Source organism: Streptomyces sp. JH14, from assembly GCF_029428675.1.
GTDB lineage: Bacteria > Actinomycetota > Actinomycetes > Streptomycetales > Streptomycetaceae > Streptomyces.
In genome coordinates this window covers 5,836,027-5,951,369 of sequence record NZ_JAJNEL010000001.1, presented here as the reverse complement: position 1 = coordinate 5,951,369, position 115,343 = coordinate 5,836,027, and the positions used below count along the sequence as shown (strand labels likewise).

General features: G+C 70.9%; 95 protein-coding genes and 3 pseudogenes (2 of these 98 only partly in view). 52 read left to right on the top strand and 46 right to left on the bottom strand.

The genetic code is table 11. From position 1 onward, the window contains the following. The 5 genes from LRD69_RS26790 to LRD69_RS26770 form a co-directional block, all read left to right on the top strand. A protein-coding gene (locus LRD69_RS26790) for a GTP-binding protein (RefSeq protein ID WP_277329099.1) crosses the window boundary here: on the top strand, positions 1-918 show its 3' portion. 417 nt of this gene lie to the left of the window's left edge; the window shows 918 of its 1,335 coding nt (coding positions 418-1,335); the start codon falls outside the window, past its left edge; the stop codon is at positions 916-918. A 244-nt stretch (positions 919-1,162) separates the two neighbouring features. Continuing rightward, positions 1,163-2,278, top strand: a complete 1,116-nt coding sequence (locus tag LRD69_RS26785; RefSeq protein ID WP_277329098.1) for an aliphatic sulfonate ABC transporter substrate-binding protein — start codon at positions 1,163-1,165, stop codon at positions 2,276-2,278. 42 nt (positions 2,279-2,320) lie between these two features. After that, positions 2,321-3,112 carry an ABC transporter ATP-binding protein gene (locus LRD69_RS26780; RefSeq protein WP_277329097.1) on the top strand — a complete coding sequence of 264 codons (792 nt, stop codon included), beginning with the start codon at positions 2,321-2,323 and terminating at the stop codon, positions 3,110-3,112. Further along, positions 3,099-3,989 carry an ABC transporter permease gene (locus tag LRD69_RS26775; protein ID WP_277329096.1) on the top strand — a complete coding sequence of 297 codons (891 nt, stop codon included), beginning with the start codon at positions 3,099-3,101 and terminating at the stop codon, positions 3,987-3,989. Before LRD69_RS26780 ends, LRD69_RS26775 begins: the two co-directional genes overlap by 14 nt. Positions 3,990-3,997: 8 nt before the next feature. Further along, on the top strand, positions 3,998-4,744 hold the full coding sequence (locus LRD69_RS26770) for a sirohydrochlorin chelatase (protein ID WP_277329095.1): 747 nt from the start codon (positions 3,998-4,000) through the stop codon (positions 4,742-4,744). A 186-nt stretch (positions 4,745-4,930) separates the two neighbouring features. On the opposite strand, the gene LRD69_RS26765 is transcribed toward LRD69_RS26770, so the two are convergent. From LRD69_RS26765 to LRD69_RS26755, 3 genes are all read right to left on the bottom strand, one after another. Next, positions 4,931-5,563: a DsbA family protein gene (locus LRD69_RS26765; RefSeq protein WP_277329094.1), complete on the bottom strand. Its 633-nt coding sequence runs from the start codon at positions 5,561-5,563 to the stop codon at positions 4,931-4,933. A 68-nt stretch (positions 5,564-5,631) separates the two neighbouring features. Further along, the gene (locus LRD69_RS26760) at positions 5,632-6,216 is read right to left on the bottom strand and encodes a TIGR03086 family metal-binding protein (protein ID WP_277329093.1); all 585 of its coding nucleotides are present in this window, start codon (positions 6,214-6,216) and stop codon (positions 5,632-5,634) included. A gap of 82 nt (positions 6,217-6,298) precedes the next feature. Further along, positions 6,299-7,300: a 2-dehydropantoate 2-reductase N-terminal domain-containing protein gene (locus LRD69_RS26755; RefSeq protein ID WP_277329092.1), complete on the bottom strand. Its 1,002-nt coding sequence runs from the start codon at positions 7,298-7,300 to the stop codon at positions 6,299-6,301. Positions 7,301-7,834: 534 nt separating this feature from the next. On the opposite strand from LRD69_RS26755, the gene LRD69_RS26750 reads away from it, so the two are divergent. Continuing rightward, positions 7,835-8,662: an ATP-binding cassette domain-containing protein gene (locus LRD69_RS26750; RefSeq protein ID WP_277329884.1), complete on the top strand. Its 828-nt coding sequence runs from the start codon at positions 7,835-7,837 to the stop codon at positions 8,660-8,662. Positions 8,663-8,749: 87 nt separating this feature from the next. On the opposite strand, the gene LRD69_RS26745 is transcribed toward LRD69_RS26750, so the two are convergent. From LRD69_RS26745 to LRD69_RS26725, 5 genes are all read right to left on the bottom strand, one after another. Then, positions 8,750-9,298 carry a DUF1697 domain-containing protein gene (locus LRD69_RS26745; protein ID WP_277329091.1) on the bottom strand — a complete coding sequence of 183 codons (549 nt, stop codon included), beginning with the start codon at positions 9,296-9,298 and terminating at the stop codon, positions 8,750-8,752. 89 nt (positions 9,299-9,387) lie between these two features. After that, positions 9,388-10,590 carry a S8 family peptidase gene (locus tag LRD69_RS26740; protein ID WP_277329090.1) on the bottom strand — a complete coding sequence of 401 codons (1,203 nt, stop codon included), beginning with the start codon at positions 10,588-10,590 and terminating at the stop codon, positions 9,388-9,390. Positions 10,591-10,894: 304 nt separating this feature from the next. Next, positions 10,895-12,199 carry an extracellular solute-binding protein gene (locus LRD69_RS26735; protein WP_277329089.1) on the bottom strand — a complete coding sequence of 435 codons (1,305 nt, stop codon included), beginning with the start codon at positions 12,197-12,199 and terminating at the stop codon, positions 10,895-10,897. Further along, positions 12,199-13,038 (bottom strand): carbohydrate ABC transporter permease, encoded by an 840-nt coding sequence (locus LRD69_RS26730; protein ID WP_277329088.1) that lies wholly within the window; start codon positions 13,036-13,038, stop codon positions 12,199-12,201. Before LRD69_RS26730 ends, LRD69_RS26735 begins: the two co-directional genes overlap by 1 nt. After that, positions 13,035-14,003: a sugar ABC transporter permease gene (locus tag LRD69_RS26725; RefSeq protein ID WP_277329087.1), complete on the bottom strand. Its 969-nt coding sequence runs from the start codon at positions 14,001-14,003 to the stop codon at positions 13,035-13,037. Before LRD69_RS26725 ends, LRD69_RS26730 begins: the two co-directional genes overlap by 4 nt. 125 nt (positions 14,004-14,128) lie before the next feature. On the opposite strand from LRD69_RS26725, the gene LRD69_RS26720 reads away from it, so the two are divergent. Continuing rightward, positions 14,129-14,995: an aminoglycoside phosphotransferase family protein gene (locus tag LRD69_RS26720; protein WP_277329086.1), complete on the top strand. Its 867-nt coding sequence runs from the start codon at positions 14,129-14,131 to the stop codon at positions 14,993-14,995. Positions 14,996-15,235: 240 nt separating this feature from the next. After that, on the top strand, positions 15,236-16,144 hold the full coding sequence (locus LRD69_RS26715) for a sulfurtransferase (protein ID WP_277329085.1): 909 nt from the start codon (positions 15,236-15,238) through the stop codon (positions 16,142-16,144). Positions 16,145-16,673: 529 nt separating this feature from the next. Here the strand turns inward: LRD69_RS26715 and LRD69_RS26710 are convergent. Together LRD69_RS26710 and LRD69_RS26705 are read right to left on the bottom strand one after the other, a co-directional pair. Further along, the gene (locus LRD69_RS26710) at positions 16,674-17,414 is read right to left on the bottom strand and encodes a 3'-5' exonuclease (protein WP_277329084.1); all 741 of its coding nucleotides are present in this window, start codon (positions 17,412-17,414) and stop codon (positions 16,674-16,676) included. 71 nt (positions 17,415-17,485) lie between these two features. Continuing rightward, positions 17,486-18,718: an SAV2148 family HEPN domain-containing protein gene (locus LRD69_RS26705; protein ID WP_277329083.1), complete on the bottom strand. Its 1,233-nt coding sequence runs from the start codon at positions 18,716-18,718 to the stop codon at positions 17,486-17,488. Between the two features lie 357 nt (positions 18,719-19,075). On the opposite strand from LRD69_RS26705, the gene glgX reads away from it, so the two are divergent. Together glgX and treY are read left to right on the top strand one after the other, a co-directional pair. Further along, entirely contained in the window at positions 19,076-21,259 is a 2,184-nt protein-coding gene (gene glgX / locus LRD69_RS26700) for a glycogen debranching protein GlgX (protein ID WP_277329082.1), read from the top strand. Between the two features lie 94 nt (positions 21,260-21,353). After that, positions 21,354-23,750: a malto-oligosyltrehalose synthase gene (gene treY, locus LRD69_RS26695; RefSeq protein ID WP_277329081.1), complete on the top strand. Its 2,397-nt coding sequence runs from the start codon at positions 21,354-21,356 to the stop codon at positions 23,748-23,750. Positions 23,751-24,081: 331 nt separating this feature from the next. On the opposite strand, the gene LRD69_RS26690 is transcribed toward treY, so the two are convergent. Continuing rightward, positions 24,082-24,666 (bottom strand): DUF1707 and FHA domain-containing protein, encoded by a 585-nt coding sequence (locus LRD69_RS26690; protein WP_277329080.1) that lies wholly within the window; start codon positions 24,664-24,666, stop codon positions 24,082-24,084. Between the two features lie 215 nt (positions 24,667-24,881). After that, on the bottom strand, positions 24,882-26,255 hold the full coding sequence (locus LRD69_RS26685; protein WP_277329079.1) for a GH1 family beta-glucosidase: 1,374 nt from the start codon (positions 26,253-26,255) through the stop codon (positions 24,882-24,884). A 157-nt stretch (positions 26,256-26,412) separates the two neighbouring features. Here LRD69_RS26685 and treZ point away from each other — a divergent pair, with 157 nt between their 5' ends. Both treZ and LRD69_RS26675 read left to right on the top strand, forming a co-directional pair. Beyond that, on the top strand, positions 26,413-28,173 hold the full coding sequence (treZ, locus tag LRD69_RS26680; RefSeq protein ID WP_277329078.1) for a malto-oligosyltrehalose trehalohydrolase: 1,761 nt from the start codon (positions 26,413-26,415) through the stop codon (positions 28,171-28,173). 81 nt (positions 28,174-28,254) lie between these two features. Beyond that, a complete protein-coding gene (locus LRD69_RS26675) occupies positions 28,255-29,265 on the top strand; it encodes an aldo/keto reductase (protein WP_277329077.1) in 1,011 nt (336 codons plus the stop codon). 1 nt (position 29,266) lies between these two features. Here the strand turns inward: LRD69_RS26675 and LRD69_RS26670 are convergent, their stop codons facing one another. Continuing rightward, a complete protein-coding gene (locus LRD69_RS26670; RefSeq protein ID WP_277329076.1) occupies positions 29,267-30,394 on the bottom strand; it encodes an aminopeptidase P family protein in 1,128 nt (375 codons plus the stop codon). A 70-nt stretch (positions 30,395-30,464) separates the two neighbouring features. Next, positions 30,465-31,100, bottom strand: a complete 636-nt coding sequence (locus LRD69_RS26665; RefSeq protein ID WP_277329075.1) for a nucleoside/nucleotide kinase family protein — start codon at positions 31,098-31,100, stop codon at positions 30,465-30,467. A 77-nt stretch (positions 31,101-31,177) separates the two neighbouring features. On the opposite strand from LRD69_RS26665, the gene LRD69_RS26660 reads away from it, so the two are divergent. Continuing rightward, a complete protein-coding gene (locus LRD69_RS26660) occupies positions 31,178-31,567 on the top strand; it encodes a VOC family protein (protein WP_277329074.1) in 390 nt (129 codons plus the stop codon). Positions 31,568-31,624: 57 nt separating this feature from the next. Here LRD69_RS26660 and LRD69_RS26655 read toward each other — a convergent pair whose 3' ends face one another. Then, the gene (locus LRD69_RS26655) at positions 31,625-32,092 is read right to left on the bottom strand and encodes a helix-turn-helix domain-containing protein (RefSeq protein ID WP_277329073.1); all 468 of its coding nucleotides are present in this window, start codon (positions 32,090-32,092) and stop codon (positions 31,625-31,627) included. A 94-nt stretch (positions 32,093-32,186) separates the two neighbouring features. On the opposite strand from LRD69_RS26655, the gene LRD69_RS26650 reads away from it, so the two are divergent. Further along, positions 32,187-32,681, top strand: coding sequence for a PaaI family thioesterase (locus LRD69_RS26650; protein WP_277329072.1), 495 nt, complete (start codon positions 32,187-32,189; stop codon positions 32,679-32,681). 162 nt (positions 32,682-32,843) lie between these two features. On the opposite strand, the gene LRD69_RS26645 is transcribed toward LRD69_RS26650, so the two are convergent. From LRD69_RS26645 to tdh, 3 genes are all read right to left on the bottom strand, one after another. Continuing rightward, positions 32,844-33,758 (bottom strand): LysR family transcriptional regulator, encoded by a 915-nt coding sequence (locus LRD69_RS26645; protein WP_277329071.1) that lies wholly within the window; start codon positions 33,756-33,758, stop codon positions 32,844-32,846. A gap of 70 nt (positions 33,759-33,828) precedes the next feature. Further along, positions 33,829-35,022 (bottom strand): glycine C-acetyltransferase, encoded by a 1,194-nt coding sequence (locus LRD69_RS26640; protein ID WP_277329070.1) that lies wholly within the window; start codon positions 35,020-35,022, stop codon positions 33,829-33,831. A gap of 38 nt (positions 35,023-35,060) precedes the next feature. Further along, positions 35,061-36,089 carry an L-threonine 3-dehydrogenase gene (gene tdh, locus LRD69_RS26635; protein ID WP_277329069.1) on the bottom strand — a complete coding sequence of 343 codons (1,029 nt, stop codon included), beginning with the start codon at positions 36,087-36,089 and terminating at the stop codon, positions 35,061-35,063. Between the two features lie 627 nt (positions 36,090-36,716). On the opposite strand from tdh, the gene LRD69_RS26630 reads away from it, so the two are divergent. Then, the gene (locus tag LRD69_RS26630) at positions 36,717-37,298 is read left to right on the top strand and encodes a hypothetical protein (RefSeq protein WP_277329068.1); all 582 of its coding nucleotides are present in this window, start codon (positions 36,717-36,719) and stop codon (positions 37,296-37,298) included. A gap of 183 nt (positions 37,299-37,481) precedes the next feature. Here the strand turns inward: LRD69_RS26630 and LRD69_RS26625 are convergent, their stop codons facing one another. Genes LRD69_RS26625 through mdlC form a run of 3 tightly spaced genes read right to left on the bottom strand, consistent with a single transcriptional unit; the run spans position 37,482 to position 41,834 of the window. After that, complete coding sequence (locus tag LRD69_RS26625; RefSeq protein ID WP_277329067.1) at positions 37,482-38,726, bottom strand: aromatic acid/H+ symport family MFS transporter; 1,245 nt, start codon at positions 38,724-38,726, stop codon at positions 37,482-37,484. A gap of 30 nt (positions 38,727-38,756) precedes the next feature. Continuing rightward, positions 38,757-40,211, bottom strand: a complete 1,455-nt coding sequence (locus LRD69_RS26620) for a benzaldehyde dehydrogenase (RefSeq protein WP_277329066.1) — start codon at positions 40,209-40,211, stop codon at positions 38,757-38,759. Positions 40,212-40,253: 42 nt separating this feature from the next. Continuing rightward, positions 40,254-41,834 carry a benzoylformate decarboxylase gene (gene mdlC, locus LRD69_RS26615; protein WP_277329065.1) on the bottom strand — a complete coding sequence of 527 codons (1,581 nt, stop codon included), beginning with the start codon at positions 41,832-41,834 and terminating at the stop codon, positions 40,254-40,256. A gap of 97 nt (positions 41,835-41,931) precedes the next feature. Here mdlC and LRD69_RS26610 point away from each other — a divergent pair, with 97 nt between their 5' ends. The 6 genes and pseudogenes from LRD69_RS26610 (at position 41,932) to LRD69_RS26585 (ending at position 53,328) form a co-directional block, all read left to right on the top strand. Beyond that, the gene (locus tag LRD69_RS26610) at positions 41,932-42,897 is read left to right on the top strand and encodes a LysR family transcriptional regulator (protein ID WP_277329064.1); all 966 of its coding nucleotides are present in this window, start codon (positions 41,932-41,934) and stop codon (positions 42,895-42,897) included. A 628-nt stretch (positions 42,898-43,525) separates the two neighbouring features. Continuing rightward, positions 43,526-43,648 (top strand): hypothetical protein, encoded by a 123-nt coding sequence (locus LRD69_RS26605; protein ID WP_277329063.1) that lies wholly within the window; start codon positions 43,526-43,528, stop codon positions 43,646-43,648. Between the two features lie 81 nt (positions 43,649-43,729). After that, a complete protein-coding gene (locus LRD69_RS26600) occupies positions 43,730-47,482 on the top strand; it encodes a S8 family serine peptidase (RefSeq protein WP_277329062.1) in 3,753 nt (1,250 codons plus the stop codon). Positions 47,483-47,544: 62 nt separating this feature from the next. Next, positions 47,545-47,887, top strand: a pseudogene (locus LRD69_RS26595) (MarR family transcriptional regulator); the annotation flags it as partial. A 330-nt stretch (positions 47,888-48,217) separates the two neighbouring features. Then, a complete protein-coding gene (locus LRD69_RS26590; protein WP_277329061.1) occupies positions 48,218-50,551 on the top strand; it encodes a helicase-associated domain-containing protein in 2,334 nt (777 codons plus the stop codon). Between the two features lie 359 nt (positions 50,552-50,910). Continuing rightward, positions 50,911-53,328 carry a GTPase-associated protein 1-related protein gene (locus LRD69_RS26585; RefSeq protein WP_277329883.1) on the top strand — a complete coding sequence of 806 codons (2,418 nt, stop codon included), beginning with the start codon at positions 50,911-50,913 and terminating at the stop codon, positions 53,326-53,328. Positions 53,329-53,395: 67 nt separating this feature from the next. Here the strand turns inward: LRD69_RS26585 and LRD69_RS26580 are convergent, their stop codons facing one another. Next, positions 53,396-54,319 carry an aminoglycoside phosphotransferase family protein gene (locus LRD69_RS26580; protein WP_277329060.1) on the bottom strand — a complete coding sequence of 308 codons (924 nt, stop codon included), beginning with the start codon at positions 54,317-54,319 and terminating at the stop codon, positions 53,396-53,398. 121 nt (positions 54,320-54,440) lie between these two features. Between LRD69_RS26580 and LRD69_RS26575 the strand changes: the two genes are divergently transcribed. Then, entirely contained in the window at positions 54,441-55,208 is a 768-nt protein-coding gene (locus tag LRD69_RS26575; RefSeq protein WP_277329059.1) for an SDR family NAD(P)-dependent oxidoreductase, read from the top strand. Positions 55,209-55,275: 67 nt separating this feature from the next. Here the strand turns inward: LRD69_RS26575 and LRD69_RS26570 are convergent, their stop codons facing one another. Both LRD69_RS26570 and LRD69_RS26565 read right to left on the bottom strand, forming a co-directional pair. Beyond that, on the bottom strand, positions 55,276-56,544 hold the full coding sequence (locus tag LRD69_RS26570; protein ID WP_277329058.1) for a cytochrome P450: 1,269 nt from the start codon (positions 56,542-56,544) through the stop codon (positions 55,276-55,278). A gap of 29 nt (positions 56,545-56,573) precedes the next feature. Continuing rightward, positions 56,574-57,932 carry a glutamine synthetase family protein gene (locus LRD69_RS26565; protein ID WP_277329057.1) on the bottom strand — a complete coding sequence of 453 codons (1,359 nt, stop codon included), beginning with the start codon at positions 57,930-57,932 and terminating at the stop codon, positions 56,574-56,576. 353 nt (positions 57,933-58,285) lie between these two features. Between LRD69_RS26565 and LRD69_RS26560 the strand changes: the two genes are divergently transcribed. The 8 genes from LRD69_RS26560 (at position 58,286) to LRD69_RS26525 (ending at position 66,457) form a co-directional block, all read left to right on the top strand. Beyond that, entirely contained in the window at positions 58,286-58,474 is a 189-nt protein-coding gene (locus LRD69_RS26560; protein WP_277329056.1) for a ferredoxin, read from the top strand. A 1-nt stretch (position 58,475) separates the two neighbouring features. Continuing rightward, positions 58,476-59,696, top strand: coding sequence for an FAD-dependent oxidoreductase (locus LRD69_RS26555; RefSeq protein ID WP_277329055.1), 1,221 nt, complete (start codon positions 58,476-58,478; stop codon positions 59,694-59,696). A 12-nt stretch (positions 59,697-59,708) separates the two neighbouring features. Further along, positions 59,709-60,515 (top strand): acetoacetate decarboxylase family protein, encoded by an 807-nt coding sequence (locus tag LRD69_RS26550; protein WP_277329054.1) that lies wholly within the window; start codon positions 59,709-59,711, stop codon positions 60,513-60,515. 34 nt (positions 60,516-60,549) lie between these two features. Continuing rightward, a complete protein-coding gene (locus LRD69_RS26545; protein ID WP_277329053.1) occupies positions 60,550-62,022 on the top strand; it encodes an aldehyde dehydrogenase in 1,473 nt (490 codons plus the stop codon). Next, positions 62,015-62,950 carry a 3,4-dihydroxyphenylacetate 2,3-dioxygenase gene (locus LRD69_RS26540; protein ID WP_277329052.1) on the top strand — a complete coding sequence of 312 codons (936 nt, stop codon included), beginning with the start codon at positions 62,015-62,017 and terminating at the stop codon, positions 62,948-62,950. Before LRD69_RS26545 ends, LRD69_RS26540 begins: the two co-directional genes overlap by 8 nt. An 11-nt stretch (positions 62,951-62,961) precedes the next feature. Continuing rightward, entirely contained in the window at positions 62,962-63,807 is an 846-nt protein-coding gene (locus tag LRD69_RS26535; protein WP_277329051.1) for a fumarylacetoacetate hydrolase family protein, read from the top strand. 258 nt (positions 63,808-64,065) lie between these two features. Then, positions 64,066-64,704, top strand: a complete 639-nt coding sequence (locus LRD69_RS26530) for a TetR family transcriptional regulator (RefSeq protein ID WP_277329050.1) — start codon at positions 64,066-64,068, stop codon at positions 64,702-64,704. Between the two features lie 295 nt (positions 64,705-64,999). Further along, positions 65,000-66,457 (top strand): APC family permease, encoded by a 1,458-nt coding sequence (locus tag LRD69_RS26525; protein ID WP_277329049.1) that lies wholly within the window; start codon positions 65,000-65,002, stop codon positions 66,455-66,457. 357 nt (positions 66,458-66,814) lie between these two features. Here the strand turns inward: LRD69_RS26525 and LRD69_RS26520 are convergent, their stop codons facing one another. Beyond that, complete coding sequence (locus LRD69_RS26520) at positions 66,815-67,525, bottom strand: type 1 glutamine amidotransferase (protein ID WP_277329048.1); 711 nt, start codon at positions 67,523-67,525, stop codon at positions 66,815-66,817. Positions 67,526-67,692: 167 nt separating this feature from the next. Here LRD69_RS26520 and LRD69_RS26515 point away from each other — a divergent pair, with 167 nt between their 5' ends. Both LRD69_RS26515 and LRD69_RS26510 read left to right on the top strand, forming a co-directional pair. After that, entirely contained in the window at positions 67,693-69,183 is a 1,491-nt protein-coding gene (locus tag LRD69_RS26515; RefSeq protein WP_277329047.1) for an aldehyde dehydrogenase, read from the top strand. After that, positions 69,168-69,899 carry a gamma-glutamyl-gamma-aminobutyrate hydrolase family protein gene (locus LRD69_RS26510; protein WP_277329882.1) on the top strand — a complete coding sequence of 244 codons (732 nt, stop codon included), beginning with the start codon at positions 69,168-69,170 and terminating at the stop codon, positions 69,897-69,899. Before LRD69_RS26515 ends, LRD69_RS26510 begins: the two co-directional genes overlap by 16 nt. 297 nt (positions 69,900-70,196) lie before the next feature. Here the strand turns inward: LRD69_RS26510 and LRD69_RS26505 are convergent, their stop codons facing one another. Next, a complete protein-coding gene (locus LRD69_RS26505; RefSeq protein WP_277329046.1) occupies positions 70,197-70,769 on the bottom strand; it encodes a MarR family transcriptional regulator in 573 nt (190 codons plus the stop codon). Positions 70,770-71,065: 296 nt separating this feature from the next. Here LRD69_RS26505 and LRD69_RS26500 point away from each other — a divergent pair, with 296 nt between their 5' ends. Then, a complete protein-coding gene (locus LRD69_RS26500; RefSeq protein WP_277329045.1) occupies positions 71,066-71,527 on the top strand; it encodes a hypothetical protein in 462 nt (153 codons plus the stop codon). Between the two features lie 40 nt (positions 71,528-71,567). Here the strand turns inward: LRD69_RS26500 and msrB are convergent, their stop codons facing one another. From msrB to LRD69_RS26480, 4 genes are all read right to left on the bottom strand, one after another. Beyond that, on the bottom strand, positions 71,568-71,975 hold the full coding sequence (gene msrB / locus LRD69_RS26495) for a peptide-methionine (R)-S-oxide reductase MsrB (protein WP_277329044.1): 408 nt from the start codon (positions 71,973-71,975) through the stop codon (positions 71,568-71,570). A 10-nt stretch (positions 71,976-71,985) separates the two neighbouring features. Then, positions 71,986-73,380 carry a UDP-N-acetylmuramate--L-alanine ligase gene (gene murC, locus LRD69_RS26490; protein WP_277329043.1) on the bottom strand — a complete coding sequence of 465 codons (1,395 nt, stop codon included), beginning with the start codon at positions 73,378-73,380 and terminating at the stop codon, positions 71,986-71,988. 42 nt (positions 73,381-73,422) lie between these two features. Further along, entirely contained in the window at positions 73,423-73,875 is a 453-nt protein-coding gene (locus LRD69_RS26485; RefSeq protein ID WP_277329042.1) for an indole-3-glycerol phosphate synthase, read from the bottom strand. Positions 73,876-74,025: 150 nt separating this feature from the next. Next, positions 74,026-74,790, bottom strand: a complete 765-nt coding sequence (locus tag LRD69_RS26480) for a pyrimidine reductase family protein (RefSeq protein ID WP_277329041.1) — start codon at positions 74,788-74,790, stop codon at positions 74,026-74,028. A gap of 37 nt (positions 74,791-74,827) precedes the next feature. Here LRD69_RS26480 and zapE point away from each other — a divergent pair, with 37 nt between their 5' ends. From zapE to LRD69_RS26460, 4 genes are all read left to right on the top strand, one after another. Further along, on the top strand, positions 74,828-75,919 hold the full coding sequence (gene zapE / locus LRD69_RS26475) for a cell division protein ZapE (protein WP_277329040.1): 1,092 nt from the start codon (positions 74,828-74,830) through the stop codon (positions 75,917-75,919). 40 nt (positions 75,920-75,959) lie between these two features. Continuing rightward, complete coding sequence (locus LRD69_RS26470) at positions 75,960-76,385, top strand: OsmC family protein (RefSeq protein ID WP_277329039.1); 426 nt, start codon at positions 75,960-75,962, stop codon at positions 76,383-76,385. Positions 76,386-76,511: 126 nt separating this feature from the next. Beyond that, positions 76,512-77,876 (top strand): alkaline phosphatase PhoX, encoded by a 1,365-nt coding sequence (locus LRD69_RS26465; RefSeq protein ID WP_277329038.1) that lies wholly within the window; start codon positions 76,512-76,514, stop codon positions 77,874-77,876. A gap of 134 nt (positions 77,877-78,010) precedes the next feature. Further along, entirely contained in the window at positions 78,011-78,922 is a 912-nt protein-coding gene (locus tag LRD69_RS26460) for a polysaccharide deacetylase family protein (protein WP_277329037.1), read from the top strand. Here the strand turns inward: LRD69_RS26460 and LRD69_RS26455 are convergent. The 4 genes from LRD69_RS26455 to LRD69_RS26440 are packed head-to-tail and all read right to left on the bottom strand — an operon-like array spanning position 78,919 to position 81,402. Next, positions 78,919-79,110, bottom strand: coding sequence for a hypothetical protein (locus LRD69_RS26455; protein ID WP_277329036.1), 192 nt, complete (start codon positions 79,108-79,110; stop codon positions 78,919-78,921). The genes LRD69_RS26460 and LRD69_RS26455 overlap by 4 nt on opposite strands. Before the next feature lie 14 nt (positions 79,111-79,124). Next, on the bottom strand, positions 79,125-79,793 hold the full coding sequence (locus tag LRD69_RS26450) for an ABC transporter (RefSeq protein WP_277329035.1): 669 nt from the start codon (positions 79,791-79,793) through the stop codon (positions 79,125-79,127). Next, entirely contained in the window at positions 79,790-80,728 is a 939-nt protein-coding gene (locus LRD69_RS26445; RefSeq protein ID WP_277329881.1) for an ATP-binding cassette domain-containing protein, read from the bottom strand. The genes LRD69_RS26450 and LRD69_RS26445 overlap by 4 nt, the downstream gene beginning before the upstream one ends. Then, positions 80,725-81,402 carry an AIM24 family protein gene (locus LRD69_RS26440; protein WP_277329034.1) on the bottom strand — a complete coding sequence of 226 codons (678 nt, stop codon included), beginning with the start codon at positions 81,400-81,402 and terminating at the stop codon, positions 80,725-80,727. Before LRD69_RS26440 ends, LRD69_RS26445 begins: the two co-directional genes overlap by 4 nt. An 83-nt stretch (positions 81,403-81,485) precedes the next feature. Here LRD69_RS26440 and LRD69_RS26435 point away from each other — a divergent pair, with 83 nt between their 5' ends. The 5 genes from LRD69_RS26435 (at position 81,486) to LRD69_RS26415 (ending at position 86,508) form a co-directional block, all read left to right on the top strand. Continuing rightward, the gene (locus tag LRD69_RS26435; RefSeq protein WP_277329033.1) at positions 81,486-82,214 is read left to right on the top strand and encodes a peptidyl-tRNA hydrolase; all 729 of its coding nucleotides are present in this window, start codon (positions 81,486-81,488) and stop codon (positions 82,212-82,214) included. A 142-nt stretch (positions 82,215-82,356) separates the two neighbouring features. Beyond that, positions 82,357-83,100: a DUF4142 domain-containing protein gene (locus LRD69_RS26430; protein ID WP_277329880.1), complete on the top strand. Its 744-nt coding sequence runs from the start codon at positions 82,357-82,359 to the stop codon at positions 83,098-83,100. 113 nt (positions 83,101-83,213) lie between these two features. Next, a complete protein-coding gene (locus tag LRD69_RS26425) occupies positions 83,214-84,581 on the top strand; it encodes a DUF692 domain-containing protein (RefSeq protein ID WP_277329032.1) in 1,368 nt (455 codons plus the stop codon). Between the two features lie 5 nt (positions 84,582-84,586). Continuing rightward, the gene (locus LRD69_RS26420) at positions 84,587-85,639 is read left to right on the top strand and encodes a TIGR04222 domain-containing membrane protein (RefSeq protein ID WP_277329031.1); all 1,053 of its coding nucleotides are present in this window, start codon (positions 84,587-84,589) and stop codon (positions 85,637-85,639) included. A gap of 68 nt (positions 85,640-85,707) precedes the next feature. Further along, positions 85,708-86,508 (top strand): TIGR04222 domain-containing membrane protein, encoded by an 801-nt coding sequence (locus LRD69_RS26415; RefSeq protein WP_277329030.1) that lies wholly within the window; start codon positions 85,708-85,710, stop codon positions 86,506-86,508. A 138-nt stretch (positions 86,509-86,646) separates the two neighbouring features. On the opposite strand, the gene LRD69_RS26410 is transcribed toward LRD69_RS26415, so the two are convergent. Continuing rightward, complete coding sequence (locus LRD69_RS26410) at positions 86,647-87,513, bottom strand: oxidoreductase (protein WP_277329029.1); 867 nt, start codon at positions 87,511-87,513, stop codon at positions 86,647-86,649. Positions 87,514-87,719: 206 nt separating this feature from the next. Between LRD69_RS26410 and LRD69_RS26405 the strand changes: the two genes are divergently transcribed. After that, a complete protein-coding gene (locus LRD69_RS26405; RefSeq protein ID WP_277329028.1) occupies positions 87,720-88,583 on the top strand; it encodes a helix-turn-helix transcriptional regulator in 864 nt (287 codons plus the stop codon). Positions 88,584-89,009: 426 nt separating this feature from the next. Here the strand turns inward: LRD69_RS26405 and hemQ are convergent, their stop codons facing one another. Together hemQ and hemG are read right to left on the bottom strand one after the other, a co-directional pair. Beyond that, positions 89,010-89,723: a hydrogen peroxide-dependent heme synthase gene (gene hemQ, locus LRD69_RS26400; RefSeq protein WP_277329027.1), complete on the bottom strand. Its 714-nt coding sequence runs from the start codon at positions 89,721-89,723 to the stop codon at positions 89,010-89,012. Between the two features lie 4 nt (positions 89,724-89,727). Then, on the bottom strand, positions 89,728-91,215 hold the full coding sequence (gene hemG / locus LRD69_RS26395; RefSeq protein WP_277329026.1) for a protoporphyrinogen oxidase: 1,488 nt from the start codon (positions 91,213-91,215) through the stop codon (positions 89,728-89,730). A 126-nt stretch (positions 91,216-91,341) separates the two neighbouring features. Between hemG and LRD69_RS26390 the strand changes: the two genes are divergently transcribed. Continuing rightward, positions 91,342-92,361: a DUF4349 domain-containing protein gene (locus LRD69_RS26390; RefSeq protein ID WP_277329025.1), complete on the top strand. Its 1,020-nt coding sequence runs from the start codon at positions 91,342-91,344 to the stop codon at positions 92,359-92,361. Between the two features lie 46 nt (positions 92,362-92,407). Continuing rightward, positions 92,408-93,787: an FAD-dependent oxidoreductase gene (locus LRD69_RS26385; protein WP_277329024.1), complete on the top strand. Its 1,380-nt coding sequence runs from the start codon at positions 92,408-92,410 to the stop codon at positions 93,785-93,787. Positions 93,788-93,986: 199 nt separating this feature from the next. On the opposite strand, the gene hemE is transcribed toward LRD69_RS26385, so the two are convergent. Continuing rightward, complete coding sequence (gene hemE, locus LRD69_RS26380; protein ID WP_277329023.1) at positions 93,987-95,099, bottom strand: uroporphyrinogen decarboxylase; 1,113 nt, start codon at positions 95,097-95,099, stop codon at positions 93,987-93,989. A gap of 91 nt (positions 95,100-95,190) precedes the next feature. On the opposite strand from hemE, the gene LRD69_RS26375 reads away from it, so the two are divergent. The 5 genes from LRD69_RS26375 (at position 95,191) to LRD69_RS26355 (ending at position 101,808) form a co-directional block, all read left to right on the top strand. Further along, positions 95,191-95,850, top strand: coding sequence for a DUF3000 domain-containing protein (locus tag LRD69_RS26375; RefSeq protein WP_277329022.1), 660 nt, complete (start codon positions 95,191-95,193; stop codon positions 95,848-95,850). A gap of 289 nt (positions 95,851-96,139) precedes the next feature. After that, positions 96,140-96,802: a response regulator transcription factor gene (locus LRD69_RS26370; RefSeq protein WP_024488613.1), complete on the top strand. Its 663-nt coding sequence runs from the start codon at positions 96,140-96,142 to the stop codon at positions 96,800-96,802. Positions 96,803-96,919: 117 nt separating this feature from the next. After that, entirely contained in the window at positions 96,920-98,197 is a 1,278-nt protein-coding gene (locus LRD69_RS26365) for a ribonuclease D (RefSeq protein ID WP_277329021.1), read from the top strand. A gap of 264 nt (positions 98,198-98,461) precedes the next feature. Continuing rightward, complete coding sequence (locus tag LRD69_RS26360; RefSeq protein ID WP_277329020.1) at positions 98,462-99,682, top strand: acetyl-CoA C-acyltransferase; 1,221 nt, start codon at positions 98,462-98,464, stop codon at positions 99,680-99,682. Further along, on the top strand, positions 99,679-101,808 hold the full coding sequence (locus LRD69_RS26355; RefSeq protein ID WP_277329019.1) for a 3-hydroxyacyl-CoA dehydrogenase NAD-binding domain-containing protein: 2,130 nt from the start codon (positions 99,679-99,681) through the stop codon (positions 101,806-101,808). The genes LRD69_RS26360 and LRD69_RS26355 overlap by 4 nt, the downstream gene beginning before the upstream one ends. 91 nt (positions 101,809-101,899) lie before the next feature. Here LRD69_RS26355 and galU read toward each other — a convergent pair whose 3' ends face one another. From galU to LRD69_RS26320, 7 genes and pseudogenes are all read right to left on the bottom strand, one after another. Beyond that, a complete protein-coding gene (gene galU / locus LRD69_RS26350) occupies positions 101,900-102,814 on the bottom strand; it encodes a UTP--glucose-1-phosphate uridylyltransferase GalU (protein WP_277329018.1) in 915 nt (304 codons plus the stop codon). A gap of 94 nt (positions 102,815-102,908) precedes the next feature. Continuing rightward, a complete protein-coding gene (locus LRD69_RS26345) occupies positions 102,909-104,906 on the bottom strand; it encodes a glycosyltransferase (RefSeq protein WP_277329017.1) in 1,998 nt (665 codons plus the stop codon). Positions 104,907-104,949: 43 nt separating this feature from the next. After that, entirely contained in the window at positions 104,950-106,956 is a 2,007-nt protein-coding gene (locus LRD69_RS26340; RefSeq protein ID WP_277329016.1) for a glycosyltransferase, read from the bottom strand. Positions 106,957-106,959: 3 nt separating this feature from the next. Beyond that, positions 106,960-108,588, bottom strand: coding sequence for a stealth family protein (locus LRD69_RS26335; protein WP_277329015.1), 1,629 nt, complete (start codon positions 108,586-108,588; stop codon positions 106,960-106,962). 95 nt (positions 108,589-108,683) lie between these two features. Beyond that, a complete protein-coding gene (locus LRD69_RS26330) occupies positions 108,684-110,444 on the bottom strand; it encodes a stealth family protein (protein WP_277329014.1) in 1,761 nt (586 codons plus the stop codon). Between the two features lie 388 nt (positions 110,445-110,832). Further along, a complete protein-coding gene (locus tag LRD69_RS26325; RefSeq protein ID WP_277329013.1) occupies positions 110,833-111,942 on the bottom strand; it encodes a hypothetical protein in 1,110 nt (369 codons plus the stop codon). 241 nt (positions 111,943-112,183) lie between these two features. Further along, positions 112,184-112,543, bottom strand: a pseudogene (locus tag LRD69_RS26320) (NAD-dependent epimerase/dehydratase family protein); the annotation flags it as partial. 236 nt (positions 112,544-112,779) lie between these two features. On the opposite strand from LRD69_RS26320, the gene LRD69_RS26315 reads away from it, so the two are divergent. Together LRD69_RS26315 and LRD69_RS26310 are read left to right on the top strand one after the other, a co-directional pair. Then, positions 112,780-113,886 carry an LCP family protein gene (locus LRD69_RS26315; RefSeq protein WP_277329012.1) on the top strand — a complete coding sequence of 369 codons (1,107 nt, stop codon included), beginning with the start codon at positions 112,780-112,782 and terminating at the stop codon, positions 113,884-113,886. A 185-nt stretch (positions 113,887-114,071) separates the two neighbouring features. Further along, positions 114,072-114,155 (top strand): annotated as a pseudogene (locus tag LRD69_RS26310) (NTP pyrophosphohydrolase); the annotation flags it as partial. 176 nt (positions 114,156-114,331) lie between these two features. Here LRD69_RS26310 and LRD69_RS26305 read toward each other — a convergent pair. Beyond that, positions 114,332-115,343, bottom strand: partial view of a hypothetical protein gene (locus tag LRD69_RS26305; RefSeq protein WP_277329011.1) — the 3' portion only. Its footprint extends 113 nt past the window's final position; 1,012 of the gene's 1,125 nt are visible here — the last part of the coding sequence; its start codon lies beyond the right edge, outside the window; its stop codon occupies positions 114,332-114,334.

Sequence of the window (115,343 nt, the reverse complement as noted above, 5' to 3'; positions counted from 1 at the left end):
GCGCTGCTGCGGGTGCCGCATGTGGTCCTGGCCGTCAACAAGATGGACCTGGTCGACTACGCGGAGCCCGTGTTCGCCGCCATCGCCGAGGAGTTCACCGCGTACGCCGCCTCGCTCGGCGTCCCGGAGATCACCGCGATCCCGATCTCCGCGCTGGCCGGTGACAACGTCGTGGAGCCGTCGGCCCACATGGACTGGTACGGCGGTCCGACGGTGCTGGAGCACCTGGAGACGGTGCCGGTCAGCCACGACCTCACCGCCTGCCACGCACGCTTCCCCGTCCAGTACGTGATCCGGCCGCAGACCGCCGAGCACCCCGACTACCGGGGCTACGCGGGCCAGATCGCCGCCGGCGCGTTCCGCGTGGGCGAGGCCGTCACCGTCCTTCCCTCCGGCCGTACCTCGACGATCGCCGGGATCGACGCGCTCGGCGAGAGCGTGGACATCGCCTGGGCACCCCAGTCGGTGACCATCCGGCTGGTCGACGACATCGACGTCTCGCGCGGTGACCTCATCGCGCCGGCCGACGACGCACCCGCGGTCACCCAGGACGTCGAGGCGACCGTCTGCCACGTCGCGGACCAGCCGCTCGCCGTCGGTCAGCGCGTGCTGCTCAAGCACACCACCCGCACGGTCAAGGCGATCGTCAAGGACATCCCGTCGCGGCTGACCCTGGACGACCTGTCGCAGCACCCGGCGCCCGGGCAGCTGGTCGCCAACGACATCGGCCGGGTCGTCGTCCGTACCGCCGATCCGCTCGCCCTCGACGCCTACGCGGACTCGCGCCGCACCGGATCGTTCCTGCTGATCGACCCGGCGGACGGCACCACGCTCGCGGCCGGCATGGCCGGCCAGTCGTTCGCCGCCGCGACCACGGGCGAAGGCGCAGCCGCCGACGACGCCGAATGGGACTTCTGATGAGTATCGACATCTACGCGACGTTCGCGAAGGAGGGCGGTCGCGTCGGCAGCGGCACCCTCGGCAGCGGCCAGGGCGGGGTTGCGCGATGTGCGTGATGACGTACGCGCACTGCCTGCGCGCCCGCCTGCACCAACCGCACCGCCTGTACCGCCAGTTCAGACGAAGACATGCCGACTTCCCGGCCGCGTCCCCGTAACCGCCGAGGGACGTGAGTACCGGGCCAACGAGAGGAAAGCCTCCCGTGCCTGCCACCCGTACCACCCTGCGCCGCAGCCTCGCCGCTGCCGCCGCTCTGCCGCTGCTCGCCGTGGCACTCACCGCCTGCGGCTACGGCTCCGCGGCGAAGGACGACGACGCCGCGAAGACGAACGTCGCCGCCGACGGCAAGAAGCTCTCCGCGGACACCGTCAAGATCGGCTACTTCCCGAATCTCACGCACGCCACCGCCCTGGTCGGCATCCAGGAAGGCCTGATCGCCAAGGAGCTCGGCGGCACGACGGTCCAGCCGTCCACGTTCAACGCGGGCCCGTCCGAGATCGAGGCGCTCAACGCGGGGTCGATCGACATCGGCTTCATCGGCCCCTCCCCCGCCATCAACGGCTTCTCGAAGTCCAAGGGCAAGAGCCTGCGGATCATCGGCGGTTCGGCCTCCGGCGGCGTGAAGCTGGTCGTCAACCCGAAGAAGATCAAGACCCTGGACGACCTCAAGGGCAAGAAGATCGCCACCCCGCAGCTCGGCAACACCCAGGACGTGGCGTTCCTCAACTGGATCTCCGAGAAGGGCTGGAAGGTCGACGCCCAGAGCGGCAAGGGCGACGTCTCCGTGGTCCGCACGGACAACAAGGTGACCCCGGACGCCTACAAGTCCGGTTCCATCGACGGTGCCTGGGCCCCGGAACCGACCGCCTCCAAGCTGGTCGCACAGGGCGCCGAGGTGCTGCTCGACGAATCGACGCTGTGGCCGGACAACAAGTTCGTGATCACCAACATCATCGTGTCGCAGAAGTTCCTCAGCGAGCACCCGGACGTCGTCGAGGCGGTGCTGCGCGGTTCGGTCGCCACCAACGCATGGATCAACGCCAACCCGGACAAGGCGAAGGCCTCCGCCAACGCCGCACTCAAGAAGCTGTCCGGAAAGGCGCTGCCGGCCGAGGTCCTGGACCCGGCGTGGAAGTCGATCCAGTTCATCGACGACCCGCTGGCCGCCACGCTCGACACCGAGGCCAAGCACGCGGTGAAGGCCGGTCTGCTGGACGAGACGGACCTGACGGGCATCTACGACCTGAAGCCGCTGAACAAGATCCTCCAGGCCGCGGGCAAGCCCGAGGTCGACGACGCCGGTCTCGGCGTCAAGTAACCCCACCCCGACCGTTCCAGGATCTCCCAGGAGGTGACGACCATGGCGACGACCACGCTCACCAAGGCCGAGGACCGTGTATCGGCCGGGCACGCGGCCCGTATCGACCACGTCTCGAAGTCCTTCGGCGGACCGGAGGGACCGCAGCTCGTCCTGGACGACATCACGCTCGATGTCGCTCCCGGCGAATTCGTCACCCTCCTGGGAGCTTCCGGGTGCGGCAAGTCGACGCTGCTCAACCTGGTGGCCGGACTCGACCGCCCGACCGCGGGGTCCATCGAGACCCCCGGCGGGCGGCCGGCGCTGATGTTCCAGGAGCACGCGCTCTTCCCGTGGCTGACCGCGGGCAAGAACATCGAACTCGCGCTGCGGCTGCGCGGCGTACCCAAGTCCGACCGCCGCGCGGAGGCGGAGCGGCTGCTCGAACTCGTACGGCTCGCAGGGGCCTACGGGAAGCGGGTGCATGAGCTTTCGGGCGGCATGCGGCAGCGGGTGGCGATGGCCCGCGCGCTCGCCCAGGACAGTCAACTGCTGCTGATGGACGAGCCGTTCGCCGCACTCGACGCCATCACCCGGGATGTGCTGCACGACGAGCTGACCCGGATCTGGCGCGAGACGAACATCTCGGTCCTCTTCGTCACGCACAACGTGCGGGAGGCCGTCCGGCTAGCCGAGCGGGTCGTCCTGCTGTCGTCGCGGCCGGGCCGAATCGCCCGCGAGTGGACGGTCGCCATCGACCAGCCGCGCCGCATCGAGGACACCGCGGTGGCGGAGCTGTCCGTCGAGATCACCGAACAACTGCGTGGGGAGATCCGCCGACATGGCCAGCACTGAGACCACCGCAAAGGACGCCGCCCAGGACCTGGCCGGCCTGGAGGCGGGGCTCGACGCGCTCGATGCGGTGCGGGTGAGCCGGACCCCGGTCCGCCAGGTGCTGGTACGGAAGGTGCTGCCGCCGGTCGTGGCCGTCGCGCTGGTGCTCGTCGTCTGGCAGATCCTGATCTGGGCGAAGGTCACCGACGACTACAAGCTGCCGTCGCCCTCCCAGGTCTGGGACGAGGTGGCCAACGCGTGGATGCAGGGCACCCTGCTCGACTACATCTGGACCAGCGTCTCGCGGGGCCTGTTCGGCTTCCTCCTGGCCCTTGCCATCGGCACCCCGCTGGGACTGCTGGTGGCACGCGTGAAGGTGGTGCGCGCGGCGATCGGACCGGTGCTCTCCGGTCTCCAGTCGCTGCCGTCGGTGGCGTGGGTGCCGCCCGCGGTGATCTGGCTGGGGCTCAAGCCCTCGATGATGTACGCGGTGATCCTGCTCGGCGCCGTCCCGTCGATCGCCAACGGTCTCGTCGCCGGTGTCGACCAGATCCAGCCGCTGCATCTGCGGGCCGGAAAGACGCTGGGCGCCACCGGGCTGCGCGGCACCTGGCACATCGTGCTGCCGGCCTCGCTGCCCGGCTATCTGGCGGGCCTGAAGCAGGGCTGGGCGTTCTCCTGGCGCTCGCTCATGGCCGCGGAGATCATCGCCTCGTCGCCCGATCTCGGCGTGGGCCTCGGCCAGTTGCTGGAACAGGGCCGCGAGACCAGCAGCATGTCGATGGTGTTCCTCGCCATCCTCCTGATCCTGACCGTCGGCATCGCCATCGACCTGCTGATCTTCAGCCCGCTGGAGCGGTGGGTGCTGCGCAGCCGCGGCCTCCTCGTCAAGAACTGAGTACCGCCATGTCCTCCCCCGTGCTTCTCGTCATCGCCCACGGCAGCCGCGATCCGCGGCACGCGGCGACCGTGCACGCACTCACCGCGCGGGTACGGGCGCTGCGGCCCGGGCTTCGGGTGGAGACCGGCTTCCTGGACTTCAACGCCCCGTCCGTGCCCCGAGTGCTGGAGCGGCTGGCCGCGGAGGGGACGGATGACGTCGTCGCGCTGCCCCTGCTGCTGACCCGGGCCTTCCATGCCAAGGCCGACATACCCGCCGTGCTGCGCGAGGCGCAGGCCCGGCTGGGCCGGCTGCGGATCCGGCAGGCCGGCGTGCTCGGCCCGTCGCCGCTGCTGAACTCCGCCTTGGAGCGGCGACTGCACAAAGCCGGGGTCCGCCCCGGTGACCGAAGCTCGACCGGGCTCGTCCTGGCCTCGGCGGGCTCCACGGACCCGGAGGCGATCGCAGTGATCGCTGAAATCGCGCGGGAGCTGCGGCACACCGGTTGGTGCGCCGTGCGGCCTGCGTTCGCCTCCGCATCTCTTCCCCGTACCGAGGACGCGGTACGGGCCCTGCGGGCCGAAGGCCTCCGGCGCGTGGCGGTCGCCCCGTACGTCATCGCCCCCGGCCGTCTCCCGGACCGTATCGCCGCCGGTGCGGCGGAGGCGGACGTGCTGGCCGATGTGCTGGGCCCCGCACCGGAGTTGGCACGTCTGCTGCTGGCCCGGTACGACGAGGCGCGCGTCCCGGTCGCGGTCCGGCTCAGCGCCTGAGGGCTGTCCCGTCATCCCCGGTGGATCAGCGCGCGGCGTCAGATGTGGTGCACCGCACGGCGGAAGGGCGTCCTCATACGGGGCGTATGCGAGCGTTCCGACAACGCGGCGAGGTGCGCAGCCTTCGTCGTGCGCCCGCCAGGGATGACGGGACAGACCTTGGCACTCGGCCCAGGGTGACCCGGGTCAGCCGACGTCCAGACTGCCGGTACGGGTCCGCTTGAGCTCGAAGAAGTCCGGATACCCGGCGAGCACCCGGAAGCTGTCGAAGAGCCGCCCGGCCTCCTCGCCACGCGGGACGGCGCGCAGTACCGGGCCGAACCACACCGTGCCGTCGACATGGATCGTCGGCGTCCCGACATAGCCGCCGGCCTCCGGGTCCTTGCCCGCCTCATGGCTGATCCGCAGTGCTTCGTCGTAGGTCTCCGTGTGCGCGGCGGCGGCCAGGTCGGCCGGCAGCCCCGTCTCGGCCAGCGCCGCGGCGATCACCTCGTCGAAGTCATCGTTCTTCTGCTGGTGGATGCGGGTGCCCAGGGCCGTGTAGAGGTCGCGCAGCACACCCTCGCCGTGGGCCGCTGCCGCCGCGACGGCGACCCGTACCGGCCCGATCGACTTGTCGACCAGTTCCCGGTACCAGTCGGGGAGTTCATTGCCGATGTTGTGCAGGTGGAGGCTCATGACGTGGAAGCGGAGCTCGATGTCGCGCTGCTGCTCCACCTCCAGCATCCAGCGGGAGGTGATCCAGGCGAACGGGCAGGCGGGGTCGAAGTAGAAGTCGACGACGGCCCGTCGGCCACCGTGGTTCCGTTGAGTGGTCATGGCGCGAGCCTAGCCAGCCATTGGCGTACGGATGCGGGCCAATCGACGCCGATTCTACTGGGCCACTTTCAGGCGGCGGTCCACTGTGGGTCACGTCCGCTGTGTGCCAGTGCACGGGCGAGGACGGGGGCCGACCCGGGCAGCCGGACCTCGTCGCCGAAGCCCTCGTACTGCCGGTAGAGCTCGGCGGTCCGGTCGACGACGCCGAGGACGTACCCGGCCGCCCCGTCGGAGAGCCTGAACTCCTGGCCGGTCGCGCGGGCCACGTCCCAACTGTGCAGAGCCGTCTCCATGATGAGCATCTCGGCGATCTCGGCCGCCGGGGAGGACGCATGCCCCAGGTCGATGTCCCCCTCCCAGACCGCCGGGTCCGACCAGGCGGCGACGGCCCGGTCCAGCTGCGCCGCGTACTGCTCGGCCCAGTCGGCGTCGACGATGAAATCACGGGCGGTGAGCTCGTCCGGCAGCGGTGTGCGCCGGGCGCGGTGCTCCAGACCGTGTGAGGTGTACAGCACCCAGTGGTTGATCAGTGTCCGCAGATCCCAGTCGCCGCAAGGAGTGGCCGGCGCGACCGGCCGTTCGGCGCCGATGCCGAGGGCGATGCGGGCGGCCTCGGCGGCGCATTCGGTCATGTGGGCGTACTCGCTCTTCATGCACGCGACGGTACGGCCGCCCGCTGCCGCCGGTCTTGAAGAAATGCGACAGGGGCCTGGCCGCGCCGGACGTCCCGCTCGCTCAGGAGGCGGCGTCGACGAGTGCGGTGAGTTCGGCCACCGACATCGATCCGGGCTCGCGGCGCTCGCGCGCGAACGCGTTCGCAGCGCGCTGGAGTACGGCGTTGACCGGTGTGGGCACCCCGTGCTGACGGCCGAGCAGCACGATCTCGCCGTTGAGATAGTCGGCCTCGATGGTGCCCGTACCGCGGCTGAGGCTCTGCCACGACGATCCGGCGCCGCGCGGGGAGCCGTCGAGCGGTTCGAAGCGGATCCGGCCGCCGCGCGCCTTCGCCTGTTCCTCCTGGCCGACCGCCTCGATGCCGGCGGCCTCCAGGACCGCACGGCCCTCGGCCAGTGCCCGCTTGAACAGGGCGGCGGCGGCGTCCCCGGTGAGCGGTCCGGTGACCGCCTCGATCGCGTTGGCGAGGTTGGAGAGCAGCTTGCCGTACTTCCAGCGCATCACGTCCGGGACGACCGGTGCGAGCAGCTTCGACTTCTCCAGGTCGGCTGCGATCATCTCGGCCGCGGTGTCCGTGCCGGTGGGATAGCACCCGAGGTGCAGGATGCCGGTCAGCGGGGTTCCGGCCGCCGACACCTCGCCGGGCCGGACGAAGGTGGCGGGCAGCCAGACGCACATGCCGTAGACCCGCCGGAAGCGGCGCAGCGCGAGGCGTTCGCTCTCCACGCCGTTCTGCGCGCAGATCAGGGGCAGGCGTTCACCCGCGGTACCGCCGCCCGCCACGGGCCGGCCGCTCCAGGCGTCGAGCGCGGCAACACTGTCCTGCGTCTTGACGGCGAGGACGAGTACGTCGCCCGGGGTCAGGTCGAGTGCGTCGGGCCGGTCGACGACGGGCAGCGCGTGGGTGCGCGGGCCGTCCGGCGTGATGAGCCGGAGTCCGTCCGTGCGCAGCGCCTCGTACTGCGCGCCGCGTGCCACCAGGACGACGTCGTGGCCGGCCTCGGCCAGCCGTCCGCCTATGGCGCCGCCGACAGCCCCCGTTCCCACGATGATGTAGCGCATCCCCGGCTCCGTTCGGTGCGGTCGTGTGTCCTGTGCCGTGATCAAATCCTATGCGCGGAGGCGGGGCTGTCGAGGGCCGCCCACCGGGGCCGGGCACGTGGCGCCCAGGAGTTGCCGGCCGGCCGGATCGGCCCGTACGAGGTGCCCAGGCTGGATCCGGGCGTACTCTCACCGAGCGGCTCGGGGCTCCGACACGCTGAGGCAGGGGGGGTAAGGTCCGTTTCATCGGCCTGGACACCCTCACCGTCGGCCCACTGCACGAGGCTGCGTCCCTGACCGGGATCGCCTCGGTGCACACCCGCCGCTGCGTCCGACGCGGCGCTCGCCGGTATCGCCGAAGCGCATGGTTCCACCCGCGGGCGGACCGCCCTGACCCGGCTGCTGCAATCGCTCGCGCCTCTGTGCCCGACCCCCGGCACGGGTTCGCCCGTCCATCCCGCGGAGAACCGCAAGGCTGCGGCGATCCGCCTGTTCACCGAGGACACGAGCCGCCTGGAGGCGCGCGCCCCGGATGAAGGAGTACCGGTGACCACCATCTCGACGACCGCATCTGTCCCGCCCACAGCGCCGGTGCCGGTGATCCGGGCCGACGGCGTCCGTCTCGTCCGGGACGGCAGCCTCCTGCTCGACTCGGTCTCGCTGACTGTGCGCAGCGGTGAACACTGGGCACTGCTCGGCGCCAACGGCGCCGGGAAGAGTACGCTCCTCGGACTCCTCGGCGCGGTCACCCATCCCACCGACGGGTCGGTGGAGATCCTGGGACGGACGCTCGGCCGGGTCGACCTGCGCGAGCTGCGGACCCTGCTCGGGCACGTCAACCCCCGGCATCCGCTGCGTTCGCCGCTGTCGGTGCGCGACGTGGTGCTGACCGGTCTGACCAACTCGGTGGAGCCGGTGCCGCGTTGGTCCGCGAGCGTCGAACAGCGGGCACAGGCCGACCAGTTGCTGAAGATGCTGGGCATGGAGGCGAAGACCGGTTCGCGCTGGCCGTCGCTCTCGCAGGGCGAGCGGGGTCGTACGCTCATCGCCCGCGCGCTGATGCCGCGGCCCCGGCTGCTCCTCCTCGACGAGCCGGCCACAGGTCTGGATCTCGCCGCCCGCGAGCAGTTGCTGGACGCCCTGGACACCTTGCGCTCGGAGCATCCGCAGCTGGCGACGGTCCTGGTCACGCACCACCTGGAGGAGCTGCCCGCCTCCACCACGCATGCGATGCTGCTGCGCACGGGGCGCATAGTGGCCTCGGGGCCGGCCGACGAGGTGCTCACCACGGACCGGGTCAGCGACTGCTTCGGGCATCCGGTCCGGATCGCCCGCTCGGACGGCAGGTGGACGGCGCGTGCGCAGCGCGTCAGCCGCGGCTGAGGGCGGTCACACGCGTCCGTGTGCCGTCGCTCGTCGCCGCGGGGCCCCTCGGTGACCGGGGTGGACGGGGCGACTGCGGGCGGCGGCTCACTCGCGTGTCATCTCCACGAGCTTTACGACGGTGTTCCAGTTGCGTGAGGTGGCGGTGAGACCTTTGGTGACAGCGGGGCGGTGGAGCGCTTCGGCAAGCCGGGAGCGGCCGAGTCCGTCGGGTGCGTAGAGGTAGAGCGCGCGGTCACCGAGCCGGAACTCCTCGGGCAGGAAGGCGTCGGCCTCGATCGCGGCGAAGCGTGCGGCGTCCACCGGGCGGTCGAAGTAGGTGACGTGCAGCTGCTTGCCCTCGAGTTCGGCGGCCGCGAACGGGCAGGCGTCGGCGACGGACGCGAGATAGGGGCCGTTGCGGATCAGACAGGGGACGAAGAAGCCGAACCGGTCCTCGATGGCCCGTTCCAGCTGTGCGGTGAGCGCGTCCTCGTCGTCCGACCTACTGCTGAAGACGGCGTTGCCGCTCTGCAGGTAGGTACGGACATCCCCGTGGCCCAGCTCCGTGAGCAGTGTGCGCAGTTCGGCCATCGGAACCCTCTTGTGGCCGCTCACATTGATCCCGCGCAACAGCGCCGCATATGAGGTGGTCATCGGAACACCATAGGACGGTCCGCCCGAGGTGTGCGGCCGCCGCGCCCCGTGGGGGACGGCGCGGCGGCCGCCGTTTCGGTGGGTACCTGCTACTCGACGACCTTCAGCAGCCTGTTCGGCGTGCCCTCGGTCGCATCGGAGATCGCGTCGGGGGTGGCGCCGTCGGTGAGTGCCGTGGCGACCTCCGCCGGGGTGGCGTCCGGGTGTCCGGCGAGATAGACGGCGGCGGCCCCGACGACGTGCGGGGTCGCCATGGACGTTCCGGAGATGGTGTTCGTCCCGTCGTCGCTGTCGTTCCATGACGACGTGATGTCCGAGCCCGGGGCGTAGATGTCCACGACCGCGCCGTAGTTGGAGAACGACGACTGCTTGTCGCCCACCGTGGACGAGGCGACCGTGATGGCCTCGGGGACCCGGGCCGGGGAGCCCTCGCCCGCGTCGGCGGACTCGTTTCCGGCAGCCACCGCGAAGGTGACTCCGGAGGCGATGGCCTTCTGGACCGCGGCGTCGAGAGCCGGGTCGGCACTGCCGCCGAGGCTCATGTTGGCGACGGACGGCCCCTCGTGGTGCGCGGTGACCCAGTCGATGCCGGCGACGACCTGCTCGGTGGTGCCCGAGCCGGAGTCGTCGAGGACCCGGACGGCGACGATCTTCGCCTTCTTGGCGACGCCGAACGTCGCACCGGCTATGGTTCCGGCCACGTGGGTTCCGTGGCCGTTGCCGTCGTCGGCACTGTCGTCGTTGTCCACGGCGTCGAAGCCCGAACTCGCCCGGCCGCCGAACTCCTTGTGCGTGACGCGGACACCGGTGTCGATGACATACGCCGTGACACCGTCGCCAGCGCTGTCCGGGTAGGTGTACGCGTGGTCGCCGGCGGTCTCGGTCTGGTCGATCCGGTCGAGACCCCAGGACGGCGGGTTCTCCTGGGTGGCGTCGATGTGGAACTTCTTGTTCTGGACGACCTTGGAGACGGCCGGGTCGGCCGCGAGCCGCTCGGCCTCGGTCTGCGAAAGACCGCTGGCGGAGAAGCCGTTGATGGCGGAGCTGTAGGTGCGCTTCAGCGTGCCGCCGTACTCCTCGGCGAGCTTCGCCTTGTCCGCCTTCCGGTCCAGCAACACGATGTAGCTGCCCGAGACGGCGGTCGCCGCGTCCGCGCCGTAGACCGTTCCCGTCGCGGGAGCGGGTGCGGCTCCGGCGAAGGACGTGCCCAGCAGGGTGACTCCGGCGGCTGCGGCCACCGCGGTGATCGCGGCGGTCAGCCTGGTCCGAGGTGTGCGCTTGTGCATGGCCATGAAGAGGGATCTCCTCGTCATTCTTTGTGGGGGGATTGGCCCCGGCCGGAAAATCTCCGGGGGCTGGCTCGAAACCCTGGCCGATTGACGCGCTCAGATCAACCCCTTCATGCAGCTGTGACTTACTCAACAAGGTTTCGTAATAAGAAATCGGCCCACCGATGGCCAAGTCGGTCAGCACGCTCCAACGGCCCGCACCTGCACGCAACTTGGGCGGTCCGCGCCGCGGGAGCGCTCCCGTCCCGCAGAGCGGAGTCCGCCACCTGCTGATCGTGGTCCGCAGCCGCCCGGGCCGGTTCACCGGTCAGCGCTGATAGCGGGCCAGGACCCGGTTCCCGTCATCGACCAGGCGCTTCTCCAGTTCCTTCCGGTCGATCGCCCCGCTGTAGTACTCCTGGAGCGCGGGCGTGGCGACCTTGTCCTTCCACTCGGGGTACCCGCGCACCGACTGGGCGGGCGCCGGGCGCAGTCCCTTCGCCAGGGCCGCGCCGGTCGCCCAGCCGTTCTCGGCGGTGCGCAGCGCCGGATCCGCGAGCGCCGCTGTGCCGGTCGGAAGCATCCAGTCGCCCTGCGCCAGGCGCACCATGTTCTGCGGACGCAGCAGGAAGTCGATGAACTGCACGGCCGCCTTCTTGTGCGGGCTGGCCTGCGCGACGGAGAGGGTCTGCGGGCTCACCCCCTGGGCGGTCCCGTCGCTGCCCGCCGGCGCGGGCAGAACCGTCCACTCGAACCCCTTCGGGGCCTGCTCGACAACCTGCTGACGGTACGAGAACCCCAGCGGAACCATCGCGTACCGGCCGCCGAACAGCCCCGGCAGCGTGTCTGATCCGCCCATGCCGAGCGCGGTGCGGGCGGCGCTGTGGTCGCTGTTGACCTGATCCCGGATGGTGCCGGGCATGACCTGGTCGCCCGCGTCGAAACGGATGGTCACCCTGCCGTCGGCTCCGCGGTGGAAGAGCTGCCCGCCGCTGGAGAGGCCGAGGTTGAGGGTGACGGAGACGGGTTCCTTGAGCGGCCAGGCGACGCCGTACGTCGCCTTCCCCTCCCCTTTGCCCGTCAGTTCCTTGGCGACCTGGCGGAATTCGTCCCAGCTCCACGGCTTCCCGGCGGTCGGGATGCGGACCCCGGAGGCCTTGAGGATCTTGGAGTTGGCGATCAGGACCCGGGGCTCCTGCAGGAACGGCACTCCGTAGACGCCGTCGCCGAAGGTCGTGGTCCGCCAGCTCTGCTCGGGGATGTCGGCGGTCAGCCGGCCGGGCAGGAGGGTGCGCAGATCGGCGAGATAGCCGCCGTACGCGAAGTCGGCCAGGTCGTCGGAGGCGTCGTGGATGACGTCCGGTGCCTCATCGCCCTCGAAGGAGGTGAGAAGTTGGTCGTGGACGCTGTCCCAGCTGCCCTGGACGTACTCGACCTGAATGCCGGGGTGGGTGGCGTTCCACTCCTTGACCAGCTGTTTGTTGGCGTCGACGGACTCCTTCTGCCAGGCCAGCGACTGGAAACGGAGCCGGATCTTCCCGTTGGCGTCCGTGCCGCCGCCCCCGCTGCAGCCGGTCAGGAGCAGGACCAGCGTCGTGACCGCGGCGGCCGCCGTCCGTACGAGTGCGCGCATCAGCTCTTCACCGCCCCGGCGAGCATGCCACCGGTGATCCGGCGCTGGATGACCGCGAAGAGGACGAGGGAGGGCAGGGTGGCGAGGAATGCGGCGGCGGCGAGCGGCCCGAGTTCGGCCGCGCCCTCCGCGCCGAGGAAGTGGGTGAGTACGACCGGCAAGGTCTGCTTCTCCGGGGTCTTGAGCAGGACGAGCGCGAAGAAGAACTCGTTCCATGCGGTGATGAACGCGAAGAGTGCGGTGGCGACGATTCCGGGGGCCAGCAGCGGGACGGTGACCGAGACGAGCGTGCGCAGCCGGCTCGCGCCGTCGACCGAGGCAGCCTCTTCGAGTTCGGGCGGCACGGCCCGGACGTAGCTGACCAGCATCCACAGCGCGAAGGGCAGTGCCCAGACGACGTACACCATGATCAGCCCCCACAGGGTGTTGATCAGATGCAGATTCTTGAGGATCAGGAAGAGCGGAATGATCAGCAGCACGAACGGGAACGCCTGGCTGACCACGACCCAGCCGGTGGCGGCCGCCGACAGCCTGGAGCGCTGCCGGGCCATCGCATAGGCCATGGGCGTCGCGATGACGACCGCGATCAGGGCGGCGCAGAGCGCGGCGACCAGCGAGTTGGCGGCGGCCCGGAGCAGTGGCTGCTCGTCGAAGGCCTGCCGGAAGTTGTCCAGGGTCGGATGCTCGGGAATCCAGGTGGGGTGCAGGGACCCCAGCTCGCGCGCCGGTTTGAAGGCGGTGGAGATCAGCCAGAGGAACGGGAACGCCAGGAAGACGAGGTAGGCCAGGAGCGCGGCGTACTGTCCGGCACGGGCGGATCTGCTGCTACGGAGACTCACTGGTCCTCGCCTCCCCTGAGCCGGCCGACGAGATGAAGGGCGAGGACCACGGAGATCACCGCGACCATCACACAGCCCATCGCCGCGGCGTAGCCGAACTGGCCGTAGCGGAAGGCCTCCTCGTACGCGAAGAGCATCGGAAGCCGGGTCCGTCCGCCGGGACCGCCGTTGGTCAGGACGTAGACCAGGGCGAAGGAGTTGAAGTTCCAGATGAAATTGAGGGCGGTGATGGAGAGCGCGACCGGTCGGAGGGCCGGCCACGTGACGGTACGGAACCGGCGCCAGGCGCCCGCGCCGTCCAGGGCGGCCGCCTCGTGGAGTTCGTGCGGGGTGTTCTGGAGGCCGGCCAGGAGCGCGACGGTGGTCTGCGGCATGCCCGCCCAGACGCCGACGACGATCACGGCGGGCAGTGCGGTGGCGAGGCCGGTCAGCCAGTCGCGTCCGTCGCCGAGTCCCAGATCGCGGATGGTCTCGTTGAGGACGCCCGCATCCGGGTTGTAGACGAGCCGCCACATGATGCCGACCACCACCTCGGGCATCGCCCACGGGATGATCGCGAGAGCCCTCGCCAGCCAGCGCATCCGCAGGTTCTGGTTGAGCAGGAGGGCGAGGCCCAGGGCCAGCACGAACTGCGGGACGGTGACACCGACCGCCCAGACGAGGCCGATCCGGAACGAGTCCCAGAAGAGGGCGTCATGGAGCAGGTCCTGGAAGTTCAGCCCGCCGACCCACTGGGTGGACCGGGTGCGGCCGGACTGGGCGTCGGTGAACGCCAGCGCGATGCCGTAGAGCAGGGGGCCGACGCTGAGGATCAGGATCGGGATCAGGGCGGGCAGCACCAGGAACCAGGTGCCGGCGTTCCGGTCGATCCGCGGAACCCGTCCGCCCTGTCTTCCCTGCCTGGGCCATCGGCTGCCGGACGGACCCTGCTGCCCGGATCGCACGGTTGCATTCGCCAACGTCATGAATTCGACCCCCTTGCGTCATTGGATCGGTTTCATCCAGTCCTGGCCGCTCAGGTGGCCTCCGCCATGGTGCTGACGGGTCGTCGGTTCGTCAAGGTGGCCTGCGCGGATGCGAAAATCGGACCATGAACGAGATGCGTGCGCGCGAAGTCCTGACCGCTGCCGGACTGTCCGACGGCGCGAAACTGATCGCGCTGGGCGAGAACGCGGTGTTCGCCGTGGGCGACCTGGTGGTCAAGGTCGGCCGGAACGCCGTGCAGAACCCGGAACTGCGCAGCCGGGCCGAGCGCGAGGTGGCCGTCGCGCAGTGGCTGGCCACCTCCGGGATCCCCGCCGTGCGGGCGGCGGAGCCGCAGGCGCGCGTGGTCGAGGGCCACCCGGTGACGGTCTGGCACCGGCTCCCCGACGCGGTGCGGCCCGCCGAACCGCGGGATCTGGCGCCGCTGCTCACCCTGGTCCACGCCCTGCCCGCCCCGGACGGGCTCGCGCTGCCGCGGCGGGAGCTGCTGAGCGGTGTGGAGCGGTGGCTGCAGCTCGCGGGCGACGCGATCGATCCGGCCGACGCCTCGTATCTGCGTGAGCGGCGCGACGGGTTCGCGGCGGCCGCGGCGGCGCTGGTGCCGCATCTGCCCCCGGGGCCGATCCACGGTGATGCATTGCCGCGCAACGTCCATGTCGGTCCGGACGGGCCGGTTCTCGTGGACCTGGAGACATTCTCCGCGGATCTGCGCGAGCACGATCTGGTGGTCCTCGCGCTGTCCCGGGACCGGTACGGGCTCGCGGCGGAGGCGTACGACGCGTTCACCGCCGCGTACGGCTGGGACGTACGGGAGTGGGACGGCTGCGCGGTGCTGCGGGGGGCCCGGGAGACGGCCAGCTGCGCCTGGGTTGCCCAGCACGCGCCGGGCAACCCGAAGGCGCTCGCGGAGTTCCGGCGCAGGGTGGCGTCCTTGCGGGAGGGTGACGCGGCGGTGCGGTGGTATCCGTTCTAGGTGTCGCCGGGGTCGTCCGGCGGCCGATGTGTCCTCGATCGCCGGACGGGTCCGAGGATGCGGATCGACTCCGACGCGCCCCGGCACCGGGGCGACCGCTTCGTACCCGCCTCTCAGACGACCGGGTGGCGTCCTGTGCGATGACCGGCCGCACCGACGGCGGCCGCCGGCACGGAGACGGTGGGCACCTGATTCGATGAGATGAGCCACGGCGTTCGATCGAGACCCAGGAGGGCACCCATGAGCAGTCCGGACCCGAACCAGAGGCTCGTCGGCCTCACCCTGCCCGGCCCGCTGGTCGACGAGGACTGGCTCGCGCAGCGGCTCGGCACGCCCGGACTTGTGGTCCTTGACGCCTCCGTGGGCGCGCACCGGGGCGCCGGACAGCGGATACCGGGGGCGCGGCCCTTCGACATCGACGGAGCACTGTCCGACCACTCGGTCGCCGTGCCCCACACGATGCCCGACGCCGGCCGGTTCACCGAGGAGCTGAGTTCCCTCGGCGTCGACGACGGCAGCACGGTCGTCGTCTACGACGGCGCGGGCATCTACTCCAGCGCCCGCGCCTGGTGGATGCTGCGGGCGATGGGGTTCGACCGGGCCGCGGTGCTCGACGGCGGCCTGCCCGCCTGGGACGCGGCCGGGCTGCCGATGGAGAACGAGGAGTCCGCGTACCGCGGCCCGCACGGCAGCTTCACCGCCCGGCCCCGCCCCGGGCTGTTCGTCGGCAGCGGCCAGGTGATGGCAGCACTGGCCGACCCCGCATCGGCCGTCTTCGACGCCCGCACCCGGGAGCGCTTCACGGGCGAGGTCGCGGAGCCCCGCCCCGGGCTGCGCGGTGGCCATATGCCCGGGGCGGTGAATCTGCCCTTCGGTGAACTCCAGCACGAGGGCCGGATGCGTCCGGCACACGAGCTGCGCATGGCGTTCGCGGCGCTCGCCGGAGACCGGGAGAAGCTGATCCTCAGCTGCGGTTCGGGGGTCACGGCCTGCGTGCTGGCCCTGGGAGCCGAACTGGCCGGCTACTCCGAGCCGGCCGTGTACGACGGTTCCTGGAGCGAGTGGGGTCTCCCCTCGCGCCTGCCGGTCGTGACGGGCCCTGGTACGGAGGACCACCGAGCCGTCGGTCCCGACGACGTTGTCCGATGAGTGACGGGCGTTCACGGGCTGCCGCCGCGCCTGGAATCGCCGGTGGTCCTGGCGGGGGCCGAGCAGAACCGCACGGTCGGCGTCACGCGCCCACGGCGAGTTAATGCAGGCCTTCTGGCCCGACCCCGAGAGAGGCAGGGCGGATCGCACTCGGCCACCGCGCCGGCCTGACGGTCCTCGCAGGCAACCCGCTCACCACCACCGCCACCGAACTGCCGGACCTGCCCGTGCTCCTCACCGTCCTCGGCGGAAGCCCGACGCATCGCGACTCGGCCGGTGACGCACCCCGCGAACGCAAGCGCGCAGTGCGAGCCGGAGGCGGTGCACGAGGTGACCGTCAACACCCTCCTGCCATCGAGGAGGTGACCGTCAACGCCTTCGTGCCGTCGAGGATGACGAGCGCCCCGGCTTCCGGGCCCTGTGGCTGTGCAGGTGGATTCCGTCGCACGGCCCGGTCATGCCGATCGAGCGGGCTTCCGTCCGGCCGCCTTGCAGGGCCCGACCGGGCGAGGGCCGGAGCGACCCGGTATCAGTCAGTGGTCGGGGCCAGGACAGCGGCTGGTTCCCGGAGCGGCCAGTGGGGGTCGATCACCGCGTCCGGGGTGCCCTTGCGGCGCAGGAAGGACTGGAAGTCGGACGCCCACTCCGCGTACCAGGTGATCTGGCGCTCGTGCAGTTCGGACGCCGTCAGCGCGGCCACCGAGCCGTGCCGTTCGGCTATCGCGTACGCCACGCGCACCGCGGCCAGCGCGTCCGCGCCCGCGTCATGGGCGCCGCCGTGCACCACCCCGTACTCGACGCAGACCGCCTCCAGCGTCCGCTTGCCCTTGCGATAGCGGTCGATCGCCCGGTCGATCGTGTACGGGTCGACGACCGGACCGATCCCGTCACCGCCGAGCCGGTCGCTCAGCGACGGCAGCCCGTGGCGGCGCAACTCCGCCGTCAGCAGCGTCAGATCGAAGGCCGCGTTGTAGGCGACGACCGGCACCCCCCGGCGCCAGTACCCCGTGAGCGTCTCGGCGATCTCGTCCGCCACCTCGCGTGCCGGGCGGCCCTCCGCCGCTGCCCGCTCGCTGCTGATGCCGTGGATCGCCGACGCCTGCGCGGGGATCCGGATCCCCGGATCCGCCAGCCAGATGTGCTGTCGCGCCGGCTCCTCGTCCCTGCCGTCGACGCCGACGACCGCGGCCGTCACGATCCGCGCCTCCAGCGGCTCCGTGCCCGTCGTCTCCAGGTCGAAGCCGACCAGTGCCTCGCGGTGCCAGCTCATCCCGTACCTCCTTCGTGGTGCTCTCCCCCAGGTGATGACCACCCTGCCATGCGCCACTGACAGCGGTGACCTCAGGAGACCGGGCGCGAGTCCGTCCACACGGACTCGAATTCCTCGCGGTAGGTCTCGAAGAGCCCGTGCTCGTTGTCCTGTCCCGCCCGGACCACCGCGCGGCCCCCGCCCCGCAGCACCAGCACGGGCGCCTCCATGCCGCGTGCGCGCCGCAGATACGGCTGGACCACGCCCACCGCGTCCGCGCCGTCACCGTCCACCAGGTAGGCCGTGAAGCGCGGTGTCTCGTCGAAGACGTGGATCTCGAAGGCACCCGGATCACGGAGCTTGGACCGGACCCGGCGCATATGAAGGATGTTCATCTCCACGGACCGGCTCAGCTCGCCCTTCTTGAGGCCCAGTTCCCGCTCGCGGCGCTTGACCGCGCTGCTCGCCGGGTTGATGAAGAGCAGCCGGATCCGGCAGCCCGACTCGGCCAGCCGTACGAGCCGGCGGCCGGAGAAGTTCTGCACCAGCAGATTGAGGCCTATGCCGATCGCGTCGAGGCGGCGCGAACCGCCGAAGAGGTCCTCGGCGGGGAGCTGGCGCTGCAGCCGGACCCGGTCGGGGTGGACCGAGACCACATCCGCATACCGGTCGCCGACCAGTTCCTCGACGGCGTCGACCGGCAGCCGGTCGGCGGAGGGGACCGCGGCGCCGCTTCCGAGGATCTCCAGGAGCCGCGCCGAGGCACGCTCGGCCTGGGCGAGAACGGCCTCGTTCAGCGCGCGGTTGCGGGAGACCACGTTGCGGGCGACCTCCAGTTCGTCGAGGGCCAGCTCGACGTCGCGCCGGTCGTCGAAGTACGGCTCGAAGCACGGCCAGTGCTGGATCATCAGCTCCCGCAGCTGCGGGAGCGTGAGGAAGCTGAGCACATTGTCGTCCGCCGGGTCGAGCAGGTAGCCCTTACGGCGGGAGACCTCGCGCACGGCGACGGCCCGCTGCACCCATTCCTGCCCGGCGGGGCCCGCCGCGGCGACCACCCAGTCCTCGCCGTGCACCGGTTCGTAGATGGGCAGGAGCACCGCGGCGACGACGGCGCGCAGTCGCTGCTCGACCAGATTCAGCCAGATGTACGCCCGCCCGGCACGCTGGGCCCGGGTCCGGACCTCGCTCCAGGCCTCCGCGCCCCAGCCCAGTTCGGCGCCGATCTCCATGGGCTGCGCAAGCGATACCGCCCCTGGCGGGGCGTCGACGGATTCCCCCTCGTGACCTGGGTCACCTGGGGGCAGCTCGAACCCTCCCGAGCTCACCCGCGCACCGCCTTCCGCTCCCCCACCAATGATCAAGGAAGGGTACTCCGCAAGCGGGATCCGGTGCAGCCGGATGCACAGGCTCCTTTCTCAACTCCCCCATGAGCAAGGCTTGTTCCCCGTGGCAGGATGTGCCGTAGTGAGCCGATTCATAGTGATTGAGCATCCTTCTCAGGATCGCATACCGGACATGTGACCCGGTCAGGTTCTCGGATTCCGGTTCCGGGCGGCATGGAGTGGACCGATGTTGACAGGACCGGCCGACGTCCTAGGTGCGGGCCACTCTTTCGGGGAAGATCTGGCCGGTCGGTCCCAAGTGCCCCCAGCACCCGGATCAGAAGTGGAAGAGTCATATCTATGCAGGTCTGGCCGGGACAGGCGTATCCCCTCGGTGCCACGTACGACGGCGTCGGCACCAACTTCGCGGTCTTCTCGGAGGCCGCCAACCGAATCGAGTTGTGCCTGCTGCACGACGACGGTTCCGAGACGGCGGTGGAGCTGAGAGAGACCGATGCCTTCGTCCGTCATGCCTATCTGCCAGGGGTGATGCCCGGTCAGCGGTACGGGTTCCGGGTGCACGGACCGTACGAGCCGCAGCGCGGCACCCGTTGCAATTCGGCGAAACTGCTCCTCGATCCGTACGCGCGGGCGGTCTCCGGACAGATCCGGTGGGGCGAGGCGGTGTACGGCTATCCGTTCGGCCGGCCCGACGCGCGCAATGACCTCGACTCGGCGCCGCACACCATGACATCGGTGGTGGTCAACCCGTACTTCGACTGGGGCGACGACCGGCGGCCCCGTACGGACTACCACCGCACGGTGATCTACGAGGCCCATGTGAAGGGCCTGACGATGCTCCATCCGGGGCTGCCGAAGGAGCTGCGCGGCACCTACGCGGCGCTCGCCCATCCGGAGGTCATCGCGCACCTGACGGAGCTCGGGGTCACGGCGATCGAGCTGATGCCGGTGCACCAGTTCGTCCAGGACCACCGGCTGGCGGACGCGGGGCTCGCCAACTATTGGGGCTACAACACCATCGGTTTCTTCGCCCCGCACAACGCGTACGCCTCCCGGGGGGACCGCGGCGAGCAGGTGAGCGAGTTCAAGCAGGCCGTTCGGGCGCTGCATCAGGCGGGCATCGAGGTCATCCTCGACGTGGTCTACAACCACACGGCCGAGGGCAACCATCTGGGGCCGACGCTCTCGTTCCGGGGCCTGGACAACGCTTCGTACTACCGGCTCGCGGACGATCAGCGGTACTACATGGACACCACGGGCACCGGGAACTCGCTGCTGATGCGGTCGCCGCACGTGCTCCAGCTGATCATGGACTCGCTGCGGTACTGGGTGACCGAGATGCATGTGGACGGCTTCCGCTTCGACCTGGCGGCCACGCTGGCCCGGCAGTTCCACGAGGTGGACCGGCTGTCGTCGTTCTTCGACCTGGTGCAGCAGGACCCGGTGGTCAGCCAGGTGAAGCTGATCGCCGAGCCGTGGGACGTGGGCGAGGGCGGCTACCAGGTGGGGAACTTCCCGCCGCTGTGGACCGAGTGGAACGGCAAGTACCGGGACACCGTGCGGGATCTGTGGCGGGGCGAGCCGCGGACCCTCGCCGAGTTCGCCGGTCGGCTCACGGGCTCCTCGGACCTGTACCAGGACGACGGCCGGCGGCCGCTCGCCTCGATCAACTTCACGACGTGCCACGACGGGTTCACGCTGCACGACCTGGTCTCGTACAACGACAAGCACAACGAGGCGAACGGCGAGGGCAACCGGGACGGCGAGAGCCACAACCGGTCGTGGAACTGCGGCGTGGAGGGCGAGACGGACCAGCCGGGGGTGCTGGAGCTGCGCGAGCGGCAGATGCGAAACTTCATCGCCACGCTGATGGTGTCGCAAGGGGTGCCGATGCTGAGTCACGGCGACGAGTTCGCGCGCACCCAGCAGGGCAACAACAACGCCTACTGCCAGGACAGCGAGCTGTCGTGGGTGCACTGGCCGGAGCCGAAGAAGGCCGGTGCAGAGGACGAGGATGTCGGCGAGGACATCGACGGGGACGACGGCGGTGCGGACTCCATCGCCGCCAGCAGCCTCCTGGAGTTCACCCGTGCGATGGTCTGGCTCCGCCGTGACCACCCGGTCTTCCGGCGCCGCCGGTTCTTCCACGGGCGGCCGGTGGAGGGCACGCACGACGAGTTGTCGGACATCGCCTGGTTCACGCCCGGAGGCCGTGAGATGACGCAGCGGGACTGGCAGGCGGCGCACGCCAAGGCGCTGACGGTCTTTCTGAACGGGCACGCGATCTCGGAGCCGGGCCCGCGCGGCGAACGGATCTCCGACGACTCGTTCCTCCTGATGTTCAATGCGAGCGCCGACACGCTGGAGTTCTCCGTTCCGGTGAACCATGGACGGCAGTGGGCGATCGTGGTCGATACGGCGAGCCCGGACGGAGTACGGCCGGGGGCGGGGCCGAAGGTGTCGGCGGGCGACAGGGTGAGGCTGGTGGGGCGGAGCATGGCGGTACTGCAGCGGCCGGCGTAGAAGTGGGCGCGGTGGGGCGGAGTCCACCGCTCGTCCGGATGGATCGGGCGGCTGCGATGTCACAGTCGCTGTCAGGCTGGGTACGTACGTTCGCATGACGCCCACCGCCACGTACCGGCTTCAGCTCCAGCCCGACTTCCCGTTCTCGGCCGCCGGGCACACCGTGCCGTACCTCGCCGCGCTCGGCGTCTCCCATCTGCATCTGTCCCCGGTGCTCGAGGCCGTGCCCGGCTCCACGCACGGCTACGACGTCGTCGACCACAGCCGCGTCCGGGCCGAACTCGGCGGTGAGGAGGGGCTGCGGCAGCTGGCGCGCACGGCGCAGCGGCACGGGCTCGGGCTGGTGCTCGACATCGTGCCGAACCACATGGCCGCCGTCCCCCGGCACAATCGCGCACTGTGGGAGACCCTGCGCGAGGGCCCGGGGTCCCCGTACGCCCGCTGGTTCGACATCGACTGGGCGGCGGGCGGCGGCAAGGTGCTGCTGCCGGTGCTCGCCGGCCGGTTCGGCGACGAGAGGGAACGGTTCCGGGTCGACGGCGAGGTGCTGCGCTACGGCGAACAGGAGTTCCCTCTCCGGGCCGGCACCGCCGGTCTGGAGCTGACCGAGCTGCTGGACGCCCAGCACTACCGGCTCGGCTGGTGGCGGCTGGCCCGTACCGAGCTGAACTACCGGCGGTTCTTCACCATCTCCGACCTCATCGGACTGCGGGTGGAGGACCCCGAGGTCTTCGCCGCCACCCACGGCAAGATCCTCGAACTCGTCCGGGACGGTGTCGTCGACGGGCTGCGCATCGACCATCCGGACGGACTCGCCGACCCCGGCTCCTATCTGGAGCGGCTCGGCGAGGCGACCGGCGGGCGGTGGACGGTGGTCGAGAAGATCCTCACCGGCGCCGAGCCGCTGCCCGTGGGCTGGGCCGTCGCCGGGACGACCGGGTACGACGCACTGCACCGTATCGACGGGCTGTTCACCGATCCGATGGGCGCCGCCGAGCTGCTCGGCCGGTACCGGGAGCACGCGAACCCGGCCGGGGACCGCGGCGGGTACTGGACCGCGACGGTCCGCCGGGCCGCGTACCGGGTGGTCACACATGAGCTGGCCGCCGAGACCGAGCACCTGACCCGTCTCGCCGCGCGGATCTGCGACGCGGACCCCGCGCTGCGCGACCACGCCCCGTGGGCGCTGCACACCGCCGTGCGCGAACTGCTCGTCCGGGTCCCGGTCTACCGCCCGTACGTCGCTGCGGGCGGGCCCTGCACGGCAGCTGCGGAGGCGACGCTGCCGGACACGGCCGTACGGGACGCCAGGGCGATGTTCTCCGTGCCGGAGGAGGCGGCGGCCGTCGACGTGGTGCGTGATCTGGCGCTCGGGCGGCTCGGTGGCGGGCCGGACCGGGCGGCGTTCTGCGCCCGGTTCGCGCAGACCGCCTCCGCGCTGCGGGCCAAGTCGGTCGAGGACACGGCGTACTACCGGTACGTGCCACTGATCTCGGCGACCGAAGTCGGCGGTGACCCCGGGCTCCCGGCGGTGACCCCCGAGGAGTTCCACGCGTTCTGTGCCCGGATGGCGCGCGACTGGCCCGCCACCGGCACGGCGCTGACCACGCATGACACCAAGCGCAGTGGCGACGTACGGGCCCGGGTCGCGGTGCTCTCGCAGTGCCCGGAGCAGTGGTCGGAGCTGCTGACGGAGCTGGGCCGGGCGACGCCGACGGCGGCGCCCGATCCGCAGCTGGCCTGGCAGGCCTGGCAGACGGCGTTCGGCTGCGCGTGGCTGCCGGCCGCGGAGATCGCCGGGCGGCTCGAACCGGCGCTGCTCAAGGCGGTGCGGGAGGCGGGTCTGTTCACCAGCTGGACCGAGCCCGATCCGGTGTACGAGCGTGCGGTGACGGACTTCGTCGCGGCGGGTCCGGCCGCCGACACGGGTCCGGCGCGGGCGGCGCTGGAACGGTTCGCCGCCGCGCTGGAGACGTTCGCGCAGGACAACATCATGGGAGCGGCGCTGGTGCAGCTGACGATGCCCGGGGTGCCGGACCTGTATCAGGGGACGGAGCGGGAGTACATCGCCCTGGTCGACCCGGACAACCGCAGGCCGTTCCAGCGTCCTCCCGAGGACGGCCCCGTGGGCGAGAAGGCCTCGCTCACGGGAGAGGCGCTGCGGCTGCGGCGCGAGCGGCCGGAGCTCTTCGGCGAGTCGGGGACGTACATCCCGCTGGCCGCACAGGGGCCGGCGGCCGCGCACTGTCTGGCCTTCTGCCGTTCCGGCGAGGTGGTCACGGCGGTGACCAGGCTGTCGTTGCGGCTGGCCGAGTCGGGCGGCTGGCGCGGGACGGAGCTGGTCCTGCCGGACGACGGGCCGTGGACCGATCTGCTCACACCGGGCCGGGAGTACGGCGGGGGCCCGGTCGACGTGGCCGAGCTGTTCGCCGAGCGGCCGGTGGCGCTGCTCAGCCGGGTCGTACGAGAAGGGTCCGCGGGCCACGGGTGAGCAGGCCGGCGCGAGGCGGCCGGTCCGAGCGGTACCGGCCGGCCGCATGGGGCGGCGGTCGAGCACCGGGAGGGACCGGGGCGGGGGATCCGGGAGGTTCCGGGGCGTGGGTACGGGTATGCCGTCGGGCGCGTCGGCCTGCGTCCGTACCCCCCTGGCCCGGGTGCGCCGCTGTACGGCGCGGAGGAACGCAGGAGACCACCGCGGCGGACCCGTCACCGGGCAGGTGCACCCGTTCGGGTGAAGGGACCCGCCGTCGCCCGCACGGTCCCCCTCCGCTCCGCACGGGAGAACACCGCAGGCTCCCGTCAGCAGACCGGGGTACCTGGCTTCACGCCGAACGCCGGGGCTCCTCGGGCGGTTTGGGTGCGGGAGCGGACAGCCGGAAGACGATGCGGCCGAAGCTCACCTGGTCCCCGTCGCGCACCGACACCGCACCGGTCACCCGCTGCCCGTTCACGCACGTGCCGTTGGTGGAGCCGAGGTCGCGCAGAATCCATCGGCCGTCCCGCACGGTGAGTTCGGCATGCATCCGCGAGACCGTCTCATGGGTGAGCCGCAGCCCGTTCGCCGGATCGCGACCGATGAGCACGGGGTACGGGCTGGGCGCGGGCAGCAGCAGCTTCGGCAGCCGCTCCGCCTGCCAGGCCCTGCGCACCCGGGCGGGGAAGCCGGACGCCGCGCCCACCGCCCGGAACAGCCCACGTGTCCACCGGCTTTCGGCCCGCAGGTCAGCGGTGAGTGCCGCCAGCTCCTCCGGCCGGTGCGCGGACAGGGCCAGTTCCATCCGCCGCATGAACGTGTCGTGGGACAGCTTTCCCTGCGCCGCTCCCTCTCTGAGCACACCGAGAACACGGTCGCGCTGAGCATCGGAGACCCGCGCGGGATACGTGTGGAACTCGAAGGACGACGTCACAGGAACGATTGTCGGGCCGACCGCCCCGGGGTGTCCAGAACAAGCCCGTTTTCCGCCCGCCTGACCTGCGCGGAACGCCCGTGCCGCCCGTCGGGGGCGGTGGCCGGGAGACGTTGTCGCCGGCCGCCGCCGCGCACGCGGACCCGCATGGAGCGGCCGCGGCCACGGGTGGGCCGTCCGGGGCACCATGAAGCAGCCGTGGCGGGGAGCACTGATCAGAGCAGGGGCGGTTCGCAGGGTCCGGACGTCTTCTGGCAGCGGATGACGTCGCGGTACCAGGCGTACGACGCCTTGGGCGTCCGGCGCAGCGTCTCGTAGTCGATGTGCACGAGACCGAAGCGCTTGCTGGCGCCCTCGGTCCATTCGACGTTGTCGGTCAGCGACCAGGTGAAGTAGCCTCGGACGTCGACGCCCTCGTCGATCGCGGTGCGCAGCGCGCTCAAGTGGCTTTCGAGGAAGGCGATTCTGCGGGTGTCGGCGACGGCCTCGTCGACGGCGCAGCCGTTCTCGGTGATGTAGACGGGCGGCAGCCGGTCGCCGTAGCGGGCCCGCAGCAGAGCCAGGGTTTCACGCAGCCCGTCGGGGACGACGGGCCAGCCGAAGTCGGTCTTCTCGTATCCCTCCATCTCCCTGATCGCGAAGGGGAGTTCGGCGGGCATCGCGAAGCCGGAGAACGTCTCGGGGGCGTCCGCCCCGGGAGCACCGACGAGGATGGGGTTGTAGTAGTTGACCCCGTACCAGTCGAGCGGCGCGGAGATGGTCCCGAGGTCGTCCTCGACCGGTCCCGGCATCAGCGCGGCGATGTTCTCGTCGGGGTAGCGGCCGGTGAGGATCGGGTCGGCGAACATCCAGTTGGTGAGGGTGTCGTACAGCTCGGCACCGAACCGGTCCTCGTCCGTGTCCCCGGCGGTCCAGACGGGGGCGTGCGAGACGGCGACGCCGATGTTCGCGGCGCCGGCCGCCCGCAGCGCGCGGACGCCCAGGCCGTGGGCGAGGAGCTGGTGGTGGGCGGCGGGCAGCGCGTCGAACAGGAGGGTGCGGCCCGGGGCGTGAGCGCCCAACGCGTAGCCGAGCATGGTTACTTCGGCCGGTTCGTTGATGGTGATCCACATGGGGACCCGGTCGGCGAGCCGCTCGGCGACGATGCCCGCGTACTCGGCGAACCGGTGGGCGGTGTCCCGGTTCAGCCAGCCGCCGGCCTCGTCGAGCGGCAGCGGGGTGTCCCAGTGGTAAAGGGTGGGCGCCGGGGTGATGCCGTGGGCGCAGAGCTCGTCGACGAGCCGGTCGTAGAAGTCCAGCCCTGCCGGGTTGACGGGTCCGCTGCCGCCGGGCACCACGCGCGGCCAGCTGACGGAGAACCGGAAGGCGTCGGCGCCGAGGCCCGCCAGCAGGGCGACGTCCTCACGGTAGTGCTCGTGAAATCCGGTGCCGCGGGTGGTGTCGGTGCCATCCTTGATCCGTCCCGGCCGGGCGGCGAAGGCGTCCCAGCCGGAGGGGCCCTTGCCGTCGGCGTCGGCCGCCCCCTCGGTCTGGAAGGCGGAGGCGGAGGCGCCCCAGAGGAATCCCGGCGGGAACGTCGGCACGGTCATCTCGGCCTCCAGCAGCCGTACGTATGAGCAGAACCTGGCAGGGCAATGATCAGAACCTGACCTTATTGGCTGATAGTGGGCTCGATCCAGTGTCATGGGCCGGCGATCGCACCATCTGCCGACCATGGGGCCGGAACGACGAGACGAGGAGCGAGGCATGCTGTTCCAGGTATGGGCGCCCGAGGCGGACTCGGTGGGCCTGAGGCTGGCGGGGGCGTTGCGGCCGATGGAGCGTGACGGGGCACGAGCGGGCTGGTGGACGGCCGAGGCGGAGGCCGCGCACGGCGACCGGTACGGCTTCGTCCTCGACGGCGGCCCCGTGCTCCCCGACCCTCGCTCGCGCCGCCAGCCCGACGGCCCCGACGGGGAGAGCGCCGTCGTCGACCAGGAGGCATACACCTGGCGCAGCGGGTGGGCGGGGCGCGGACTGCAGGGTGCCGTCCTGTACGAGCTGCACATCGGCACGTACACCCGGGAGGGCACCTTCGACGCCGCCGCGGCACGCCTGACACACCTCGCCGAGCTGGGCGTCACCCATGTGTCGCTGATGCCCGTCTGCCCGTTCCCGGGCGTCCACGGGTGGGGGTACGAAGGGGTGTCGCTGTGGGCCGTGCACGAACCGTACGGCGGCCCGGACGGACTGAAGCGCTTTGTCGACACGGCGCACGGGCTCGGCCTCGCGGTGGTCCTCGACGTGGTCCACAACCACCTGGGCCCGTCCGGCAACCACCTCCCGGCGTTCGGCCCGTACTTCACCGAGACCCACCACACACCGTGGGGCGCCGCGGTCAACCTCGACGCCGCCGGCTCGGACGAGGTCCGCGGGTATCTGCTCGGCAGTGCGCTCGGCTGGCTGCGCGACTACCGGCTCGACGGGCTGCGGCTCGACGCCGTCCACGCCCTCGCCGACACCCGGGCCCTCACCTTCCTGGAGGAACTGTCCACGGCGGTCGACGCCCTCTCCGCGGAGCTCGGCCGCCCCCTGCCCCTGATCGCCGAGTCCGACCTCTGCGACCCGCGCACGACGACGCCGCGCGCGGCGGGCGGAATCGGTCTGCACGCCCAGTGGAACGACGACTTCCACCACGCCCTGCACACCGCCCTGACCGGCGAGGCCCAGGGCTACTACGCCGACTTCGCCGCCGCCCCGATGGCCGCCCTCGCCAAGACCGTGACGAGCGTCTTCTTCCACGACGGCACGTACTCCAGTTTCCGCGGCCGCACGCACGGCCGCCCCGTCGACACCGTCCGCACCCCGGCCACCCGCTTCGTCGGCTTTGCGCAGACCCACGACCAGATCGGCAACCGGGCACTCGGCGACCGGCTCTCCGCCACACTCTCCCCCGGTCTGCTGGGCTGCGCGGCGGCGCTGGTGCTGACCGGCCCGTTCACCCCGATGCTCTTCATGGGCGAGGAGTGGGGTGCCCGCACCCCCTGGCAGTTCTTCACCGACCACACCGATCCTGCGCTCGCCGAGGCCGTACGCAACGGCAGGCGGCGGGAGTTCGCCGCGCACGGCTGGGCGGCGGACGACATCCCGGACCCGCAGGACCCGGCCACCCGCGACCGCTCGTGCCTGGACTGGACCGAACCGGACCGCGAGCCGCATGCCCGCCTCCACGCCTGGTACCGCGAACTGATCGCACTGCGCCGCGCCCTGCCCGACCTGTCGGATCCGGATCTGGCGTCGGTGAGGACCGCCCTCGACGAAGAGGGGCGCTGGCTGGTGTTCCGCAGGGGCGATCTGCGGGTCGCGGTCAATCTCCACGAGAAGCCGGCCACGATCCCGCTCGGCGGCGGGCGGAACCGGACGGGCATGGGCAGGGTGCTGGCCGCCTGGGCGCCGGTGGCGGCACCGGACGCGGACGGGCTGCTGCATCTGCCGCCGGAGTCGTGCGTGGTGCTCGCCGACGACTGACCGGGGGCGCGGCTGCACGCCGGCCGGTGACACCGCGGAACGCTTGCCCTCGTGTGCACTTCACCTCGTACGGTCGGTGTCATGAAGCAGCGATTTCTCGGCGGAACCGGCCTTCAGGTCAGCGAACTATGCCTGGGCACCATGACATTCACCAGGACGGGCGACGAGGCGGTCACCCACCGCGTTCTCGACACGTTCACCGAGGCGGGCGGCACCTTCATCGACACGGCGGACATGTACGACCGCGGCGGCTCGGAGGAGGTGCTCGGCCGCTGGCTCAAGGGGCGCAACCGCGACGATCTCGTCATCGCCACCAAGGTGTGGGGCCGGATGGGCGACGGCGCGAACGACGGCGGGCTCAGCCGCAAGCACATCCTCGCGGCCGTCGAGGCCAGTCTGCGCCGGCTGAACACGGAGTACATCGACCTGTACCAGACCCATCTGTGGGACGCGACGACGCCGATCGAGGAGACCCTCGCCACGCTCGACACCCTGGTCAAGGCCGGCAAGGTCCGCTATCTCGGCGCGAGCAACCTCGCCCCCTCCCAGCTCCAGAAGTCCCTGGAGCTGGCACGCCGGCGCGACTGGACGCCGTATGTGTGCCTCCAGCCGCTCTACAACCTGCTGCACCGTGAAGTGGAGTGGGAACTGGCCCCGTTGAGCATCCAGGAGGGTGTGGGGATCATCCCGTGGTCCCCGCTGGACGGCGGCTGGCTGTCCGGCAAGTACCGGCGAGGCATGACCGAGGCGCCCGCCGGCTCCCGCGTCGCCACCCAGCAGGCGAGCGGGAGCGACGACTGGCAGCGCAGGGACAACGAGGAGACCTGGGCCGTCGTGGACGCCGTCCTGGCCGTCGCCGAGGAGGCCGACCGCACACCCGCCCAGGTCGCGCTGCGCTGGCTGCTCGAGCAGCCGGGAGTCACCGCCCCCATCATCGGGGCCCGTACCGTCGAGCAGCTGACCGACAATCTCGGAGCAGTGGGCTGGGAACTGACGGACGACCAGACGGCGCGGCTGGATGCGGCCGGCGCCCGCCCGCTGCCGTATCCGTACGCGATCCTGCAGCGCCTCAGCGACCGCGGCGGCGCCTGACCTACTCCACGATCGCCAGCTCGCGCCCCGTGGTGTTCAGCCGCCGCCCGCCGTCCTCCGTGACGGTCACGATGTCCTCGATGCGGACGCCGAACCGGCCGGGCAGATAGATCCCGGGCTCCACGGAGAAGCACATCCCGGGCACCAGCGGCTGCTCCTCGCCCTCGATCATGTAAGGGGGCTCGTGAGTGGTGACGCCGATGCCGTGGCCGGTGCGGTGGATGAACCGCTCGCCGTAGCCGAACTCGGTGATGACCGCGCGGGCCGCCCGGTCGATCTCCTGGCAGGCGACCCCGGGCCGGACGGCCCGGCAGCCGGCCTCCTGCGCCTCCCGCACGATGTCGTGCACCCGCTGCTCCTCGGCGGTGGGTTCGCCGACGTGGACGGTGCGGGAGGTGTCGGAGCCGTACCCGTGCTTGAGGCCGCCGAAGTCGAGCACCACCATGTCTCCGTGCTCGATGGTGCGGTCGCCCGCCTCGTGGTGCGGGTTGGCGCCGTTCGGCCCGGAGCCGACGACGGTGAAGTCGACCTGCGAGTGCCCGAACTGCTTCAGCAGCGCGGCCAGATCGGCGGCGATGTCGGTCTCCCTGCGGCCCGAGAAGCGGACCTTCAGGATCTCCTCGTACGTGGCGTCGGCGGCGGCCCCCGCCGCGGCGAGCCGCTCCAGTTCGGCGGCGTCCTTGACCGCCCGCAGCATCGGCAGGGCGGTGGTGAGGGAGACGTACGAGGTGCCGGGGAGGAACTGCTGGAGCCCCAGCAGATGCATCGCCCAGGCGTTGTCGCTGATCCCGAACCGGCCGCCCACGTCGAGCAGCGGGGCGGTCACGGCGTACGGGTCCTTGCCGTCGGTCCAGTCGCGCAGGGTCAGCGCCGGGGCCCCGACGGCCCGCTCGGCGTCCGGCGCCTCCAGGGTGGGCACGACGAGGACGGGGTCCTGGCCGGCCTTGAGGACGAGGAGCGTGAGGCGTTCGGTGTTCCCGGGCTGGTAGCCGGTGAGGTGGACGAGGTCCGGGCCGGGTGCGACGAGCACGCCCGCGAGCCCTGCTTCGGCGGCGGACTCGGCGGCCCGCGCCATCCTCGCCCGGTAGTCGTCGGCGGTGAACGGCACGGGCGGGTGGGGGCTGGTCATGCGTGACCTCCTGGCGATGCGATACGGCAGACAGCATCCTGCCCGGCGGCGGGGGCGGGCGCGAGTGCGGTCAGGGCGCGGGGCGCAGCCGTACGAGCAGGTCGGCGCGGTCGCGGCCACGGTCGACGAGCCGGGCGTTGGCTTCGTCGGACCCGGCGACCCAGCGCTCGGCGTACGGCCGGGGTTTGCCGAACCTCACATGGCGGTCGACGAGTCTGCGTACCCGTACCGCGGGGTCGAGATCCAGGAACCACACTTCGTCGAGCAGCCCGCGCACCGGCGCCCAGGGACCGTCGTCGTGCAGGAGGTAATTGCCTTCGGTGACGACGAGCGGGACGTGCGCCGGTACGGGAACGGCCCCGGCGATCGGTTCCTCCAGGGCCCGGTCGAACGCGGGGGCGTAGACGGGCCCCGGTTCCCCGGGCGCGCGCAGGCGTCGGAGCAGCGCCGCGTACCCGGCGGCGTCGAACGTGTCGGGGGCACCCTTGCGGCCGGCGCGGCCGAGCCGGTCCAGTTCGGCCTGGGCGAGGTGGAAGCCGTCCATGGGGACGAGGACGGCGAGCCCGGCGAGCGCGTCGACCACCTGGGCGGCGAGCGTGGACTTCCCGGCGCCGGGCGGCCCGGCGATGCCGAGGATGCGGCGATGTCCGGGGCGGGCGAGGCGGCGGGCGCGGGCCGACAGTTCGCCGACATCACTCGTGTGCATGCGGGCATTGTCCCGCCACCTGCGGCACCCTCGGTAGTGTTACGTATAACCAAATGCCGTACACGCGAGGAACCGCCATGTCACACATCGCCCTGGTCACCCTGGTCGTCCGCGACTACGACGAGGCCCTCACCTTCTACACGGACGCCCTGGGCTTCGAACTCGTCGAAGACACCGACCGCGGGGACGGCTCCCGCTGGGTCGTCGTCCGGCCGCGCGGCGCGGCGCAGGGGACGGGGCTGCTGCTGGCCCGCGCCAAGGACGAGGAGCAGCGGGCCTCCGTCGGCACGCAGACCGGGGGCCGGGTCGGCTTCTTCCTGCACACCGAGGACTTCACGGCCGACCACGCACGGATGCTGGCAGCCGGGGTGCACTTCCTGGAGGAGCCGCGCCACGAACCGTACGGCTCGGTAGCGGTCTTCGAGGACCTCTACGGCAACCGCTGGGACCTGCTCCAGCCCGCGTGAGCCGCCCCGCACGCACGCACTCCGACCGCCGTACAGGGAAGTATCGCTTTCCGGCGCTCAGGTGCGAGGCCTGGCCGCCGGTCCGGGCAGGACGCTCACCTCGGCCGGGGTGAGCGGGGCGTGCTCGCCGGAGCACTCGACCACGACGTGCACAGGGGCGCCGCAATCGCTGTGCCGGATGTCCAGGACCGGGCCCTCGGGGTCGGCGACGTAGGTCTCGCCCCACTGCCTGAGCGCCACGAGAACGGGCCACAGGTCCCGGCCCTTGCGGGTCAGGCGATATTCGTTCCGGGTCCGGTTGCCCTGCTCCCGGTACGGGACGGTCTGCAGGACCCCGGCCGCGACCAGTTTGCGGAGCCGGTCGGCCAGGACCGCCTCCGAGAGCCCCACATGGCGGCGGAAGTCGTCGAAGCGGCGCACTCCGTTGAAGGCGTCGCGCAGGATCAGCAGCGTCCACTTCTCGCCGACCACGTCGAGCGTGCGCTGGATCGTGCAGTTCTCCGTGCTCATTTCCAGCCACTTCATCCCGTCATGGTAGCCCCCCTGGCTACGATATTGACAGTCAGCTGCACCAAGGGCTAGCTTTACGAGAAGAAGTCAGCCGAGGAGGATCAGCCGCATGGGACGCTCACGTAGCTACGAATGGGAAGATCCGGCGCTCTCGGCGGCCGCCGTCGGACAGGGCACGGGTCTGGAATTCCTACGCGAGATCGCCGCCGGGCGGCTGCCCGGCCCTCCGGTCGCCGCCACCCTTGACTTCACCCTCGACGAGGTCGAGCACGGACGGGCGGTGTTCTCCCTGGTTCCGGGCGAGGAGCACTACAACCCCATCGGCAGCGTGCACGGCGGGGTCTACGCCACGCTGCTGGACTCGGCCGCCGGATGCGCGGTCCAGTCCACCCTGCCGCCGGGCATGGGGTACACCTCGCTCGACCTGACCGTGAAGTTCCTGCGCCCGATCACCGTCGACACCGGCAGGATCCGCAGCGTCGGCACGGTCATCAGCAGCGGCCGCCGCACCGCCCTCGCAGAGGCCCGGCTCCTCGACGAGGCGGACCGCCCCCTCGCTCACGCCACCAGTACATGCATGCTGTTTCCGCTGCCGACCGCCTGACCCTCTGACGGCTCCCGAAGGCCGTCGACCGTGCCCTGGGTGGCACGGCGGGGCCTCGGGAGAAGCACGGGAAGCGGCAGGCCGCCAGGCCGACGGCGCGTGCCGCCGTGTTTCGGGCGCCTCCGGCCATGGAGTACCGGGTCCGCCGGGGGCAAACCTCCCTCACCCCACCGGCAACCGCACGGCCGCCCCCCGCAAGGCCTCGAGCACCGGCCTGATCAGCGGGTGCCCCTCGGCCCCGTGCCGGACCGCGGCGAACACCCGCCGGGTCGGCGCGTTACCCTCCACCGGCCGTACCACCACCCCTGCGAGGTCCATCCCCCGCAGCGCCCACCTCGGCACCAGTGCCACCCCGGCGCCCGCCCCGGCGAGTGCCACGACCGCGCGGAAGTCGTCCGAGGAGTGCTCGAGTCTGGGCTGGAAGCCGGCGAACTCGCAGGAGAGGACGACCACGTCGTGGCACGGATTGCCGGGGTACTGGCCGATCCACGGGTCCTTCTCCAGGTCCGCGATCGCCACCTGCTCCTGGCCGGCCAGCCGGTGCCCCACCGACAGCACCGCGTCGAACGGCTCCGAGTACAGCGGCACCCGGGTCAGCCGCCGGTCGTCCTCGTCGGGCGCGCCCCGGTATTCGACGGCGACCACCACATCGACCTGCCGGTCGAGCACCATCGGCACGCTCGCGTCGCCCTCCGCGTCCTGGACCCGCACCCGGATGCCGGGGGCGGTCACCGCCAGCTCGGCGATCGCGGGGGCGAGCACGAGCCCGATGCCCGTGGCGAACGCGGCGACCGTGACCGTACCGGCGTCCCCCGCGCTGTACGCGGCGAGCTCCGCCTCGGCCCGTTCCAGCTGGGCGAGGACCGCGTTGGTGTGGGTCAGCAGGATCTCGCCCGCGGCGGTGAGCCGCACCCCGCGGGCGCTGCGGTCGACCAGCCGGTGGCCCGTCTCCTGTTCCAGCGCGGCGAGCTGCTGGGAGACGGCGGACGGCGTCAGATACAGCGCGGCGGCTGCCGCGGTCACGGTGCGGTGGTCGGCCACCGCACGGAGAATACGCAGCCGCCGTGCATCGATCATGCGGTCCATTGTCCCAGGTCCCGCGGGGCGCACGGGACCTGGACCGCAGCGAGCTGATCCCTGCGTGGGGCTACTCGCCCAGCGCGGCCCGCGCGTCGACGAACGCGTCCACCGCACGGTTCACGTCGTCCGTGGAGTGCGCGGCGGACAGCTGCACGCGGATGCGTGCCGCGCCCTGCGGGACCACCGGGTACGAGAACCCGATCACGTACACACCGCGCTCCAGGAGCAGCTCCGCCATCCGGCCTGCCTTCGCCGCGTCCCCGATCATGACGGGGGCGATGGCGTGGTCGCCGGGCAGGATGTCGAAGCCTTCCTCGGTCATCCGGGTACGGAAGAGCGCGGTGTTGGCGTTGAGCCGCTCGCGCAGGTCTCCGGCGGACTCCAGCAGGTCGATGACCTTCAGCGAGGCCGCCGCGATGACCGGGGCGAGCGAGTTGGAGAAGAGGTACGGGCGCGACCGCTGGCGCAGCAGCGCGACGATCTCGGCGCGGGCCGCGACGTAGCCGCCGGACGCGCCGCCGAGCGCCTTGCCGAGCGTTCCGGTGATGATGTCGACGCGGTCCATGACGTCGTGGAGCTGGGGGGTGCCGCGGCCGCCGGGGCCGACGAAGCCGACGGCGTGCGAGTCGTCGACCATGACCATGGCGTCGTACCGGTCGGCAAGGTCGCAGATCTCGCGCAGCGGGGCGACGTAGCCGTCCATGGAGAACACACCGTCGGTGACGATCAGCCGGCGCCGGGCTCCGGACGCCTCCTTGAGCTGCTTCTCCAGGTCGTCCATGTCGCGGTTGGCGTAGCGGAACCGCTTGGCCTTGGACAGGCGGATGCCGTCGATGATGGACGCGTGGTTGAGGGCGTCGGAGATGACCGCGTCCTCCGGACCGAGCACGGTCTCGAAGACGCCGCCGTTGGCGTCGAAGCAGGAGGAGTAGAGGATCGTGTCCTCCTGGCCGAGGAACGACGAGAGCCGCTGCTCCAGCTCCTTGTGGACCTCCTGCGTGCCGCAGATGAACCGCACCGAGGCCATCCCGTAGCCCCAGCGGTCCAGCGCCTCGTGGGCGGCGGCGATCACGTCGGGGTGGTCGGCGAGGCCCAGGTAGTTGTTGGCGCAGAAGTTGAGCACCTCACCGGGGCGGCCGCCGGAGGTGACGGCGACGGTCGCGGACTGCGGGGTGCCGATCACGCGCTCGGGCTTGTGGAGCCCGGCGGCCTCGATCTCTTCGAGGGTGGTGCGCATGTCGTCGCGTACGGAGTCGAACATAGGGGGTCTCTCCCGGCTCGATAGCTGGATACGGGTGGTCAGACGGTCCAGTCGAGAATGACCTTGCCGCCGCGTCCGCTCGCCGCGTCGTCGAAGGCCGCCTCGAAGTCGCGGTAGCCGTACCGTCCGGTGATCACCGGGGCGAGGTCGAGGCCGCCCTCCAGCAGCACGGACATGGCGTACCAGGTCTCGTACATCTCGCGGCCGTAGATCCCCTTGATCGTGATCATCGAGGTGACGATGCGGGACCAGTCGACGGCGAACTCCTCGGACGGCAGTCCGAGCATCGCGATCCGCCCACCGTGTGTCATGTTCGCAATCATGTCGCGCATGGCCTCGGGGCGGCCGGACATCTCCAGGCCGATGTCGAAGCCCTCGCGCAGGCCGAGCTTCTGCTGCCCGTCCGCGATGGTGTGCTCGCCGACGTTGAGGGCGAGGCTGACGCCGACCTTGCGGGCCAGGTCGAGCCGTGCCTCGCTGACGTCGGTGATCATGACGTTGCGGGCACCCGCGTGCTTGGCGACGGCCGCCGCCATGATGCCGATCGGTCCGGCGCCGGTGATCAGGACGTCCTCGCCGACGAGCGGGAACGACAGCGCGGTGTGCACGGCGTTGCCGAACGGGTCGAAGATCGCGGCGATGTCGAGGTCGACGGGGACGCGGTGCACCCACACGTTGGAGGCGGGAAGCGCGACGTACTCGGCGAACGCCCCGTCCCTGCCGACGCCGAGTCCGAGGGTGGAGCGGCACAGGTGACGGCGGCCGGCCAGGCAGTTGCGGCACTTTCCGCAGACCAGGTGGCCCTCGCCGCTGACCAGGTCACCGACGGTGATGTCGACCACGTCGGCACCGATCGCGGCGACCTCGCCGACGAACTCGTGGCCGAGGACGAGCGGCGTCTTCACGGCCTGCTGGGCCCAGCCGTCGTAGTTGCGGATGTGCAGGTCGGTGCCGCAGATACCGGTACGGAGCACCTTGATCAGCACGTCCGAGGGGCCGATCTCCGGCTCGGGAACGTCCATCAGCCAGAGTCCGGGCTCGGCCTTCTGCTTCACGAGTGCCTTCACGGCTGCGGCTCCCTGTACCTGGTACGTGGTGAATACCCCGGGCCGGGGGCATGCCTGAGGCAGCCTGCGGCCCGGGGAAGAACGAGAGGGACGACATGCATGGGCGGCGCGCACGGTGACCGGCTGCCGCGCACCATCCTCTGCCGTCACGGAGAAATCTGCCGTACCCCGCGCCCCAGGTCCATCGAGGATTTCTTAAGCGCAGCCGCAGCTCCGCTTCATGCCCGCGCTGCGCGGAGGGGCCGGCCGCCTCATCCACCCGGCCCGCGATCAGTCGCCGGTCGCCTGCGGTGGTTGTCGCGGTCCGGCACCTCGTCGGGTGCGAGGACGCGGTCGTCTCCCGGGTACGGCTTGGCCCATCCGGTGGACGCGTACCAGGTGAGCCGGTTCCCCTCGTCCTCGCGCGGGTGCGAGCCGCCCGTGGTCCTCGTCCGGATGGCACTCCACGCCTCCCACTGCCCTGCGTCCATCGGGGCCCAGCACGCCGGACGGCAACCGTGCGTCGTTCACCCGGCTGCAGGTGCCGAGCGGGGCGGCACGCTGGTTGTGGGGCAGCACAATGCCCCGTGCTGATCGAGCGTCATACTCGTCTCCGCTGGGGCGCTGCGTCGGAGGAGGGCGATGAAGGTGGGTGGCGATGCCGACGACACGGTTGCGGAGCTGTTCGGGCTTGACGCACTGATCCTTGCCCAGCCACGGCGTCCGATACTGCGCAGTCATCACGGGCCGAAGATGCATCTTTCCGCCGCGGACGGCACGGTGCTCGGCCACCTCCACGAACGTGGCACGTACGCGTACCGCATGCAGGACCTGGGAGGCCGGCCGCTGCTGCACATCCGCCTGATCTCGGGAGCCGCGTTCGGACGGCCACTCTTCCACCTGGCCGACGGCCGGGACCGCCCGATCGGCGAGGTCCAATCGCGCGGTCGCATGCTTCGCGCCGGACTGCTGCAAGTACGCACCGAGGGCGGGACGTTGCATCTGACCCGCAACGCCCTGGCCGGCAGAGTGTGGCTTGTGCAGGACGACGCGCACGACCGGCTCGGGCGCGTGACGGCCTCGACGGTCCGGTCGTTCGACGGTCTCCAGCAGTACGCGGTGGAGCTGGACCGGAGAGCCGGCGCCGAGCAGAGGCGGTCGATCGTCGCGGCGGTGGTGTGTCTTCAGGTGGTGCGGCGCTGGGTCGGTGGCTCCGAAGCCAGCCCTTAGTGCCGCGACCGGCAACGTTTGCGACGGGGCAAAGCTTGCCGGGAGGGGCACGAGATCGATCGCGTGTGAAGTCCCTCGGTGATCGCCGGGCGGCGCACGGGGTGAGCGTCCGCCGGAGAGAAGGCGCGTGCGGCGGCACAGGCCCGGGGTGGGCCCGTACCGCCGCATCGTGGTGGCGGCGTGTCAGGCGACGGCGTCGAGGTCCTCCTGTGGGTTACGCACGGAGCGCGGCAGGGTCAGTACCGCCAGGAAGCCGAAGACCGCGACCACCGCGAAGAAGTAGAAGCCCCACGGGTGGCCGATCCCGGCGGTGACCAGGGCGCCGGTGATCGTCGGGCCGACGATCGAGCCGATACGGCCGATACCCGAGGCGGAACCGAGCGCAGTGCCGCGGATGCCGGCCGGATAGAAGTTCGTCACGTAGGCATAGACCAGCACTTGGGCCGAGAAGACGAACACGCCGGTGAAGAAGATGACGACGTTGAGCAGGATGTCACTGTCCATTCTGACGCTCAGGCACGCCAGCATGGCCACCGCGGCCCCGAACCAGGCGAGGGTGGTGCCCTTGATGCCCCGCCGGTCGGCGACGAATCCGCCGACGACCAGACCGGCCACACCGCCGACATTGAGCACGAGGAGCTGGGTGACGGCCGCGGGAACGGGGTAGCCGGCGTCGTTCATGAGCTTCGGCAGCCAGGTGTTGAGGCCGTAGACCAGCAGCAGCCCCATGAAGGACGCCACCCAGATCCCGATGCCCGCGCGCAGGTACGCCGGCTTCAGCAGCTCGGTGAACGGGACGCGCTGCTCGGCCTTCTCCTTGGCCAGGACGAACGCCTCGGACTCCGGGAGGCGGAACCACTGGATGACGGCGACGCCGATGCCGGCGACGCCGAGTATGTAGAAGAGGACGTCCCAGTTGTCGGTCACCTGCAGCGCCAGCAGCGAGGTGATCACGGCGCCGGTGTGGTAGCCGGTCATCGTCAGGGTGCTGGCCCGCGCCCTGCGGTCGACCGGCATGTGCTCGGACATCATCGTGAGCGACACCGGCATGCAGGCGCCGAGGCCGAAGCCTGCGATGAGACGGAGCGTGGCGAACATCCCGACGGATCCGGCCAGCGGCACCAGGATGGTGAACACCGAGAACAGCACCACCGAGCCGATGAGCAGGCGGCGTCGCCCCAGCCGGTCGGCCAGGGGGCCGACGGAGACCGCGCCGATGGCGACACCGACGAGCGAGAGCGTCGCGATCATGGTTGCGTCGCCCGCGGTCATGCCGAGGTGATGGGTCTTGAGCAGGGTCGGGATGATCGCGCCGAGGACCACGAGGTCGTAGCCCTCGAGCATGACCGTGATCCAGCACAGGATCACGGTCCATGCGTTGCCTCTGCCGGCTCGTGCCGGCGCTGCGGACGAAATGATGGATGTCATGAAGATTCCCCTCAGCGAAGTCGGGAGACGTCAGAACGGGTAGTCGGCGATGTCCGGGCGAACGGTGACCCACTGGCCTTCGGTGAAGGCCTCGATGTTCGCGGCGGCACCACCGAACCGGGAACCCGTACCCGATGCCTTGACCCCGCCGAAGGGTGCGTTGGGCTCGTCGCTGACGGTCTGTTCGTTGATGTGGACCTTGCCGGAGTCGATCCGGTCGGCGAGCTTCATCGCTGTGCCGACGTCCCCGAGGATGCCGACGGACAGCCCGTATTCGCAGTCGTTGACGATACGGGCGGCGTCCTCGATGTCCGAGAAGCCCATGACGGGCGCGACGGGGCCGAAGATCTCCTCACGCCAGGCCGGCATGTCGGTCGTCAGACCTGTCAGTACGGTGGCGAGGTAGCCGGTTCCGGCGATCTCGCCACCCGCGGCAACGGTCGCACCCGCTGCCACGCTCCCCGTGACGATGCCGTGTATCCGCTCCAGCTGCCCGCGGTCGATGATCGGCCCGAGCGCCACGTCCTCGCGAGCGGGGTCGCCCACCGGGAGTGCCTTGGCCTTCGCGGCGAGCGCGGCGGTGTACTCCTCCAGCAGCGACTCGTGCACGATGTGGCGGCCGGTCGTCATGCAGATCTGCCCCTGGTGCAGGTACGAACCGAACGCACCGGCCGAGGCCGCCTTGTCCACGTCGGCACCGGGCAGCACCACAAGTGCATTGTTGCCGCCCAGTTCGAGGTGGGCCCGCTTGAGGAGGCGTCCGGCCTGCTCACCGATGGCACGGCCGACCGGTGTGGAGCCGGTGAAGGAGACGACCCTGACCTCGGGGGCCTCGACGACGGCCCGACCGACCGAGGCATCGCCCGGCAGCAGGTGCAGTACGCCGGCGGGCAGCCCGGCCTCCTCGAAGACGCGCGCGATGACGACCCCGCCGCTCACCGCGGTGCGCGGGTCCGGCTTGAGAAGCACCGCGTTCCCCAGAGCGAGTGCGGGGGCGACCGAGCGCAGGCCCAGGATCAGCGGGAAGTTGAACGGGGCGATGACACTCACGACGCCGGCCGGGCGGCGCCGGGCGAACGACCAGCGGGCGTCCTCGGAGGTGAGCACCTCTCCCTGCGGGTGGGTCGGCAGCCCTGCGCACTCGAAGCACTCGCCCACGGCGAGCTCCACCTCGAAACCCGCCTTGGCCCGCACCGAGCCGGCCTCACGCACCAGCCATTCCTCGATCTCGGCGGAGTACTCACTGATGATCTGGCCCGCACGACGCAGGACGGCCGCACGCTGTTGCGGCGCGGTCGCCGCCCACTCGCGCTGTGCCTGTGCGGCGCGGCTTGCGGCGCTGCGCACATCGTCGGCCGTGGCCAGACCGACCACACCGAGCTGCGCCCCGGTGGCCGGTTCGCGCACCGGGTACCCGGAAGAGGACTCCTTCCAGCCCTCGCTGAAGAACCTCCTGGTCCAGACGTCATTGTCCAGAACTGTCATGCTTCTGCCTTCCTTCTTACGAGAGGGGGATGAGCACGTTCGCTATGCGGGGGTGGTGAGGGTCGTGTCCACCTGGATGAGCCGGGGCCCGTCGGGACGCTCGGCGAGGACGGCGCGCAGTTCCTCGGCACCGCTGACATGACGGGCGTGGACGCCGTAGCCCTCCGCGATGCGGGTGAAGTCGAGACCCGGAATGTCCAGGCCGGGAGCGTCCGGTACTCCGAGCAGGTCGCCGAACCACCGCAGTGCGCCGTACGTCCCGTTGCGCAGCAGCACGATGGTCAGGGGGACCTTGTGCTGGGCGGCGGTCCACAGCGCGGTGATGCCGTAGTTGGCCGAGCCGTCGCCGATGACGCCGACGACCGGGCGCCCGGGCTGGGCCATCGCGACCCCGACCGCACCGGGCAGTCCGAAGCCGAGCCCGCCGGCAGCCGGGAAGTAGTAGGAGCCCGACCGGCGAAGATCCATCTGGCGCCACCACGAGGAGTTCGTCGAGGTCGACTCGACCACGTACGCGGTGTCCTCGGGCTGCTCGTCCCGCAGGGCGGCGAACACCTCCTCGGGGTGCAGGTCCGTCCCCTCGGCGGTGAGCGGATCGGGCACGGGCCTGTATGCGGCCGTGGGAGTCGCCGGGGCGTCGAGCGCCTTCAGCAACAGGTCGATGACGGCAGCGGTACCGGCGACCAGCGCCTCCCCCATGGGCGCCCGCGCGGCGGCCGACGCGTCGTCCGTCACCTGGATCAGCCGGGTTCCTTCGGGCAGATAACGGCCGGGAAGGTACTCGTGGTAGCGGAACACCGGCGCTCCGAGCACGAGCACGAGGTCGTGACCCTCGAAGGCCTTTGAGATGGGTGCGATTCCGGCGGGCAGCACACCTCGGAACAGCGGGTGCCGGTTGGGGAAGGGCAGCCGGAAGAGCGACGGGGCCGCCCACACCGGCCCGCCCAGGCGTTCGGCCAGCCGGACGGCGTCGTCGAGGAGACCGGCGGAATCGATGTCGCCGCCCAGGACGAGAGCCGGGCGGCGGGCGGCGGTGACCTGCTCGACAAGTCGGCGGCCCTGCTCCTCACTCGGCGTCGAGGCGCGTCGGACCTGCCGGTCGAGCAGCGCGCGACTGTTGTCGTCGGCGTCGGCGGCCCAGTCGTCGTAGGGGACGGAGAGGTAGGTCGGGCGCCGCTGCAGCTCAGCCTCGAAGACCGCCTGCGCGAGCGCGCGCGGCACGTCCTGGGCACACGCCGGTTCCGCCGCCCAGCCTACGAGGGGTTTCATCAGCGCCGGGGCGTCGACGCTGGACAGATTGGCCTCCGGGCCGATCGCGGGCCGCACCTGCTGGCCCGCGACGACCACGAGCGGGGTCCGGGAGGCGACCGCATTGGTCAGTGCGCCCATCGCGTTGCCGGAGCCGGAGGCAGCATGCAGGTTGACGAGGACCGGGCGGCCGGTCGCCTGCGCGTATCCGTCGGCCATGCCGACGACGGCGCCCTCGTGCAGGCCCAGGACGTAGCGGAACTCCTCGGGGAGACCGGTGAGGAAGGGCAGCTCGTTGGAACCCGGGTTGCCGAAGACCGTGGTGAGGCCCTGACGTTGCAGGAGTTCATGGGAGATGCGGCGCACGGAGGGCACGGACGTTCCTTTCCGAAAGTGACGTCCGACACGCTAGGGAGAGCCCCGACATGAGCACCAATAGATGTTTCCGCGCTGCCATATAGATTCCATCTATATGAAGGACTTCGATCTCAACCTCGCCCGCGTCTTCGTGCTGCTCTACGAGACCGGCAGCGTCACGGCGGCGGCCGACACGCTCCATGTCACCCAGCCCACCGTCAGCTACAGCCTGGGCAAACTCCGCCGGCACTTCGGCGACGAGCTGTTCCGCCGCACCGGTCGCGGGCTGGCTCCGACGGCGGACGCGCGCCGTCTGTACGAGCCGCTACGACGCGCTCTCGCGGAGATCGACGGCGCGGCGCGCCAGGCCGAGGACTTCGATCCGGGAAGCATGTCCGGCCGCTTCACCCTGGCCCTGACCGACCTCGGCGAGGCGACACTCCTCCCCCGGCTCCTGGCGGCGGCACGCACACGCGCGCCAGGGGTGTCCTTCACCATCCGGCCCCTCGACGTGGACGAGGCCGAGGGCCAGTTGCGCCGCGGAGACCTGGACGCCTTCGTGGCCACACCGGTGCTGTTCCCGCAGCAGATCGTGCGGATTCCGCTCTTCCGTGAGCGCTACGTCGGCATGGTCGCCGCCGACCACCCCCGCGTCCGGGGCGACTCGGTCACCCTCACCGACCTCGCGGCGGAGCAACACGCCACGGTGTTCGGACCCAGCGGACACATCACGCCGAGGGCGGTGCTGGCGTCGCACGGGCTCCTGGACCAAGTGGCCCTGGAGGTGACCCGGCTCTCCATCCTTCCGTACGTCCTGGAGCAGACGGACCTGATCGCCATAGTCCCCGAGTACGTCGGGGAGGTCTTCACCGCTTCCCACCAAGTACGCCTGGTACGACTGCCGTTCGAGACCGAGCCGATCGAAGTGGCCCTCTACGCCCGGCACGAGTCCTCGCGCAGCCCCGCGCAACGGTGGCTGGTCCGATTCATGTCCGAAGTCCTCGGCGAGCAGGTGAGTTCGGCCCAGCTGCCACCGTGGAGCAGCGGCCGGCAGCCGACGGGGCGCCGCGAGCCTGCCTGACCAGGACTGCAGGACACGGGCTCTGTCCCATGGCCGGGCCGGCGATACCGACCGGTGCCGGGACAGCGAAGGAGAAGACGCCGGCGGCAGGACGCGGGACGGCAGGCTGCAGCTCGCACTGCTCGCGTCGCCCGGACGTGGCCCTGAGGCTCACGACGAGTCGGAGTGCGCTGCCAGGTGTTCCGTGAAGCTGCGGCTGTGCAGGGTTCGCACTGCGCGTTCCGGCTCGTGCAGCGGCGTCGTCGCCTCGGCCACACGGGGCCGGGCCGGATCCTGAACCGTGAAGTGTGCGCGGTAGACCATGACAGCCCGGGGCGATCCTTCCGGAATGCCGTTATTCGGTCCAGGCCGAATCACATCGAGATCGCGGCGTTCGCAGGTGATGCTGAACCCGCAGTCAGCAGGAGTCGACGGCGCACCGGTACCTGAACAGCCATGAGTTGGTCATGCAGTCGATTGACCGACGCACCCCTGGGCCCGGCGCATCGTCGACACACGCACTCCCAAGTGGCGGCAGAGGACGCCCGACAACGTACGTGCTCTTGCCTTTTCACCTCGATCGAGGGGTCGCCTCGCGCAGCGTTCCCATTCCCCGACCAGGGGTAAGCCGCGCAGCGACGCCGCCCTGGTGGAGATCACCGACACGCTCGGCCTCGTCGGCCGATCGCAGGGGCTGCGGCTCGCCGTGCGCCCCGAGCCGGTGTACCTCGAGTCCGCCAAGGATCTGAAACCGAGCCGAAAAACACCATAACGAAATCAGGCCTCACTTTGCGCAACCTGACGATGTGTGACACATCGGCAAAAACGGTTGCCATGCCCATAAAGGATCAGTATGCCTTCCATACCCGCCCGTAGACGGGCGGCGCTGGCCATCGGTGTCGTGCTGGCCGTTTTCACGGCCCAGCAGGCGGTGTCTGCCACCGCAGCACCGGGGGCCGGTGCACCGGACCGGTCATCCGCCAACCCTGCGACACATCAGCCGACCTCACGTACCGTCACCTTGCTGACCGGCGACAAAGTCACCGTCAACACCGCTGCCGACGGCAGGGTCACCCGTTCCGTGCAGGGCGGGGACGGTCAGCTCACCGGCGCCACGACCTACACGGTCGGCAAGGACACCTATGTGTACCCGGACGCCGCCCTTCCGTACATCGCCGCCGAAAAGCTGGACCGCGAGCTCTTCAACGTCACCAAGCTGCTGGCGGACGGTTACGGGGACGAGCAGCGCAGCAGTCTGCCCCTGATCGTCACCTACACCGACGCCGCCGTGCGCGCGCGGACCCAGGCCGTGCCGTCCGGCGCCACCAGGACCCTCGCCCTGAGCAGCATTCAGGGCGCGGCGCTGTCGCAGAAGCGGACCCAGGCAGCCGATTTCTGGTCCTCGCTCACCGGCGGGACCGCGGCGGCCGGCAGTCGCAGCGCCGGCGCCAAGGTCCAGTTGCGCGGCGGGATCGCGAAGGTCTGGCTGGACGGGAAGGTCAAGGCCGACCTGGCCGACACCACCAAGCAGATCGGCGCACCGCAGGTGTGGGAGGGCGGTGACACCGGCCAGGGTGTCGACGTGGCCGTGCTCGACACCGGTGTGGACACCCGGCACCCCGACATCGTCGGTCAGGTGGCCGCGAGCACGAGCTTCGTGCCCGACCAGGACATCGAGGACCACAACGGTCACGGCACCCACGTCGCCTCGACCATCGCCGGCACCGGCGCCGCCTCCGACGGCAAGGAGAAGGGCGTCGCGCCCGGGGCACGCCTGCACATCGGCAAGGTGCTGGACAATGACGGCTCCGGCCAGGAGTCCTGGGTGCTCGCGGGCATGGAGTGGGCCGCCCGCGACCAGCACGCCAAGGTCATCAGCATGAGCCTGGGCGCCGGGCCCAGCGACGGCCACGACCCGATGAGCGAGGCCGTCAACCAGCTCAGCGCCGAGACCGGCGTGCTGTTCACCATCGCGGCCGGCAACGGCGGCTCGCACACCGTCTCGACGCCCAGCGTCGCCGACGCCGCGCTGTCCGTCGGCGCGGTGGACACCTCCGACCAGCTCGCCGAGTTCTCCAGCACCGGCCCGCGCCAGGGCGACGCCGGGCTGAAGCCGGAGCTGACCGCCCCGGGCGTCGACGTCCTGGCGGCCCGCTCGCAGTACGCCGAAGACGGCGAGGGCTACTACCAGACGCTCAGCGGCACCTCGATGGCCACCCCGCACGTCGCAGGCGCCGCCGCGCTGCTCGCCGCGGCCCACCCGGACTGGACCGGGCAGCAGCTCAAGGACGGCCTGGTCAGCACCACCAAGTCGACGCCCCAGTACACCCCGTACGAGGGCGGCAGCGGCCGTCTGGACGTCGCCGCCGCCGTCAAGGGCACCGTGTTCGCCACCGCCAGCGCGTTCGGCGGCTACCGCGGCGCCACGGCGCCGGCCGATGACAAGACCGAGAAGGAGGTGACCTACACCAACACCGGGGACAGTCCGGTCACCCTGGACCTGGCGGTCCAGGCACCCGGCGCAGCCGCCGGCGCGTTCTCGCTGTCCGCACAACAGGTCACCGTCCCCGCGCACGGCAGCAGCAAGGTCACCCTGACCACCGACTTCGACCTGGTGAAGGGCGACACCGTCACCTCGGGGCAGATCCTCGCCACCGACGTCTCCGGCGCGCCGCTGGCCCACACCCTCACCGGCGCCTACAAGATGGGCCCGCGCCACACCCTCACGTTGAACGGAAAGGACCGTGCAGGCCGCCCGATGGGTGGTGAAGTGTGGGTGTTGGGCCAAAACCTCGCGATGCCGCTGATCCTGGATGATTCGGGCACCGGTACGGTCTCCCTGCCCCCCGGCACGTACTACGTGAGCCTGGAGAACGATGTCCGGGGCTCTCACGGGCCGCGCTCCCGGGGCAAGGCCATCCTGGCCGCTCCCGAGGTCGTCCTCGACAAGGACGCCACGGTGACCCTGGACGCCTCCAAGGCCAAGCCGGTCTCCGTCCGGACCCCGCAGCAGACCACCCTCGCCGAGACCCGCATCGACCTCTACCGGGGGTTCGACAACGGAAGCGCGCTGGGCATGACGCGGTGGCCCAACGCCATGTACGACAGCTTCTGGGTCCTGCCCAGCAAGCCGGTCGCCACGGGCACCTACGAATTCGGCGGCAACTGGCGCCTGACCGAGCCGGCCCTGACGGTCGCATCCCGTACGCGCGCCTTCGACGACCTGCGTGTCCAGCACGGACGCACCCCGCTCAGCGAGGGCACCCGCCAGTACAAGGCCGTCTACGCCGGTGAGGGCGGCGCCGCCGCCTACGCCGGGCTCGACGCCGCGGGCAAGGCCGTCGTGGTCCGCCGCAGCGATGCCGTCGGACCTGCCGAGCAGGCCGAGCAGGCCGCCAAGGCCGGCGCGAAGGTGCTGCTCGTCGTCAACGACGGCGACGGACGCCTGGAGCCGTGGGGAGCCAGCCTCGACAACCCGTGGTCCGACGCCGGGAACCCGCCTCCCCTGACCGTGGCTTCGCTGACCGCGGACGAGGGCGACGAGCTGATCACCCAGCTCCAGCAGGGCCGGAGCACGGCGCTCACCGTGACCTCCCACCCCACCACGGACTACCTCTACGACATCAGCCATCACTGGACCGGCATCCCGGCGGACCCGACCTACCAGCCGCAGCGCCGTGACCTCGCGCGGGTGGACGTCTCCTTCCGCAACAACCGGCCCGCGCGGGGCATGGAGTTCCGTTCCGCCGTCTGGCGCGGCGACTACGGATACAACATGCTGCCCACCCCCACCCAGGCCGAGCGCACCGACTGGGTGTCCAGCGACACGGAGTGGGCCGAGTTCGCCCAGGTCAACCAGCAGCTTCAGATCAGCAGCGACGTCCTGAAGCGGTACCCGACCGGTAAGACCTCCCACCTGCAGTACTTCGCACCGGTCCAGCGCCCTCGGTTGGACGGTTCCCACCGACCGTTCCGAGTGGATGACAAGGTATATGCGCAGATCCTGGGCTGGGGTGACTCGGATGCCCGACACGTCGGCACGACATACAACAACGCCGATGTCCAGAACAAGGTGAAGCTCTACCAGGGCGACACCCTGATCAGGGCCTCCGAGACCGACACCCTGGGCAGCTTCCGGTTCCCCCTCGTCCTGGCTCCCGAGAAGTTGCGATACCGCTTGGTGTCGGACAACGCCCGGGGCAACTGGACGAACGACTACTCGACCACCACCAGGACCGAGTGGGGCTTCACCTCCGGGCGGACCGCCGCCGGTACCTTCGACGTCCTGCCGCTGATCCAGCTCGACTACGCGGTCGAGGGCATGAACATCGCCGGCAAGACAGGTCGCCACGCCGGCATCACCGTCACTCCCTCGCACCTCCCGGGCGCCCCCAGCTCCGACACCATCAAAACGGTGAGCGTGGACGTCTCCTACGACGACGGCGCCACGTGGCAGCACGCAGCGCTGACCCACACCGCCCGCGGCTGGAGCACCCAGCTGAACGCCCCCGCCAAGGCGCGGTTCGTGACGCTGCGCACCAGCGCCGGCGACACCGAGGGCAACGGTGTCACCCAGAGCATCACCCGGGCCTTCGGCCTGAAGTGAGTGCCCACCCGGTCAGCCCTCCCTGACCGGCACGGGGGCGGGGCCGCATCCAGCGGCCCCGCCCCCTCTTCGTTGCTTGGACACTCGGGCGCGCCGACGCCCGACCGGCCCTCTCGGCCGGCGACTGCGAGGCCCTGGAGGAACAGGCCGCCGAATGGCTCGCGTGGCGTGAGCACCGACTACCTCGTCCATGCCCTCACCGCCGGGCTTCCCGAGACGGTCGACGTACCCCGAGGCTTCGTCCGCCGCCGACTCCACGACAAGAAGCCGCCCAGGCTTCCCGCCCGCACCACCACCCCGCCCCCGCCTACTGCACCTGTGCGTCACGCAATGATGGAGTGCACCCGGTGCGGCGTTCCCGGCCGCCCGGAGGCCCTCCCCGACGGCCTCTGCCGCGCCTGCCGCGGCCGGTGAGAGCGGTCACCGCAATCAGTGCGGTCGAAGTCCGTCGTCACTCCGCCATGTTCGTCAAGCAGATCTGGGCAGATCTCGCGCCACCGTTAGGATTCTTACGGTGAACGGGTGTTGCCCTTCGGCACGAGGTGGGCTTCGGCCCTCTCCGACCGCAGCACCCGGTCGGCACGTCACATCGGCCCGATCCGAGCAGGTGAACTCCCCATGGTCGACACGTTCGGCTCCAGCGGCCCCCTGCACCTCGCTGGTCCTGGTGCGTCCCGCAGGCCAGTTGTCCCTGACAGCTCGGACGGGCCGGACGGGTCCGATCCCGTCGGATGGTTGCGGAGTCTGGGGGCGCAGCAGCTGCGCCGGCTCCTCGATGCACGCCCCGACGCAGCCGTGGCACCCGACCCGCGGTCGCTCGGCGAGCTCGCGGAGCGCCTCCAGCGCATCGGGTCAGTGGTGGATGCCCTGAACAAGCTGCCGCTCCCCTGTCTGCAGCTGGCCCAGGCGCTCGCGGCCCTGCCGCAGCCGACCCACCGCACGACCCTGGAGACCTTGCTCGGCACGGACGCCCAGGGCATCTCCGCCGCGCTGGACACGCTCACCGCCCAGGCCCTCGTCTGGCCGGACCTGGCAGGCCGACTGCACATGGCTCCGGCGCTGCGGGGCGCGTGGGAGTCCCCGCTCGGTCTCGGTCAGGGCGTGGCCGAGCTGTTGGCCGCTGTTACGTCGGCAGAGCTCGGCAGGACAGCCGCCAAGCTGGGACTCAGGCCCGGCACCCGCCGGCAGGACCGTCTCGACGCGATCGTCGCGCATCACCAGGATCCGCACACCATGCTCGGCCTTCTGGCCTCGGCGCCGCCGAGTGCCCGTGAGGCGCTGACCCGGCTCCTCGACCCCGAGGAGTATCACGAAATCGGCCGGTCGGGAACCGGCGAACGCTGGCTGCTGGAGCGGGCGTTGCTCGTGGTGGACCAGTCGGGGTACGGCCTCGCTCACGTGCCCGCCGAAGTGAGGCTCGCGCAGCATGGTCCGGACTGGCACGCACCGTTCGACCCGCAGCCGCCGACACCGGCCCTTGTAGCGGTGACCGAGGACGAGATCGAGCGTGAGGCCGCAGCGGCGAGCACTTCCTTCGCCGGACAGGCCACGGTACTTCTCGCCCGTTGCGCGGAGCGTCCGGTGGTGGCCCTCAAGTCCGGAGGTGTCGGCGCACGTGAACTGGCCCGTCTGGGCAAGGAGAACGGGTGCGAGGAAGCGGTGGTGCGGCTCGTGCTGGAGTGTGCGTACGCGGCCGGCCTGGTCGAGTACGAAGGCACGGACCTGGCCGTGACCGATGCGTATGACGTGTGGGCCTCATGGGAGCCCGCGGAACGGCTCGTCCTTCTGCTGCGTGCCTGGTGGCTGCTCGGACTCACCCCGACCGGGTCCCGCGACGAGGACGGCAAGGCGGTGCCCGCCGTGCGCCGGGCGGCACACTGCACCGGGTGCGCCACGGCACGGCAGGGAGTGCTGAGCGCCGCGGCCTCCCTTCCGCCCGGCCATGGCGCGCGGGCGGTCGCCGACCTCGGCTCATCGGTATCCTGGTTCCGGCCGCTCGCCGACGAACTGCCTGATGATGCAACCCCGTTCGCATCGGTGGCCCGGGAGGCCGAACTGCTCGGGACCGTCGCCCGGGGCGCACTGACCCCGCTGGGAGCGGCCCTGCTGGGCCAGGACCAGGCAGCCCTTCGCGACCACGCCCGACGACTGCTGCCGGACGCAACCGACCGCGCCCGCATCGGCGCCGACCTCACCGCCGTGGTGACCGGCACTCCGACTGCCGGGCTGGCCGCACTACTGGACTCTCTTGCCGATCGGGAAACCCGGTCGGCCGCCTCGGTCTGGCGGTTCAGCCCTGCATCGCTGCGCCGAGCGCTGGACGCGGGACACACCCCTGACCGGATCGAGGCAGATCTCCGCGAGGTGACGGACGCCGCTCTGCCCCAGGCACTGAGCTATCTGATCACGGACGCAGCCCGACGCCACGGCCGCATCCGGCTCGCCCCGGCCGCCTGTGCCCTGGTCAGCGAGGACCCGGCGCTGCTCGTCGAGGTGGCTGCACATCGCGGGCTGACCCGCCTGGGGCTGCGTTCCGTCGCCCCGACCGTACTTCTGTGCCGTGCGGAGCCCGACGCAGCACTGGCAGCCCTGCGCGCTGCCGGATTCTCGCCGGTGGCAACGGCCGACGACGGGTCCGTTCGGGTGGAGCGGCCGGGGCGGCGGCGCGTGTCCCAGCCCGCCGTCGCCGCGACCGCCACCGTGCCTGCAGCCCGCAGAAGCGTGCCGGAGGCAGGCCGTTCGGCCGATCTGGCGGCCCGGCTGCTGGCGGCCCCCGACCATGCCCCGCAGCCGTGCCCCGGTGCGGGAGTCCCCTACGGGTCCGACACCGAGGAGATCCTGGACGGCACTACCGATGCGCTGCCCCTGGCCGACGTGCGCCAGCTCGCGTACGCCATCGACGAGGGCGAGCCCATCACCATCGAGTACATCGCGGCATCCGGGAGCCGGACCGTCCGCACCGTGAGTGAACTCGACTTCGATCCGCCCTATCTCTACGGCTACTGCCATCTGCGCCAGGACAACCGCGTGTTCGCCCTCTCCCGCATCCAGGCCGTCCTGCCGGCCTGAGTACCGAACCTCCCTGCTTCGGTGAGTGCAGGAGGTCCGACTCGGCGCGAACCGTCCTGTCCGACGGTACTCGGTCCGGTGCCGCCCATCGGTCGGCCGGCGACGCATACGCCGCCCAAGCCCGAGGTCACGTACGCCTCGTCCCGCTGGAGCGACCGGTACGAGGCAGTTGTAGAGGTCACGTTTCGGCAGCGTGCATGCGGGCACGGCGCACCTTGATAGCGTCGCTCACACGATTGCGGACCGCTCCCCGCCGGGGTCGTCGCCGCGCCTGGGCGGCCGTTCACGACGGACCGCCGACGAGGCGGGGCGTGCTGGCGCACGGGGACGTACGCGGCAAGGACGAAGAGGGCCGACGCATGAGCCTCGCGCAGTTGCACTACACCTCTGCCTCTGCGGGGGACGACGGGGTCGGTGCACGGTTCACAGCAGTCAGCGCCGGCATATCCGCGTCGATGCTGGCCGAGGCGGAGCAACTGCTCGGATACGAGCCTCCGGCCGGGGCGCCGTACCATCCGACTGCCGTCGAACTCCGCTCGTTTCCGGAGGTGTTCAGCTTCAGCGCACTTTCCGACGGCAGCCATCTGCTGAGCCGCACGGTGGCTCTCGGCGGCCCCGGAGCCGGGCACTTCCACACGCATGCGGCGCTGCTTCCGGCCGGTGCGAGGCTGCCGGGCGACGCGCTCCCGATATCGGCCTGGCGGTCGCCGGGCTGGTCCGCCACCACTCCGGACAGCGGCACACCGGACCGGATGGCGGCTCTGCCCGCATCCGCCGCGTCCGGACAGGAAGCCCTGAACGACTTCGCGGTCTCGCGCAGCCCCTGGCTGGCAGCGGTCTTTGCCGATCTTCGAAGGGTGAGCGAGGAGCCCACGTCGATTCAGGTCGTCCTCGTGGAACGGCAGAGTGCGGACGTGGCCCGGTGGATCGCACTGGCCGGAGCCGTACTCCCGCCGGAGCATGCCCAGCGGCTGACATTCACCACGTACACCCGACGTCCGGCGCAGTCCCCGCACCAGGTCGTCGGCGTACTGCCGGAAGAGGCACACGGCCTCACCGCCCCGAACCATCGCGTCCATGCGTGCACCGGCCCCGCTCCGACGGACCGGGTGGACGACGCCTGGGCCGAAACCGTCGCCCGTGTCTGGCGCAGCCGCGCACCGGAACTGTTCCGGGCAGCGGCGACGCTGCCGGGCGAACCCTTCGCCGCTGGGCCGCTCGCCTTCACCGCACTGCACGCGGGCATCGCCCTCGGACCCAACGGGCGTGCGGCCGCCGCGGATTGGGCTGCCGAGCGACCGTACGCACTGGACGACCAGCAGATGCTCCGCTTGACCACCGCGCTGACGGCACCGGCCGACGACCGCACCGCTGCCGAGTCGACGTCCGTGGCCCGACTGCTGGCGGCGCTCGAAGGCCGGGCTCCTGTGACGACCACCGCCCCGCTCGCCGCGCTGCTGGTGACGGAGGCGGTGCGGCGCAGCGACGTCACGCTCGCGCTCCCGCCGCGCACGGCGTTCGCCGAACCCGCGGCCGTGAAGGAACTGGCCGCCGAGCTCGGCCCGGAGCTGCTCGCCGAACTCACACCGGGAGGAGTGGAACCGGACGGCGGGGCGACCATCGCACGCCAGGTGCAGCTGCTCCGGATCACCCGGTTGCTCGACATGGACCTCTCGAATCAACTCCCCTTCATCTCACGGCACATGGCCCAGACCCTGCTCGACACCCCGACGCCGGACAGTGCCCCGGCTCTCCTCGACCTCCTGGACGAACAGTTCGACGTCCGCACGGCGCTTCTCGGCGAGTTGGACCAGCTCGCCCTGACCGCCCCCTCCGCCGCCGAGCGGCTCCTCACACACCTCGCTCTGCCCTTCACCGGTGCGCAGGCACTGCCGCATCTACGGATGTGCGCCGAGGCGCCGCGTGCCAAGACCCAGGGCTCCGACCGCATCATGGCGCTGCACACGGTGCTGCGCGCCGCCGGGTTCTCACCGTTCGCGGAGCCACTGGTGCTGCGTACCGCCATGGGTCTGATCTGGGGCGAAGACACTCCGACGGCGGGCGAGGCGCGGCTCGTCCTCGGTGAGTCCGGCTCGGACTCGCACCGGACGGCCGGCACGTGGTCCCACCTCGTCGCCGCCTCGCTGTCGGCACCGTCCGACGACGAGGACGCCGCCGAACTCGCCCACGATCTGCTGCGCTGCTTCCCGCAGGAGATCGGCACCCGCGTCCGGGGTGCGCTGCGACTGCTGGAGTTCGCCCGCGATGTGCGTTCCGGTACGGCGGCCCCCGGCTGGCCGGCGGCGGCCGCGTCCCTGCGCGCCGGCGCCGAACCGGTGGAACCCACCGTGCTGGAGCATGCCTACGGCGCCCTCGCCCACACCCTCCTCGCGCCCGGACGCCCCGAAGCGGAGCTGTACGCACTCGTGCACAGCGACGACCCGGACCTGATCGCGGCCTACGGCAGGGCAGCCCGCCACGACACCGTCCTGGCCCGACTGCGCGCCGAACCGGCCTATGCGGCGGACTGCTTCGTCGTGTGGACCGCCCACCCGCACGCGGGCCGGGCCTGGACGCAGACCTCCGCCAGCCTGCTGGCGGAAGTGCTGCGTCCGGTGGTGCGCGGCCTGTCCGGCAGCGAGACCACGGCGGTGGAACGGGCCGTGGAGCGCACGGGCAGCAGCCTCACTGCCGAGGCGTTCCGGTCCTGGAACCGGCCGGGCACCTTCGGCAGACGGCTGGGCAGCCGGCTGACGGCGCGGGTACGGCGGTCCTAGGGCCCCGTCTCGGCCGACGCCCGAAGGGTGCCTGACCACGCGGTGATCGGGCGCCGGACCACCGGCGTCACGTGAGCAACTGCGCCAGGCGGTCCGCGAATGCGGTGAGCCGGTCCCGTTGTGATCCGCCGCGTGCGACACGGAATCCGTGGCGGCGGCCCCAGAACGCGGCCTGGACGGCATGGAACTGGGCCCAGCGCCTTGCGCGTTCACGATCGACCTCCGCCGCCTCGACGAAGACGTCCAGGGTGCGGCGGACAGCCCTGCGCAGGTCGTCCGCCCCGAGAAGCGTCAGCGCGCGCGACTTGAGCAGCGTGCCGCCGTCGTAAGCGGGGTCTCCCGCGTACCCCTTGGGGTCGACGGCCAGCCAGGGCTCACGGTCGGCGCGCAGGATGTTCCTGGCGTGGAGGTCGCCGTGAATGAGGAGGTCCGGCTGGACACGGCCCAGCTCGCGGACGGTCGCCACGGCGGCGTCCACCACCTGGCGCGGCAGTGTGTGCGGCAGCTCACCGGCGTCCTTGCGCAGCTGCTCCTCCCAGTCGTCGGCCCGCTCCCGCAACCGAGGCAGGCCGGGCGGCGCGGGGACGGCCAGGCGGCGGCTGAGCCGTCCTGCGACCGTGACCACCTCGTCACCGTCCTCGATCTCCGCCAGGGTCGAAGGCCGCGCCCGCTCCAGCAGCATCGCGAAACGCTCGTCTGCGCGCTCGTGCAGCAGAACGGCTCCTCGCCCGCCCCACGCCGCGAATGCGTCCGGCTCGTGGACATTGCCGGGGTGCGGAAACGACACCTTCAGCACGGCGGTCTCCCCGGTCCCCCGCCGCACGGGCACGATGATCCCGACACCCCCGTGCATGACCCGCCCGTCCGGCACGCATCCCCAATGCCCCAGCACATCGTCCACGATCCGGGGAAGTTCGGCGAGCCACGCCGCTCCGGACTCCCCCTCACGCTCGACGGTGCTCCGCGCGAAGGCCTCTGGCGTCCTGATCATCCAGGCACCTTAGACCGGCACCGTACGGGGGTGTGCCCATCGCGTTCACCGACCCGTTCACCCCGAAGGCATCCACGCCAAATCGATTGGCAACAGTGCACCGATGCCGTGGACTTCAGCTATGACATACACAACTCATGACCCTCGCACCGCAATTGTCACAGGGGCGGCACGCGGCATCGGTGCCGCGGTGGCCAGGCAGCTGGCGGGTGACGGGCTGGCGGTCGGCGTGATCGATCTGGACGAAGCGGACTGCGCGGGCACCGTGGAGGCCATCAGGGGCGACGGAGGTTCGGCGCTGGCTGTCGCCGCCGACGTCGCGGACGAGGCGGCGGTGAGCGCCGCCGTCGCCCGGATCGCCGCTGAGCTCGGTCCGCCGACGGTGCTGGTCAACAACGCCGGCGTCGGCCCCCGCGCCGACCTCGTGGAGATGTCCACGGAGCAGTGGGACACGGTCCTGGGCATCAATCTGCGCGGCCCGTTCCTCGCCACCCGGGCCGTCTGCCCGCACATGATCGAGGCCGGCTGGGGCCGGATCGTCACCATGTCGAGCATCTCCGCGGTCGGCGACGCCGCCCGCGTCGACTACGGCAGCGCGAAGGCCGGCCTGATCGGCTTCACCAAGTCGCTCGCCCTGCAACTCGGCCGGCACGGCATCACCGCCAACGCCATCGCCCCGGGGTTCGTGGTGAGCGACATGACACGGGCCTCGGCCCGGCGGCTCGGCCTCGGCTTCGACGAGTTCCGGCGCAACGCGGCGCGGTCCATCCCGGTCGGGCGGGTGGGTCAGCCGGAGGACATCGCCCATACGGCGTCCTACCTGGTGAGCCCCGGAGCGGGGTTCGTCTCCGGCCAGGTCATCTATGTGGCGGGCGGGCCGGTCGACTGAACTTGCGGACGCTCTCTTCGAACTCCCGGGCGGGCCGTGCGACCGGCCCGCCCGTCCGATGAGCTGGTCAGGCGAGAGTGACCTCGACCGGGAGCTTCTTGATGCCGTTGACGAAGTTGGAGCGGACGCGCGGTACGTCACCCGCCAGGCGGATCCCGGCGAGGCGCGGGATGAGCTCCTCGAACATGATGCGGATCTCGGTGCGGGCAAGGAGGTTGCCCAGGCACAGGTGGGGGCTGCCCTTGCCGAATGTGACGTGGTCGTTGTCGGTGCGGGTGACGTCGAAGTCGTACGGGTTGCCGAAGACCTTCTCGTCGCGATTGCCCGAGGCGTACCACATGACGACCTTGTCGCCCTCCTTGACCTGCTTGCCGCCGAGTTCGACGTCGCGGGTCGCCGTACGGCGGAAGTGGTAGACAGGCGATGCCCAGCGCAGGAACTCCTCGACCGCGTTCGGGATCAGAGAGGGATCGGCCTGGAGCTTGGCCAGTTGCTCGGGGTGCTGGATCAGCGCGAGCATGGAGTGCGAGATGGTGTGCCGGGTGGTCTCGTTGCCGGCCACCACCAGCAGCAGGAAGTAGTTGTCGAAGTCCTGCGCGGACAGCGGGATGCCGTCGCGTGGGGTCTCGTTGACGAGTTTGGAGACCAGGTCGGTGCCGGTGCCGCCGCGGCGCCGGCGGGCAAGTTCGCGGCCGTACTCGAAGACCTCGATGGAAGCGGGCGAGCGGAAGGGAAGGTCGCGGTACTTCTCGCTCTCCGCGCTGTGCAGCAGGACGTCGGCGTAGTCGGGGTCGGTGTTGCCGATGATCCGGTTGCCCCAGTCGATGAGCTGCTGGTTGTCCTCCGGCGGTACGTCCAGGAGGCGGGCCAGGACGTTGATGGGGAAGTCCGCGGAGACGTCGGCGACGAAGTCGAAGGTGCCCTTGGCCAGCGCGGTGTCGAGGGTCTTGGCCGTCAGGCCGCGCAGGAAGTCGGTGTACTGGTTGATGACCCCCTGGCCGAACTGGCGCTGCAGCAGGCTGCGCATCGCGCGATGGCGGACGCCGTCCAGTTCCAGGATCGAGGCGCGCTTCTTGATCTGGTCGTCGTCGAGTTCTTCGAGGTTGACGAATTTCGTCGAGGTGAACGTCTGGGCGTCGCGGTCGACGGTGGCGATGTCCTCGTGCCGGGTGACGGCCCAGAAGCCGGAGTTGGGGGCCTCCTCGGGCTGCCAGTGGACGGGGTCCTCGTGGCGCAGGGTGTGGAACATGCGCCACGGGGTGACGCCGTCCAGGAAGTTGTCGTTGTCGGCGAGGTCGACCTCGTCGAGCGGCATGGGGTCGAAGGGGTTCGGCATGCGGTGCTCCTGTGGGCGGTGCGGTTCGATCAGAGGTGGTAGGAGTACTCGGCGAACTCCCAGTCGGTGACGTAACGGTCGAAGCGGGCGACCTCGTCGCGCTTGTAGGCAAGGAAGGATTCGGTGAAGTCCTTGCCGAGGATCTCGGTGAGGGACTCGTCGGCCTCAAGCGCGTCGAGCGCGTCAGGCAGGCTCATCGGCAGCATCCGGGACTTCCCGGGGTCGTAGCCGTAGCCCTCCAGCGGGGCCGGCGGCTCCTGGCCTTCCCGTACGCCGAGCAGTACGGCCGCGGAGAGGGCGGCGATCGCCAGATACGGGTTGGCACTGGCGTCGCCGAGCCGCAACTCCAGGCGGGCGCCGGAACCACGCTCGGGCGGGATGCGGACCATGGCGCTGCGGTTGTCCAGGCCCCAGTCGATCAGCCAGGGGGCGAGGGTGTCCGGTCCGAAGCGTTTGTACGAGTTCACCGTGGGGTTCAGCAGAGCGGCCAGCGCCGGGGCGTGGGCCAGGATGCCGGCGATGGCGTGGCGCCCGGTGTCCGACAGTCCGAAGGCTCCGGCCGGGTCGTCGAAGACGTTGCGGCCCTCGGCGTCCTCGCCCGAGAAGTGCAGATGGAAGCCCGAGCCGCCTGCGTCGTTGAAGGGTTTGGCCATGAAGGTCGCGAGCTTCCCCTCCTTACGGGCCAGTTCTTTGACGGCCGTCTTGAAGAGGAAGGCGCGGTCGGCGGCGTCCATGGCCTCGGAGTGCGTCAGGTTGATCTCGAACTGCCCGGCGTCGAACTCGTGGTTCCCGGTGATGACACCGATCCCGAGGTCATGCAACTGCCGCAGCGTGCGCAGCAGATGGTTGTCTGCATCGGCGCGCAGACCGGCGGTGTAGACGACGCCGGCGACGCCCTGCGCGTAGCGGCGCCAGCCGCTCGGTGTTCCCGGGGCCTCGTCGAGCAGGAAGTACTCCAGCTCGGGGCCGACGACTGGTCGCAGTCCGGCCTCCGTGCATCGGGTCATGACCGAGCGCAGCAGGTCGCGCGGCGACTCGGGGCCGGGCGCGCCGGTGGCGGGGTCGGTGGTGTCGCCGAGGCACCAGGCGACACCGGGCTCCCAGGGGAGGACGTGGACGGTGTTCAGGTCGGGTCGTACGGCGATGTCGGGCAGCCCGGCGTCCAGCCCGCCGGGCACCGGGACGACGTCGCCCCGGGGACTGGTGTGGTAGACGGCGCGGCAGAAGGCGAGTCCGTGATCGCAGGCCGAGGGCAGGTGGTCCAGCAGGACATCGCGGGCACGGTCGGTGCCGATGAGGTCGGGGTAGGTCACCCGGACCACGTCGATGCCGTCGGCGGCGAGCCGATCCATGTGCCGGCGGACTTCTGAGGTGTCTTGAGCGCTCACCGATGTCTCCTCGGTGGATGAGAACGGGCGTGATGGCCGACGGCTCGGCGGCCTGCCAGTCCGGTGACGGTCTGGTGGGGCGCTTGGCCGGGGACCAGAAGCGAGGGCGGCGCCCGAGCTTGTCGTTTGGCGTCAAACGGTATGGACCACCGCCACCTTCCCGCAAGAGCCTGGACCAAAGAATTTATCCATCCGGATAGGTGTTGACCAGGGCCCGACTCCTTCTTATCTTGTTTGAAGCCAAACGAGTAGGGGGTTCTTCGGGCCCCTTTGGCCGAGGGCCCGGCCACGGGCCGGGCCCTCCTCCCCCGCCATCTTCGCCCCGCTGCCCCTCACATCCAGGAGGACCGGCCATGAAGGTCGTCGTCGACATGAACAAATGCCAGGACCACGGTCAGTGCGTCTTCGCGGCCCCCGACGTCTTCCAGCTCGACGACAACGGGCGCCTGGCCTACGTCTCCGACCCGGACGACGCGCTGCGCGACGAGGTCGAGGAAGCCGCGGACGTCTGTCCGCTGCAGGCCATCAGGATCGAGGACTGAAATGACCACGGAACGCATCGTCGTGGTCGGCGCCTCGATGGCGGGTCTGCGCGCGGCCGAGCAGCTGCGCGCGGCCGGCTGGACCGGAACGATCACGGTCATCGGGGACGAGCCCCACATGCCGTACAACCGGCCCCCGCTCTCCAAGGAGGTGCTCGCCGGCAAGGCGCCCTTCGAGTCCCTCGCCTTCACCCCGCGGGCGAGCGCCGCCGATGTGGAGTGGCGGCTCGGCACCTCCGTCACCGCCGCCCGCCTCGCCGAGCGCGTCGTCGCCCTGGACGACGGCACGGAACTGGCCTTCGACGGCCTGGTCGTGGCCACCGGCATGCGGCCCCGACGACTGCGCTGCGACGGCCCCTGCGGACCTGGCAGCGGCCGCCATACGGTACGCACGCTCGCCGACGCCCAAGGGCTGCGGGACGAGCTGACCCGGCCCGGCGTACGCGTGGTCGTGATCGGCGCCGGCTTCATCGGCTGCGAGGTCGCCGCCACCGCCGTCGGCCTCGGTGTCACCGAGGTGACCGTCGTCGACCCAGAACCGCTGCCGATGCTGCGCCCGTTGGGCGAACTACTGGCCCGCGCTCTGCACAAGCGGCACGAGGAGCGCGGGGTGCGCTTCGCACTCGGCACCGGCGTCTTCGGCTTCGAGGGCGATGACCGGGTCACCGGAGTCGTCCTGGGCGACGGGACCGTCCTTCCGGCCGACGTCGTCGTGGAGTCCGTCGGCTCGGTCGCCAACACCGAGTGGCTCGACGGCAACGGTCTCGACCTCACCGACGGTGTGCTGACGGACGAGCAGCTACGCGTCGGCGATTTCCCCTACGTCGTCGCGGTCGGCGATGTCGCCCGCTTCCCGAACGCCCGCTACGACGGCGTACCCCGCCGCGTCGAGCACTGGTCGATCCCCGGCGACACCGCCAAGCACGCCGCGAAGAGCCTGGTGGCGAATCTCACCGGCGTCGGATCCGAGTTGGGGCCCTTCGCGCCGCTGCCCACCTTCTGGAGCGACCAGCACGAGTTCCGACTGCAGTCCTTCGGCGCACCGGTGCTGGGAATCGGCGACGTCAGGGTGCTCGACGGCGACCCGGAGGGCGACGTCCTGGTCGGCTACCACGCCGACGACCGCCTGGTCGGCGTCGTCGCCCTCGGCGGCCATGCCGCCGCCACCGGCGCCGCCCGCTACCGCGCCCAGCTGCTCAAGCAGCCTGCCCTCACCTCGTAAGGAACACCTGTCATGGCCCGTGTCCGTGGTTACTTCCATCCCAAGACGGCGACCGGCGACTCGTCGCTGATCCCCTCGCCGCCCTGGCGCTACTCCGGCGACCTGCTCACCGTCGAGTACCGCACCGATCCCGCTCGCGTGCGCGAACTGCTGCCGGAACCACTGGAGTTGGCGGAAGACGACCCGGGTGCCGTCGCACTGATCTGGGCGGACTGGCAGTCCTGCTCGGCCGACGGGCAGGAGCTGATCGACCCGGTGCTCTCCCAGTACAAGGAGGCCTTCGCGGTCGTCCGCTGCTCCTACAAGGGCCGGACGTACTCCCGCTGCGTCTACATCTGGGTCGACAAGGACTTCGCGATCGCCCGCGGACTGCACCAGGGCTACCCGAAAAAGCTCGGCTCCATCCACCAGACGCGCCCGCACCCGTACGGGCCCGCCCCGCGGATCGAGGCGGGCGCCCGCTTCGGCGCCACCCTCGCGGCGGCCGACCGGCGACTCGCCCAGGCCGTGGTCACCCTGCGGGAGCCGTCCGAGACCAACGGCTTCGTCAACGCTCACCCGATGGCCCACCACCGCTGGCTGCCCTCCGTCGAAAAGGGCAAGGGGCTCGCGCTCGACGAGCTGATCGAGACCGGCGCAGCATCCTTCGAGGCCGGCCAGGCCTGGACCGGTGACGCCGAACTCGAGCTGTTCGAGGCCCCCACCGAGGAACTGGCCCGCCTGGAGATCCGGGAGCCGATCGCTGCGTACTACCGCCAGGTCGGTGTCGTCTGGGACGGCGGCACGCTGCTGGAGTCCGGCACCTCAGAGGCCGAGTAACCCCCGTACGCCCCAGACGACTTGGAGTCCGGACATGACCGAACACACCCTCACTGTGGCCGGGGTCGCCGTCGACACCCGGCACTGGATCGGCGGCCGGCGCGTCGCCTCCGCCGAGACCTTCACCGATGTCTCGCCGCTCGACGGAAGCGCCCTCGGCGAGATCTCCCGGGGCACCGCGACGGAGGCCGTGGCCGCTGTCGCCGCCGCGAAGGCCGCCTTCCCCGGCTGGGCCGCCACTCCGCGCGCCGAGCGCGCCCGCATCCTGCACGCCGTCGCCGACGGTGTCGAGAAGCGCATCGAGGACCTGGCTATCGTCGAGACCCATGACAACGCGGCTCTGCTGCGTTCGCACCGCCGCGGTGTGATGCCGCGCGTGGCGCACAACTTCCGCTTCTTCGCCGACTGGCTGCTGAAGCTGGACCACGAGGACTTCGAGACACGCGGCCACACCAACCACGTCAGCTGGGACCCGGCCGGCCCCTGTGTGCTGATCACACCGTGGAACGCCCCGCTGATGCTGGCCACCTGGAAGATCGCCCCTGCGCTCGCCGCGGGGAACACGGTGATCCTCAAGCCCGCCGAGTGGACGCCGCTCACGGCATCGCTCCTCGCGGACATCGCCGCCGATGCGGGGCTTCCGGCCGGTGTGCTCAACGTCGTGCAGGGCTACGGCGCCGAGGCGGGCAACGCGCTCGTCTCCCACCCCGATGTGCGCCGGATCAGCTTCACCGGTTCCGTCCCGACCGCAAAGGCCATCGGCGCCGCGTCCGCCGCGAACCTCGTGCCCACGAGCTTCGAACTCGGCGGCAAGTCCCCCCTGTTGGTCTTCGCCGACGCCGACCTGGACCTGGCGGTCGACCTCGCCGTGGAGCAGTACGACAACGCCGGGCAGGTCTGTCTGGCCGCGACCCGCATCCTCGTGGAGGAGTCGATCGCCGACGAGTTCACGCGGCGGTTCGCGGAGAAGGCCGCCGCCCTCAAGCAGGGCGACCCACGCGACGAGGCCACCGACCTCGGCCCCAACATCCACCCCCGCCAGCTGGAGAAGATCGACGGCTTCGTGCAGCGGGCGATCGCGGCCGGCGCACGCGCGGTCGTCGGCGGCACGCCCAACACGGACCTCGGCGGCCTCTACTACCGGCCTACCCTCCTCACCGACGTCGCTCAGGACAGCGAGGTCGTCCAGGAGGAGGTCTTCGGCCCTGTCCTGACCCTCCAGACCTTCGCCACCGAGCGGGAGGCGGTCGCGCTGGCCAACGACACCCGTTTCGGCCTCGCCGCGACCCTCGCCACCGGTGATCACGAACGCGCCGAGCGGGTCACCGCACAGCTCGTCGCGGGCACGGTCTGGGTCAACTGCTTCTTCGTACGGGATCTGCAGGCGCCGTTCGGCGGCTCCCGCCAGTCCGGTGTCGGCCGCGAGGGCGGCACCTGGAGCTTCGACTTCTACTGCGACCTCAAGAACACCGTCACCGCACCGAAGGGATGGCAGGACCATGGGTGAGATCGTCGGGGCGGGCCTGCTCGCCCATGTCCCCACCATCGTGCTGCCGGAGGCCGACCGCCTCGGCCTCAACGAGGGCAAGGAGATCACCCTCGTCACCGGCCTGCACCAGCTACGCCGCGAAGTCTTCGAGCACGACACCTACGACACCGTCGTCGTCCTCGACTCGCACTGGGCCACCACAGTCGAGTTCGTCGTCACCGCCCAGCAGCGCCGCGCCGGGCTCTTCACCTCCGAGGAACTGCCGCGCGGCATGTGCCGGATGCCGTACGACTTCCCCGGCGATCCCGAACTGGCCGGCAACATCGCGAAGTTCGCCGACAAACACGGCACCTGGATCACCGCAATCGACGACGACCACCTGCCGATCTACTACGCCACCATCAACCTCTGGAAGTTCCTCGGCGAGGGCCTTCCCGACAAGAAATGGGTGACCATCGGGGTCTGCCAGACCGGCGACATGGAAGACCACCTACGGCTGGGCCGGGCACTGGCGGACGGCATCGCGGCCACGCCCGGCCGCCGCGTCCTCCTCATCGCCTCGGGCGCGCTCTCGCACACCTTCTGGCCGCTGCGTGAACTGCGCGACCACGAGGCGAGCGACCCCGCCCACATCTTCACGCCCGAGGCCCGTGACGCCGACCACGAGCGCATCGCCTGGTTCAGGGAGGGCCGCCACGACAAGGTCCTCGACACCATGGACGAGTTCTGGAAGTACAAGCCCGAGGCGAAGTTCTTCCACTACCTGATGATGGCCGGCGCGCTCGGTGAGAGCGCGTGCACGGCCAAGGGCCGCCAGTACGGCGAGTACGAGAACTCCATCGGCACCGGCCAGGTCCACCTCTGGTTCGACCGCCCCGCCGAGGGCTGGACCGGCACCGGCATGCCCACACCCCCGTCCCCGCGCAACCCGCACCGCCGCGCCTAGAAAGGCCCGCCATGCCCGAATACCGCCGCATCCTCCTCGACGGTGCCGCCGTCGAGACCCTCCGTGACGGAGACGAACTCGTCGCCGGCGACGGCCGCCGCGTCAAGATCGACGACGCCCTGCACCTGCCGCCGGTCGTGCCGTCGAAGGTTGTCGCCGTCCACCTCAACCATCGAAGCCGCGTGGACGAGTTCCAGATCGAGCTCACCCCGACGCCGACCTACTTCCACAAGCCGACCTCCGCCCTCAACTCCCACAAGGGTGCCGTCGTGCGCCCCGAGGGCTGCAAATGGCTCAACTACGAGGGCGAGGTCGCCATCGTCATCGGCAGGACCGCGCGCAACATCTCCCCGGCCGAGGCAGGCGACTACATCGCGGGCTACACCGTCGCCAACGACTACGGCCTGCACGACTTCCGCGACACCGACGCCGGCTCCATGCTCCGCGTCAAGGGCTCCGACACCCTCTGCCCCCTCGGACCGGGTCTCGTCACCGACTGGGACTTCCACGGCAAGTACCTGCGCACCTACGTCAACGGTGAGCTCGTCCAGGACGGCTCGACCGACGAGATGGAGTGGGACATGCACTACCTCGTGGCCGACATCGCCCGCACGATCACCCTTCACCCCGGCGACGTCCTGCTGTCCGGCACCCCGGCCAACTCCCGCCCCGTACAGCCCGGCGACGTCGTCGAGGTCGAAGCCGAGGGCCTCGGCCGGCTCACCAACCACATCGTCCCCGGACCTACCCCCATCCGCGCCGACGTCGGCGCCCAGCCCACCGAGTCCGAGGAAGTGCTGTCCACCGCGCTCGGCGGCGACTGGGAGTTCCGTGGCGTCCGCCCGCCCAAGCGCTGACAGCGCCACAGGACCGCGCCGCACCGGGCCCCACGCGGGGGGTCGTACGGTGCGGCGCGCCCGTAAGGACGCTCCTGTGTGTATCACGCCCTTCAGCGAACGGGAGCCGGCGAGCACCCTGTCCCGGGCCGGAACAGCGAGCGTTCGTTCGTGTGCTTGCACGGTCGGGGTGACCCTGGCCGCCCGGCGCTTCACCGCGCGCAGGGGCCTCACCGACGCGCGCACCCCCATCCACAACCGGCAGGTAGGGTCCCTGACATGACCGAATCCGCCGAGACCACCGAAGACGAGGGCGAAGGAAAGCAGGCCGTGCCCCGCAAGCGGTTGAACTACGGAGCGGGCCGCGAAGCCCTGCTCGGCGCCGCCGTGCGGGTGGTGGCCCGCGGTGGTCTGCGCAAACTCACTTACCGCGCGGTCGCGGAGGAGGCCGGGGTCACCCATGGCCTGGTCGTTCACCACTTCGGCTCGCGTGACGCCCTCATCGAGGAGGCGCTGGCACACGCCGTGCGCACCAGCCTGAGCACCAGCGCACTGGAGCCCGGCACAGGCAAGGTGGCGGACTTCTCCGCCGGACTGACGGAGATGGTGACCGCCGATCCGGACATCCAGGTGTTCCAGTACGAGCTGCTCCTCGAATCCCGCCGCAGGCCCGAGCTGCTGCCACCGTTGCGTGCGCTGTACGACGAGTACTTCGCGGCCACCCACCGCGAGCTCACCCGCATACTGCCGGATGATGCGAATCCGGCGCTGATGCGGTTGGTCTTCGCCGCCCTGGACGGCCTCGTCCTGCACCAGCTCGTGTTCGACGAGCCGACGGTCACCGACGCCGCCCTGGAGGAGCTGAGGGCTCTCCTGCGACTGCTCGACGCCGATGGGGGCGCCGAGGGGGACCACTGACCCCACCGACACATTGCGAGGCCCTGGACACCCGGCGTCCAGGGCCTCGTTCCATTCCGCACCGGAGCCGTCGCCGTACGCGACGAGGCCTGCACCACACGTGACGGGCGGTCGGTTTCAGGGGCTCACTCACCCCGCCTCCCCGACGCCGCTCCACTTTCGGTGCGGGAGGAGTCGGCGGCGCGACGGAAATCCTCTTCAACCCCTTGCCAAACGGATAGTTGCCGCCCAGGATGAGGCAACTCGTTTGGCCTGAAACAAACCACCCTCTCCCATTCCCCGGCAGGTGATCCGAGTGGACAGTCAAACGGTCGCAAGGCAACAGACCGTGCAGGACGCGCCCACCACAGGCAAGCTCAAGCCCAACGCCCTCGGCGTCCTGGGCATCCTCTTCTTCGTCCTCTCCGCGCAGGCCCCGCTGACCGGCATCGCCGGAGCCGCCCCCATCTCCGTCGGCCTCGGCAACGGAGCGGGCGTACCTGCCGCATACGTCGCCGCCGGCCTGGTGATCCTCCTGTTCTCGGTCGGCTTCGTCGCCATGGGCCGCCATGTCGTGGACACGGGCGCCTTCTACACGTACATCGGCAAGGGCCTGGGCCGGACCACCGGATCCGGCAGCGCGGGCGTGGCCCTGTTCGCCTACTGCACCATCCAGGCCGCCATGTACGGGCTGTACGGGGAGCTGGTCAGCGGTCTGGTCTCGCACTACGCGGGTCTGGACACACCGTGGTGGGTCTGGGCTTTGGTCACGATGGTGGTCATCCAGGCGCTCGGCGCCGCCGGCATCGAGATGGGCGCCAAGGTCCTCGCGGTCTTCGTCCTGGCGGAGTTCAGCATCCTGCTCGTCTTCGCGCTGGTCACCCTGCTCAAAGGCGGCGGGCCCGAGGGGCTCGGCTTCACCGAGAGCTTCTCACCGAAATCTGCCCTGCAGGGGGCTCCCGGAGTGGCGATGATGTTCGCCGTGGCATCGATGTTCGGCTTCGAGGCCACCGCCATCTACGGCGAGGAAGCACGCGAACCGCGCAAGACCGTCCCCCGGGCCACCTACCTGTCGGTCGTCGTCGTCACCGGCTTCTTCGCCTTCACCTCCTGGATGCTCATCTCCTCCTACGGTGCTTCGCACGCCACCGCAGCCGCCGGAAAGGCACTGGAGAACGGCGACGCCACGGCGTTCGTCTTCAATCCCGTCGCCGACCAGTTCGGCGGATGGGCTTACGACGTACTGCCGGTCCTGCTCGCAACCTCCCTCTTCGCGGGCATCCTCGCCTTCCACAACTCGGCCAACCGCTACCTGTTCTCGCTCAGCCGCGAGGGGCTGCTGCCCCGCAAGCTGTGTGCGCTCAACCAGCGCCATTCCCCCTGGGCGGCCGGCAGCGTGCAGACCGCGATCGCGCTGGTGCTGGTCGCCCCGTTCGCACTGCTGGGCAAGGACCCCGTGCTGACGCTCTTCTCCTGGTTCAGCGGAGTGGCCGTCCTCGGGATCATGCTCCTGTATTTCCTGACCTCGGTTTCGGTGATCGTCTTCTTCCGGCGCGAGCGCCTCGACACCCGTCCCTGGAACACCCTGATCGCCCCGGCCCTCGGCGCGCTCGGCATCGCGGGCGCCATCTGGCTGATCCTCGCCAACTTCACGACGCTCATCGGCGGTGACCCCGGCACGGCCACCTGGCTCGCGCTCAGCGTCCCGGTGGTCCTGGTGCTGGGCGCCGTGGTGGCGCGGGTGGTGCGCAGCAAGGCGGCCGCGACCGCCTGATCGCCCCTCCCCCTGCGGCGTGCTCCCGGCGAACGGCCCCGGGCGCGCCGCGGGGGCACACCTGCTCCCCGACCTGTACGGCACGGGGCCGGACCGGCCCGGCGGCCCGTCAGGAGCCGCGACTTGAGGGGAACGCCCGAGACGCTGCGCCGAGAGCCGCCACCGAGGTCGGCGAACGGGCAGGGTGGCGGCACGCAGCAGGAGACGGTTTCGCCCCCTGCCGCGTGCCGTTCCACAGGCACGCGGTGGCCGGGCCGCCGTCCGGCATGTTCTCCCACCGCACCCGAGGGCGCCGATCGACGAGGCCACCGGGCTCGTGCCGGCCCATCCGGCATGACGTGCATCAGCACGCCCCCATCAGCCGGCGACGTGGGCCACCTGGTCCAGGAAGCCGTCGACGAGGCGGCGGGTACGGGCGCGAGCGACGGATTCCATGGCGCGGCTGCGTGCGAGCAGTTCGTCCGGGTCGACCCCGTGCCGTACGCACTGCTCCGCGCCGCCGAGGTCGACCCACCCGCGCACCATCGCTGTGGTGACTTCGGGGTGGAACTGCACGCCGAGCGCCCGCCCCACCCGGAAAGCCTGCGTACACACGCTGTTGCGGGCCAGCTCCACGGCACCGGGCGGCAGGACGCAGCGGTCGTAGTGCCACTGGAACCACGGCCCCGGGGGCACCAGGTCGGGTACCTCGGTCTCGATCTCCGTCCATCCGATCTCGGGGTGCGGGGAGGCTTCCACCGAGCCTCCGAGGGCGGTGGCGAGCGCCTGGGCGCCGAAGCAGACGCCGAGGACCGGGATGTCGAGGTCGTAGGCCTTGCGCAGCAGCGCGAGCTCGCCGTCGATCCAACTGCCGACGGCCACGTCGTCGTAGACCGACCAGGGGGCACCGAGGGACACGATCAGGTCCCAGCCGTCGACGTCGGGGAAGTCGAACTCCACATTCGGCGCATGATGGCGGGACTCGGGCACGACCGTCACAGTGGTGAGTTCGTATCCGTGCTCGACAAGGCGGTCCCCGACCCGCCCGGGCTCCGTCACGTGGTCGTGCTTGATGACGAGTGCTCGCACGATGGGCGCTCCCTTGCTCTGTCCATGGACCCGCCGGACCAGCCCGGCCAGGCCAGTCGTATGGATCCAAATGATACGCGGAACCCGCCTCCCGGGAACCCTTGCACGGGGCCGCCCATCGCCATATCGTTTGAGCCCAAATGTAGTGGACGACCTGGAGGCTACCCATGCTGGATGTCACCCATGAGGAGTGGCTGCGCCGAGCCGAGAAGCTGGACCTGTCCGGAGTCCACCACATCGACGGCGCCGACGAACCCGGTGGCGGTGGGAGCTACACCGTCGTCTCTCCACGCAACGGTCAGGTGCTGGCCCAGGTCGCCGACGGAGGCCACGCAGAGGTGGACGCGGCCGTGGCCGCCGCCCGCCGGGCCTTCGACTCCGGCCCCTGGCCGCGCCTCGCGCCCGCCGACCGCGGCCGGGCGCTGCTGCGGATCGCCGATCTGCTGGAACAGCAGCGCGACCAGCTCGCACTCACCATCAGCCTGGAGATGGGCAAGCCCATCACGGACGCGCATGCCATCGAGCTGCGCGCCGCGATCAATACCTTTCGCTGGTACGGACAGTTGGCCGACAAAGTGACCGACGAGTCCCCCCACACCGCCCCGGACGCGCTCGCGCTCGTCACCCGGGAGCCGGCAGGCGTCGTCGGCGCGGTGGTTCCGTGGAACTTCCCCCTGACGCTGGCCTCCTGGAAGGTCGCGCCCGCACTCGCGGCCGGTTGCACCGTCGTACTGAAGCCCTCCGAGAACTCCCCGCTGTCCGCCACGTTGTTGGGTCGCCTCGCGACCGAGGCCGGGCTGCCGCCGGGCGTCCTGAACGTCGTCACCGGCGACGGCCCCACCGCCGGGCGGGCGATCGGCCTGCACCCCGACGTGGACATCCTGGCCTTCACCGGGTCGACCGCCGTGGGACGGCATTTCCTGCGCTACGCCGCCGACTCCAATCTCAAGCGCGTCTGGCTGGAGTTGGGCGGCAAGTCGCCCAACATCATCCTCCCGGACGCCCCCGACCTGGAGAAGGCCGCGGCCACAGCCGCCTGGGGCATCTTCTTCAACCAGGGCGAGATGTGCACGGCACCCTCGCGACTGCTCGTCCACTCCTCCGTCGCCGAACGCGTCACCGAGGCCATCGTGGAGCGCGCACGGGAGCTGCGAGTCGGTGACCCCCTCGACCCCGCCACCGAGATGGGAGCGCTGGCCGGTGAGCGACACCTGGAGCGCGTACGGGACCACATCGGGACCGGCCTTCACGAGGGCGCCCGGTTGAGGACCGGCGGTGACCGCACACTGGCCGGGTCCGGGGGCAGCTTCCTGCAGCCCACCGTCTTCGACCGGGTGGACCCCGGCATGCGGCTGGCCCGGGAGGAGATCTTCGGCCCGGTGCTGTCCGTCCTCACCTTCGAGGACCTCGACGAGGCCGTCGCGCTCGCCAACGCCACCGAGTACGGTCTCGCGGCCGGGCTGTGGACGTCCGACCTGTCCACCGCGCACCGGGTCTCCCGCGCCCTGAAGGCCGGGACGGTCTGGGTCAACTGCTACGAGGAGGGCGACCTGACCGTGCCCTTCGGCGGGATGAAGCAGTCCGGCAACGGCCGCGACAAGTCCGCGCACGCCCTGGAGAAGTACACCGAACTCAAGACCACCTGGATCCAGCTGTGAGACCGCTCATCGCCATTCCGGCCCGCTTCTCCGCGTCCACCTCCGCCCTGCGGTACGCCGCCGAGGTCAACGCCCGGGCCCTCGTCGACGCGGTGTGGCGGGCGGGCGGCGAACCCGTGACCATCCACCCACACGCGCCCGGCGGCACCGCCGACCCCGCCGAGGTGGCCGCCCGGCTCACCCGCTTCGACGGCGTCCTGCTCCCCGGCGGCGGCGACCTCGCCCCGCACCGCTACGGCGATGACGAGGCGCACGACAGCGTCTACGACGTGGACGACGAACAGGACGGCTTCGACCTGGAAGTCGCCCGCCAAGCCCTGGACGCGGGCCTGCCGACGCTCGCGATCTGCCGCGGCCTGCAGGTCGTCAACGTCGCCCTGGGCGGCACCCTGGAGCAGGACATGGGCGGCCCGCAACGCGAGCACCGCCACGTCGTGCACCCGGTGGCGATCCGGCGCGACTCACTCCTGGAACAGGCCACCGGCGCCGAGAAAGTGGAGGCTTCCTGCTACCACCACCAGCGGGTGGACCGTACCGGTGTCGGCCTCACGGTCGTCGCCCGCGCCGCCGACGGCACCGTGGAAGCCCTCGAACTCCCGGGCCTGCACAGCTGGTTCGCCGCCGTGCAATGGCACCCCGAGGACACCGCCCACGAGGACCCGGCCCAGCACGGGCTCTTCGACGCCCTCGTCCGCGCCGCCCGCGGCCGCCGCTGACATCGCCATGGCTTCCTTCGGCCGCCGCGGACGGGACCCGGGCCCGCTCCGGAACTCGACGACATCGCGCTCGGCCGGGTCCTGAGGGGCCCGGTCTCCTCGCGGGGCCCGGTGGCGCAGGACATCGCCATCACCCAGGTGCACCGAGGCCCGATCCGGTGGATCGACCTCATCACGGAGAAACATCGGCGCGACCCTGGCTCCCCCGCCCACGCAACCCGACGGACTCCGAGGCCGTCACCCCGCCATGGGCCCGTCCCGCGGACCGGGCTTCAGCCTCGGTTCACGAACCGAGATTCACGCCTTGGGACGGCGTCCGCTGCGGCGCGGGGCGGGTTCGGCGCCGTCCAGCAGGGCGAGGCGACGCTCCTCGCCCTGCTCCTCCACCTGGAGCACGACCCGGCGCAGTCCCTCCGCGACACTGCGGCACTCCTCGTCGCTGAGCTGACCGGTGACAAATGCCTCTTCCTCGTTGAACTGGGGAAACACTCGTTGCATGAGCTCCTCGCCCTCGTCCGTGAGGCTGAGCAGTACCAGCCTCCCGTCGGTGGGATGACCGGACCGGCGCACCAGCCCCCGCGCCTCCAGAGTGCGCGACACCCCGGTGAGGGTCCCCTTGGAGATGCCCGCTTCCTCCGCCACGTGCCGTGTCTCGGACTCGCCCCAGATCCACACCACCCACAGCACGACGAACGCCGTCCAGGTCAGCTCGGACCCGCGCAGCACGGAGTTCTCCAGGTGCTGCCGGACTGCGGAAGCCGCGCGGTAGATATTGGCCACCACGGCCATCTGCTCGTGCCGGACCGGAATGCCGCCCAGCTTCGCGCCTGCCAGCTTCTCGGCTTCGGTGATGGATCGTTGGCCGGGCACGGGCACACCCCTTCGACGCCATCGCGGCGCGCTGGATCGACAATATCGTTCGGGATCAAATTGTACGGAGTTCCGGGCGACAGGGCACGGGAGGAGTGCCAAGGAGTACGTCTGCCGCTGCGTCGGCAGGACCCGGCCGGGAGACTCCCGCCTCCGAACCGTCGCCGTCCTGAGCGTTGGCCCCCGGCCGGGAGGTATGGCACGGGCAACCCGGGACGACCGGTACCGTGGACCGGTACCGATCTCGTGGACCTCCTGGCGGGCTGCGTGACCCCGTAGGAACGGATGAGGAACCCATGACGACGAACCGCGGACGCAAAGACGTCATCCGCGACCGGATGGCCGCCACCGGCGAGTCGTACAACGTCGCCGCGCGCAATCTGAAGGCGATGAAGGACATGGGCGCCACCCGTGACGCCGTCCTCACGCAGCGCTGGCGCCCGGCGGACTCGCTCGACGTGCCGTGCCCCTGTGGTGGGACCTGCGAGCCCGGCGAGACATGCGACCGCTGCCACGCCCGGCACCGGCATGTGGCGCGCTATCCCGGCAGCGTCACCGATGTGGAGACGTGGGCGGACCGGTACGACTGCATGGGCTGCTCGTCCTCGTACACATTGAGCGTCGTCCTGCCGGGCCGCCCGTGGGGCGTCGCCGAGACGGTGGTGCAGGGCGGGTCCGCGGACCCGGTGGTCAGGGCCCGGGTCTTCCCCGGCGTCGCTCACCCGCTGCTGCGTCCGGAGACGCCCGAGGACGACTGACCGGCTGCGGAGCGCATGCGCCCCGCAGCCGGGCGTCGCGTCAGCTCGCGTCCGGCGCCAGGCGCAGCGAGATCGAGTTGATGCAGTACCGCTGGTCCGTCGGCGTCGGGTAGCCCTCGCCCTCGAAGACGTGTCCCAGGTGCGAGCCGCAGCGTGCGCAGCGCACCTCGGTGCGGACCATGCCGAGGGTGCGGTCCTCGATCAGTTCGACCGCGTCCGTGTCCTTCGGGTCGTAGAACGACGGCCAGCCACAGTGCGACTCGAACTTCGTGTCCGAGCGGAACAGCTCGGCGCCGCAGGCTCGGCAGGAGTACACGCCGGCCGTCTTGGTGTCGGTGTACTCACCAACGAAGGCCGGTTCCGTGCCGGCCTGGCGCAGGACCGCGTACTCGGCGGGCGTCAGCTCTGCCCGCCATTCCTCGTCCGGCTTCTCGATGTCGTACGACACGGTGGCTCCCTCAGCTCGACAGGTGGTCCAGGATCTGCGGGCCGAGGTCCGTGACGTCGCCCGCCCCCATGGTGAGAACGAGGTCGCCGGGCTTCGCCATTCCCGCGATGACCTCGGGGACCGCCGCCTTGTCGTGGACGGCGGTGACGTCGGCGCCGGCCGCCTTCGCCGCGTCGGTGATCAAGGTGCTGGTGATGCCCGGGATCGGGTCCTCGCGGGCCGGGTAGATGTCCAGGACCACGGAGGCGTCGGCGAGGGCGAGGGCCTGGCCCATTTCCGTGCCGAGCTCCTGGGTGCGGGAGAAGAGGTGCGGCTGGAAGACGACCAGCAGGCGCGATCCGGCCGCCGCGCCGCGCATCGCTTCGAGGTCGGCGGTCATCTCCGTCGGGTGGTGCGCGTACGAGTCGATGACCTGGACGCCGGCCGCCTCGCCCTTGAGCTGGAGGCGGCGCTTGACCCCGGTGTACTTGCCGAGCGCGGAGGCCAGGTTGTGGGCCGGGATGCCGAGCGCGACACCGGCGGCGAGGGCGGCGACCGCGTTGAGGGCGTAGTGGCGGCCCGGGACGGAGACCGCGAACGTGAGGAACTTGCCGTTCAGGATGACCGTGACGTCGCTGGTCAGCCCGCGCGGGGTGATCTTGTGGACGCGCACGTCGGCGATCTCGGACTCGCCGTACGTGACGACGTTGAGGGAGGAGAGGTCCCGTACGCGCTTCGTCAGCTCGACCGCGCCGGACTGGTCGGCGGAGACGACCAGGGTGCCGCCGGGGACGATCTTGCCGGCGAACGTCTCGAAGGACTCGTAGATCTCGTCCATCGAGGCGTAATTCGCGTGGTGGTCCAGCTCGACGTTGAGGACGATCGCGACCTCGGGGTCGTACTTCTGGAAGCTGCGGTCGCTCTCGTCGGCCTCGGCGACGAAGATGTCGCCTTCACCGTGCGTCGCGTTCGTGCCGGGCCCGGCGAGATCGCCGCCGATGGCGTACGACGGGTCCAGGCCCAGCTCGGACAGGGCGACGGCCAGCATCGACGTGGTGGTCGTCTTGCCGTGGGTGCCGGCGACGGCGATGGCACGCAGGCCCTGCATCAGCGAGGCAAGCGCGTCCGAACGGTGCACGACGGGGATCGACAGCTCTGCGGCGCGCAGCAGCTCGGGGTTGTCGGCGCGGATGGCGCTGGAGACGACCACGCAGGTGGCGTCGTCCGCGAGATGACCGGCGGCGTGCCCGATGTGGACGGTCGCCCCCAGCGCCCGCAGGGCCTCGGCCGTTCCGGACTCCTTGGCGTCACTGCCCGCGACCTTCGCGCCGCGCTGGGCGAGGATCTTCGCGATGCCCGACATTCCGGCGCCGCCGATGCCGATGAAGTGAGGTCGTTCCATGGCGGCAGGAATACCGGGTGCCATGCGCGTGTCTCCCAAGGTCGATCGAGGTGATGGCCTCCCAGCCTATTCGCTGTGCGCGAAGAGTCTGAGCACCGGTACGCCGACCTTGTGGCGGGCCCTGGACGCCCAGTCGCGGTGGAAGAACTCCTCGACGTAGTGCGGGGCGGTCAGCACGATGACCTCGTCCGCCTGCGCCTCTTCGACGACGGCCTTCAGTTTGTCCAGCGGGTGTTCCTCGACCACCTGCCCGACCGCTTCGGCGCCCGCCTGGCGCAGTGCGGTGACCGAGACCTCGAGTGCCAGCTCGGCGGGCTGTGCGGCGTCCTTGCCCTCGGGTCCGACGAGCTCGCGAGCCGCTTCCTTGATCTCGCCCATCGCCAGGTCGTCGATGGCACGCAGAAGAACGTCGGCCTGGTCACCGCGCGGCTGCATCAGTACGACGAACGAGATCTCTTCCTCCCCGTGGAGGGTCGTGACGAACTCGACGTCCTCGGAGGTGAGGGGTTTCTCGATCATCAAAACGCTGGTGAACACCACAAACGCCCTTCTGTTCCACCGGCCGTCGCAGGCCGTTGCCGAAACCATCCTTCCCCATGATCACACGGGGTCTGCGCGAGCTATTGTGCCCAGCAGGGGCAGAAGCGGAACGGAAAATTCCGCTTATTGTCAGATCCGACGGTACCGACTGAAGAGGAACCCGGCCTCCTCCAGCAGCGACGTCAGGGCGAACCGCTCCGGCACGTCCACCGACGGACCGCCCGCGATCCGCTGGGCGTCCCCGGCGGTCAGCATCGGCGAGAAGGTCAGGCACATCTCGTCCAGCACCCCGGCGGCGACGAACTGTCCGAGCAGCCGGGGCCCGCCCTCCGCCAGCTGCCGCTTGAGGCCACGGTCGGCGAGTTCCCGCACGGCCCTGGCCGGGTCCACCCGGGAGCCCTCCCCGGCGATCACCACCTCGGCGCCCGCCTTCCGGGCCGCCTCGATCCGTTCGGCGGGAGCGCCGGCTCCGGTGAGGACGAGGGTGGGGACGAGCGGCGAGACGTAGAGCGGGAGCGAGAAGTCCAGATCGAGACTGCCGCTGACGACGGCGATCGCCGGTGCGGGCCCCTGCCCGGCCGCCGCCCGCCGCGCGGCGAAGGCGTCCCGGGCCCGCGCGGGCCGGTAGCCCTCCGCACGTACGGTCTCCGCTCCCGCGACGACGACATCGGCCAGGCCGCGCAACGTACCGAAGATCCGCATGTCCGCGTCACAGGAGATCGGCTGCGAGCGGCCGTCGTGCTGAGCGGCGCCGTCGAGCGTGGAGACCATGTTGGCCCGCAGCCAGGGACTGTCCCCCTCGGGGTAGGCATAGGCGTCGGCCAGTACCTCGAGGCTCCACTCCCCTCCTTCGGAGGCCGGTGTCTGGTCGGTCACAGGGAAGAGGCGTCGCATGCCATGCAGTCTTGCACGGCCCTTAAACTTGAGAGCTGTGTCGTCCTCCACCGCCGTGCCTGGGCAGAGCCCCATAGCCGAAACGGCCCCGCTGTCCCTGTGCGCCCTTGAGCCGCACGTCCCTGCCGACCGTCTGGTCGCCGAGATGGTGCCGCCGCCGCGCTTCGACTCGGTGCGCTTCGACACGTACGTACCCGACCCCGACCAGCCCAGCCAGATCGAGGCGGTCAAAGTCCTCGGCGGGTTCGCGACCGGACTCGGCGGGGCGCACGCCACGGGTACGGGCAAGCGCAAGTGGTTCAGCAGGAGGGCCGCGCCGGTGGCCGGGCCGCTCGGCGTGTATCTCGACGGCGGTTACGGCGTCGGCAAGACGCATCTGCTGGCCTCGCTCTGGCACGCCACGCCCGCCGCCCCATCGCTCAAGGCGTTCGGCACCTTCGTCGAGCTGACGAATCTGGTGGGCGCGCTGGGCTTCCAGCAGACCGTGCAGACGCTCAGCGGGCACCGGCTGCTCTGCATCGACGAATTCGAACTCGACGATCCGGGCGACACCGTCCTCGTGTCGTCGCTGCTCAGCAGGCTGGTCGAGGCCGGGGTCGCGCTGGCCGCCACCTCCAACACGCTGCCGGGCAAGCTCGGCGAGGGGCGTTTCGCCGCCGCGGACTTCCTGCGGGAGATCCAGGGCCTGTCCTCGCACTTCCGCCCGCTGCGGATCGACGGCGAGGACTATCGGCACCGCGGACTGCCCGAGGCCCCCGCGCCGTACTCCGACGGGCAGGTCACCAGGGCGGCGTACGCCACCGAGGGCGCGAGCCTGGACGACTTCCCGTCGCTGCTCGACCATCTGGCCCGTGTCCATCCGAGCAGGTACGGCGCGCTGACGGACGGCGTCCGGGCAGTCTGCCTCACCGACGTGCAGCCGGTACCGGACCAGTCGACGGCGCTGCGGCTCGTGGTGCTCGCCGACCGGCTGTACGACCGGGAGATACCGGTGCTCGCTTCGGGGCTCCCGTTCGACCGCCTGTTCAGCGACGAGATGTTGAACGGGGGGTACCGGAAGAAGTACTTCCGGGCAATCTCCCGGCTGACGGCGCTGGCGCGCGACGCAAAGGGACTGGTCGCGCAGTAGGTTCGGATGCGGTAACTCCACCCATCCGAAGGGATCCAGCATGGCAACCACGCGTCAGGCGCACACGGTCTGGGAAGGCAACCTGATCGAGGGCAAGGGCGTTGTCACCTTCGACTCCTCCGGCATCGGGGACTACGCGGTCTCGTGGCCGTCCCGCGCAGAGAAGGCGAACGGCAAGACCAGCCCGGAGGAGCTCATCGCGGCGGCACACTCCAGCTGCTTCTCCATGGCCCTGTCCAACGGTCTGACCTCGGCCGGCAACGCGCCGACCCGGCTGAACACCCAGGCCGAGGTCACCTTCCAGCCCGGCACCGGCATCACCGGCATCCACCTCACCGTGCAGGGCGAGGTGCCCGGTCTCGACGAGGCGGGCTTCATCAAGGCAGCCGAGGACGCCAAGGCGAACTGCCCGGTCAGCCAGGCGCTCACGGGCACGACGATCACGCTGACCGCGTCGCTGCTCTGACACCGCGCGCCACGGCAGACCCGTGACGCACCACCAGGCACAGTGACCCGCATGGTTCCCGCGGAGAGATACGCGTGGTACACACATGCGGGTCACTTCTCCTGTCCGCCAACAGGGAGTTGCCTCATGTCATCAGCACCCACACGACGACAGGTCCTGGCCGGCAGCGGTGCGACCGCTGCCTCGATCGTCTTTGCCGGGGCCTTCTCCGAACTCTTCGCGGGCACCGCCGCCGCCCGTGGCCACAGCGGCTACGGTCCACTGGTCCCCGACCCCGACGGCCTGCTCGACCTGCCGAAGGGTTTCCGCTACCGGGTCCTGTCCCGGCAGGGCGACGAGCTCCGCTCCGGCGAGGGCCCGGTCCCCAGCAACCCCGACGGCATGGCCGCATTCGCCGGCCGCCGGGGCCGCGTCCATCTCGTCCGCAACCACGAGAACCGGAACACCGGGAAGATCGGCGTCCCGACCGTCGACGGTCTCACGTACGACCCGATGGGCAAGGGCGGCTGCACCGCCCTGGAGCTCGACAGCCGTAACGCCGTCCTCGGCGAACGCGTGGCCATCGCTGGTACGGCGGTGAACTGCGCGGGCGGCCGCACCCCCTGGAACACCTGGCTGACCTGCGAGGAGACCGAGGACCGGGCCGGCACCAACGGCTACACCAAGGACCACGGCTTCATCTTCGAGGTGGACGGCGCCGACCCGCACCGCACCGGAGCCGTGCCGCTCACCGCGATGGGCCGGTTCCAGCACGAGGCGATCGCGATCGACCCGAACAACGGGATCGTCTACGAGACGGAGGACGCGTTCGAGAAGCCGTTCGGGCTCTTCTACCGCTTCCTGCCGGAGAAACCGCTGGGCGGCACGGGCTCCTTGCGGGCCGGCGGCGAACTGCAGGCGATGCGGGTGCCCGGCGTCCCCGACCTCTCCGTCGTCCAGGAGACCGGTGCGAGCTTCGACCGGATCGAGTGGGTGCCCGTACCGGATCCGCAGGCCGCTGGGACGCCCATCCGGCTGCAGGACTTCGGGCCGAAGGGCATCACGCACGCCCAGAAGCTGGAGGGCTGCTACTGGGGCGGCTCGTCGGTCTACTTCGTCTCCAGCTTCGCGCAGAGTGCGGCGGGCTCGGCAGCCGATCACTTCGGCCAGGTGTGGCGGTACGAACCCAAGCGCCGCCGCCTCACCCTGGTGGTCGTCTTCGGCCCCGGTACGGATGTCCAACTGCCCGGCGAGTCCCCCGACAACATCTGCCTGGCGTCCGACGGCGGGCTGATGGTGTGCGAGGACGGCAACGGCGCCCAGCATGTGTTCGGTGTGACGCGGCGCGGCGAGGTGTACGCGATGGCGCGCGGCCGGCAGAACATCGGTACGCCCGAGGAGCCGGAGTGGGGTGAGTTCGCCGGGGTCACGTTCGCGCCGGACGGCGCGACGATGTTCGTGAACTGCTACACGCCGGGGACGACGTTCGCGGTGACGGGGCCCTGGCGGTGACGCGCTGAGGAGGCCGGGGGCAGGGGTACCGTCCGCTGCCCCCGGCCGGAGTGCCGTGCCCGACCACCGGCCATACCATCGGCTACTTTCCGTCAGTGACCAACTCTGTAAGAAGATTGACCACCGTCGCCACCATGGGTGCGGTTCTTGGCGCTGCATTGATCGGTTGTGGCGCTGACGCCCCGTCGAAGAGCGTCGGAACGCACGCCGCCCGGCACATGGAGCCCTCCCACCGGCCACCCTCGCCCTCGCCGTCACCGTCCGCGAAGGCCGCCCCGCCCGCGCAGGAGGAGAGGAAGCCGGCCGCGGCGGCGCCGGGGCCGCCCGGTCTCACACCGGTCTTCAAGCGGGCCCGGGACACCACCGACAAGGTCGTGGCACTCACCTTCGACGCCGACATGACGGCCGACGAGGGCCCGCGCGCGGCCGCGGGCGAGCACTTCGACAACCCGGAACTCATCGCCCTGCTGCGCCTGCTGAAGGTGCACACAACGGTGTTCATGACCGGGCGGTGGGCGGACCAGTACCCGTCACAGGCCCGGTCGATCGGCACCGACCCTCTCTTCGAAGTCGCGAACCACTCGTACAGCCACTACGCCTTCACCCCACGGTGCTACGGGCTGCCCGTCGTCGGGAAGGCCGGCATGCGCGCCGAGGTGGAACGGGCCGACGCATCGATCCGGCGAACGGGCGCGCTCAACGTCGTGCCGTACTTCCGCTTCCCCGGCGGCTGTTACGACGACGCAGCGCTGCGCACGCTGGCGGCCGAGAAGATGACGGCGGTGCAGTGGGACGTCGTCAGTGGCGACGCGTTCGCGACGGACGCGGACGTGGTGGCCAAGCAGGTGCTGGACGGGGTGAAGCCGGGCTCCCTGGTCGTCATGCACTGCACACGCAGCGCCGCGCCGGTCACGGCCGACGCGGTCCGCCAGGTGGTGCCGGAGCTGCGGGAGCGCGGCTACCGCTTCGTCAAGGTCTCCGACCTCGTGGGGGAGAAGCGACCGTCCGTCGAAGCGGACGGGGCCGGGTCCGACGAAAGCCCCTAGCCCGAGCAGGCCGTGCGCTGCGCCTCCTGCCACTCGCAGACCGGGCAGAGCGTGATGCCCTTGACCGACTCCGGGTACTCGGTCGGCTTCCGGCACAGCACGCACTCGGCGTACGGAGGTCCGGAGTCCACCGTCTCCGGCCCGGTCGGCAGCTCCGTAGCGGGCGTCTCGCAGTACGACTCGTCCATGCGTACGAGCCTACTCACCCGCGCACCGAAGTCAGCCTGCAGACGACCGCCGCCACAGCGACGGCCACGGCAGCGGCGCTCACCAGGGGCAGGACGGGGATGTGGACCGTGCCGGTCAGCGATCCGGTAACCAGTCCCGTGACGGCGTACTTCGCGGGCGAGCCGCTGGTCACCAGGGACAGCAGCGCGGCGAGCGCCGTGGCTGCGATCGACCAGCCGCGGCGGTGCAGCACCGGGCGGGTGCACAGCGCGCCGACGGCCGCTCCGAGCAGCGCGCAGCACGCGGCGGCGAGGAGACCCGCGAGACCGGCGGGCAGCAGCGGGATGCGGACGGTGTGGTCGGCGTTGGCCGGATCGCTGATCAGCAGCACGATCGCGGTGACCACCGTGCCCAGCAGCCCCGCGCAGCCCACGGCGGTGAGCAGCGACGCCAGGTGGACCCTGGGCTGTCCGGCCACGGCTGCGGCGACCGTCCGTGCGGCGGGCGGTTCCTGGGTGGCGCAGAGCTGGACGAGCCAGGCGGTGACGGGCAGGAGCGCGGCGGCGGCGTAGCCGAGCGAGTCGAGCACGGGCTGCCCCGACTGGACTCCGACGGCGAGGAGGACCGCGTACAGGAGGACGGGGGCGAGCCAGCGCTGGGAGCGGAGCAGCAGGGCGGCCTGGTAGCGGATCAGGGCGGTCATCGGGTCTCCGCCGGTTCGGTGTGCTCGGTCTTCTCCGCCGGTGCGGGCCGCTCTGCCGGTTCGGTCGGTCCGGTTCGGGGCGCCGGTCCGGTTCCAGGTGCTTCCGCAGCCGACAGCTGCCCGATGTGCCACGGCGGGCGGGCCGTGAGCAGAGCGCGCAGGAGTGCGTCCGAGTGCACGGCCGCAACGGTGAGCCGCAGCGTTCCGTCGGGTCCGGGTTCCAGCGCGGGGGCGCCCGGCAGCCCCGCCGGGAGGGCCGCCCCGGGAGCGCCGGTGACCTCGATCCGTACCCGCGGCCCGGTCCCGTGCGCGGCCTCCGGCACGGTGACGGGCATGAGCCCACGGCCCTCGACCCGGTGGGTGGCGTCGACCGCACCCGCCAGCCGCCGCGGATCGTGGTCGACGAAGACGACCGTGGCTCCGGCCGTGATGCGTTCCGCGACGGCACGGTCCAGTTCGTCACGTGCCGCCGTGTCCAGGCCGGTCCATGCCTCGTCCAGGACCAGGAGTTCCGGTTCGGCAAGGAGGGCCTGGGCCACGGCGACCTTCTGGCTGGTGCCCTTGGAGAGTTCCGAGAGCGGTGTACGGGCGTGGCCGGCGGCCCCGAAACGGGCCAGCCAGTCCTGCGCCCGCCCGGTTGCCTCCGCAGTTCGCAGGCCATGGATCCGGCCGAGGTGCACGAGGTACCCGGCCGCGGTGAACGGCAGCGCGGCCGGGAAGCGCTCGGGGACGTACGCCGTACGCGGCCTGCGGCCGGTGATCCGGCCTTCGGTGGGGGCGTCGATCCCCGCGAGCAGCCTCAACAGCGTTGATTTTCCTGTGCCGTTGGCGCCCTCGATGCGGATCAGGGTGCGCGCGGGCAGGTCGAGGTCGACCCCGCGCAGCACCCATGGTCCACCGAGGCCGTACCGCCGGCCCACTCCGTTCAGGTTCAGTTGGCCGACGCCTTCTCGGGCTTCAGCTCGCTCGGCCGTACGATCACGAACCCCTCACCGTCCAGCCGCAGCTGGACGGCCTCTCCGGAGCCCCCGCGCATCATCGAGCCGAAGCTCTGCGAGCGGTGCAGCGACGTCGCGAGCCGGCTGCTCCAGCCGACCACCGCGTCCGTGTCGACGCATACCGGCTGCTGGGGCGTGACCGGAATCACTATGGGATGGCCCTCACACATCAGACCGAGCTTGCCGTACCCGCTGAAGACACTGTTGAAGATCCCGCCGCCGGTCATTCCGGCGCCCTTCACCGTCTTGATCTCGTACGAGAGCGTGGGGTCGAAACAGAGGACGTTGCGGCCGTTGATGGTGAGGACGTCGCCCTGCTCCATCTCCACGATGAAGACGTTGGCGGCCTCGTGCGCGAACCACACCTCACCCTGCCCGCGCACGGCCATGAGCGGCAGCCCCTCGCCGGTGACGGCGCGCTTGAGCATGCCGCCGAGGCCCTGGCCCTTGCGCTCGAACTGCAGATCACCGCGGAAGGCGACCATCGATCCCTGGCGTGCATGCATTTCGCCGTCGACCGCGTACTTGATGGATTTGGCGTTCTGCAGCGTCATTCCGGGCGCCGTGGCGGGCCGGACCATGTTCTCACTGGAAAAGAGATCGCTCTTCATGCGGTGCATCCTCACCCGGAGCACTTCGTTCCGCCAAGAAGCCGGGAAAGTCGAGAGAATCCACGGCTGGCAGACTGGGACGAGTGAGCAGCAACGACACCACTTCCCCCACCCTCTCGGACTCCCCGTTCCAGTCCGAGCCGAACAGTCGCGACGAGGCCCGGCAGTACGTACTGCCGCTGGTCGTGCACATCGAGAAGACCGACCCCCCGGCCCGCACCGACGCGCTGCGCACCGCCGCCCGTGCCGTCCTCGTGATGCTCTCCGACGAGCGGTCGGCGGACGAGGGCGAGTGGGCGCAGGCCATGCGCGACTGGCAGGACGCCCGGATCCGCAAGGTCGTACGGCGGGCGCGCGGCGCGGAGTGGCGCAAGGCGGCCGCCCTGCCCGGCATCACCGTCACGGGCGAGGGCGCCGAAGTCCGGGTGTTCCCGCCGGTGCCCCTGGACGGCTGGCCGAAGGAGCTGGCCAAGCTCCAGGTCTCGGGCACGGACCTGGACGACCCCGAGCCGCCCGCCGCACCCGACCTCTCCGGCCCGGTGCTGTGGCTGAACCCGGAGCTCGGCATGTCAGCGGGCAAGGAGATGGCGCAGGTCGGACACGGTGCGCAGCTCGCCTGGTGGGAGCTGTCCAAGACGGAGCGCAAAGCATGGCGTGAGGCCGGTTTCCCGCTCTCGGTCGCCACCCCGGACGCCGCCCGCTGGGCCGAACTGACCGTGAGCGGGCTGCCTGTGGTGCGCGACGCCGGGTTCACGGAGATCGCACCGGGGTCCTGCACGGTGGTCGCCGACCATCCGGCGCTGCACCGCTGAACATTCCGGTGCGCCGCTTCGTATCTCCCGATACTGCCGTAACCGGCACTACTGACCAGTATCTTGAACGACCAGCCGACCGCCGGTCGTCGGACCGGCGGTGGATTCGACGCCGTCACATCTCGGCCCGGGAGAAACCTTGTTGCGACGCATCAACGGAACGGCCCTCATCATCGCGGCACTTGTCGCCACGATCGGCGCGCTCGCCTTCCCCGTCTGGTCCTACGCCGACCGTTCCGGCACCGGCCAGGCCAATCTCAACGCGTCGTCCGTCGCGACCCAGTGGGGTCCGCTCTCCGCGACCGACCGGGACTTCCTCGTGAAGGTGCGCCTGGCCGGGCTCTGGGAGCTTCCCGCCGGGCAGCAGGCCATCGAGCGTGCACCGAGCGAGGCGGTCAAGGCCGCCGGGGACCATCTGGTGGTCGGGCACACGGATCTGGACCGCCGGGCCCGGGACGTGGCCGCGAAGCTCGGGGTGGAGCTGCCGAACCAGCCCAGCGAGCAGCAGCAGGGCTGGCTGCGCGAGCTGACGGCGGCGAGCGGCGAGGACTACGAGCGCAAGTTCGCCAATCTGCTGCGGGCCGCGCACGGCAAGGTCTTCGGCCTGATCGGCCAGGTCCGGAACACCACCCGCAATTCGCTGATCCGTCAGCTGGCGACCGACGCCAACCAGACCGTGCTGGACCACATCACCATGCTGGAGGCCACCGGCCTCGTCGACTACGACGCGATCGCTCGCGATGCGGCGGCCGCGGCGACGGCCAGTCCGACCGGGCCGCCCCCGCCGGCCGGCGGGGTGGTGCCGCCCCAGCCGGTGCCCGCGGAGCCGACCGGGGACCAGTCGTTCACCTCCCGGCCGTCCACGATGCCGATGCCGATGCCCTGAGCCGCCGGGCCTGCGGCCGGAACCTCAAATCCAGCTCTGAACGTCCCTCCCTTCGGATTGACCACCGCCCGCCGGGGCCATCACCCCTGCACAGGCCGGAGGAGGGGGACGCCATGGAACTGGGAATCGGTATCGGCTGGCGGCCGGAGATCGCGGATGCGGTGGAGGCACTGCCGGGGATCGACTGGGTGGAGACGGTGGCGGAGAACCTCTGCACCGACCATCTGCCCGACTCCCTCGTACGCCTCCGCGCGCGCGGCGTGACCGTCGTCCCACACGGCGTCTCGCTGGGCCTCGGCGGAGCGGACCGGCCCGACCCCGGCCGGCTCGCCGACCTCGCGGCCCGGGCCGCGCTGCTCGGTACGCCCCTGGTCACGGAGCACATCGCGTTCGTGCGGGCCGGTGGGCCGCGCACTGCGTCGCCGGGGCTCGAGGCGGGCCATCTGCTTCCCGTACCGCGGACCTGGGACGCGCTGGACGTCCTGTGCGAGAACGTGCGGATCGCGCAGGACTCGCTCCCGGTGCCGCTGGCGCTGGAGAACATCGCCGCGCTGTTCTCCTGGCCCGGAGAAGAGCTGACGGAGGGGCAGTTCCTGGCGGAGCTGGTCGCACGCACGGGGGTCCGGCTGCTGATCGACGTCGCGAACCTGCACACCAACCACGTCAACCGCGGCGAGGACCCCGCGAGGGCGCTCGACGAGCTGCCCGTGGAGTCGATCGCATACGTACACGTCGCCGGAGGCATCGAGAAGGACGGCGTCTGGCACGACACGCACGCCCACCCGGTGACCCGTCCCGTCCTGGACGTGCTCGCCGAACTCCGCTCCCGGGTCGCCCCGCCCGGCGTTCTCCTGGAGCGCGACGACGACTTCCCTCCGGCGACGGAGCTGGGAGGCGAACTGGCCGCGATCCGCGCCACGTTGGCCACCGCGGGGAGGGCCGGACGGGGGGCGCGGTCCGAGGCGCGGGCGGCCGGGGGCGACGCTGCCGCACCTGCAACCCCGGTCGGGCCCACCGGTGTCACGACCGACGCGGCCACCGGCCCCGGGGGCACCGCCGAGCCGCCCACCGAAGACGCCCGTGACCGTGCCGCTGTCGCCCAGACCGCGCTGCTCTCCGCCCTCGTCGCAGGCACTCCCGCACCGGAGGGGTTCGACCACCGCCGCCTCGCCGTCCAGAGCCGCGCCCTGGCGGCCAAGCGGGCCGACGTCGTCGCCAAAGTGGCACCCGAGCTCCCCGGGATCCTCGGTGACGGATACCGGAAGGCCTTCCTCGCGTACGCCAGGACCCACCCCATGTCCGCCGGATACCGGCGCGACGCACTCGACTTCACCGAGCAGCTGCTGATCTCGGGCCGGCCCGCGGACGACGCAGCCCGGCGCCGTCTGACCCATTGGTGGCAGGACCGCGCGGCCGCCAGGCCGCCGCGTCGCACCACCCGGCTGGTTCGAGCCGCCCGCGCCGCGCTCGTCGGGAGGTGACCGCGATGAACACGGTCGCTCTGCTGGTGACACTCGGCGTCGTGGTCTCCTCGGCCGTCCTGATCACGGGGCTCGCGAAGGCCCGCCGCGGACCCGGTGGCCTCGCGCACGACCTCTACGAGGTGGCCTTCCTGAGCGGCGGGCCCGGCAGGGTCGTGGACACCGCACTCACCGCCCTGCAGGCGGACGGACGGCTGGTGGTCGGCGGCCCCGGCATCGTCGCCCTCCCTCGGCCGGTCGCCCACGACCCGGTGGAACGCGCCGTGCTTCAGGCGCACGGCGCCGCCCCCAACGGCGCACTGCACATGCTGCGGGACGCGGTGATGCGGCACCCGGCCGTGCAGGAGGTGGGCGACGGGCTCGCGGCCCGCGGTCTGCTGGCTGCTCCGGACTCCACCCGGAGGTGGCGCCGGTGGGGCGTGATCCAGGGGGTCGGCTGCCTGCTCGCCGTCCCGGCCTCGTTCGCGGTGACGGTGGCTCAGTTCGTGGCGGAGAGCGACGGTCCCGGCTTCCCGCTCCCCTTCATCATCAAGGTGCTCCCTGCCCTGATCGTGGGCGTCGTGACGGGGCTGGTCTGTGCGGGTATCGCCCGTTCACGGATCACCGGGGCGGGACGGCGGGCCGCCCAGCAGTACCGCGCCGCCCATGCCCACACCGCGGATCCGGCTCACCTCGTGGCGACGCTCGGCCTGCGTGGCCTGCCCGATCCCGTCCTGCGGACACAGCTGATGACCGCGGCGCGGATGCGGACGGCTGCCGCCGGACGTTCGATGCCGCCCACTCATGCGTCCTCGTCCTGCGGCAGCGGCGAACCTCTCATGGCGACGGCGTGGTGCGCCGGTTCGGGCCCCGCGGACTCCGGCTGCGGAAGTTCGAGCGGCAGCTCGGGCGGCAGTGGAGGCAGCAGTTGCAGTGGAGGCAGCAGTTGTGGCGGAAGCAGTAGTTGCGGCGGAAGCAGCGGCGGTTGCGGTTCGGGGGGCAGTTGCAGTTCCGGTTCCAGCTGTTCCAGCAGCAGTGGGTCGAGCTGCGGCGGGTCCAGCTGCGGCAGCAGCTCCTGAGGCGGACCACCGTCCGCATGGTGAAAGGGGCATGGCGCTCCGCGGCCCGCCTCGCATAGAACTCCGTCATGCTCTGGGTTCTGTTGTTGCTGGTCGCATGCGGTGCGGCGGTCCTTTCCTGTCTCCGGCTCTGTCTGGCCGCCGCGTCGGTCGACCGGGCGCGCGACCCGGGAAACGTCGAACTGACCCTGTACGAGACCGCGTTCCTGTCCGGCGGCCCGCGCCGGGTCGCCGACCTCGCCCTCGTCACCATGCATCTGCGCCGCCGCCTGCTGATCGCCCATACCGGCTGGGCCACGGTCGTCGACCCGGAGGGCAGGGACGAGGTCGAGCGCACGGTGATCCGTGCCATCGGCCCGGAGGGCCAGTCGTCGATACCTCCGGTCCGTGTGGCGACCGCCGCCGCCGATGCGGTACGCGCCCTCGCCGACCGCCTTGTCGCGACAGGTCTGGCCCTGCCCGGCGGCGAGCGTACGGACATCGCGGCGGCGGTGCGCGCGGTGCGCGGCTCGGCGGTGCTGACGGTTGTGATGGCGGGTGCGGCGCTGCTGCTTCCGGGCCGGGAACGGGGGTTCGGCAGCCCGGCGGCGGCCGACCTCGTCTGGTTCGGGCTGCCGCTCGTCCTGACACTCGGCGTTCTGGCCATCGCCCGGATGGAGATCCATCCGTACAGTTCCTGGGCCTCCCCCACCGGGCAGCGGCTGCTGGACTCGGTCGCCCCCGCCGGCGGCGCGCACCCTGACATGCTGACGGCGGTCGCCGTACGAGGAGTCCATGCCGTCGACGATCCGGCGCTGCGGGCCGCGTTCCTGGGCGGCGGCCTCCCTGAGCATCCGGGAGATCCGACGCATCGGGGCCATTCCCTATGACATTCGCGAACGGTCCTTCACATCGCTGATCACTCACCCGACCATCCCCCTTCGGTTTCACCGGCTCGTCCGCCTGCACGAAGGGAACAGGCCGGACCCGGTGCGGTGCGCGGTGCCGTGGAGTTCGGCCCGGGGACACTACCCGCCGATGCTGTCGAGTTCCGCGACCGCGTCCGCCGGCAGATGCAGGTCCGCGGCGGCGACGTTCTCGCGCAGGTGGGCGATGGAGGAGGTGCCCGGGATCAGGACGGTGGTGGCCGAGCGCTGGAGCAACCAGGCCAGAGCGACCTGTTGCGGCGAGGCGAGCAACCGGTCGGCGACGGCGGTGAGGGTCTGGGACTGGAGGGGATTGAAGCCGCCGAGGGGGAAGAACGAGGCGAAGGCGATGTTCTCGGCCGCGCACCGGTCGACGAGGGCATCGTCCTGCCGGTTGGCGATGTTGTAGAGGTTCTGCACGGTGACGACGGGGGCGATGGACTGCGCCTCGGTGAGCTGGGCATCGGAGACACCGCTGAGGCCGAGGTGGCGGATCAGGCCCTGCTGCCGCAGTTCGGCCAGGGCACCGAACTGCTCGGCGATGGACTCGTCGCTGCTGCCGTCGAGCGAGCCGAGGCGCAGGTGGACGACGTCCAGCACGTCCAGGCCGAGGTGCTGGAGATTCTCGTGCACCTGGGCCTTGAGGTCGTCGGGCTCCAGCGCGGAGATCCAGCCGCCGTCGCCGCTGCGGCGTGCGCCGACCTTGGTGACGATGCGCAGGTCGGCCGGGTAGGGGTGCAGGGCCTCCCTGATCAGTTCGTTGACGACGAAGGGGCCGTAGAAATCGCTGGTGTCGATGTGGGTGATGCCCAGATCGATCGCCTCGCGCAGCACCGCGTGGGCCCGCGGACGGTCCTTCGGGGGCCCGAAGACGCCGGGTCCGGCCAGTTGCATGGCCCCGTATCCCATGCGGCTGATGGTCAGGTCTTCCGCAAGTGTGAGGGCGCCGCCGGGAACGGTGGTGGTCATGTCGCGCCTTTCGGAGTTCTTGGCAAATCGGTCCGTGCGGTCATCGGAGGACGACCTGGCATGGCTCCACTGTCCGGCAGCCGCGGCCGTCACGGCAGTACCCCGGTGTTCCTGGGAGTGGCAGGGCCAGTCACCGCACGGGGCCGGCCGGCCGGCCGGCCGGGAGGGACCGGCCGGCCGCACGGGACGGAATTACCGTGGACGGCGTGGACAACACCAATGCGCTCGGTGCGTTCCTCCGCGCCCGGCGGGAGCTGGTCCGGCCCGAGGACGTCGGGATCAGCCCGCGGGGACTGCGGCGGGTCCCGGGGCTGCGCAGGGAGGAGGTCGCGACGCTCGCGGGGATCAGCTCGGACTACTACCTGCGGCTTGAGCAGGGCCGCGACCGCAACCCTTCCGTGCAGGTTCTCCAAGCGCTGGCCCACGTCCTGCGGCTCGACGCCGACGCGACCGCCTATCTGATCGACCTGGTCCTGACCCCGTCGCGCCGGGCGGAACGGCCGGTCGCCGAAGAGGTACCGGCGAGCATCCTGCACCTCGTCGACGAGATGCCGATGCCCGCATTCGTGGTGGGCAAGTACTTCGACGTCCTGGCCGCGAACCGCATGGCCCGTGCGCTCTCCCCGAACATGTCGCCCGGAGCCAACAGACTGCGTGCCGCCTTCCTCGACCCGCGGGAACGGGAACTGCACCGGGACTGGTCCAGTGCGACGGTCGGCGTGGTCGCCCAGTTGCGCGCCGCCGCAGGCCCCGACGTCGACGACCCGCGCCTGGCCGCGCTCGTCGAAGAGCTCTCCGTCAAGAGTGATCACTTCCGGAACCTGTGGGCACGCCACGAGGTGCGCCGGCGTGAGAGTGCGGTCAGTCTCCTGCACCATCCGGAAGTGGGCGACCTCGACCTGTTCCGCGACAAACTCGCCGTCAGCGGCACCGACGGACAGCTGCTGCTGGTCGTCTATCACGCCGAGCCGGGGTCCCGCTCCGCACGGTCACTTGCCCTGCTCGGATCCCTGGCCGCCGGCGCCCCCGGCAGAGCTGCCGCTCCCCGCCACGCACCCGGTGAGCGGTGAACCCCGGCGGTGCCGGAAGAGCGCCGGCATCAGTTGTGGGCCCGCAGCGCCTGGCGAGCCATGGGAGGTCGGGGACGGTCGTCGGGCGCGGACGCTCGCCGCGGATGGGTGCCGGCAGCTGCCCGTAGCGCTCTGCCTGCGCGCCCGGGCCCTCTTCGATCCGTTTCGCCGGAGACCCGGGCTCAGGGCGTGCGTGGCCGGACCCGCCGTGCCCGCACGGGAAAACGCGACCGGCCCGCGCCGAGGCGGGCCGGGGACGAGCGGGGGAGGACGGTGCGCTCCCCCGCTCGTGCCGGGAACGCCGCAGGTCAGTGCCTACGACGACCCGGAGCCGAACCCGGTGTCGCTGGAGCGGCGGGCAGCGCACAGGTGTGCGCCGGCGCCTGCCGTCTGATCTTCCGGGTTGGGGTGGTCGAAACCCGCGCGTTACGCGAGCCCGGCCACCAGGTCTGCGACGGACTTCCTGCGGCCCGTGTAGAAGGGGACCTCTTCGCGGACGTGCATCCGCGCCTCGGAGGCCCGCAGATGACGCATGAGGTCGACGATGCGGTAGAGCTCGTCGGCCTCGAAGGCGAGGATCCACTCGTAGTCGCCGAGCGAGAAGGAGGCGACGGTGTTGGCGCGGACGTCGGGGTAGCCACGGGCCATCTTGCCGTGGTCCGCGAGCATCCGACGGCGGTCCTCGTCGGGCAGCAGATACCAGTCGTAGCTGCGCACGAAGGGATAGACGCTGATGTAGTTGCGCGGCGTCTCATCGGCCAGGAACGCCGGGATGTGCGACTTGTTGAACTCGGCGGGGCGGTGCAGCGCCATGTTCGACCAGACCGGCTCGAGCGCCAGGCCCAGCTTGGTGCGCCGGAAGAGGTTGTACGCCTCCTGCAGCTCGTCCGCCGTCTCGGCGTGCCACCAGATCATGATGTCGGCGTCGGCACGCAGGCCGGACAGGTCGTAGGTGCCACGGACCGTGATGTCCTTGGCGGCGAGCTGGTCGAACAGCTCCTGGACCTCGTCGGCGTAGCCCGCACGGTCGGCGGGCAGCACGTCGCGCAGCTTGAAGACGGACCACAGCGTGTAGCGGATGACCTCGTTGAGGTCCTTGGCCTTCTTACCGGCGTTCGGAATCTTCTCAGGCGCACTCATACGGCTATTGTCCCGCCTCGCTCCGTGTGCCCTGAACCAGGGTCGCAGTGGCGACGATCTCTCCCGCGGTCCCGCCCGCGAGGTCCGCCGCGATCTCGTCCGCGGCCCGGTGGGCGCTCGCGATGCAGGCCGGGATGCCCACCCCGTCGTACACCGCTCCACAGACCCGCAGCGCCGGCAGCTTGGCGACCTCGTCGCGGATCCGGGCGACCCGTGACAGATGGCCGACGGGGTACTGGGGCAGGCCGCCGATCCACCGGGTGACCTCGGTGTCCACCGGCTTCGCCACGAGCCCGGTCGCCTCGGCGAGGTCGCGCAGCGAGACGTCGACGAGTTCGCCGTCCTCACGGTGCAGATGGTCCTCGTCGCCGTACCGGCCGACCGAGGTGCGCAGGACGAACAGGTCGGGGGCGGCGTCGGCGACCCACTGCCATTTGTGGCTGGAGAAGGTGGCGGCTTTGATCGTGCGGCCGTCGACCGGCGGTACGAGGAAGCCGGAGCGCCCGTCGAGGGTGCCCGTGGCCGCCACGTCGGAGCGCCGGAACGCCAGGGTGACCAGCGCCATCGACGCGTACTCGACGCCCGCGAGCTCGGCGGAGGCGGCCGGGGACTCGGCGGCGAGCAGTGTGGACGCGGACCAGGCGGGAGCGGCGAGGACGATGCCGTCGGCGGTGATCACCCGGGTGTCGGTGCGGACGTCCCAGCCGTCGGCCGTACGGGTCAGGCCCAGCACGGGCGTGGCGGTGAGGATCTCGCCGCCTCCGGCACGCACGGCGTCGGCGACCGCGTCCGGCAGGGTGCCGATGCCACCGTCGATGCCCTGGAAGACCGGGCCGGTCTGCTGCCGGCCCGCCGCCTGCTGCTGGATGCGCTGTACGCCGTCGAGCAGCGAGCCGCCCTCGCGGGCCACCTCGAAGAGCTGCGGTACGGCGGCGTGCATCGAGATGCGGTAGGCGTCCCCCGCGTACACCCCGCCGAGCAGCGGCTCCACGAGCCGGTCGACGACCTCGCGGCCGAGTCGGTCGGCGACGTACGCACCGACCGCGACGTCGTCGCCGACGGCGGTCGGGGTGAGGTCCCTCTCCTGCGCGATGCGGGCGAGGCCCTCCGGCGAGATCACCCCGCCGAGTGCGGCCGGGTCGCCCGGCACGCCCATCACATGGCCCTTCGGCATGGGCCGCAGTTCGTCGCGCGTCCAGACCGCCGCGGTGGCGGTGGCGGGCGGCTGGAGCCGGTCGCCGAGCCCGACGGCCCGCGCCAGATCTACCGCCTCCGGCCGTCTGGCCAGCATCGACTCCGCACCCAGATCGACCCGGGTGCCCGCGATCGGACCGGTCATGAGCTTGCCGCCGAGCCTGCCGGTCGCCTCCAGGAGCGTGACCCGCAGCCCGGTGCCGAGGAGCCGGTGGGCGGCCGCGAGTCCGGCGATGCCACCGCCGATCACGACGACATGACCCGTACCTGTGTCCGCGCGGTTTTTTGAACGCTGCATGCCTCCACTCTCTCAAACCTCTTCCGAGTCCTGACCGTGACCGCTTCGAAACCGGCGATCGGCAACCGGGCCGCCTGTCCCGTCGTCGAAACGGCACCATCAACGACCCGCCCAGGGGGAGCAGTTATGCGCAGAGCACGTCAGTCGGGCCGTTCGTCCACGCATCGTTCGCGCACCGTCCTCGCCGCCGGGACGCTCGCCGTCCTGCTCGCGCTGAGCGGGTGCGGCGCCGGCGACGACAGCGGGAGCAGCGCGAGCGACCGGAGCGCGGTCGACACCTCGGACAACAAGAAGGCGGCGCCGCAGGCGGGGCGCGCCGACTCCGCCGCCGGGGAGGCGGACCGGGGGGCCGCCGGCAGCGACTCGGCGCAGAAGAAGTCGCCGTCGCTGACCGCGAGCCACATCATCCGCAAGGCCTCGCTCTCCGTGGAGGTGGGGAGCGTGCCGAAGGCCGTGGCGGCGGCCCGTGCGGCGGCGGAGGGCGCGGGGGGCCTGGTGGCGAGCGAGACCACCGAACGGATCGACGCCACGCACGAGGTGTCGCACCTCGTACTGCGGGTGCCGCAGGCCGATTACGACGCCGTGCTGCGGGAGCTGGCGGGCGGCGGGAAGCTGCTGTCGCGCACGTCGGAGGCGAAGGACGTCACCGATCAGGTCGTCGATGTGGAGAGCCGGATCGCCACCCAGCGGGCGAGCGTCGACCGGGTCAGGAAGCTGATGGACCGGGCCGAGAAGATCACCGATGTGGTGGCCCTGGAAGGGGAACTGAGCAAGCGTCAGGCGGAACTGGAGTCGCTGCTCGCCCAGCAGGAGTCGCTGAAGGACCGCACCACCCTGGCGACGATCACCCTCGACCTCTCCGAGCCGGAGTCCCCCGCGCGGGGCGCGGACGACGACGGTCCGGGGTTCGTGGACGCGCTCGCCGGCGGCTGGCACGCGTTCGTGACGATGGTGAAGTGGATCGCGATGGCGGTGGGAGCCGCGGCGCCGTTCCTGGCCGCGGCGGCCGCTCTGCTGCTGCTCTGGCGGCTGGTACGCAGCCGGCTCACCCGGCGCCGCGCACCCCGGGCGGGCGAGCCCGCCGGCGTGCCGTCGGAGGGGCCCGAGCGCGCTTCCGTGCCCCCGGAGACGCCGTCCGCCCCCTGAGCGTCGTAGCGTGGGTCCTCCGATGTGACGCTCGAAGGGACCCGGCATGGCAGATGAGCGACTGGTGGTCATCGGCGGGGACGCGACGGGTATGTCCGCCGCGTCCCAGGCCCGCAGGCTCAAGGGACCGGACGAGCTGGACATCGTCGCGTTCGAGCGGGGCCACTTCTCCTCGTATTCCGCCTGCGGCATCCCGTACTGGGTCGGCGGCGACGTGTCGGACCGGGACGACCTCATCGCCCGTACGCCCGAGGAGCACCGGGCCCGCGCCATCGACCTGCGGATGCGCACCGAGGTGACGGAGATCGATGTCGCCGGGCAGCGGGTGCGGGCGCTGGACCGGGACAGCGGGGAGACGTACTGGACCGACTTCGACAAGCTGGTGATCGCGACGGGGGCCCGGCCGGTGCGCCCGGCCCTGCCCGGCATGGACGCGGCGGGGGTGCACGGGGTGCAGACCCTGGACGACGGACAGGCGCTGCTGGACTCACTGGGCCGGGCGCCGGGGCGGCGTGCGGTCGTCGTGGGCGCCGGGTACATCGGTGTGGAGATGGCGGAGGCGTTGCTGAAGCACGGCTTCGAGGTGACGGTCCTCAACCGCGGCGAACAGCCGATGGCGACGCTCGACCCCGACATGGGGCGCCTGGTCCACGACGCGATGGACGGGCTGGGCATCACGACGGTGAACCGCGCCGAGGTCACCAAGATCCTCACCGGTGCGGACGGCCGGGTGACCGCGGTCGCCACGGACGACGCGAGCTACCCGGCGGATGTGGTGGTGCTCGGCATCGGCGTCGCACCGGAGACGGCCCTGGCTCGAGCGGCCGGCCTGCCGGTCGGGCCGCACGGTGGTCTGCTCACGGATCTGTCGATGCGGGTCGTCGGGCACGACACCATCTGGGCGGGCGGCGACTGCGTCGAGGTCCTCGACCTGGTGGCGGGCCGCACCCGCCATATCGCACTGGGCACCCATGCCAACAAGCACGGCCAGATCATCGGGTCGAATGTCGGCGGTGGCTACGGGACGTTCCCGGGGGTGGTGGGCACGGCCGTCAGCAAGGTCTGCGATCTGGAGATCGCCCGGACGGGGCTGAGGGAGAAGGACGCGCGCGCGGTGGGGCTGCGGTACGTCACGGCGACGATCGAGTCGACGGGCCGGGCCGGCTACTACCCGGGGGCCATGCCGATGACGGTGAAGATGCTCGCGGAGTACCGCACGGGCCGGCTGCTCGGGGTGCAGATCGTGGGCCGGGAGGGGGCGGCGAAGCGGGTGGACATCGCTGCGGTCGCACTCACCGCCGGGATGACGGTGGAGCAGATGACGGCGCTCGACCTGGGGTACGCCCCGCCGTTCTCACCCGTGTGGGATCCGGTCCTGGTGGCGGCGCGAAAAGCGGTCCAGGCGGTGCGCGCGGCGGGGGTATAGGGGTACGAAGGACGCACCCGGTCAACGGCGTCCCCGCCTCGGGCCCGACCGTGAACGGTACGGCCGGCGGTGACTTCGTCCAGTGCCCGGCGGTCGACGAGGGCGCCCCGGAAAGCAGTGCTCGCCGCGGAGCCCGAGGTCATGCCTCGGGTTCCGCGGCGAGCGGTGTGCGTCGGGGCCCCGTGTCCCGGGGTGCGGTTCAGCGGGCCGTCTGCGTGTGGACGTACTCGACGAGCCGCGTCAGCGCGTCCGGGTCGGTCGTCGGCATCACGCCGTGCCCCAGGTTGAAGACGTGGCCCTCCAGTCCGGCGGCCGCGTCCAGTACCTCGCGCGCCTTGGCCTCCACCGTCTCCGTCGGGGCGAACAGCACCGCCGGGTCGAGGTTGCCCTGGAGCGCCTTGCCGGGTCCGACCCGGCGCGCGCCCTCGTCCATCGGGACCCTCCAGTCGACGCCGACGACATCCGCGCCGGCCTCGCCCATCAGCCCGAGCAGTTCACCGGTACCGACACCGAAGTGGATGCGCGGGACACCGTACGGGGCGACGGCGTCGAAGACCTTCGCCGAGGCCGGCAGCACGGAACGGCGGTAGTCGGCGGGGGCCAGCGCGCCGACCCAGGAGTCGAAGAGCTGCACGGCCGAGGCACCCGCCTCGATCTGCACCTTCAGGAATGCGCCGGTGATGTCGGCCAGCCGGTCCAGCAGCTCGGCCCAGAGCTCGGGCTCGCCGTACATCATGGCCTTGGTGCGCTCGTGGTTGCGGGACGGGCCGCCCTCCACGAGATAGCTCGCGAGAGTGAACGGTGCACCGGCGAACCCGATGAGCGGCGTCGCACCGAGCTCGGCGGTGAGCATCCCGATGGCCTCGGTGACGTAGTGGACGTCGTCCGGCGTGAGGTCGCGCAGCCGGGCCAGATCGGCGCGGGTCCTGATCGGGTCGGCGATGACCGGGCCGACACCGGGCTTGATGTCGAGGTCGATGCCGATGGCCCTGAGCGGGACGACGATGTCGCTGTAGTAGATCGCCGCGTCGACCTTGTGGCGGCGGACGGGCTGCAGCGTGATCTCGGTGACGAGCTCCGGCATCACGCAGGAGTCGAGCATGGCGATGCCCTCGCGCACCTTCAGGTACTCGGGAAGCGACCGCCCCGCCTGGCGCATGAACCAGACCGGCGTGTGCGGCACGGGCTCACGCCGGCATGCCTTGAGGAACGCCGACTCATGGGCGGCGGAGGTCTTCGTCTGCTGGCCCGGGGACGGGGCATCCCCTGATCGAGCGAAGCTGAGATCCTGGGGAAGGTCGTTGGCACTCACGCACCGAATCTTCGCACGAAGCGGCAAGGAGCCGGGCCCGCTCGGGTGTCCCTCCCTGCACGAGGCTCCGGTTCCGCCTACTCTTCCCCGCATGGCTCCGGCTCAGGGACAATTTTCCGAACCTTCCGATGGCGCTGACAGCAAGGACAGCGCGGAGGGCAGTTCCGTCCCGCCCGCGTTCCGGTCGGCGGTGGATGCGTTGCGTGCGGCGCGGCTCCGCCCCGAGCTGGAGGTCGAGCCGACGCGGCCGCCGCAGCGCCTCGCCCCGCATGCGTATGCCCTGGAGGCAGTGGTCGTCGACGGCGAGGACGATCTCGCAGACGGACGCCTGGTGCTGCTCCACGATCCGGCCGGGCACGAGGCGTGGCACGGAACGTTCCGTCTGGTGACGCTGGTACGCGCCGAACTCGAGCCGGAGATGGCTTCCGACCCGCTGCTGCCGGAGGTGTGCTGGACCTGGCTGACCGGCGCGCTGGAGGCGCGCGGTCTGTCGTACGCGGAGGCGGGCGGCACGGTCACCCGCGCAGGTTCGCACTACTTCGGCACGCTGTCCGATCGGCGCCCCGCGACCCAGATCGAGATCCGGGCGTCGTGGACCCCGCGCGAGGGGCGAAGCGGCGTACCGGACACAGCGGCCCATCTGGTGGCGTGGGGGGATCTGCTGTGCCAGATCGCCGGCCTGCCGCCGTCGGGGGCGGCCGACGCGGCGGTGGTGACGCTGCCCCAGCGGCGCGGCCCGCAGGTTCCGTAGCCCGACTCGTTTCGTATGCGCCATGCCGGATCCATGCGCCGGTGACGTGTGCCGGCCGCACAGGCCGAAACTTTTTCGTAACACACCGTCACAGGTTTCGCACAGGTACCGGCATTTTTTTCGTACAATCGATCGCCCGTCCGATTTGTCCGAATTGTTACTCACCAAATCGTGATCTTCCCCTAAAGGAGGACGGGTCTGCTGCCGAAGAGGTCAATGACCCTTCAAGCACGGTTCGCCCCGGCTTCATCCCCGAGCCGGCCCGTCCCGCCACTCCCCAGGAGGCCTGGTGTCCGTTCTCCTCGAGCAGCCCGCAAGCCTGGTCGCCTACCGCCCGAACAAGCCGACGGCCATGGTCGTCGTGGCCGACCCACGCGTCCGTTCCACCGTCACCCGCCATCTGTGGGCACTCGGAGTACGTGACGTCATCGAGGCGTCGTCCATCGCGGAGGCCCGTCCCCGCGTCGGCAACCCGCGCGACATCTGTGTTGCCGACGTCCATCTGCCCGACGGTTCCGGGCTGACCCTCCTGTCCGAGACCCGAGCTGCCGGCTGGCCGAACGGCCTCGCCCTGTCGGCCGCCGATGACATCGGTGCCGTGCGCAACGCCCTCGCGGGTGGAGTGAAGGGCTATGTAGTCACCGGCACACGTACCAATATCGGCCACCCCACCCGTCCCGGCGTCGCTCCCATCGGCGCCAATGCCGCCCGTATGCACCGCCGGCCCCCCGGCACCCCGAGCCACCCGGGCGGCTACCGCGAACTGTCCGGCCGCGAGGTGGAGGTGCTCCGCCTCGTCGCCGAAGGCCAGTCCAACAAGGCCATCGGCGTCTCCATGGGGCTGTCCGCCCTGACCGTCAAGAGCCACCTCGCCCGCATCGCCCGCAAGCTCGGCACCGGAGACCGCGCCGGAATGGTCGCCGTGGCCCTGCGCACGGGCATCATCCACTGACCCCCGTCCCCCGGCCGGCGGATAAAGCGATACGGACCGGCTGGTTTACATTCATCGGCGCCCGTCGACGGAACGTTCCGTCGACGGGCGCCGCGCATACACAGATACCCTTGACACGTGACCGACGCCCAAGAGACCGCAGCAGACACTTCACTGCGAACCACCGGGGGCGCTCCCCCGGCCGACGTCGCCCCGGCGCCGACCCCCTTGCTCGAACCTCGCGAGGGCATTCCCCCGGTGGTGGCCTCCGACGATGCCCTCGCCCAGGTGGTCGCGGCCTTCGCCGCGGGCACCGGCCCCGTCGCCGTCGATGCCGAGCGCGCATCCGGCTATCGCTACGGCCAGCGCGCCTACCTCGTCCAGCTGCGCCGCGACGGCGCGGGCAGTGCGCTGATCGACCCGGTCGGCTGCCCCGACCTGACGTCGCTCGGCGAGGCCCTGAACGGCAGCGAGTGGATCCTGCACGCCGCCACCCAGGACCTGCCCTGTCTGCGTGAAATAGGGATGGCGCCCACCGGGCTCTTCGACACGGAGCTGGCCGGACGTCTGGCCGGCTTCCCCCGGGTGGGTCTGGGCGCCATGGTCGAGAGCGTGCTCGGCTACTCACTGGAGAAGGGGCACTCCGCCGTCGACTGGTCCACCCGTCCGCTGCCCGACCCCTGGCTCCGCTACGCCGCCCTCGATGTAGAGCTGCTGATCGATCTGCGCAACGCCCTGGAGGACGAGCTCGACCGGCAGGGCAAGCTGGAGTGGGCGCGGGAGGAGTTCTACGCGATCGCCTCGGCGCCGCCCGCACCCCCGCGCAAGGACCCGTGGCGCCGCACATCCGGCATGCACAAGGTGCGCCGCCGCCGTCAGATGGCGGTCGTGCGGGAGCTGTGGACCGTCCGTGACCAGGTCGCACAGCGCCGTGACATCTCGCCCGGCAAGGTCCTCGGCGACGCCGCGATCGTCGAGGCGGCCCTCTCCCTCCCGCCGAACGCCCAGGCGCTGACCGCCCTGCCCGGCTTCGGCCACCGCATGGGCCGGCGTCAGCTGGAGCAGTGGCAGGCGGCCATCGACCGGGCCAAGGCACTCCCCGAGGCCGAGCTCCCGCAGCCCGGCCAGCCCCTCGCCGGGCCGCCGCCGCCGCGCTCCTGGGCGGACAAGGACCCGGCGGCCGCGGCCAGGCTCTCGGCGGCGCGCACCGCGGTGTCGGAGCTCGCCGAGCGGCTGCACATGCCGCAGGAGAACCTGATCACGCCGGACACGGTGCGCCGGATCTGCTGGGAGCCGCCGAAGAACCCGACGCCGGGCGCGGTCGAGGACGCGCTCACCGCGTACGGGGCGCGGCGGTGGCAGGTCGAACAGGTCGCGCCGCTCATGCTCCACGCCCTGACGTCGGCGACAGCCTGATCGCACGCCCTTCCTGCGCGCCTCTGCGCGACGCGGTACGCCGAAAACGCTCCCGGCCGACCTGGCCGGGGGCGTTTTCGCATGCCGGGAGGCGCCGGGGATGAGCGGAATCACGCCAGGTTGCCCCGGCCCCGCCATGTGACCTTCGCCGCTCCCGTCGTGGGGGGTGGGCAGTCTGGTTACCCGCAAGTAGCATGATGGTGGCGGCGCGCCTGCGGGCGAGCCGCGCAGCAGTGCCATCCCGCACCCTGGAGGAGAGCCATCGTGCCTCGTACCATCCGGGACGTCGTCTTCGTCGACGGCGTCCGCACCCCGTTCGGCAAGGCGGGCCCGAAGGGCATCTACCACGAGACCCGCGCCGACGATCTCGTCGTGAAGGCCATCCGGGAGCTGCTGCGCCGCAACCCGGACCTGGACCCGGCCCGTATCGACGAGGTCGCCATCGCCGCGACGACACAGATCGGCGACCAGGGCCTGACGCTGGGCCGGACCGCCGGAATCCTGGCCGGTCTGCCGCAGTCCGTCCCCGGTTACTCCATCGACCGCATGTGCGCGGGCGCCCTCACCGCCGTCACGTCGACGGCCGGTTCCATCGCCTTCGGTGCGTACGACGTCGTCGTCGCCGGTGGTGTCGAGCACATGGGCCGCCACCCGATGGGCGAGGGCGTGGACCCGAACCCGCGGTTCGTGTCGGAGAAGCTGGTCGACGAGTCCGCCCTGTTCATGGGCATGACCGCGGAGAACCTGCACGACCGGTACCCGCAGATCACCAAGCTGCGCGCCGACGAGTACGCCGTCCGCTCGCAGGAGAAGGCCGCCAAGGCGTACGCCAACGGCAAGATCCAGCAGGACCTCGTGCCGATCTCGGTGCGCCGCACCAACGCCGAGGCGGGCGAGACGGGCTGGGGCCTGGTCACCGCCGACGAGCCGATGCGTCCGGGCACCACGCTGGAGTCCCTGGCCGGCCTGAAGACCCCGTTCCGTGCCCACGGCCGCGTGACGGCCGGTAACGCCGCCGGTCTCAACGACGGCGCCACCGCCTCGCTGCTGGCCGCCGAGGACGTCGCCCGCGAGCTCGGTCTCCCGGTCAAGATGCGCCTCGTCTCGTACGCCTTCGCGGGCGTCGAGCCGGAGGTCATGGGTTACGGCCCGATCCCGTCGACCGAGAAGGCGCTGGCCAAGGCCGGTCTGACGATCGGTGACATCGGCCTGTTCGAGATCAACGAGGCGTTCGCCGTCCAGGTGCTCGCCTTCCTCGACCACTACGGCATCGCCGACGACGACGCACGCGTCAACCAGTACGGCGGCGCCATCGCGTACGGCCACCCGCTGGCCTCCTCCGGTGTGCGTCTGATGACTCAGCTGGCCCGCCAGTTCGAGGAGCAGCCGAACGTCCGCTACGGCCTGACCACCATGTGCGTCGGCTTCGGCATGGGCGCGACGGTCATCTGGGAGAACCCGAACTTCGACGGAGGCAACAAGTGAGCTCCACCACTGAGCTTCTGAAGGGCGCGGCCGAGCTGTTCCCCGACGAGGTCGTCACGCAGGCGCACGTCCGCCACCTCGACCTGCCTGCGGGCGCGGGCAGGTTCGCCCTCATCACGCTGGACAACGGCCTGGACCACACCAAGCCGACCACCTTCGGACCGCAGTCGCTGGCGAACCTGAACGCCGCCATCGACCAGGTCGAGAAGGAGGCCGCCGAGGGTGCCGTCACCGGTATCGGCCTCACCGGCAAGCCGTTCATCTTCGCGGTCGGCGCCGACCTCAAGGGCGTCGAGCTGCTGAAGAACCACGACGACGCGCTCGCCATCGGCAAGGGCGGCCACGACGTCTTCCGCCGCCTCTCCGGCCTCGCGGTCCCGACGTTCGCGTACTACAACGGCGCGGCGATGGGCGGCGGTGTCGAGGTCGGTCTGCACTGCTCGTACCGCACCGTCTCCAAGGCGCTGCCCGCGTTCTCGCTGCCCGAGGTCTTCCTCGGCCTGGTCCCCGGCTGGGGCGGCTGCGCCCTGCTGCCGAACCTGATCGGCGCCGACCGCGCGGTCTCGGTGATCATCGAGAACTCGCTGAACCAGAACCGCCAGCTCAAGGGCAAGCAGGTCTTCGAGCTCGGGATCGCCGACGCCCTCTTCGAGGGCGCGGACTTCCTGGAGCAGTCGCTGATCTGGACCGCGAACGTGCTGAACGGCACGCTCGTGGTGGAGCGCCCCGAGGTCGACCGCGGTGACGCCTGGGACCAGGCCGTCGCCCGTGGCAAGGCCATCGCCGACTCCAAGGTGCACGGCGCCGCCCCGGCCGCGTACCGCGCGCTGGAGATCATCGCCGCGGCGAAGGACGGCGACCTGAGCGCCGGCTTCGACGCCGAGGACCGGGCCCTCGCGGACCTGATCATGGGCGGTGAGCTGCGCTCCGGGATCTACTCCTTCAACCTGGTCCAGAAGCGCGCCAAGCGCCCGGCCGGTGCCCCGGACAAGAACCTGGCCCGCCCGGTCACCAAGGTCGGCGTCGTGGGCGCGGGCCTGATGGCTTCGCAGCTCGCTCTTCTCTTCCTCCGCCGCCTCGAGGTCCCGGTCGTCCTCACCGACATCGACCAGGAGCGCGTCGACAAGGGTGTGGGCTACGTCCACGCCGAGATCGAGAAGCTGCTCGGCAAGGGCAGGATCAACCAGGACAAGGCCAACCGCCTCAAGGCCCTGGTCTCCGGTGTGCTGGACAAGGCGGAGGGCTTCTCCGACGCCGACTTCATCATCGAGGCCGTCTTCGAGGAGATCGGCGTCAAGCAGCAGGTGTTCGCGGAGGTCGAGGCGGTCGCCCCGGCGCACGCGATCCTCGCCACCAACACCTCGTCCCTCTCGGTCACCGAGATGGCGTCGAAGCTGCAGCACCCGGAGCGGGTCGTCGGCTTCCACTTCTTCAACCCGGTCGCGATCCTCCCGCTGCTGGAGATCGTCCGCGGTGAGCGGACCGACGACGCCTCGCTGGCCACGGCGTTCGGTGTGGCGCGGAAGCTGAAGAAGACCGCGGTGCTGGTGAAGGACGCCCCGGCGTTCGTCGTCAACCGCATCCTCACCCGCTTCATGGGCGAGATCCAGAACGTCATCGACGAGGGCACGTCGGTCGAGGTCGCCGAGAAGGCGATCGAGCCCCTCGGCCTGCCGATGTCCCCGCTGGTCCTCCTGGAGCTGGTCGGCCCGGCCATCGGCCTGCACGTCTCCGAGACCCTGAACCGCGCCTTCCCGGAGCGCTTCACCGTCTCCGAGAACCTGGCCGCGGTGGTCAAGGCCGGCAAGCGCGGCTTCTACGTGTACGACTCCGGCAAGCCGGAGCTGGACCCGGAGGTCGCCGCACTCCTCAAGCAGGGCGACGTCGCCCTGTCCGAAGAGCAGGTCCGCGACCGCGTCCTGGACGCCGTGGCGCAGGAGATCGGCCTGATGCTGGACGAGGGCGTCGTCGCCGAGGCCCAGGACATCGACCTCTGCCTGATCACCGGCGCGGGCTGGCCCTTCCACCTGGGCGGCATCACGCCGTACCTGGACCGCGAGGGCGTCTCGGAGCGGGTGAACGGCAAGAAGTTCCTGGCGCAGGGCGTGGCGAGCGTTCCGGCGTAACACCACCACTGCGAACGCGGTGAGGGCCGTACGGGATCACTCCCGTACGGCCCTCATTGATTCAGCGTCCCGCATGTCACAGGCCGGCCTGCTACCGGATGCCCGCCTCCTGCACGAACTCGCCCAGCCAGGCACGGAATTCCGGGCCGAGGTCCTCGCGCTCGCAGGCCAGCCGGACGACGGCACGCAGGTAGTCGCCGCGATCCCCGGTGTCGTAGCGGCGACCGCGGAAGACCACCGCATGCACGGGACCACCGATAGTCGGATCGAGGGCCAACTGACGTAGGGCGTCGGTCAGTTGGACCTCACCGCCGCGGCCCGGCGGGGTCTTGCGCAGGATCTCGAAGATCTGCGGGGCGAGGACGTACCGCCCGATCACGGCGAGATTGCTGGGCGCGGTGCCGGGTTCGGGCTTCTCCACGAGATCGGTGACGGTCAATACGTCACCCGCCTCATCGCCCGAGGGGGCCACAGCCGCGCATCCGTACAGGTGCGTCCGGTCGTCGTCGACCTCCATGAGCGCCACGACGCTACCGCCACGCTGCTCCTGGACCTCCAGCATCCGGGCGAGCAGCGAATCGCGCTCGTCGATGAGGTCGTCGCCGAGCAGCACCGCGAACGGGGCGTCGCCGACATGCGGTTCGGCGCAGAGGACGGCGTGGCCCAGGCCGAGCGGGTTGCCCTGCCGCACGTAGTGGACGTCGGCCAGTTCGCTCGACTCACGGACCTGGCGAAGCTTGCCGAGGTCGCCCTTCAGCTCCAGCAGATGCTCGAGTTCGTAGGCACGGTCGAAGTGATCCTCCAGGGCCCGCTTGTTACGGCCGGTGACCATGAGCACGTCATCGAGTCCGCTGCGTACGGCCTCCGCCACCACGTACTCGATGGCGGGCCGGTCCACGACCGGGAGCATCTCCTTGGGAGTCGCCTTGGTCGCGGGGAGGAATCGGGTGCCGAGACCCGCGGCCGGGATGACGGCCTTGCGGGTGCGGCGGTGGTGCGTAGGCATGAACGTGTACTCCACAGCGGGCAGCGGATATGACGGGACGGAGGCCCGGAGCCGGGCCCGAGGCCGGGGATCCGGGGCCGGAAAGAAAGGGGGGTCAGGCCTTGTCGGGGCTGACGGTGAAGGACAGCTCGTTGCCAGGCGTGAAGAAGACCCTTCCGCGCACCGGACCCTGCGTCGGGTGGTGCCAGCGCTGCGTGGGATAGACATCGATCCGCTTGCGCTCCAGGATGTCGTCGAAGAAGCGCGCCAACCGGATACGCGGTTGACCGGGTTCACGCTCCAGCCACAGGTCCCAGTCGTCGTGGCCGCCCGACGAGGCGGCCACCACCCCGGCGAACGGCAGATGCGCCTCGAAGGCGCCGTCGTGTCCCACGGAAACCTGGCCCGACACAGTGGACGCCGCACTCCCCTTGCGGGGCATGGCACCCAGCCGCAGCCCGGAGAGGTTGGTGCCCGGCGGAACGACCAGGCCGCCGCGCACGAGCCAACCGTCTGGCCCCACCAGCACGGCATGCACCTCGGCATGCTCCACGCGATGACGCACGAAGATCGACAGATGGCCGTCCGCGGTGCGGTAGGGCACGGGCCAGTACGCGGGACCTTCCGGCGGAATCCGCCGGATCAGCAGACCACCGGTGTGGACGCTCTCCACGGCGAGCGGCTGGCGGCGGCCGTCCGGCAGCTCCAGGTCGATGTCGTAACGGCCCTCGGCGAGGACCGGCGGTTCGGCGGGGATCACGTACACCGACTGCAGAGTGCCCGTCGCCTCATCCACCGACGTCCCGAGGGGAGCCAGCCTGGCCAGTGTCTCGGCCCTGCGCGGGGTGACACACAGCGCGGGGGGCTCTGCGCCGGGGTGCAGCACGGCGCGGACCTCGATAGCGCCGTCGCCGCGCACCAGCACCTCCGCCGGGACACCGGACGGGACGACGGGCGGGACCGCAGCGGTACGTTCCTTCGGTACCGAGGCCGCCACATCCCGCAGGAACGCGTCGTAGCGGAAGGCGATGCGCTCGGCGCTGTAGAGCGGGGCCGTGGCGTAGGCGCCCTGGGACAGCTTCTCCCGCTCGGCCGGCTGTTCGATGAGGTAGCGCATCGCCTGGGCCATGGCATCCTCGTCACCGACCGGAACCAGGATGCCGTTGCGGCCGGGGACGACGATCTCCCCGGGGCCGAAGGGCGCATCGGCCGCGAGAACCGGAAGCCCATGGTGCATCGCCTCCACCATGGTCAAGCCGAAGGACTCGCGGCGGGCCGCGCTCACCGCGAACGCGGCCTTGTCCCACTCCGCCGTGAGGTCGGGCAGCGCGCCCATGAGACGGACGGCATCGCTGAGCCCGTGCGCGTGCACGAGGTCCTGCAGCCGTGCCTGCTCGGGCCCGCGGCCGAAAATGCGCAGCCGCCACTGCGGGTGGTGGGGGGCAACCTGGGCGAACGCGTTGATCAGCGTGTCGAAGCTCTTGCGCGGCACGAGCTGTCCCGCGGCGGCGATCAGCGGCAGGCCGCGCACAGGGGCGTGCCGGGCCGGCGGCGGCACGATGTTCCCGATGGCGGCGAACGGGGGCGCCTGGTCGCCCAGCTGTCGCTGGTAGTTGTTCAAATCGGCCTGGGTGAGGCAGACGACGCCGTCCATCTCGCGGTACAGCTCCAGAGTGCGCGCGCGCAGCTCCTCAGAGGGCACCATCGAGCCCTCGTGGTCGATGACCACGCGCCCGTAGCCGTGCCGTCCATGGGCGATGAAATACGCGGCGAACGCCGGCCGGGCAGCGATCACGACATCGGCCATGCAACTTCCGAGGTGACCGAGGATCAGGTCATCGACTTCCTGGGTGTACTGGTCGGCCCAGCTGTCCTCTCGCGGCATGATCCGGGACGCCTTGCCGCCCTTGGCCTTCGCCGCCCCCTCGCGCCGGTCGGCCAGGTAGCGCACGGTCACGCCGCCGGACGGCGGGAAGGACGGCCGGTCCGCCGTACGGAAAACCGAGACGATCTCCACCTCGTGGTGGACCGCCAGCGCGGAGGCCAGACTGCTGGTCGCCCGCGGTACCCCGCCGAAATTGTCGATGCTGTGGAGCAGGAAGGAGATCCGCACAAGTGTCCTTCGGGATTCTCGAGGCCGGTAAGGGGCCGCTCGGTCAGTGGTGCTCGGTCACCACGAGCGAGAGTTCGTTGTCCGCGGTGAAGTAGGGGCGCAGTCCGACGACGGCACGGCCGACGTCGGGGCCGAACAGATCGGTCGGCTCCTCCCGCACCAGCTCCGGGAAGCGCTGCACATCGCGCCTGACCACCTGGTCGTCGGCGATGCGCGCCACCCTGACCGGCTCGCTGCCGCCGCTGTCGGTGAGCAGCACGTCCCAGTTCTCGCGCATGAGCAGCCGGGCCCTCATGGCCTCGTCCATGTTCAACTCCGCGCCGAACCAGCCGTCTTCGAAGCGCACCCGACCGGCTGTCAGCGTGCGCGCGGGCTCCTGGCGCCGACGCAGCAGCAGCGACAGCTCACCGCCGAGCTGCCACTCCCCCTGCAGCCAGCCCGTCAGCCACAGGCTCGTGTCGCTGTAGTCGACGGCCACCAGCTCGGCATGGCTCGGCCGGGACCAGACACGCAGACGCAGATAGCCGCCCTCGGTCGCGTACGGCAGGACCCAGTGGAAGTGGTCCAGGTCGCTCAGGTGTCCGACGTCGCGTGCTCCGCCGAGCGTGCATCGCCCGTAGCGCAGGCGCCTCTCCTTGCCCCTGCCGTCCACCGCGTAGAGATCGGCGCGTCCCTCACCCAGCACGGCAAGCGCGCGAGCGTCGATCAGGGCCCGGGTCCCGCCGCTCTCGACGGCGAAGTCGACCGCTTCCCCGCCGCCCTTGCCCTGCTCCTTGACGCGCACAGTGCGGGCGCCGGACACGCCGCGCAAGGTGACCTCCCATGCGCCGTTCGGCAGCACCCGGCAGTCAGCGGTGGGAAGGGGGCGCTCCTCGGCGGGCGCGCCGCCGCCCGTGCGCCGCCCCTTGCCCCAACGGCCGCGTATCCCGGCCTTGACCGTCCTGAACAGTTCCTCGTAGGCGTCGCCGACCTGCTCCGTGCCTGCGGACTGTGCGGTCCGCAGGGCCTGGACCCGATGCGCGACGCGCAGTCGCTCGTCCGCCATGTAGCGCTCCAGGGCGCGGGCCGTGGCATGGACGTCATCGACCGGCACCAGCAGCCCGCCGTGGCCCGCGGCCAGCACCTCGGGAGCTCCGTAGGGCACCTCTGTGGCGACTACGGGCGTGGCCTGGGCGAGCGCCTCCAGCACCGGGCGAGCGCTGTCCAAACGCTCCGCGGTCACCAGCGCGATGTCGGCGTCGTAGAAGTCCTCTTCGCCGGCTTCCCGGTCGAACAGGAGCACATGGTCATGGAGTCCCAGCGCGGTGACCAGTTCGCGGGTCTCACGGCGCAGCGGCCCGGTACCGACGACCCTCAGCTGCCAGCCCGGGTGATCCGCACGGGTCTGGGCGAAGGCGTGCAGCGCCAAGTCGACGCGCCGGTGCGAGACCAGCCGCCCGGCGCTGATCACCACACCCGTCGTCGGCTTGTCCGGGCTCTCGGCAAGCAGCACCGGCTCAGCGATGTGGCGCACCTCGACACCCGCGGCGCGCAGCGCTTGGTACTCGGGGGCGGCGGCGTCGCCCTGGGTGAGCGGAACGACCGCGTCCAGTTCGCGGTAGAGCTCCGTCCAGCGGGCGCGCACCGACTCCGGGAGCCGCTCGACAGGCGCCGGCTGGCGGGCGATGCGCCGCGCGTGGGGTACGCGGCACTGGGCCAGGGCCGCGCCGAGCGCGGAGCTGAGGGCGACCACCACGTCGGCGCCGCTCGCGGACAGGTGCTTGCGGAGCCTTCCGTCGTCGGCGCGGTTGTAGCGCCGGAACTCGGGGTCGCCGGCGATGACGAGCTGTGAGGTGTCGTCGTCGTCCCGGTCGCCGGCCCCGATCGAGGGGGCCAGGGCCAGGACGCCGACGTTCTCCGGGAGCCCCAGCCCCGGGTGCGGTGCGGCGGCGCCTCGCACGGTGACGACGGTCACGCGGTGCCTGGCGACGAGGGACTGGGCGAGCCGGGCAGCCGCCCGCGCGCCGATGGAATCGGTCGCCAGGGTATGGACCAGGATTTCGATGTTCATGGCTCAGGCCGCCGTCTTCTCGTACGGGCTCGGCACCGGGTAGAAGGCCTCGAGGAACCGGTGGAGTACCTGGCTCTGGTGCTCGATCTCGGCGGGGTCGCTCGCTGAGTCGTTGAGGCAGAAGGTGTCCCGGTCCCGGCGCAGCAGCAGCAGTTCCAGCTTGTGCTCCAGCTCGGGGTCGTCCAGCGCGAAGTAGCCGTACCGGAGGTCGCCGGGCAGGCTGCACCCGGAGTAGTAGCTGTAGTAGTGGTGCAGCGAGGAGGCTATGGACAGGTCGGAGATGCTCCGCACGGGACTGGCGGAGGTGCCACGGTGCTCTTCGGGGAAGTCCTGTTCGATGGCGGCGAGAATGTCCCGGTTGAGCGCGTACGGCACATGCTTCATCTTCTGCACGAGCGTGCGGCCGAACCGCTCCTGGATGAGCCGGCGGTTGTTCTTCGCGGCGACCGAGGTGGGCACCTCGTCGGGCTCCGGGGGGCCGTAGGGGACCTGTGCCGGGGACGGGAAGAACTTGGCGATGCCGTTCGGGTGGAAGAACGCGGAGGGCGTGAGGGTCCGACCGATGAACATGTCGTCGTTGAAGTAGACGAAGTGGCGCGACAGTCCGGGGATGTGGTGCAGCCTGGACTCGATCGCATGGCTGTTGAAGGTGGGCAGGTGGGAGGGGTCGTCGAAGATCTCCCGGTGGTCCACCACGCGGGCCCTGCCGTCGCCGGGGGCCCACCAGTGCGGAGTCTGCTGGTCGGTGACGATGTAGATGTTCCGCACCCACGGCATGAACATCCGCACCGAGCGAAGGCTGTACTTCAGCTCGTCGCGGGAGACATAACGGGCCAGGCTCGCCGCCTCCGCATGGAAGACCTCACCGCGGCTCTCGGCGCGGCGCCGTTGCCAGGCCGGGTCGTCGCCGTCCACCCAGGTGTACACGACGTCGATGGGGAAGGGGTGCTCGTCGGGGAAGGGGATGTCCAGTTCGGGGCGGGTGCGTGTCGGGCGCAGCGGCGGCACCTCGGACTCGTGGGCCCGGCCCACGAGCCTGGTCATCTGCTCTCCGGGGACGACAATCTGCTGGTGGCCGAGGAAGACGTGCTCGCTGGCGCGGTTGCGGCGGGGTGCGACGAGGCGGTCGACTCCCTGGCCGGGCACGCTCTCCTCGGGCTCCCAGAACTCGATGTCACAGCCCGTATCGGCACCATGCGTCAGGTGCCCTTCCTCCGTGGTGCGGAACCAGAAGGCGCGCACGACGGACAGGCCGTTGGCCCGCTCCCAGGTCTTGTCCGAGGAGCCCTCCCACGCGCCGTCGCCGGGGGCCATCCCGGCCTTGGGGCGGGCGATGTAGCCCCTGCTGTTGGACAGGCGGGCGCGTAGCGCCGCCAGGGCCTCAGGACGTCGACGCGCGTCGACGCCGACCGCGGAGGCGGTGTCGTCGAGGCCCGGCACCGCGAACCAGTCGATCTGCTCGGCTTCCAGGGCGCGACGGACTTCCAGGTTGTTCAGCTCACGCGCGGCGAGCGGTGTGAGGCGGTCGTGCACCAGCGCCACACGCTTGTGCATGTCCACGACGACCTGCCGCTCCGTACGGCTCCTGCGCAGTTGCGCCGGCTTGGGCTCCGGGCGAGGGCCGGTGCCCATGGCGGTCTCGCCAGCCGTTTCTCGGCTGGAGGTGTCAAACACGCGGTTCACTTTCGTTACAAGGGATGGGTGCTGCGGCAGGAGGAGCGGTTCGCTCACCGTCTGATTTCGGCCTTCCGTGACCGGACCGACCGGTTCACGTTGCGGTACTCGTCCGAGTCCACCTGCTCGAAGCGGCTGGGGACGGGGAAGTACGCGTCGAGAAAGTTCCTGACCATGCGCTCCTGAGCCTCCGGATCGGCATGCTCGACGGTGTCGTTCAGGCAGAACGTGTCGAAGTTCCGCTGAGCGAGGAGGTTGTCCAGGCGGCGCCGGGCCTGGTCGGCGGCAAGGTCGATGTACTGGTAGCGCAGGCTCCCGGCGGTCGTACGGCCGGTGTGGAAGCCGTAGTAGTGGTGCAGGGACGAGGCGATCGGGACGTCCTCGGGGGACCGGAAGCGGGAGTGCTGGGTGCGGCGGTGTTCCTCGCTGTAGACCAGCTCGATGTCGGCGAGGATGCTACGGCGCAGCGGATGCGGGGTGTGCTTCATCTTCTGCGCGATACGGGTGCCGAAGGACCGCTCGATCAGTGCCCGGCTGTTCTTGCCCGCTGCGTTCACAGGCAGGTCGTCCGTGTCCGCGGGGCCGCTCGGTATGAGTGCCTTGGACTGGAAGAACTTGGTCAGGCCGTTGGTGTGGAAGAAGCGGTCGGCGCCGACCGGGCGGCCGAAGAACACATCGTCGTTGAGGTAGAGGAAGTGCTCGGACAGGCCGTCGATGTGGTGCAGCTGGCTTTCGATGGCGTGTGAGTTGAATGTGGGCAGAGCAGCGGGGTCCGAGAAGATCTCGCGGTGGTCGACGACCTGGAGGCCTGGGGCGTCGGTGTCCAGCCAGCTGGGCACCTGTCCGGCGGTGACCAGATAGACGGTGCGGACCCAGGGCGCGTACTGGTGCAGGGAGCGCAGGGAGTAGCGCAGTTCGTCGCGACTGGTGAAGCGCGCGTCGTTGGCGGCCTGGGCATGCAGGGCCTGAGGCGGGTCGCCCATACGTCCCGAGCGGACGGCGTCGCGTTCGGCGCTCCATATGGGGTCGGAGTCGTCGACCCAGGTGTAGACGACGTCGATGGGGAAGAGGTGATCCTCTGCCAGGGGTTGGGTGAATTCGGCCACGGTACGCGCGCTGCCCGTGGTGTAGGCGCCGGGCACCAGGGCGAACAGGGCCTGCGGGACGGTGTGGCGTGGTGCGTCGACCGGAACCTCGTCCACCACCCGGTTGGGGCGGGGTGCCTCCAACCGGCCGTTCCGTTCCGCCCAGAACTCCAGGTCACAGCCCTGATCAGCGCCGAAGACGAGCTCCTCTGTGGGGTCGGTGACGTACCAGGCGACCCGGAGGGCGTCGTGCCTGCGCAGCTGGCGCCAGGACCTGTCGTCGTCGCCGGGTCGCATGCCCGACTCCGATGCGGTGGCCGCGCCCACGTAGCCCGGAGTCTGTGCGAAGGCGATCTGGAGCATCTCCTCCGCCGACTCGCGCAGCCGGACGGGCACCGCGACTGTCGGAACGTCCGTCGTGGCACCGCGGACACAGAAGTATTCGATCCCCCCGGCCTCCAGCGCGGCGATGAGAATGTGCAGATTGCGGGCCCGGGCAGCCCAGGCCGTGGCGCCCTCCACGAGCAGGGCATACATGTGCCGGCCCTTGAAACGCACGACCCGGCGCGTGGAGGCCGCACTGTGCCGGGGCGCGTTGCGGCGACCGCCCATCGCCCAGACGACCGTCGCCGACCGGATGGCGTCGACCGAGGTGAACGAGGACTTCACGGCGGAGCGCAGCGGGGCCGGCACCTTGCGGACAATGCCCCTTCGCGCGCCCGCCGGCATCACAGACCGGTACGCCGAAACCAGCGATCCCGCTTCCGGATTACCGGAACCGACCACGAGGCATCCACCACCCACGCCACTGCGGTCCAGCGTCTGCCACGACCAGGCACACCTCGTGCCCGGACGACGGACGGTATGAGACCGAAACCTGTCATCCTCATCGAGACCGCCCCACTGAACGGTCACACCTGCTCACTCGCGAGCGAGTCACAGAACCTTCACATAAAGAACCGATCAACGTCCAACCAATGAAATGGATATATACGACATGTAGCCCGTGATGAATCCCACCAGGCACTCGTACAACCTTTTACGACTTCACGTGAACACCACATGGAATCGAGGCGACACACCGGTGTCGCCCAGCACTCCAGAAGGTGCCGTCAGATCACAGCCGGTGCCAGTGCGGCGAGAGCGTGAGCCCCGGTCCCGATTCCTGTCGGGCGACGGACACCGCCCCGTCCCGCCCGCGAACCGCCACGACGACGCGACCGTGTCCGTCGAGGGCGAGCGCGGGATCACCGACGCACTCCTCGGTGGTGTCCGACCACCAGACGCCACCCTGCTCACCCTCGGTACCGCAGACCCCGATCAGCAGAGTGCCGCCCGCCCCGCGCTGCGCGAGAACCGTGCAGTCATAGCCGTCGAGCGGGGTGCGCAATGCCACGACGGCGCCGCCCCCAGGCTGTCCGCCCACCGGCACGGGCCAAGCGCCCGCCCGGTAGGAGACGACCCCGGCCCTGTTCGTATCGGTCCAGTAGTAGGTGAGGCGGTCAGGCGCCGTCTCCAGCGCCGTCGCGGAACCCTCCAGAGCGTGGAACGGCAAGGGCGGAGCGATCAGCAGCGGGCCGTCCGGATCGTCCTGACGCCACTGCTGCGCCCCGCGCTCACTGGGCGCAAAGACCTCCACGAGCCCGCTCGAGGTCACCGACGGCACGATGTCGGCGGCCAGCCCGGCGCCCTTGAGGTCCTGCCAGGCTCCCCATTTGCCGCCCTTCCCTTCGCGGCGCACCTGCAGTCCGCGACCCGCGTTGCGCACGAAGACGAAAACCGTCCCCTGTCCGTCGACGGCCCCGGCCGGCGCACCGACCTTCCGGCCCGTCTCCCGGTCACGGTAGAAGTTGCCGAGGGAGCGCCATTCGGTGACGGGACGGGCGGTCTGGTACTGGACCGCGTGCACGATGTCCACGCTCGGCCCGTCGGAACCACGGCGCTCGCGCCGCCCGAGGAAGTGCACGTACGAGTCGGCACCCTGAACGATGGTGAGGTCCGTCAGGTCCGCGATCGGCACGAAGTCCGGGCCGTCCCACCGGTCCCCGCCCGGACTCTGCTGCGTCCAGCGCAACAGACCGCCGTCCGCAAGGGCGTAGAGCGAAAGCCTGCCGTCCTTGCCGAGCGGCATCCAGCGGCCACGCGGCGTTCCGCACACCTGATGACGCCCGGACGACGGGGCGAGAGTGGGGGAACTGCTCGCGGAGTCCGATCCTCTTCTCCGCATGCCCCGTAACACCCTCTCTGCCTCACCGGTTGTTCATCCTGCCCTCACGGGGCCGACACATCATATGCTCAGCGCCGACCCGCCCCGACGGGTCGTCGACCTTCGGTTCAGCGCCGCGCCTGCGCCATCCGCAGACACCACCCGGCCCATGCCGAAGCGACCACGGCACGCGCATCGTGCTGCGCGTGCCGACCCGCCTCGCCGCGGATGCGGTCGGCGGCGGCCCCGACGCGGGCCCGGTGTTGATCGGGTCGCACGGAGTGTCCTCCGTCACAAGCCGCACATCGGGCATGCCGTGGACGGACGCCGAGGACGAGAACACGAAGGCGCGCACACCGCTGTCGGTCACCGCCTCCGGCAGCGTCCGCAGACCCTGCACCTTCTCCCGGCAGGAGGACAGCGGGGGTTCCGCGGACTCGGCGATCTGCTTCTTCGCCGCGAGGCGGACCACGCCGTGCACCGACACGTCCATCGGGGTGCGACGCAGCTGAGCTGCATCGAGCGTCGATCCCTGCCCGAACGGAACGTCCGCGGGAACCCGCGAACGGTCGCCCGTCGAGAGGTCGTCATACACGGCGACCGACTCACCGGCCTCCCGCATGACGCGCACCGCATGCGCACCGCTGAAACCCGCCCCGTCCGTGATCAACCAACTCGCGAGCGAGTAATGGTTCGAGTGCTCAGGTCATGATGACGAGTACCAAAACACACATTCGCACGATCCTCTGTTCTATAGTGCTCGGTCAGTCATGCATACACGGACCGGTCACACCCCCCACCCGAGTCCCACGCACTTCACCGCCCACCCCGGGCAATGAGATTGAGGACTCGACCACGATGAGCCACGACGCCATGACACCGGGCCCGCGCGACAGTCGTTCGACCTCTCACGGCGGCGGACGGAACCGGAGAGGCACGCCCCGCAAGCGCCGCCGCGGCCTCAAGATCACCCTCAGCGTTGTGCTCGTACTGCTGCTCGCCGCCGGTGGCACCGTCTGGTGGTTGTACAGCCAGCTCGACAAGAACATCAAGGGCGTCGACATCAACAAGGCGCTCGGCGACGACCGTCCGGAGAAGCTGCCCACCAGCGGCCAGAACCTTCTGGTGCTCGGCTCCGACTCGCGAGCCGGTGCCGAGAACAAGGCGCTGGGCGGCGGCGGCAGCGTCGGCGGCGCCCGGTCCGACACCGCGATGGTGGTGCACATACCCGAGGGCCGGAGCAGGGCCGTCGCCGTGTCCATACCGCGCGACACCCTCGTCACCCGGCCCGAGTGCACCAAGGCCGACGGTTCGACGACGCCGTCCGCGAACCGCGTGATGTTCAACTCCGTCTACTCACAGGTCGGTCCGGCCTGTGTGGTCAAGACCGTCGAGAAGATGTCCGGGGTCCGGATAGACCACTATCTGGAGATCAACTTCGCCGGGTTCAAGGATCTGGTGGACGCCATCGGCGGGGTCACGGTCGATGTTCCTCAGGACATCCACGACACGTCGTCCGGCCTCGACCTCACGGCCGGCCCGCACAAGCTCGACGGCACCCAGTCCCTCTCGTACGTCCGCACCCGGCACGGCATCGGCGACGGCAGCGACCTGGGCCGGATCGGTCTCCAGCAGCAGTTCCTCCTCGCGCTGCTGAGCGAGGTCAAGTCGCAGGATCTGCTGAGCAGTCCGACCGACTCGTACAAGATCGCCAACTCGGCCACCAAGTCGCTGACCACCGACTCGGGCCTCGCCTCGCTGAAGTCCCTGGCGGAGTTCGCCCGGTCGATGAACGGCGTGGACCCGAGCACCATGGAAACGATCATGCTTCCGGTGGTGTACGACAAGCAGGACCCGAACCGTGTGGTGGCCGCCCAGCCGCAGGCCGGTGACCTCTGGAAGGCCATCCGCAAGGACGGCACCATCCCGGAGTCCGCGAAGAAGTCCCCCGCCACCGGCGGCTGACGGACCATGTGCCGGCGGGTGCGTGGCACCCGTCCGGCATGGTCACCGAACGGGCTCCGATGACCGTGGCCCCGGCCCACGTGCTCGAGGGGACGCCGCGAGAGCGCCTGGCGGGCCGACGGGGGCGGGCGGCGGGGCCGCCTGGGCGCGGCCGCGGGACTGCCTGGTCCGCCTGCCGTAGCCGGGTACCCGGGCACCCCGGCCCCGTCGAGCCGGTGCGGGTCGTCGAGTGCGCGGCCCGCGGTGTGGAGCCGGTGCCATGGGTACGGATCAGCGTGCGCCGCCGCCCGGCCTGCAACCAAGAGCGGATCCCGCCCGCTCCGCGACGACGAACCGCTGGGCCATGAACAGCGTGACGCTCCGACGGCTCGCACGCGGCAGGGCCCCCGGCAGGACATCGGCGCAGACCGCTGCCGCGCGCCCCGTCAGCCGCCGGCGGGCACGCTCACACCCGCTCGGCGGGATCCATCGCCAGACCCGGTTCACGGTTCTGCCGGGCCACGTACAGCCTGCCGTCCGCCCCGATCATGGCGAGGACCACCCGCCCGTGCACATCGAGTGCCAACGCCGGCGTCGCGGCGGTCCGTTCACCCGTCGGCGACCACCAGAGTCCGCCGCCCTCGTTCTCGGTTCCGCAGGCCGCAAGCATGACGTGCCCGTCGAGATCGCGGTGCGCGAGGATCGTGCAGTCGTAGCCGTCCAGCACCGCGCGCAGCACGGTGATCGGTCCCTCGGCCGGGGTCCCGCCCAGCGGGATGACCGGGGTGCCCAGTCGCTGTGCGACGATCCCGCCGGTGGTGGGGTCGGTCCAGTAGAAGGTGTTCCGGCCCGGGGCGGTCTCCAGCGCGGCGACGCCGCCGGGGGCGATCTCGACAGGGATGTTCTGTACCTTCTCGAAGGCACCGTCGGCCTCGGGCTGGGTCCACCTCATGGCCTGGCCGCTGCCCGGCACCAGGAGTTCGATCCGTCCGGATTCGGCGACCGACACGGCCATCGTGTCCTGCGCCAGACTGCCCTTCAGGTCCGTCCACGCCTCCCACTTGGCGCTCTTGCCCTCGCGGCGCAGCATCATGCCGCCGCCGGCGTTCCGCACGAAGACGTTCACCGCACCGGCCGGAGTGACGGCGCCCGCCGGGGGGCCGATCCGTGCGGCTCGTTCGGCGTCCTTGTGCGGGTTGCCCAGTGATCGCCACGAGGTGACGGGGCGGCCTGTCTGGTACTGGATGGCGTGCACGATGTCGACGGCCGGCAGGCCCTCACCCTTGTCCACCGACCGGCGCCCGAAGAAGTGCACATAGCTGTCCGCGCCCTGGGCGATGCCGAGGTGCGTCAGATCCGGAACCGGAATGAAGTCCGGGCCCTGCCAGCGGGGCCCGCCGGGACGCTCCTCGGTCCAGCGCAGGAGCCCCTCCCGATTGCGGGCGTACGCGGTGAGCCTGCCGTCCTTGCCCCGGACG

Coding starts and splice junctions, on each gene's coding strand:
- LRD69_RS26780 (WP_277329097.1), top strand. CDS start 2,321: ATGGCGACGACCACGCTCACCAAGGCCGAGGACCGTGTATCGGCCGGG.
- LRD69_RS26775 (WP_277329096.1), top strand. CDS start 3,099: ATGGCCAGCACTGAGACCACCGCAAAGGACGCCGCCCAGGACCTGGCC.
- LRD69_RS26770 (WP_277329095.1), top strand. CDS start 3,998: ATGTCCTCCCCCGTGCTTCTCGTCATCGCCCACGGCAGCCGCGATCCG.
- LRD69_RS26765 (WP_277329094.1), bottom strand. CDS start 5,563: ATGACCACTCAACGGAACCACGGTGGCCGACGGGCCGTCGTCGACTTC.
- LRD69_RS26760 (WP_277329093.1), bottom strand. CDS start 6,216: ATGAAGAGCGAGTACGCCCACATGACCGAATGCGCCGCCGAGGCCGCC.
- LRD69_RS26755 (WP_277329092.1), bottom strand. CDS start 7,300: ATGCGCTACATCATCGTGGGAACGGGGGCTGTCGGCGGCGCCATAGGC.
- LRD69_RS26745 (WP_277329091.1), bottom strand. CDS start 9,298: ATGACCACCTCATATGCGGCGCTGTTGCGCGGGATCAATGTGAGCGGC.
- LRD69_RS26740 (WP_277329090.1), bottom strand. CDS start 10,590: ATGGCCATGCACAAGCGCACACCTCGGACCAGGCTGACCGCCGCGATC.
- LRD69_RS26735 (WP_277329089.1), bottom strand. CDS start 12,199: ATGCGCGCACTCGTACGGACGGCGGCCGCCGCGGTCACGACGCTGGTC.
- LRD69_RS26725 (WP_277329087.1), bottom strand. CDS start 14,003: ATGACGTTGGCGAATGCAACCGTGCGATCCGGGCAGCAGGGTCCGTCC.
- LRD69_RS26720 (WP_277329086.1), top strand. CDS start 14,129: ATGAACGAGATGCGTGCGCGCGAAGTCCTGACCGCTGCCGGACTGTCC.
- LRD69_RS26715 (WP_277329085.1), top strand. CDS start 15,236: ATGAGCAGTCCGGACCCGAACCAGAGGCTCGTCGGCCTCACCCTGCCC.
- LRD69_RS26710 (WP_277329084.1), bottom strand. CDS start 17,414: ATGAGCTGGCACCGCGAGGCACTGGTCGGCTTCGACCTGGAGACGACG.
- glgX (WP_277329082.1), top strand. CDS start 19,076: ATGCAGGTCTGGCCGGGACAGGCGTATCCCCTCGGTGCCACGTACGAC.
- treY (WP_277329081.1), top strand. CDS start 21,354: ATGACGCCCACCGCCACGTACCGGCTTCAGCTCCAGCCCGACTTCCCG.
- LRD69_RS26685 (WP_277329079.1), bottom strand. CDS start 26,255: ATGACCGTGCCGACGTTCCCGCCGGGATTCCTCTGGGGCGCCTCCGCC.
- treZ (WP_277329078.1), top strand. CDS start 26,413: ATGCTGTTCCAGGTATGGGCGCCCGAGGCGGACTCGGTGGGCCTGAGG.
- LRD69_RS26675 (WP_277329077.1), top strand. CDS start 28,255: ATGAAGCAGCGATTTCTCGGCGGAACCGGCCTTCAGGTCAGCGAACTA.
- LRD69_RS26670 (WP_277329076.1), bottom strand. CDS start 30,394: ATGACCAGCCCCCACCCGCCCGTGCCGTTCACCGCCGACGACTACCGG.
- LRD69_RS26665 (WP_277329075.1), bottom strand. CDS start 31,100: ATGCACACGAGTGATGTCGGCGAACTGTCGGCCCGCGCCCGCCGCCTC.
- LRD69_RS26660 (WP_277329074.1), top strand. CDS start 31,178: ATGTCACACATCGCCCTGGTCACCCTGGTCGTCCGCGACTACGACGAG.
- LRD69_RS26655 (WP_277329073.1), bottom strand. CDS start 32,092: ATGAAGTGGCTGGAAATGAGCACGGAGAACTGCACGATCCAGCGCACG.
- LRD69_RS26650 (WP_277329072.1), top strand. CDS start 32,187: ATGGGACGCTCACGTAGCTACGAATGGGAAGATCCGGCGCTCTCGGCG.
- LRD69_RS26645 (WP_277329071.1), bottom strand. CDS start 33,758: ATGATCGATGCACGGCGGCTGCGTATTCTCCGTGCGGTGGCCGACCAC.
- LRD69_RS26640 (WP_277329070.1), bottom strand. CDS start 35,022: ATGTTCGACTCCGTACGCGACGACATGCGCACCACCCTCGAAGAGATC.
- LRD69_RS26625 (WP_277329067.1), bottom strand. CDS start 38,726: ATGACATCCATCATTTCGTCCGCAGCGCCGGCACGAGCCGGCAGAGGC.
- LRD69_RS26620 (WP_277329066.1), bottom strand. CDS start 40,211: ATGACAGTTCTGGACAATGACGTCTGGACCAGGAGGTTCTTCAGCGAG.
- LRD69_RS26610 (WP_277329064.1), top strand. CDS start 41,932: ATGAAGGACTTCGATCTCAACCTCGCCCGCGTCTTCGTGCTGCTCTAC.
- LRD69_RS26600 (WP_277329062.1), top strand. CDS start 43,730: ATGCCTTCCATACCCGCCCGTAGACGGGCGGCGCTGGCCATCGGTGTC.
- LRD69_RS26585 (WP_277329883.1), top strand. CDS start 50,911: ATGAGCCTCGCGCAGTTGCACTACACCTCTGCCTCTGCGGGGGACGAC.
- LRD69_RS26580 (WP_277329060.1), bottom strand. CDS start 54,319: ATGATCAGGACGCCAGAGGCCTTCGCGCGGAGCACCGTCGAGCGTGAG.
- LRD69_RS26575 (WP_277329059.1), top strand. CDS start 54,441: ATGACATACACAACTCATGACCCTCGCACCGCAATTGTCACAGGGGCG.
- LRD69_RS26570 (WP_277329058.1), bottom strand. CDS start 56,544: ATGCCGAACCCCTTCGACCCCATGCCGCTCGACGAGGTCGACCTCGCC.
- LRD69_RS26560 (WP_277329056.1), top strand. CDS start 58,286: ATGAAGGTCGTCGTCGACATGAACAAATGCCAGGACCACGGTCAGTGC.
- LRD69_RS26555 (WP_277329055.1), top strand. CDS start 58,476: ATGACCACGGAACGCATCGTCGTGGTCGGCGCCTCGATGGCGGGTCTG.
- LRD69_RS26550 (WP_277329054.1), top strand. CDS start 59,709: ATGGCCCGTGTCCGTGGTTACTTCCATCCCAAGACGGCGACCGGCGAC.
- LRD69_RS26545 (WP_277329053.1), top strand. CDS start 60,550: ATGACCGAACACACCCTCACTGTGGCCGGGGTCGCCGTCGACACCCGG.
- LRD69_RS26540 (WP_277329052.1), top strand. CDS start 62,015: ATGGGTGAGATCGTCGGGGCGGGCCTGCTCGCCCATGTCCCCACCATC.
- LRD69_RS26535 (WP_277329051.1), top strand. CDS start 62,962: ATGCCCGAATACCGCCGCATCCTCCTCGACGGTGCCGCCGTCGAGACC.
- LRD69_RS26530 (WP_277329050.1), top strand. CDS start 64,066: ATGACCGAATCCGCCGAGACCACCGAAGACGAGGGCGAAGGAAAGCAG.
- LRD69_RS26515 (WP_277329047.1), top strand. CDS start 67,693: ATGCTGGATGTCACCCATGAGGAGTGGCTGCGCCGAGCCGAGAAGCTG.
- LRD69_RS26500 (WP_277329045.1), top strand. CDS start 71,066: ATGACGACGAACCGCGGACGCAAAGACGTCATCCGCGACCGGATGGCC.
- murC (WP_277329043.1), bottom strand. CDS start 73,380: ATGGCACCCGGTATTCCTGCCGCCATGGAACGACCTCACTTCATCGGC.
- LRD69_RS26485 (WP_277329042.1), bottom strand. CDS start 73,875: ATGATCGAGAAACCCCTCACCTCCGAGGACGTCGAGTTCGTCACGACC.
- LRD69_RS26480 (WP_277329041.1), bottom strand. CDS start 74,790: ATGCGACGCCTCTTCCCTGTGACCGACCAGACACCGGCCTCCGAAGGA.
- LRD69_RS26470 (WP_277329039.1), top strand. CDS start 75,960: ATGGCAACCACGCGTCAGGCGCACACGGTCTGGGAAGGCAACCTGATC.
- LRD69_RS26465 (WP_277329038.1), top strand. CDS start 76,512: ATGTCATCAGCACCCACACGACGACAGGTCCTGGCCGGCAGCGGTGCG.
- LRD69_RS26460 (WP_277329037.1), top strand. CDS start 78,011: ATGGGTGCGGTTCTTGGCGCTGCATTGATCGGTTGTGGCGCTGACGCC.
- LRD69_RS26455 (WP_277329036.1), bottom strand. CDS start 79,110: ATGGACGAGTCGTACTGCGAGACGCCCGCTACGGAGCTGCCGACCGGG.
- LRD69_RS26450 (WP_277329035.1), bottom strand. CDS start 79,793: ATGACCGCCCTGATCCGCTACCAGGCCGCCCTGCTGCTCCGCTCCCAG.
- LRD69_RS26440 (WP_277329034.1), bottom strand. CDS start 81,402: ATGAAGAGCGATCTCTTTTCCAGTGAGAACATGGTCCGGCCCGCCACG.
- LRD69_RS26425 (WP_277329032.1), top strand. CDS start 83,214: ATGGAACTGGGAATCGGTATCGGCTGGCGGCCGGAGATCGCGGATGCG.
- LRD69_RS26420 (WP_277329031.1), top strand. CDS start 84,587: ATGAACACGGTCGCTCTGCTGGTGACACTCGGCGTCGTGGTCTCCTCG.
- LRD69_RS26415 (WP_277329030.1), top strand. CDS start 85,708: ATGCTCTGGGTTCTGTTGTTGCTGGTCGCATGCGGTGCGGCGGTCCTT.
- LRD69_RS26410 (WP_277329029.1), bottom strand. CDS start 87,513: ATGACCACCACCGTTCCCGGCGGCGCCCTCACACTTGCGGAAGACCTG.
- hemQ (WP_277329027.1), bottom strand. CDS start 89,723: ATGAGTGCGCCTGAGAAGATTCCGAACGCCGGTAAGAAGGCCAAGGAC.
- hemG (WP_277329026.1), bottom strand. CDS start 91,215: ATGCAGCGTTCAAAAAACCGCGCGGACACAGGTACGGGTCATGTCGTC.
- LRD69_RS26390 (WP_277329025.1), top strand. CDS start 91,342: ATGCGCAGAGCACGTCAGTCGGGCCGTTCGTCCACGCATCGTTCGCGC.
- LRD69_RS26385 (WP_277329024.1), top strand. CDS start 92,408: ATGGCAGATGAGCGACTGGTGGTCATCGGCGGGGACGCGACGGGTATG.
- LRD69_RS26375 (WP_277329022.1), top strand. CDS start 95,191: ATGGCTCCGGCTCAGGGACAATTTTCCGAACCTTCCGATGGCGCTGAC.
- galU (WP_277329018.1), bottom strand. CDS start 102,814: ATGCCTACGCACCACCGCCGCACCCGCAAGGCCGTCATCCCGGCCGCG.
- LRD69_RS26340 (WP_277329016.1), bottom strand. CDS start 106,956: ATGAACATCGAAATCCTGGTCCATACCCTGGCGACCGATTCCATCGGC.
- LRD69_RS26335 (WP_277329015.1), bottom strand. CDS start 108,588: ATGGGCACCGGCCCTCGCCCGGAGCCCAAGCCGGCGCAACTGCGCAGG.
- LRD69_RS26330 (WP_277329014.1), bottom strand. CDS start 110,444: ATGCCGGCGGGCGCGCGAAGGGGCATTGTCCGCAAGGTGCCGGCCCCG.
- LRD69_RS26325 (WP_277329013.1), bottom strand. CDS start 111,942: ATGCGGAGAAGAGGATCGGACTCCGCGAGCAGTTCCCCCACTCTCGCC.
- LRD69_RS26315 (WP_277329012.1), top strand. CDS start 112,780: ATGAGCCACGACGCCATGACACCGGGCCCGCGCGACAGTCGTTCGACC.